The 115,343-nt window shown below is 72.1% G+C and carries 84 protein-coding genes (1 of these 84 only partly in view); 40 read left to right on the plus strand and 44 right to left on the minus strand.

Features of this window, described 5'->3' with window-relative positions:
* Window positions 1-74: 74 nt before the first annotated feature.
* The 3 genes from FRAEUI1C_RS22090 to FRAEUI1C_RS22100 all read left to right on the plus strand — a co-directional run bounded on the left by FRAEUI1C_RS22090 (window position 75) and on the right by FRAEUI1C_RS22100 (window position 4,598).
* Window positions 75-1,553 (plus strand): MDR family MFS transporter, encoded by a 1,479-nt coding sequence (locus FRAEUI1C_RS22090; RefSeq protein WP_013425563.1) that lies wholly within the window; start codon window positions 75-77, stop codon window positions 1,551-1,553.
* Window positions 1,554-1,659: 106 nt separating this feature from the next.
* A complete protein-coding gene (locus FRAEUI1C_RS36555; protein ID WP_013425564.1) occupies window positions 1,660-3,756 on the plus strand; it encodes a protein kinase domain-containing protein in 2,097 nt (698 codons plus the stop codon).
* A 71-nt stretch (window positions 3,757-3,827) separates the two neighbouring features.
* The gene (locus FRAEUI1C_RS22100) at window positions 3,828-4,598 is read left to right on the plus strand and encodes an SDR family NAD(P)-dependent oxidoreductase (protein ID WP_013425565.1); all 771 of its coding nucleotides are present in this window, start codon (window positions 3,828-3,830) and stop codon (window positions 4,596-4,598) included.
* A 15-nt stretch (window positions 4,599-4,613) separates the two neighbouring features.
* Here FRAEUI1C_RS22100 and FRAEUI1C_RS22105 read toward each other — a convergent pair whose 3' ends face one another.
* The 4 genes from FRAEUI1C_RS22105 to FRAEUI1C_RS22120 form a co-directional block, all read right to left on the minus strand.
* Window positions 4,614-5,429 (minus strand): spirocyclase AveC family protein, encoded by an 816-nt coding sequence (locus tag FRAEUI1C_RS22105; RefSeq protein WP_013425566.1) that lies wholly within the window; start codon window positions 5,427-5,429, stop codon window positions 4,614-4,616.
* Between the two features lie 130 nt (window positions 5,430-5,559).
* Entirely contained in the window at window positions 5,560-6,672 is a 1,113-nt protein-coding gene (locus FRAEUI1C_RS22110; RefSeq protein WP_041261222.1) for an ABC transporter substrate-binding protein, read from the minus strand.
* A 58-nt stretch (window positions 6,673-6,730) separates the two neighbouring features.
* On the minus strand, window positions 6,731-8,014 hold the full coding sequence (locus tag FRAEUI1C_RS22115) for an ABC transporter substrate-binding protein (protein WP_013425569.1): 1,284 nt from the start codon (window positions 8,012-8,014) through the stop codon (window positions 6,731-6,733).
* Window positions 8,015-8,025: 11 nt separating this feature from the next.
* A complete protein-coding gene (locus tag FRAEUI1C_RS22120) occupies window positions 8,026-8,904 on the minus strand; it encodes an SDR family oxidoreductase (RefSeq protein ID WP_013425570.1) in 879 nt (292 codons plus the stop codon).
* A 411-nt stretch (window positions 8,905-9,315) separates the two neighbouring features.
* Here FRAEUI1C_RS22120 and FRAEUI1C_RS41685 point away from each other — a divergent pair, with 411 nt between their 5' ends.
* Window positions 9,316-10,599, plus strand: a complete 1,284-nt coding sequence (locus FRAEUI1C_RS41685; RefSeq protein ID WP_013425571.1) for a TetR/AcrR family transcriptional regulator — start codon at window positions 9,316-9,318, stop codon at window positions 10,597-10,599.
* On the opposite strand, the gene FRAEUI1C_RS22130 is transcribed toward FRAEUI1C_RS41685, so the two are convergent.
* The gene (locus FRAEUI1C_RS22130; protein ID WP_013425572.1) at window positions 10,596-11,591 is read right to left on the minus strand and encodes a sigma-70 family RNA polymerase sigma factor; all 996 of its coding nucleotides are present in this window, start codon (window positions 11,589-11,591) and stop codon (window positions 10,596-10,598) included. The two genes, FRAEUI1C_RS41685 and FRAEUI1C_RS22130, sit on opposite strands and share 4 nt — an antisense overlap.
* Before the next feature lie 158 nt (window positions 11,592-11,749).
* Between FRAEUI1C_RS22130 and FRAEUI1C_RS22135 the strand changes: the two genes are divergently transcribed.
* Complete coding sequence (locus tag FRAEUI1C_RS22135; RefSeq protein WP_013425573.1) at window positions 11,750-13,246, plus strand: DHA2 family efflux MFS transporter permease subunit; 1,497 nt, start codon at window positions 11,750-11,752, stop codon at window positions 13,244-13,246.
* Window positions 13,247-13,299: 53 nt separating this feature from the next.
* Window positions 13,300-14,049 (plus strand): SDR family NAD(P)-dependent oxidoreductase, encoded by a 750-nt coding sequence (locus tag FRAEUI1C_RS22140; protein ID WP_013425574.1) that lies wholly within the window; start codon window positions 13,300-13,302, stop codon window positions 14,047-14,049.
* 199 nt (window positions 14,050-14,248) lie between these two features.
* Here the strand turns inward: FRAEUI1C_RS22140 and FRAEUI1C_RS22145 are convergent, their stop codons facing one another.
* The 5 genes from FRAEUI1C_RS22145 to FRAEUI1C_RS41690 form a co-directional block, all read right to left on the minus strand.
* Window positions 14,249-14,785, minus strand: coding sequence for a PH domain-containing protein (locus FRAEUI1C_RS22145; protein WP_013425575.1), 537 nt, complete (start codon window positions 14,783-14,785; stop codon window positions 14,249-14,251).
* 65 nt (window positions 14,786-14,850) lie between these two features.
* Complete coding sequence (locus tag FRAEUI1C_RS39695) at window positions 14,851-15,285, minus strand: hypothetical protein (protein WP_157735008.1); 435 nt, start codon at window positions 15,283-15,285, stop codon at window positions 14,851-14,853.
* 434 nt (window positions 15,286-15,719) lie between these two features.
* Window positions 15,720-16,370 carry a DUF2510 domain-containing protein gene (locus FRAEUI1C_RS39700; protein WP_157735009.1) on the minus strand — a complete coding sequence of 217 codons (651 nt, stop codon included), beginning with the start codon at window positions 16,368-16,370 and terminating at the stop codon, window positions 15,720-15,722.
* A gap of 261 nt (window positions 16,371-16,631) precedes the next feature.
* Window positions 16,632-17,585, minus strand: coding sequence for a WD40 repeat domain-containing protein (locus tag FRAEUI1C_RS37655; protein WP_232425539.1), 954 nt, complete (start codon window positions 17,583-17,585; stop codon window positions 16,632-16,634).
* A 75-nt stretch (window positions 17,586-17,660) separates the two neighbouring features.
* A complete protein-coding gene (locus FRAEUI1C_RS41690) occupies window positions 17,661-24,455 on the minus strand; it encodes a DNRLRE domain-containing protein (RefSeq protein ID WP_049806972.1) in 6,795 nt (2,264 codons plus the stop codon).
* 634 nt (window positions 24,456-25,089) lie between these two features.
* Here FRAEUI1C_RS41690 and FRAEUI1C_RS22155 point away from each other — a divergent pair.
* The 3 genes from FRAEUI1C_RS22155 to FRAEUI1C_RS39705 all read left to right on the plus strand — a co-directional run bounded on the left by FRAEUI1C_RS22155 (window position 25,090) and on the right by FRAEUI1C_RS39705 (window position 28,142).
* Window positions 25,090-25,431, plus strand: coding sequence for a transposase (locus FRAEUI1C_RS22155; protein ID WP_013425578.1), 342 nt, complete (start codon window positions 25,090-25,092; stop codon window positions 25,429-25,431).
* A gap of 19 nt (window positions 25,432-25,450) precedes the next feature.
* Window positions 25,451-26,959 carry a murein transglycosylase gene (locus FRAEUI1C_RS36560; RefSeq protein WP_013425579.1) on the plus strand — a complete coding sequence of 503 codons (1,509 nt, stop codon included), beginning with the start codon at window positions 25,451-25,453 and terminating at the stop codon, window positions 26,957-26,959.
* A gap of 268 nt (window positions 26,960-27,227) precedes the next feature.
* A complete protein-coding gene (locus FRAEUI1C_RS39705) occupies window positions 27,228-28,142 on the plus strand; it encodes a hypothetical protein (RefSeq protein WP_157735010.1) in 915 nt (304 codons plus the stop codon).
* On the opposite strand, the gene FRAEUI1C_RS22180 is transcribed toward FRAEUI1C_RS39705, so the two are convergent.
* The gene (locus FRAEUI1C_RS22180; RefSeq protein WP_013425581.1) at window positions 28,120-29,340 is read right to left on the minus strand and encodes an MFS transporter; all 1,221 of its coding nucleotides are present in this window, start codon (window positions 29,338-29,340) and stop codon (window positions 28,120-28,122) included. The two genes, FRAEUI1C_RS39705 and FRAEUI1C_RS22180, sit on opposite strands and share 23 nt — an antisense overlap.
* A gap of 132 nt (window positions 29,341-29,472) precedes the next feature.
* On the opposite strand from FRAEUI1C_RS22180, the gene FRAEUI1C_RS22185 reads away from it, so the two are divergent.
* The 5 genes from FRAEUI1C_RS22185 to FRAEUI1C_RS22205 all read left to right on the plus strand — a co-directional run bounded on the left by FRAEUI1C_RS22185 (window position 29,473) and on the right by FRAEUI1C_RS22205 (window position 34,217).
* Window positions 29,473-30,216, plus strand: coding sequence for an AraC family transcriptional regulator (locus FRAEUI1C_RS22185; protein ID WP_013425582.1), 744 nt, complete (start codon window positions 29,473-29,475; stop codon window positions 30,214-30,216).
* A 123-nt stretch (window positions 30,217-30,339) separates the two neighbouring features.
* Complete coding sequence (locus FRAEUI1C_RS22190) at window positions 30,340-30,693, plus strand: VOC family protein (protein WP_013425583.1); 354 nt, start codon at window positions 30,340-30,342, stop codon at window positions 30,691-30,693.
* Between the two features lie 215 nt (window positions 30,694-30,908).
* The gene (locus FRAEUI1C_RS22195; protein WP_013425584.1) at window positions 30,909-32,501 is read left to right on the plus strand and encodes an APC family permease; all 1,593 of its coding nucleotides are present in this window, start codon (window positions 30,909-30,911) and stop codon (window positions 32,499-32,501) included.
* Window positions 32,502-32,643: 142 nt separating this feature from the next.
* The gene (locus FRAEUI1C_RS22200) at window positions 32,644-33,192 is read left to right on the plus strand and encodes an anthrone oxygenase family protein (protein ID WP_013425585.1); all 549 of its coding nucleotides are present in this window, start codon (window positions 32,644-32,646) and stop codon (window positions 33,190-33,192) included.
* A 41-nt stretch (window positions 33,193-33,233) separates the two neighbouring features.
* The gene (locus FRAEUI1C_RS22205; protein ID WP_013425586.1) at window positions 33,234-34,217 is read left to right on the plus strand and encodes an AraC family transcriptional regulator; all 984 of its coding nucleotides are present in this window, start codon (window positions 33,234-33,236) and stop codon (window positions 34,215-34,217) included.
* Here the strand turns inward: FRAEUI1C_RS22205 and FRAEUI1C_RS22210 are convergent.
* Window positions 34,205-35,878 (minus strand): CocE/NonD family hydrolase, encoded by a 1,674-nt coding sequence (locus FRAEUI1C_RS22210; protein ID WP_013425587.1) that lies wholly within the window; start codon window positions 35,876-35,878, stop codon window positions 34,205-34,207. The two genes, FRAEUI1C_RS22205 and FRAEUI1C_RS22210, sit on opposite strands and share 13 nt — an antisense overlap.
* 225 nt (window positions 35,879-36,103) lie before the next feature.
* Window positions 36,104-36,487, minus strand: a complete 384-nt coding sequence (locus FRAEUI1C_RS22215; RefSeq protein WP_013425588.1) for an SHOCT domain-containing protein — start codon at window positions 36,485-36,487, stop codon at window positions 36,104-36,106.
* Between the two features lie 213 nt (window positions 36,488-36,700).
* On the opposite strand from FRAEUI1C_RS22215, the gene FRAEUI1C_RS22220 reads away from it, so the two are divergent.
* Entirely contained in the window at window positions 36,701-38,926 is a 2,226-nt protein-coding gene (locus FRAEUI1C_RS22220; protein ID WP_157735011.1) for an FUSC family protein, read from the plus strand.
* 250 nt (window positions 38,927-39,176) lie between these two features.
* On the plus strand, window positions 39,177-40,064 hold the full coding sequence (locus FRAEUI1C_RS22225; protein ID WP_013425590.1) for an LLM class F420-dependent oxidoreductase: 888 nt from the start codon (window positions 39,177-39,179) through the stop codon (window positions 40,062-40,064).
* Window positions 40,065-40,167: 103 nt separating this feature from the next.
* On the opposite strand, the gene FRAEUI1C_RS22230 is transcribed toward FRAEUI1C_RS22225, so the two are convergent.
* A complete protein-coding gene (locus tag FRAEUI1C_RS22230) occupies window positions 40,168-40,731 on the minus strand; it encodes a type 1 glutamine amidotransferase family protein (RefSeq protein WP_198318617.1) in 564 nt (187 codons plus the stop codon).
* Between the two features lie 26 nt (window positions 40,732-40,757).
* On the minus strand, window positions 40,758-40,919 hold the full coding sequence (locus tag FRAEUI1C_RS42315) for a hypothetical protein (protein ID WP_198318618.1): 162 nt from the start codon (window positions 40,917-40,919) through the stop codon (window positions 40,758-40,760).
* Between the two features lie 39 nt (window positions 40,920-40,958).
* Here FRAEUI1C_RS42315 and FRAEUI1C_RS22235 point away from each other — a divergent pair, with 39 nt between their 5' ends.
* The 3 genes from FRAEUI1C_RS22235 to FRAEUI1C_RS22245 all read left to right on the plus strand — a co-directional run bounded on the left by FRAEUI1C_RS22235 (window position 40,959) and on the right by FRAEUI1C_RS22245 (window position 44,554).
* Window positions 40,959-42,152 (plus strand): PucR family transcriptional regulator, encoded by a 1,194-nt coding sequence (locus FRAEUI1C_RS22235; protein ID WP_013425591.1) that lies wholly within the window; start codon window positions 40,959-40,961, stop codon window positions 42,150-42,152.
* 139 nt (window positions 42,153-42,291) lie between these two features.
* Window positions 42,292-43,236 (plus strand): alpha/beta hydrolase, encoded by a 945-nt coding sequence (locus FRAEUI1C_RS22240; RefSeq protein ID WP_013425592.1) that lies wholly within the window; start codon window positions 42,292-42,294, stop codon window positions 43,234-43,236.
* Between the two features lie 70 nt (window positions 43,237-43,306).
* On the plus strand, window positions 43,307-44,554 hold the full coding sequence (locus FRAEUI1C_RS22245; protein WP_013425593.1) for an ABC transporter substrate-binding protein: 1,248 nt from the start codon (window positions 43,307-43,309) through the stop codon (window positions 44,552-44,554).
* 34 nt (window positions 44,555-44,588) lie between these two features.
* Here the strand turns inward: FRAEUI1C_RS22245 and FRAEUI1C_RS22250 are convergent, their stop codons facing one another.
* From FRAEUI1C_RS22250 to FRAEUI1C_RS36575, 4 genes are read right to left on the minus strand one after another with little or no spacing between them, the layout of a single operon-like run.
* On the minus strand, window positions 44,589-45,668 hold the full coding sequence (locus FRAEUI1C_RS22250; protein ID WP_157735012.1) for an AI-2E family transporter: 1,080 nt from the start codon (window positions 45,666-45,668) through the stop codon (window positions 44,589-44,591).
* Window positions 45,669-45,711: 43 nt separating this feature from the next.
* Window positions 45,712-46,428: a GAP family protein gene (locus FRAEUI1C_RS22255; RefSeq protein WP_013425595.1), complete on the minus strand. Its 717-nt coding sequence runs from the start codon at window positions 46,426-46,428 to the stop codon at window positions 45,712-45,714.
* On the minus strand, window positions 46,425-47,744 hold the full coding sequence (locus FRAEUI1C_RS22260; protein ID WP_013425596.1) for a cation:proton antiporter domain-containing protein: 1,320 nt from the start codon (window positions 47,742-47,744) through the stop codon (window positions 46,425-46,427). The genes FRAEUI1C_RS22255 and FRAEUI1C_RS22260 overlap by 4 nt, the downstream gene beginning before the upstream one ends.
* 50 nt (window positions 47,745-47,794) lie before the next feature.
* Complete coding sequence (locus FRAEUI1C_RS36575; RefSeq protein WP_013425597.1) at window positions 47,795-48,463, minus strand: hypothetical protein; 669 nt, start codon at window positions 48,461-48,463, stop codon at window positions 47,795-47,797.
* A gap of 163 nt (window positions 48,464-48,626) precedes the next feature.
* Here FRAEUI1C_RS36575 and FRAEUI1C_RS22270 point away from each other — a divergent pair, with 163 nt between their 5' ends.
* Complete coding sequence (locus tag FRAEUI1C_RS22270; RefSeq protein WP_157735013.1) at window positions 48,627-49,871, plus strand: sensor histidine kinase; 1,245 nt, start codon at window positions 48,627-48,629, stop codon at window positions 49,869-49,871.
* A complete protein-coding gene (locus FRAEUI1C_RS22275) occupies window positions 49,861-50,607 on the plus strand; it encodes a response regulator (protein ID WP_013425599.1) in 747 nt (248 codons plus the stop codon). The genes FRAEUI1C_RS22270 and FRAEUI1C_RS22275 overlap by 11 nt, the downstream gene beginning before the upstream one ends.
* A gap of 27 nt (window positions 50,608-50,634) precedes the next feature.
* Here the strand turns inward: FRAEUI1C_RS22275 and FRAEUI1C_RS22280 are convergent, their stop codons facing one another.
* The 3 genes from FRAEUI1C_RS22280 to FRAEUI1C_RS22290 form a co-directional block, all read right to left on the minus strand.
* Window positions 50,635-51,447, minus strand: a complete 813-nt coding sequence (locus tag FRAEUI1C_RS22280) for a maleylpyruvate isomerase N-terminal domain-containing protein (protein ID WP_013425600.1) — start codon at window positions 51,445-51,447, stop codon at window positions 50,635-50,637.
* On the minus strand, window positions 51,437-52,270 hold the full coding sequence (locus FRAEUI1C_RS22285; RefSeq protein WP_013425601.1) for an SDR family oxidoreductase: 834 nt from the start codon (window positions 52,268-52,270) through the stop codon (window positions 51,437-51,439). The genes FRAEUI1C_RS22280 and FRAEUI1C_RS22285 overlap by 11 nt, the downstream gene beginning before the upstream one ends.
* Before the next feature lie 61 nt (window positions 52,271-52,331).
* Entirely contained in the window at window positions 52,332-53,081 is a 750-nt protein-coding gene (locus FRAEUI1C_RS22290; protein ID WP_013425602.1) for an enoyl-CoA hydratase-related protein, read from the minus strand.
* Between the two features lie 135 nt (window positions 53,082-53,216).
* Between FRAEUI1C_RS22290 and FRAEUI1C_RS22295 the strand changes: the two genes are divergently transcribed.
* A complete protein-coding gene (locus FRAEUI1C_RS22295; protein WP_013425603.1) occupies window positions 53,217-54,131 on the plus strand; it encodes a helix-turn-helix domain-containing protein in 915 nt (304 codons plus the stop codon).
* A gap of 144 nt (window positions 54,132-54,275) precedes the next feature.
* Here FRAEUI1C_RS22295 and FRAEUI1C_RS22300 read toward each other — a convergent pair whose 3' ends face one another.
* The gene (locus tag FRAEUI1C_RS22300) at window positions 54,276-55,220 is read right to left on the minus strand and encodes an NYN domain-containing protein (RefSeq protein ID WP_013425604.1); all 945 of its coding nucleotides are present in this window, start codon (window positions 55,218-55,220) and stop codon (window positions 54,276-54,278) included.
* 147 nt (window positions 55,221-55,367) lie between these two features.
* Window positions 55,368-55,718, minus strand: a complete 351-nt coding sequence (locus tag FRAEUI1C_RS22305; RefSeq protein ID WP_013425605.1) for a bleomycin resistance protein — start codon at window positions 55,716-55,718, stop codon at window positions 55,368-55,370.
* 358 nt (window positions 55,719-56,076) lie between these two features.
* On the opposite strand from FRAEUI1C_RS22305, the gene FRAEUI1C_RS22310 reads away from it, so the two are divergent.
* On the plus strand, window positions 56,077-56,274 hold the full coding sequence (locus tag FRAEUI1C_RS22310) for a hypothetical protein (protein WP_041259605.1): 198 nt from the start codon (window positions 56,077-56,079) through the stop codon (window positions 56,272-56,274).
* On the opposite strand, the gene FRAEUI1C_RS22315 is transcribed toward FRAEUI1C_RS22310, so the two are convergent.
* A complete protein-coding gene (locus FRAEUI1C_RS22315) occupies window positions 56,252-57,289 on the minus strand; it encodes a helix-turn-helix transcriptional regulator (RefSeq protein WP_013425607.1) in 1,038 nt (345 codons plus the stop codon). The two genes, FRAEUI1C_RS22310 and FRAEUI1C_RS22315, sit on opposite strands and share 23 nt — an antisense overlap.
* A gap of 84 nt (window positions 57,290-57,373) precedes the next feature.
* On the opposite strand from FRAEUI1C_RS22315, the gene FRAEUI1C_RS22320 reads away from it, so the two are divergent.
* Window positions 57,374-57,790, plus strand: coding sequence for a VOC family protein (locus FRAEUI1C_RS22320; protein WP_013425608.1), 417 nt, complete (start codon window positions 57,374-57,376; stop codon window positions 57,788-57,790).
* 11 nt (window positions 57,791-57,801) lie between these two features.
* Here the strand turns inward: FRAEUI1C_RS22320 and FRAEUI1C_RS22325 are convergent, their stop codons facing one another.
* The 6 genes from FRAEUI1C_RS22325 to cynS all read right to left on the minus strand — a co-directional run bounded on the left by FRAEUI1C_RS22325 (window position 57,802) and on the right by cynS (window position 63,006).
* Window positions 57,802-59,289 (minus strand): toll/interleukin-1 receptor domain-containing protein, encoded by a 1,488-nt coding sequence (locus FRAEUI1C_RS22325; protein ID WP_013425609.1) that lies wholly within the window; start codon window positions 59,287-59,289, stop codon window positions 57,802-57,804.
* A gap of 69 nt (window positions 59,290-59,358) precedes the next feature.
* The gene (locus tag FRAEUI1C_RS22330) at window positions 59,359-60,168 is read right to left on the minus strand and encodes a DUF1206 domain-containing protein (RefSeq protein WP_013425610.1); all 810 of its coding nucleotides are present in this window, start codon (window positions 60,166-60,168) and stop codon (window positions 59,359-59,361) included.
* A gap of 128 nt (window positions 60,169-60,296) precedes the next feature.
* The gene (locus tag FRAEUI1C_RS22335) at window positions 60,297-61,472 is read right to left on the minus strand and encodes an RNA polymerase sigma factor (protein WP_013425611.1); all 1,176 of its coding nucleotides are present in this window, start codon (window positions 61,470-61,472) and stop codon (window positions 60,297-60,299) included.
* A complete protein-coding gene (locus FRAEUI1C_RS22340) occupies window positions 61,462-61,803 on the minus strand; it encodes a YciI family protein (protein ID WP_013425612.1) in 342 nt (113 codons plus the stop codon). Before FRAEUI1C_RS22340 ends, FRAEUI1C_RS22335 begins: the two co-directional genes overlap by 11 nt.
* Before the next feature lie 47 nt (window positions 61,804-61,850).
* Window positions 61,851-62,261, minus strand: coding sequence for an SRPBCC domain-containing protein (locus FRAEUI1C_RS22345; protein ID WP_013425613.1), 411 nt, complete (start codon window positions 62,259-62,261; stop codon window positions 61,851-61,853).
* 301 nt (window positions 62,262-62,562) lie between these two features.
* Window positions 62,563-63,006, minus strand: a complete 444-nt coding sequence (gene cynS, locus FRAEUI1C_RS22350) for a cyanase (protein WP_013425614.1) — start codon at window positions 63,004-63,006, stop codon at window positions 62,563-62,565.
* Window positions 63,007-63,240: 234 nt separating this feature from the next.
* Here cynS and fxsT point away from each other — a divergent pair, with 234 nt between their 5' ends.
* From fxsT to FRAEUI1C_RS22370, 4 genes are all read left to right on the plus strand, one after another.
* A complete protein-coding gene (fxsT, locus tag FRAEUI1C_RS22355) occupies window positions 63,241-65,595 on the plus strand; it encodes an FxSxx-COOH system tetratricopeptide repeat protein (protein WP_013425615.1) in 2,355 nt (784 codons plus the stop codon).
* 215 nt (window positions 65,596-65,810) lie between these two features.
* Entirely contained in the window at window positions 65,811-66,806 is a 996-nt protein-coding gene (locus FRAEUI1C_RS22360; protein WP_013425616.1) for an aldo/keto reductase, read from the plus strand.
* Between the two features lie 185 nt (window positions 66,807-66,991).
* Window positions 66,992-68,101: a glycoside hydrolase family 26 protein gene (locus tag FRAEUI1C_RS22365; RefSeq protein WP_013425617.1), complete on the plus strand. Its 1,110-nt coding sequence runs from the start codon at window positions 66,992-66,994 to the stop codon at window positions 68,099-68,101.
* A gap of 142 nt (window positions 68,102-68,243) precedes the next feature.
* Window positions 68,244-68,954 (plus strand): dienelactone hydrolase family protein, encoded by a 711-nt coding sequence (locus tag FRAEUI1C_RS22370; protein WP_013425618.1) that lies wholly within the window; start codon window positions 68,244-68,246, stop codon window positions 68,952-68,954.
* A gap of 22 nt (window positions 68,955-68,976) precedes the next feature.
* Here the strand turns inward: FRAEUI1C_RS22370 and FRAEUI1C_RS22375 are convergent, their stop codons facing one another.
* Complete coding sequence (locus tag FRAEUI1C_RS22375) at window positions 68,977-69,411, minus strand: response regulator (protein ID WP_013425619.1); 435 nt, start codon at window positions 69,409-69,411, stop codon at window positions 68,977-68,979.
* A gap of 610 nt (window positions 69,412-70,021) precedes the next feature.
* Between FRAEUI1C_RS22375 and FRAEUI1C_RS22380 the strand changes: the two genes are divergently transcribed.
* The 3 genes from FRAEUI1C_RS22380 to FRAEUI1C_RS22390 all read left to right on the plus strand — a co-directional run bounded on the left by FRAEUI1C_RS22380 (window position 70,022) and on the right by FRAEUI1C_RS22390 (window position 71,887).
* Window positions 70,022-70,417: an ATP-binding protein gene (locus tag FRAEUI1C_RS22380; RefSeq protein ID WP_013425620.1), complete on the plus strand. Its 396-nt coding sequence runs from the start codon at window positions 70,022-70,024 to the stop codon at window positions 70,415-70,417.
* Window positions 70,418-70,618: 201 nt separating this feature from the next.
* The gene (locus tag FRAEUI1C_RS22385) at window positions 70,619-70,807 is read left to right on the plus strand and encodes a hypothetical protein (protein WP_013425621.1); all 189 of its coding nucleotides are present in this window, start codon (window positions 70,619-70,621) and stop codon (window positions 70,805-70,807) included.
* Between the two features lie 54 nt (window positions 70,808-70,861).
* Complete coding sequence (locus FRAEUI1C_RS22390; RefSeq protein ID WP_013425622.1) at window positions 70,862-71,887, plus strand: zinc-binding metallopeptidase family protein; 1,026 nt, start codon at window positions 70,862-70,864, stop codon at window positions 71,885-71,887.
* A 41-nt stretch (window positions 71,888-71,928) separates the two neighbouring features.
* Here FRAEUI1C_RS22390 and FRAEUI1C_RS22395 read toward each other — a convergent pair whose 3' ends face one another.
* On the minus strand, window positions 71,929-76,116 hold the full coding sequence (locus FRAEUI1C_RS22395; protein ID WP_013425623.1) for a bifunctional nitrate reductase/sulfite reductase flavoprotein subunit alpha: 4,188 nt from the start codon (window positions 76,114-76,116) through the stop codon (window positions 71,929-71,931).
* Window positions 76,117-76,794: 678 nt separating this feature from the next.
* On the opposite strand from FRAEUI1C_RS22395, the gene nirB reads away from it, so the two are divergent.
* The 5 genes from nirB to FRAEUI1C_RS39710 all read left to right on the plus strand — a co-directional run bounded on the left by nirB (window position 76,795) and on the right by FRAEUI1C_RS39710 (window position 81,609).
* Window positions 76,795-79,350: a nitrite reductase large subunit NirB gene (nirB, locus tag FRAEUI1C_RS22400; protein ID WP_041261236.1), complete on the plus strand. Its 2,556-nt coding sequence runs from the start codon at window positions 76,795-76,797 to the stop codon at window positions 79,348-79,350.
* A complete protein-coding gene (nirD, locus tag FRAEUI1C_RS22405; protein ID WP_013425625.1) occupies window positions 79,347-79,721 on the plus strand; it encodes a nitrite reductase small subunit NirD in 375 nt (124 codons plus the stop codon). The genes nirB and nirD overlap by 4 nt, the downstream gene beginning before the upstream one ends.
* Window positions 79,718-80,914 (plus strand): uroporphyrinogen-III synthase, encoded by a 1,197-nt coding sequence (locus FRAEUI1C_RS22410; protein WP_013425626.1) that lies wholly within the window; start codon window positions 79,718-79,720, stop codon window positions 80,912-80,914. The genes nirD and FRAEUI1C_RS22410 overlap by 4 nt, the downstream gene beginning before the upstream one ends.
* 90 nt (window positions 80,915-81,004) lie before the next feature.
* Complete coding sequence (locus tag FRAEUI1C_RS22415) at window positions 81,005-81,325, plus strand: hypothetical protein (RefSeq protein ID WP_232425080.1); 321 nt, start codon at window positions 81,005-81,007, stop codon at window positions 81,323-81,325.
* A gap of 122 nt (window positions 81,326-81,447) precedes the next feature.
* Window positions 81,448-81,609, plus strand: a complete 162-nt coding sequence (locus tag FRAEUI1C_RS39710; protein WP_157735016.1) for a hypothetical protein — start codon at window positions 81,448-81,450, stop codon at window positions 81,607-81,609.
* A gap of 60 nt (window positions 81,610-81,669) precedes the next feature.
* On the opposite strand, the gene FRAEUI1C_RS37660 is transcribed toward FRAEUI1C_RS39710, so the two are convergent.
* The 4 genes from FRAEUI1C_RS37660 to FRAEUI1C_RS22425 all read right to left on the minus strand — a co-directional run bounded on the left by FRAEUI1C_RS37660 (window position 81,670) and on the right by FRAEUI1C_RS22425 (window position 87,381).
* Window positions 81,670-83,901, minus strand: coding sequence for a protein kinase domain-containing protein (locus FRAEUI1C_RS37660; RefSeq protein WP_013425629.1), 2,232 nt, complete (start codon window positions 83,899-83,901; stop codon window positions 81,670-81,672).
* Window positions 83,902-84,138: 237 nt separating this feature from the next.
* Entirely contained in the window at window positions 84,139-85,338 is a 1,200-nt protein-coding gene (locus FRAEUI1C_RS41970) for a lantibiotic dehydratase (RefSeq protein ID WP_368411116.1), read from the minus strand.
* Between the two features lie 164 nt (window positions 85,339-85,502).
* Window positions 85,503-85,877, minus strand: a complete 375-nt coding sequence (locus tag FRAEUI1C_RS22420) for a group I truncated hemoglobin (RefSeq protein WP_013425631.1) — start codon at window positions 85,875-85,877, stop codon at window positions 85,503-85,505.
* A gap of 76 nt (window positions 85,878-85,953) precedes the next feature.
* Window positions 85,954-87,381 carry a nitrate/nitrite transporter gene (locus FRAEUI1C_RS22425; protein WP_013425632.1) on the minus strand — a complete coding sequence of 476 codons (1,428 nt, stop codon included), beginning with the start codon at window positions 87,379-87,381 and terminating at the stop codon, window positions 85,954-85,956.
* Window positions 87,382-87,760: 379 nt separating this feature from the next.
* Between FRAEUI1C_RS22425 and FRAEUI1C_RS22430 the strand changes: the two genes are divergently transcribed.
* The 4 genes from FRAEUI1C_RS22430 (at window position 87,761) to FRAEUI1C_RS22445 (ending at window position 91,752) form a co-directional block, all read left to right on the plus strand.
* Window positions 87,761-88,786: a patatin-like phospholipase family protein gene (locus FRAEUI1C_RS22430; RefSeq protein ID WP_013425634.1), complete on the plus strand. Its 1,026-nt coding sequence runs from the start codon at window positions 87,761-87,763 to the stop codon at window positions 88,784-88,786.
* Between the two features lie 288 nt (window positions 88,787-89,074).
* The gene (locus FRAEUI1C_RS22435; protein ID WP_083819619.1) at window positions 89,075-90,217 is read left to right on the plus strand and encodes a fatty acid desaturase family protein; all 1,143 of its coding nucleotides are present in this window, start codon (window positions 89,075-89,077) and stop codon (window positions 90,215-90,217) included.
* Window positions 90,210-90,929, plus strand: a complete 720-nt coding sequence (locus FRAEUI1C_RS22440) for an ANTAR domain-containing protein (RefSeq protein ID WP_013425636.1) — start codon at window positions 90,210-90,212, stop codon at window positions 90,927-90,929. The genes FRAEUI1C_RS22435 and FRAEUI1C_RS22440 overlap by 8 nt, the downstream gene beginning before the upstream one ends.
* A 52-nt stretch (window positions 90,930-90,981) precedes the next feature.
* Entirely contained in the window at window positions 90,982-91,752 is a 771-nt protein-coding gene (locus FRAEUI1C_RS22445; protein ID WP_013425637.1) for a GAF and ANTAR domain-containing protein, read from the plus strand.
* Between the two features lie 7 nt (window positions 91,753-91,759).
* Here the strand turns inward: FRAEUI1C_RS22445 and FRAEUI1C_RS22450 are convergent, their stop codons facing one another.
* The 7 genes from FRAEUI1C_RS22450 to FRAEUI1C_RS22480 form a co-directional block, all read right to left on the minus strand.
* The gene (locus FRAEUI1C_RS22450) at window positions 91,760-91,945 is read right to left on the minus strand and encodes a hypothetical protein (protein WP_095522674.1); all 186 of its coding nucleotides are present in this window, start codon (window positions 91,943-91,945) and stop codon (window positions 91,760-91,762) included.
* Between the two features lie 241 nt (window positions 91,946-92,186).
* Complete coding sequence (locus FRAEUI1C_RS22455) at window positions 92,187-93,188, minus strand: iron-siderophore ABC transporter substrate-binding protein (protein WP_157735017.1); 1,002 nt, start codon at window positions 93,186-93,188, stop codon at window positions 92,187-92,189.
* A gap of 59 nt (window positions 93,189-93,247) precedes the next feature.
* On the minus strand, window positions 93,248-94,885 hold the full coding sequence (locus tag FRAEUI1C_RS22460) for an amino acid adenylation domain-containing protein (RefSeq protein ID WP_497006524.1): 1,638 nt from the start codon (window positions 94,883-94,885) through the stop codon (window positions 93,248-93,250).
* A 42-nt stretch (window positions 94,886-94,927) separates the two neighbouring features.
* On the minus strand, window positions 94,928-96,373 hold the full coding sequence (locus tag FRAEUI1C_RS22465; protein WP_013425641.1) for a cupin domain-containing protein: 1,446 nt from the start codon (window positions 96,371-96,373) through the stop codon (window positions 94,928-94,930).
* Complete coding sequence (locus tag FRAEUI1C_RS22470) at window positions 96,370-98,049, minus strand: amino acid adenylation domain-containing protein (RefSeq protein WP_013425642.1); 1,680 nt, start codon at window positions 98,047-98,049, stop codon at window positions 96,370-96,372. The genes FRAEUI1C_RS22465 and FRAEUI1C_RS22470 overlap by 4 nt, the downstream gene beginning before the upstream one ends.
* A gap of 2 nt (window positions 98,050-98,051) precedes the next feature.
* Window positions 98,052-99,122, minus strand: a complete 1,071-nt coding sequence (locus FRAEUI1C_RS22475) for a YqcI/YcgG family protein (RefSeq protein ID WP_013425643.1) — start codon at window positions 99,120-99,122, stop codon at window positions 98,052-98,054.
* A gap of 58 nt (window positions 99,123-99,180) precedes the next feature.
* Window positions 99,181-115,343, minus strand: the 3' portion of a protein-coding gene (locus FRAEUI1C_RS22480) for a non-ribosomal peptide synthetase (protein WP_013425644.1). 2,935 nt of this gene lie beyond the right edge of the window; only the last 16,163 of its 19,098 coding nucleotides appear in the window; the start codon falls outside the window, past its right edge; the stop codon is at window positions 99,181-99,183.

Raw genomic sequence — 115,343 nt, forward strand, 5'->3', positions numbered from 1 at the left:
CACTTGTGTGTCTTAGATCCGTCCCGTAGCGTCGAGGCCGTCAAGATACATGCCCGCATCTTAGGTGGCCGCCCATGAGCGCTCCCGGTCGGACCGAAGCCCCGCCCGCCGCGGCAGACCCGGACCAGATCGACCCGGCGGTCTGGCGGACGGCGTTCACCATCATCGTCGGGACGCTGGCCGTCGTCTTCGACACCACCATCGTCAGCGTCGCGATCAATGACCTCACCACGGCGCTGCACGCCTCGCTGTCCACCATCCAGTGGGTCAGCACCGGCTACCTGCTGGCGATGTTCGTGACGATCCCCGTCGCCGGCTGGGCCCAGTCCGCGCTCGGCGGCAAGCGGCTGTGGATTCTGGCGCTCGGCGTCTTCTTCGCGGGGTCGGTGCTGTGCGCGACCGCGTGGAACGCGCCCAGCCTCATCGCCTTCCGCGTCGTCCAGGGCATCGGCGGCGGCATCATGATGCCCCTCATGATCACCATGATCATGCAGGCCGCCCGCGGCCACAACCTCGGCAAGGTGATGGCGACCGTCTCGCTGCCCGCCTCGCTCGGGCCGATCCTCGGCCCGGTCCTGGGCGGGATCATCCTGTACCTGGGTGACTGGCGCTGGCTGTTCCTGGTCAACGTCCCGTTCTGCCTCGTCGGCGGCTGGCTCGCGCTGCGCAACCTGCCCGACGACCGCCCGGCCCCCGGCAGCCGCACCAGGCTCGACGTCGTCGGCCTGCTCCTGCTCTCCCCCGGCGTCGCCGCCGTCATCTACGGCCTGTCGCGGGTCGAGGGCAGCGCCGGGTTCGCCAGCGCCGAGGTGCTGGCGCCGCTGTTCGCCGGCCTGGGCCTCGTCGGGGCGTTCGTCGCCTGGGCGCTGCCCCGGGCGGGAGACGCCCTGGTCAACCTGCGGCTGTTCCGGCACCGCTCGCTGGCGTCGTCGTCCGTCGTCGGCTTCCTGCTCGGCATCACGCTCTACGGCGCGCTGTTCCTGCTGCCGCTGTACTGGCAGCAGGTCCGCGGCGAGGACGCGCTGGGCGCCGGCCTCCTGATGATCCCGCAGGGCGTGGGCACCCTGCTGTCCCGGCGTCTGTCGGGCAGGTACACCGACCGGTACGGGCCTCGCTGGGTCGGCCTGGTCGGCTTCGCCGCCGTCGCCCTCGCGACCGTGCCCTTCGCGTTCGTCACCGCCGACACCAGCAAGGTACTGCTGATGGCGGCGCTGCTCGTGCGCGGGGCCGGCGTCGGCGTGGCCACCATCCCGCTCACCGGCGCGGCCTACATCGGCCTGGGGCACAGCGAGATCCCGCACGCGAGCATCGTCATCCGCGTCGCGCAGCAGCTCGGCGGCTCGATGGGCGTCGCGGTCCTCGCGGTGGTCCTCCAGCACGCCGCCGGCGGCGCCCACACCCGGGCCGCGCTGACGGGGGCGTTCGGCGAGGCCTTCTGGTGGTCCGTCGCCTTCACCGCCGCGGCGGTCCCGATCTGCCTGCTCCTGCCCGGCCCCACCAGGGCGGCCCCCACCGTGGACCCGGTCGAGGTCGAGTCCGCGGTCCCGGCGTAGGCGCGCCTCGCTGTCCTGGAGATGACGCTGAGGGTGAGGAATGACCAAGCGCGTCATACTGGGACGAGAAGGGATTATCGCGGCTCCGTGAGACGGAGGGCTCGTCATGGCGGACGTCGCGGGGGTGGAGCCGCTCCAGGACGGCGACCCGAGGCAGGTCGGCCCCTACCCGCTGTCCGGTCGCCTCGGGGTCGGCGGGATGGGCAGCGTCTACCTCGGCCACACCGCCGAGGGCAGCCCCGTGGCGATCAAGGTCATTCGCCGGGAGTTCGCCGAGGACCCTGACTTCCGTCGCCGCTTCCTGCGGGAGGTCCGGGCCGCCCGACGGGTCGCCAGGTTCTGCACCGCCGAGGTGCTCGACGTCGACGTCGAGGGCCCGGAGCCCTACCTGGTCACCGAGTACGTCGAGGGGCCGACGCTGGGCACGCGGGTGCGACAGGACGGGCCCCTGCCGCCGGCCGAGCTCGAACGCCTGGCGGTGGCGGTGGCGAACGCGCTGACGGCCATCCACGCGGCGCACGTGGTCCACCGCGACCTCAAGCCAGCCAACATCCTGCTGTCCCCGTCCGGGGCCCGGGTCATCGACTTCGGGATCGCCCACGCGCTGGAGTCCACGACCCTGCACACCCGCGGCGGGATCGTCGGGACGCCCGCGTACATGGCGCCGGAACAGGCGCTGGGCCTCGACCTGACCCCGGCCGCGGACGTGTACGCGTGGGGCGGGGTGGTGCTCTACGCCGCGAGCGGCCGTTCCCCGTTCGGCGAGGCCGCCACCCCGGTGCTGCTGCACCGGGTGGTCCACGACGAGCCGGACTTCAGCTGCCTGGAGGGCGGTCTGCTGGCGTTGGTGCGCCACGCGATGAGCAAGGACCCGGCCGCCCGGCCGAGCGCCCACGAGTTGCTGCTGACGCTCGCGGCCGGCTCGGACGTCGACGTCTCCGCCTCCCAGCCACTCAGTGCCTCCCAGCCACTCAGTGCCTCCCAGCCGGTCATGGCCGCCACCCGCGCGACCGGCGCCGCGACTCCCGCCGCTCCAGCGGCTCCACCCAGTCCAGCAGCCGGTCCGACCACGCCGACCCCGTGGACCACGCCTCACCCCGAGCCGGTCCACGGTGGCACCGACCAACCCGGTTCCACTCACCTACCGGCCCCGGCCCCACCCTGGCCGATCGTGGACCAGCCACGCCCGCGGCACCGGGCGTTGCTCGCCGGTGTGGCCGTCGCGGTGGTCCTCCTGCTCGTCGGCCTTTTCGTCACGCTCTATCTGCTCAGCTCGCACGGCGACGGCGGGCCGGCGGGCCTGGCGAGCCAGAAGAACTCCACGGCGGCGCCGGCCGGCCCGACCGGCAAGCCGGAGTCCGGCGGCCACGCGGGCGCCGGATCGAGCCCTCTGGCCGGGACGACCGCGGCGGCGGCCACCCCGCCGGCGCCGTCCTGGTCCTGGCTGGTGTTCAAGCGCTTCGCGGCCGACAGCTCGATCAACGACAGCCCGATCGTCGTCGTCTCCCCCGACGGGACCGAACGGCAGCTCGGCACCGGCGACGCGCCGTCCGTGGCCGCCGACGGGCGCGTCGCCTACGCGGGGGTCGGCGGTCAGATCGTCACCGTCCGGCCCGACGGCACCGACGCGCGCCAGCTCGCGACCAGCGGCGACAGCTCGGCCGAGTACCCGGCCTGGTCCCCGGACGGCACGCAGATCGCCTACTTCCGCAACACCGGTGGGCTGTACCTGATGCAGGCGGACGGCACCGGAGCGCGGCGGGTCGCCAGCGTGCACGGGCTGGAGACCGCCTGGTCGCCCGACGGGCGCGAGATCGTCTTCCGCGACCCGGACTCGCAGACCCTGAAGATCGTCTCGATGGCCGACGGTTCGGTACGCGCCCTCACCGGCGCTCCGCACGACGGCGCGATCCCGGTCGAGCCGTCCTGGTCGCCGGACGGGAAGACGATCGTGTTCGGCTCGGACGACGGCGGGATCTACGCGATCGCGCCGGACGGCACCGGGCTCCACCAGCTGGCCGCGGCGGGTTCCTGGCATCCGACCTGGTCCCCCGACGGCCGGGTGGTGTTCGTCCGGGACACGTCCGCGCGCACCTTCTTCTCGACCACCGGGCGGGTCGAGTCCATGAAGCTGGACGGCTCCGACGTCAGATCGGTCGGCTCGGTCACCGCGAGCGGTCCCGTCCAGTGGGCCCGCGGCTGACCGTCCTGCGCCGCTACCGGGCCCAGGCCGTGTTACGTTCCATTTGAACACTGGTCAAATGGAGGGGCGCCGTGGAGCTGAAGAAGTACGGGCCGTGGGCGCTGGTCGTCGGCGGCTCGGAGGGCATCGGGGCGAGCTACGCCCGGAAACTGGCCGCCCGGGGATTCAACCTGGTGCTCACGGCCCGCAAGACCGCTCCCTTACAGGCGTTGGCCGACGACCTGACCGCGGCCGGCACGCGGGTACGCGTCCTGTCGGTCGACCTGAGCGAAGCGGACGCGCTGGAGCGGACCAGGACCGCGACCGACGACCTCGACATCGGCCTGCTCATCTACAACGCCGGCGCCAACAGCGTGCGCGGCGACTTCGTCGACCTGGACCCGGCGGTCTACCGCTCGGTCATCGCGGTCAATGTTCTGGGTCAGGCCGAGTTCGCGCATCACTACGGCGCCCTTATGTGCGCGCGGGGGCGTGGCGGCATCATCCTTTCCGGCTCGCATGCCAGCTTCATGGGCGCGCCGACTCTCGCCGCCTACTGCGGTTCCAAGGCATTCAGCCGGGTCTTCAGCGAGGCGCTGTGGATCGAGTGCGAGAAGCACGGGGTGGACGTGCTGCACCTCAGCGTCGGCTTCACCGCGACTCCGGCGATGGCCCGGCTGGGATATCCGCTCGACGCCGCCCAGTCGCCCGACGAGGCCGCGCAGGAGGCCCTGGACAACATCGCCAACGGCCCGCTGTGGATCGCGGGCGGGCAGCCGTCGCTGGACACCGCGACCAGGCGGTCCACGGTGACCGGACGGGCCGACGCGATCCGGGCCTTCGCCACCCCGGGCCGGTTCTGACGCCAGGCGCGGCGGTCAGCGGCCGGGGCCTCCTCCCGCGCCGCCCTGCGGGGGTTGGTTCGGCACGCCGGGGAACAGCTCGGCCGTCGGTCCCACGGTCACGTCGCCGCGCAGCTTGGTGACGAGGTGGGGCGTGAACACGGCGCCGTACAGCAGGTTGCCCAGCACGATGACGGAGGCGACGGACAACGCGGCCGCGCGGGCCGGGGTCTTCGTCCTGCGCTCGGCCCAGGCGTCGATGACCGTGCGGCCGTCCGGGTCGGTCCGCCCGAGCAGATAGGTGAAGACCATCATCTGCACGCCCATCGCGAGGGCGTCGTACAGCGGGTACTGGTGCTTCGTTCCCTCGAACATCGCGAGGCCGGGGATGACGCGGCCGTAGTAGAAGACGCCGGCGCGGACGCCGAAGACCCCGTTGAAGAGCAGCGCCCAGGCGTAGCCGACGACGAGCCCGACGGTGAGCAGGCCGATCGGCCGTCGCCACCCGAACCTCGCACGCAGCCGCCGTTCGAGCGCGACGCCAAGAAGCGCTGGCAGCACGAAGTACTCGATGTAGCCCAACGGCACCGACACGGGCAACCCGCCCCACGTCAGGTTCAACGGCCACCACGAGGGCATCCGCGGCAGTCCGGGCGCGAACTGCGCGTACATCGCCCAGTCGTACGGCGCCTCGATCCAGGAGAACGAGACCGCAGAGATGCATAAGAGCAGCAACGGGTGCAGACGCCGCCGGCGAACGGTCAGCACGATGCCGGCCGCGAGAAAGGACAGGCCGCCGGCATAGGCGAACACCTGGCCGAACACCAGCGCGGGCGTCAGCTTGTCGCTCACCGGCCGCGCCCGTCCGTTCGAGAACGCCGCATCTCGGGATCGGATCGCAGCACCACAACATAGACAAGCGCGATCAGGACGAACAGCGTGCCGAGCATGATGACCGCACCCATGACCGTTCTGCCGCCCCTCAGTCCTGGCCGAAACGATCGACGAGGTGCGAGGTCACGCCGTCCGGGTCGAGCTGGCGGGCGACCAGGTAGCCGGCGCCCATCCAGCCGCGGCGGGTCCACCTGCCGAACGACAGCCGGGTTCCGGGCGCGCCGGACGCGGCGGGGAGCATCTTGACGCGTTCGAGCGCCTCCTTGACGCCTCGCGGGCTCAGCGGGTGCGCGTCCGCGAACGCGTGTAGCAATACCGTGGCGAGGTCGTGGTTCACCACCGGCACGCAGTACTCCGGGCGTCGGCCGTAGGTGGACTCGTACAGGTCGAGGAACCGCTGGCCGTGGCGGTTCCCCTCGTCGTACTGGTCGATGCCGGTCCAGCCCAGCATCGCCTGCCACAGGACATCGTTGATCCAGGCGTTCTGGAACGCGGTTCCCATGAAGCGCGGCGGGTCCCAGCCGAGCGCCTTCAGGGCTGGATTGATGAAGACGACGCCGAAGCCGAAGCCGCAGTGCACCAGCGCCTGCGCCTTCGCCTCGTGCAGCCGGCGGACATTGTCCCCGACGTCCTGGGCGGTCTGGGCGATCCACTCCTCGGCGACGACGCGGATGCCCTGCTCGGCACACGCCCTGCGGAAGTTGCGGATGTAGGACTCGCCGACGAGCGACCGCTCGATGAGGCAGCCGACCTCGGTGTGGCCGCCTTTCGCGAGCAGCTGAGCCCAGAAGATCGGCTCGTCGGTCAGCGACCCCTGCGGCAGCGAGAACGTCCATTCGCCGAGCCAGTCGTCCGTGCCCGTCACACTGATCGCCGGTACGTGGAACCGCTCTTCGATCGCCTCGCGGGCCGGCACGCAGTTGTCGGAGATGGCAGGCCCGAAGACCGCCAGGCAGCCCTCGTCGACGAGCTCGCCGTAGGCATCGATCACCGCCTTGACGGAGCCCTTCGGCAGTCCCTCGACCTCCCGGAAAACGATCTCCACCGGCCGGTCGATGATTCCCGCCCTGCGGCCTTCCTCGAACACCAGCTCGAAGGTCTGGTGCAGGTCGTCCCGCTGGTCCTTCGGGTAGCCCTCGGGCAGGCGGAAGTCAAACAGGTAGCCGAGCTTGATTGGCTCGGCGCTGCTCTCGTACGACACCGGTACTCCCTCGGTCACGCGCGCGCTGACGCCCGCGGTCATTGCCTGGACTGGTTCGTCACGACGAGACGGTCACGCCGGGGACAGGCGTCCCGCAGATCGGGACCGCCCCCTTGACCGGCTGGAAGACCCTCCCGGTCAGCTTCACGATCCAGGTGCAGTTGTCGACCCCGTTGACCGCGTTCTCGCGGTCGTTGACGTCGAGCTTGTGGTCGCCGTAGAGCCCGGCGGCCGTGAAGTCGTGAATGTTCGCGAGTGCCGTCAGGAGCGTCTGTTGAGTCACTCCGCCGCCGGTTCCCTTCAACGCATCCACGAGAAGAGCCATGGAGACATATCCCTGGTACTGCGCGAAGGTGGGTTCTCCGGTGACGCCGCCACTCTTCAGGTCGTCGACGAACTGTTTCGTGGCCGCGGTTCCCATCTCGACAGGCTCGAAGCCGAGCAGGAAGTAGACACCCTGCGCCGCCTGCACCGCGCCCGGACCGGCCTGGGTGAGGTCACCGCCGTAGCCGGTGGGGATCAGCGCCACCTTGAGGGACACGCCCTGGTCGCGAAGCGCGGTGATCAGCGCGAACGCGGTGTTCGGCTGGACCGACATGACGAGGCCGTCCACCCCGGCGTTCTTCATGGCGAGCACGGTGGGGCCCACGTCGGTGCTCCCCAGCGGGAACTTCGAGTTGAGGTACGCGACGTCGACGCCCGCCGCGCGTGCCGACGCGGCCCAGGCCTCGGAGGCGAGCGACGACGTCGGAACCGCATAGCCCAACGAGGCGAGCCTGGCCACGCCCTGCGCCTTGAAGAACGCGCCCACGGTGGTGGCGACCCTCGTCGGGTGGAGCGCGCCGTAGATCGAGAACATGTTCTTCGCGGTGATCCACTCAGTCGCGTCCTCGGCGGGCCCGATCACCGGCACGTTGTGCGCGGTGAGATAGTCCGACGCGGCGAACGTGAGGGCGGAGTTGGCGATGACGGCCAGCACGTGCTTCTGGGTCACCAGCAGCTGCGCGGCGGCCAGCGTTCCAGCCGGGGTGGTCTGCGTGTCAGCCACCACGTATTTGACCGTGTAACCACTGCGCGCCGCGAGGGCGACACCAGCCCTGATCCCCCCGGGCGTACTTCCGTGCACCGAGGACGCTGGCCCGGTGATATCGGACAGGACGCCGATGGTGTAGGTCCCCTTGCTGGCGACTCCCGACGTCGTGGCGGCCGGGCCGCCGGACGACCCCGCCGAGCCACAGGCCGCCGTGGCCACGACCAGGGCGATCGCCGCGGCTAACCGCCCGGCGCGTCGGTCGCGGGCCGCCCGTCGAGCCCGCCGAGCGAGGTCGTGGTGCAGCCGCATCGTCGGTCTCCTCAGGTTCGCAGGGAGCCGGGTCGGGGCAGGCCGATCGCACTCCCCAGCAGGGCTCGGAAGATCCGGTCCGGCAGCAGCCCGCGGCCGGCGAGCAGCAGGCGAGCGTCACCACCCACCGGGCGACGGGCGAAGGGAGCGCGGTCGCGCAGGGCCCGCGCCAGTCCCGGCGGGAAGTCCTCCGGAGGGCTGACGGACCGCAGGATGCGCTCGCCGGCCCGCGCGAGCGCGGCGTGCAGCTCGCCGTAGGGCCCGGCGGGGTCGGCGTAGGTGACGGTCTTGTCCAGCCCGGTGTCGAACGCCCCGGGCACGAGCACGGTCACGCCCAGCCCGAAGGGGGCGATCTCCTGGGCGAGGGCCTCGGCCCACCGCTCGAGGGCGCCCTTGGAGGCGGAGTAGGCGCTGGTCGTCGGCATGCCGCGCACGCCGGCCGCGCTGGACACCACGACGATCCGGCCATGCCCGGCCGCGCGCATGGCGGGCAGCAGCTCCTGGGTGAGCTGGACCGGCCCCAGCACGTTGGTGGACAGGACCTGCCGCCAGACGCTGAGCGGCGTCTCCTCGACGCAGCCGGCGACCATGAAGGCCGCGTTGTGCACGACCGCGTCGGGCGAGCCGACCGCCTTCTCGGTCGCCCGCGCCGCGTCGGTGATCGACGCGGCGTCGTCGAGATCGAGGCGCACCGCGGTGAGCCGAGGGTCATCGGGCGCCGCGCCGGTGGCCTCGCGCAGGCGCGCCAGGCCCGCGTCGGGCGTCCGCATCGCGGCGACCACGTGCCAGCCCTGCCGGTGCAGGTAGGCGGCCGAGGCCAGCCCAAGGCCTCGGGACGCACCCGTGATCAGGACGCTGCGTGGCCGTCGCCGGTTCGACGGCTCAGCCATCAGCGCTGACCGTGCGCACGACGACGAGCGACATCGCGCCTCCATCCCAACGCCCCTGTGGGGCGAACAAAATGTTGTCCCGAAAGGTAGGGGCCGGAAAAGGTGGCGTCAACCGTTCACCGACCCGGCTTACGATCACGGTGTGTAGGCAGCTGGCGGCGCAGATCACGCTGCGCCGACGCTCGTTTGACCCTCGCTGCGGCCCCGCGGCCTCAGCCGGCGACGCCGCCGGCATCAACCGACGGGAGGCCTTGACCAAAAAGTTGTCCCGTGCCTAGCGTCGTAGCGTCGGGCCTAGCCGGAGCAGGCGCCGACGGCTGTCTCCAGGACGACGGCGGGCAGCCGCGCCGGGTACGCGCGCGACCGGGTTCAGTACCGTCGTCGCCAGGAGCGGGCAGAGGAGCGGAAGCGGTGGCGGTCGACGGGGCACGCAGGGCCGAGATCCTTGACGCGGCCGCCGCACTGTTCGCCTCCACCGGCGTCCGCACGCCACTGCGGGAGATCGCCGACGCCTGCGGAATCCTGCCCGGCAGCCTCTACCACCACTTCGACTCGAAGGACGCGATCGTCGTCGAGCTGGTCAGGCGCTACCAGAACGACCTGGACGACGTCGCCCACGCGGCGCTCGAAGCGCTCCAGCAGCCGAACGACCGGCCACCGGCCGAAATCATCATCGGGCTCGGCGAGGCGATCGCCGCCTGCGCGGTACGCCACCGCGCCGCGCTGCTCCTCACCTTCTACGAGCCACCCGCCGGGTCCAGCGAGGAACTCGTCCAGCGCGCGGCCCGAGCGCCCATCATGATCCAGGCGGCCATGCTGGAGGCCCTGCGGGCGGGCCGGGCCGGCGGCTACCTGCGCGCCGGCGTGGACCTCGCGTTGCTCGCCGACCGGCTCTGCCAGAGCATGCTGCACGTCGGCATCGGGGTCTCCCACCGCCAGTCCGGCGGCCACCGCATCGCGGCCATCAAGTGCCGCATCCTGCTCGACGGCCTCGCGGTCGACGCGCCGGGCGACCAGGAGCTGGACCAGGCGCCGGCCTTTCTCGCGGCCAACAAGCTGATCACCGGCTGGGACGCGGACGCGGGCGTCGACGAGAACGACCGCGAGGCGGTCGTGCGGGCGATCGCCCGGGCCGAGTTCGGGCGCCGTGGCTACGAGGCGACCACCATCCGGGACATCGCCGCCGCCGCGGGCCTCGGCACCGGCAGCGTCTCGCGTGCCATCGGCTCCAAGGAGCGACTTCTCACCTCGATCATGGCCTCGTACGTCGCCCAGATCATGGCCGGCTGGCGGGCGGTCCTGCGCGCCCCTTCGTCCGCGGTCGAGCGGCTCGACGCCCTCATGTGGTTCGACATCAACCTGATGACCCGGTTCAGCGAGGAGTTCAAGATCCAGTTCGCCGGGCTCCGCGAGGCCCCACCGGACAGCCCCGACCTCGCCTGGACGTTCCCCACCCAGCTGCGCCAGGTGAAGTCGCTGCTGGCGGCCGGCATTCAGACCGGCGACTTCCATCTCGACGGCGCGTCGCTGGACCTGCGGGCCCGGTGCCTGTTCAGCGTGATCTGGATGCCGCAGAACATCGTGCACAGCGCCGGGACGCAGGCCGCGCTCGCCCTCTCCCGCGACACCGTCCTGCGCGGCGCGGTCGACCGCTCCGCCCGGCGCAGCGACCAGCCCGGCCGGATTCCCGTCTAGTCGAGGGTCCGAGGCAGGCCGAAGTAGGGGGCGATCGTGCTCTCGAAGCGGGTGATCTCGCGAACCTCGTCGCCTGCGGTGTCGATCACGAGGATCCCGGCGAGGTGCAGGCGGCCGGTGACCGGGTCGCGCAGGTACTCCCCCCACGCGGGCTGGCCGTTGGCGCGCACCGGCACCAGGCGGTCGATCCGCCGCCGTCGGGCCCGGATGGCGCTGAAGAACTGGTGGATCGCCACCCGGCCGCGGTACTCGAACGGCAGCGGGGGCATCCGTACCCACGCGTCGTCGGTCATGAGCGCTACGAGCGCGTCGACGTCCAGGTCGGTGAAGGCGGCGACGAAACGGTCGAGGAGCGCGCGTTCCTCGGGACTGCGGGGCGCGTGCGGCGGCGGGCCGGGTGAGCGGGCCGTGTCCATCGTCGCCCTGGCGCGCCGCAGGGCGCTGGTCACCGCGTCCTCGGTGAGCCCGAGCATGTCAGCGGTCTCGCTCGCGCGGTAGCCGAGCACGTCCCGCAGGATCAGGACGGCCCGCTGGTTCGGCGCCAGCAGCTGGACGGCGGTGACGAACGCGAGCGAGATCGCCTCCCGGGACTCATACCGAGCCTCGGGCCCCGGCGCCTCGTCGGGCAGGCCCTCGAGAAGGTCGTCCGGGTACGGCTGCAGCCACGGCACCTCGCCGAGGTGGGTCGGCTCCGGCCGCGGCGCGGGCAACGGCGCCGCTGGCACCGGGCGCCGCGCGGACGAGCGCAACAGGTTGAGGCACCGGTTGGTGGCGATCCGGTACAGCCAGGTCCGCACCGACGAGCGTCCTTCGAAGCCCGCGAGCCCCAGCCACGCGGACAACATCGTCTCCTGCACCGCGTCCTGCGCGTCCTGCAGCGAGCCGAGCATCCGGTAGCAGTGCAGGGTCAGCTCGCCGCGGCAGGGCTCGACCAGGCCCGCGAACGCGTCGCGGTCGCCGGCACGGGCGCGCTGGAGCAGTTCCGCCGACATCTGCCACCTCCACCTGGACGTCTCTGCTCGTACTGACACCAGGCGTGCGCGGAACTGGTCGCTGTCAGAGCGCCCAGTTTCCGACGAGCGGCGGTTCCTTTCCTTCGGACGACGTGTCCACGCCCACCAGGGCGCGATCGAAGGGAAGACGACGCGACATGTCAGTGTCACCAACCACTACCCCGACCGGAGCCGCGCCGGCCGCGGATCCCGCCGGGAGCAACCGGGTCCCGACGACCCGAGCAGCCGAGCCGGCCGCCCAGTCGCCGCGGCGGGCCTGGACGCTGGTCCTCGCCTCGCTCGGGGTGTTCATGACCGCGCTCGACACGCTGGTCGTCGCCAACGCCCTGCCCGCGCTGCGGGCGAGCCTGCACGCCGACCTCGGCGATCTCGAATGGACGGTGAACGCCTACAACCTGGCGTTCGCCGTCGCGCTGCTGACCGGGGCCGCGCTCGGCGACCGGTACGGACGCAAGCGGACCTACTGGATCGGCCTGCTCGGGTTCACGGTCGCCTCCGCCGCGGCGGCGCTCTCGCCGAGCGTCGGCGTGCTCATCGCGGCCCGCGGGGTGCAGGGCGTCGCGGCGGCAGCCGTCATGCCGATGACGCTGACCCTGATCAGCGAGGCCTTCCCGGCCGACCGGCGGGGCGCCGCGATCGGACTGTGGGGCGGCATCACGGGGCTCGCGGTCGCGCTCGGGCCGGTCGTCGGCGGTGCCATCGTCGGTGGGATCAGCTGGCACTGGATCTTCTGGCTGAACGTCCCCGTCGGCCTGGCGCTGGTACCGCTGTCCATCGCCCGCCTCCGCGAGAGCTTCGGCCCTCGGTCCCAGCTCGACATCGTCGGGCTGCTGCTGGCCGCCGCCGGGTTCTTCGGCATCACCTGGGGCCTGATCCGTACCAACCGGGTTGGCTGGGCCAGCGGGCAGACCATCGGCGCGCTGGCGGCGGGCATCGTCCTGGTCGGGGCGTTCCTGGTGTGGGAGCGACGCACGGCGACGCCCATGCTGTCGGTCCAGTTGTTCCGCTCGCGGGCCTTCAACGCCGCCAACGGGGTCAGCTTCTTCATGTACGCGTCGCTGTTCGGCGTGCTGTTCCTGATGATGCAGTTCCTGCAGACCGGGCTCGGCTACTCGCCGCTGGCCGCCGGCCTGCGGACCCTGCCGTGGACGGGCGCCCCGATGGTGGTCGCGCCCCTCGCCGGCGCCCTGGCCGACCGGTTCGGCAACCGTCCCTTCCTGATCGCCGGGCTGGCCCTGCAGGCCGTCGGGCTGGGCTGGATCGCCGCGATCGCCGAGCCAGGGATGAGCTACCGATGGCTGGCGGTGGCGCTCGCCGTCGCCGGGGTCGGGATCTCGCTGTGCTTCCCGACCGTCGCCAACGCGGTCGTCGGTTCGGTCCCACCGGCCGAGATGGGCGTCGCGTCGGGCACCAACAGCGCGGTGCGCGAGATCGGCGGCGTGTTCGGCGTCGCGATCCTGGCGTCCGTCTTCGCCGGCTCCGGGGTTTACACCTCCACCCGGACGTTCGTCGACCACTTCGCCACGGCCCTGTGGATCGGGGCGGCGTTCTCCGCTGTCGGGATCCTCGCCGCCGCGGCCGTCCCCGGCCGCCCCGCGACCAGGCCGGCCTCGACCGGAGGACGGCACGGATGACGACACCATCAGCGGCTCCCCCCGACACAGCGAACGCGAGAGGAACCACACCGATGAAGGACCTGACAGACCGGACCGCCCTCGTCGTCGGCGCGAGCCGTGGCCTCGGGCGCGGCATCGCCCAGGCCTTCGCGGCGGCCGGCGCGCCAGTCGTGGCGGTCGCCCGTAACGAGACGGCGCTCGCCCAACTCGCCGCCACCGACCCGCGCCTGCGCACCGAGGTCGCCGACGCGACCGACGCCGCCATGGCCGGACGATTCTTCGACCAGTACGAGCCGTCGATCGTCGTTCTGGTCGCGGGCGCCAGCCCGCTGATGCGTCCGCTGCACCACCAGACCTGGGAGACGTTCTCGGCCAACTGGCACACGGACGTCCAGATCGCGTTCCATTGGCTGCGGGAGTCCCTGCTGCGGCCGTTGTCCCCCGGCGCCCTGGTGGTCGTGGTCAGCAGCGGCGCGGCACTGGCCGGGTCCCCGCTCAGCGGCGGCTATGCCGGCGCCAAGGCCACCCAGCGCCTGATCAGCGGTTACGCCCGCGACGAGGCGGACCGCGCCGGCCTGGGCATCACGTTCACGACGGTGCTCCCCCGGCTCACCCCGCTGACGGCTCTCGGAGCTCCCGCGGTTCGGGCCTACGCGGCGCGTGGCGGCCAGACCGAGGAGGCGTATCTCCGCCAGCTCGGCGAGCCTCTGACACCTGAACGCGCCGGAACCGCGCTGGTCGACCTGGCCCGCACCGACCCCGCCGGAATTTCACCCGGCTACCTGCTGACCAGCGCCGGGCTGAAGGAGCTACCGCAGTAGCTCGAGCGCCCCTCCAGAGTCATCCCGCGTCACACAACAACGGACTAGTGCCGCATCTGGCAAGGTCGGCCTCGTCCCGAGACCGGCAAGATCGCTGTTTTCGCCCTCGCATGGCTGTAACCGCAGTGGTTTCGTGACCACGCGAAGGCCAAAACGACGATCAAGCAGGTGGGCTGACCTGGCCGGACCCGGCGCTAGGTCACGTGTAGTAAAAGAGAAAGCCGGCGGCGAGAACGACAGCTGGTCCTATCAGCACGCGGGGGCCCGGGACGAACAGGCCGCGCTCGACCCGGGCCTCGTCGGGTTCACGTTCTCGGCCGGCCTCGCGCAGCCCATTCAGCTCACTAGCGGACCGGTCGTTCGCCGTCTGCTTTCTCAGCAGGCTGATATTAGCGATCTCCGTGCCATAGGCCACGTAAGGGCGGTCCGCGGTCACGACTTCCAGGTACTTCCCCCGGCTGTCGAACCTGAGCACAGCGGCCCAGGGAATCTTCGTCTGGACGAGAGGATTCCGAATGATAATGAGCCTCTCCGTCGCCACAAGCTCGGGCCGGATGAAAAACAGCCAGGACAGGAACGCGATCGGAAAGAAGATCTCAAACGGTAACAGGATCCCGGCCGGATCCCGCTTGTCAGGGAAGGCCGCGAAGACCAGGTACATCGTCCAGGAGAAAACCACGATCAGATACCCACTGACCCGGTTCGTCTTGCTGTACCAGACCCGCTTCATCGACACCGAGAACTGCTCCTCCCACCTCAGACTTCTTCGAGACAGCCCTTGAGAGCCACCAGCGGCCGGCGTCAGCCACCCGCAGGATGCAGAAAGTAAAACGGAATTCCCAACACCAACATTATGAGTATATCCGCCCAGGAAGGCGCCATCAGAATATTGGAAATCACCTTGGGGAGTTTTTCTGAAATCTTCCGCGCACGCTGACGACCGATGATCACTATCGTGAACAGCACGGTTCCACAAGAAACACCAAAACCGACATCGCCAATTACACCTGCTGCGCGCCCACCAACAATCCGAATTGGAAGATAAACGGCCTCAGCCGCGAGAAATACTCCGACGCCAACGACAGGCCACGCCGGATCAAGGACATCGTTGAGCGACTCGATATCACCCGTCGATCCCACGCCACGCCTCACCCTGTCTATAGCAAGCAAGATCTCTGCGTGCTCAGAGAGCAGCCGTGCGGTCTTTTCCGCGACAAAGCATTGGAACCTGACCATCAGATCAGTGTGAGACCGTGGAGGATTTTTGATCGTCACCCACTCGCCCGTTCCGGTCATTGCTCCAAGCCGCCGGACTCGATCTTACCGCCGACCAGCCGTGACAGGAGGAGAAGAACTCTTCCATTACAGTCACAATTTCGGCGGACTCCACCGCCCGATGATCTGTGCGAACTCATCGCTTCGAGAGAACGGCACGGCAAGCATCGGGAAACGAACCTCGACTCCCTGAGCATCCGCGAAGACAACGGCGACTACTCCGCCAGCGACCCAGGCTCAGCGCGCGGATCAGGAGGTATACGCAGGGGTCAGCTGACGCGAACATCGGCGTCCAGCCCGCGGCTTTGGGCGGCCGGCTGTCGACAACGGCCAGGCCAAGGGAGGCCAGCCAGACCCCGAGTACGCTGACGGGCGGGCTGAGCAGTCCCGGCACATCAGCTATGAGCTCTCAGGGCGATGATTGCGAAGACGAGGCCAATTAATGGTGTCGAAGCAACCGCCCAGGCAACCGCCGAGCGGGCCGAAATTCTTGCCGGGAGCACCTGGCCAGAATTTCCGGGCACGTGATCTCCGAGGGACTGCGGGCTGCGGTCGGTCATCCGCGCGCCCTGGACCGCGCCCCAGGCCCGGCCGTCCCACCAGCGGTTCGCGGAGGGGTTGCGTGAGTCCGCGTACCAGCCGGCCGGCGGGATGGTTTCCAATTTATCACGACGGTTTTCGCCCGGGACGACCAGTTCGAACCTCCGGCCGCGAAGTCCGACGGGCTCGAGTCGAACAGGCCAGCCATCCTTGACGAGGGCGTCGACAACTCGCCTGGGTCGCAGCGCGACGAACGCGAGACCGAGCCTGTTCCCGTACCTGTCGAAAAAGGACACTGTCTTCCTCGTGCCGAGAATCAGGTTCCATCTCTCGCAGAGCACCATGGCGACGTCGGTACGATTGATCGCCGTGGTTCCAGAAAATGCGCGCGTCTGCTCACAGGATTCTGGAGCCACCGTCAGCCGGCACCAGTAGACTGGCGTTCTCTCGAACCAGAGGCGGATATAGGCGCCTCGGAAACTGGTAGCGCTCACTTTGCGCAACACTTTCCTAGTGGGACGATAGGATTGAGTCCGCGCAGAATGGCGACCAAGATCTTCTTCCCGGTGCCGGACCCGCCACGGGCTTCCCGGTTCGCAGCAGCTTTCTGCCAGAGTGTCCCAGATAGTAGCCAGCCTGACCTTCCGGCGTCCAGCGTCGCTGCACGAAAGTTCGGTCGAGTGGGGTCCCGGTCTACAGCGGGTCCGATGGACTTGGCGTAATCAGGGTCGCGCTACGTTTGGTGGTCGACAGTCTTCTGGCCACCATCAATTGTTACTCCACAGCCTGACATTTCCATCGGCGCTGCCGGTCGCGATATGTTGACCATCCGGTGAGAAGGCCACCGAGAAAACCTTACCACCGTGCCCGGATAGCGTCTCCACACAAACGGGGGCAGTCGGATCAGCAATGTTCCACAACCGAGCGATCTTCTCGTTGCCAGCTACGGCCAGTACACGACCGTCAGGGGAGAAAGCTGTCGAAAAGACATTGTCCGACCGGCCCGCCAGGCGGCCCACCGGCACGGGGTTTCTGCCGTGGACGTCATAAAGGAAGACCTCACGGCCCCATTGGGCGATCGCGAGCAGACCTCCGTCCGGCGAGAACACGGCTCTTTGGATCGCCCTGTCGTTTTCGATGGTCGCTACCCGTGCGGGAGCGGATGGATTGGTGACATCCCAGATGATGACCGCCCGATCGAGGCCTCCGCTCGCGAGCCTACAGCCATCGGAGGAGAACGCAACAGCAGTAACCGCGCGGTCGTGGTCGGCGAGGGCGGCCACCCTGGCGGGCGTTCTCGGGTCCGCGACGTCCCAGATTCCAATCGTTCCATCTCTGCTCGCTGTCGCGAGCAGGCGAGTCTTGGGCGCGAACGCCACGCACTCGACCGATTTGTAATGGCCCGCCATGCTGGCACTCAGAGACGGAAGAACCGGGTTGGAAAGATCCCACAGCTCAACGTCATTCGATTTTCCCCCGCCGGCAAGCAGCCGACCATCACCAGAGAAGGCCACAGTGAGGAACCTGCTTCGCCGGGACCCCACAACAGACGATCGAACTGGAGCACTCGAATTTTCGATGTTCCAGATCGTCACGCTCCCCTCACTGCTCGCCGAGGCAAGAAGCCGGCCATCGGGCGAGAACGCCACGTCGGATACTCCCAGGTACTCGACCATGCCGGCCCGGCTCGCCACGCGAGCTAGCTTGCTGCCGTGCTGCATCGTCGACACGAGCTCACCAACCATTTTTTCTCACCCACCAGCCTGAGTGCCCTGAAACCGAGCTCGACATAGAACTCATGAGAACCACGGCTGAAGAGACCATGCCAACGCGGCCGTCTGCTGCGCGAGACGCTTCTTGCCGAGAGGCTCTCTGATGGCCTCCAGGAATGGGTACAGCCGAGTCCCATTCCTACTCACCGCCCGCGCGCTCCGGAATCTGTAAGTGAGGTAGTCGAGCCCGGAGTACCCGATAGTCGCCGCGATCCTGCGGGGCTTCCGCCAGTTTCCGTTCTTACTGAGGGCTACCGCTCTGACAGAGAGCGACGCAGCGAGGGCGACTCCGGCCGCGACTCCGCAACCCACCGAGATGGTGCAGGCCGCGAACGCCACCGTGCCGGCAATTTGGGCCCGGTTTTTCCAGGCACTGCGTGCCAACCTCTTCAACCAGCTGCGATTGCCGTCAAGGTCGAATCCGTTGATGGGGTCCTGGTTGGCGTAGTCGTAGGCGTTGGCGGAGCCGCCGGGGATGGGGTCGGTCTGGAGGAAGCGACCGAGGTCGGGGTCGTAGAGGCGGACGCCCATGAGCGTGAGGCCCGACAGGGTGTTGCGGGAGCGCTGTTTGCCGCCGAGCCAGCCGTAGGTGGGGTAGGCCGCGGAGGTGAAGTACGGCAGGCCGAACTCGGTGTTGTCCGCATAGCTGGCCAGCGACGTCGCACTGGTCGAGTCGGCCACCGTGGCGACGATGTCACCATGCAGGTTGGCGAGTTGCAGGGTGACGGCGCCGGCGTTGTCCTGACTGGCCGCCAGGCTGCCGTCGATGCCGACGATGCTTCGGGTCCAGGCAGTACCGGTCCCGATCCAGGCGGGACTGTCTCCAGACGAAGACGTGTAGTGGTTGGTCGAGGTCGAGCTGCCGTCGGTCCAGGAGCGGATCCGCCGGGCTGGGTCGAGCGCGTAGGTGCGGGTCGTGGAGCCCACTGTCTCGGACGCGACCAGGTCGTTGACGTAATAGCCGATCGTGGCCGACGTGCCGTTGGGTGGGTAGGGGTCCGTGGTCGTCCGGCCGAACAGGTCGTAGGCGTACCCGCTGTTGGTGAGGCGGTCGGCCTGGTCGTAGCCGAAACCGAAACCGGTGGGCGACGTACTGGTTGAACAGGTGCCGGTGTCACTGCCCCCGGCATCGGGGTAGCTCGTCAGCGAGGTCCGGTTGGACTCGGCGTCATAGGCATAGACGCGGGTGGTGCACAGCGCCGTCCCGCTACCGAAGCTGGCGGTATCCGCGACCGAGGTGAGCCGTCCAGACGGGTCATAGCCAAGAGTTCTGCCACCCTGCGGCGTGCTGTCGAGCCGAACCTGCCCATAGATCGAGTTGGCCTGCGCGAACGTCATCCACGGAGTCGTCCCCATGGTGTAGGTCAGCGCGTTGGCGTCACCGGTGTTGTCGTACCGGGTCGTCGCAACCAACCCACTCGGATACGTCTCCGTCGTCATCTTCCCGTCGCCGTTGTAGGTGGCGGAGAAGACGGACGGAGCGCTGCCGGCGCCGACGTTGAGGGAAGTGACCAGGCCGCGGTGTTCTCCCGCGACGCCGTCATAGGTGTAAGTGTAGGTGCCCTTGCCGTCAGAGGACGTCCCCACTCGGCCGTCTATGTCGTAGGTGGTCGAGGCGGAGTTCCCGTCGGCATCGGTCTGCGACGTGACCCGGCCCCACGAGTCATAGCCAGTCGTCAGCGTGATTCCACTGGCGGTGGTCGTCGTGGCCAGGCCGGTCGCGGGATCGAAGCCGTAAGTGGCCGTCGGAAGGGCCGTACCGCCGTTGGCCGCGGGGCTCGCGGCGATCGCCTCAGATGTCTTTCGGCCGGCGCTGTCGTAGGTGTCGGTCGTCGTCCGGGTGGTCGTCGTGCCCGAGACGGTGACGCTGTCGGTCGACGTCAGCGGCTCGGCGAGATCGTTGTAGGTGTTGGTGGTGACGGGCAGCGGGTTGCCGGTGCTGGGCTGGGCGGCGGGGCCGGAGGTGCAGGCCAGACCGGTCCAGGAGGCGTTGACGCAGCTACCCGTCCCGGTCGCGGTGTAGTACGTGGTCAGGGTGGTGTAGGCGTCGGTCCCGGTGCTGTTCGCCTTGGGCTGGCGGCTCTCCACGACGTTGCCGGCGGCGTTGTAGTAGGTCGTCTTCACGATGTCGGGGGTGGTGCCGCCGCCCATCCAGGTCGTGACCGTCGTGGGCTTGCGCAGGTTCCAGCCGGAGGTCGACGGGTCGGCGCCGGTCTTGGCCTCGTAGCCGTTCACCGTCTTGCGGGGGTCGACATCGGTTCCGGAGAGCGTGCGGGCCGTCGTCGTGACCGTGGTGGGCAGGCGGTAGGGGTCGGGTGCGGACGGCGCGCCCTGGTCGTAGTCGGTGTGGACGTGTTCGCGGGCGGAGTACCGGGCGCCGCTGTTGTCGATGATCAGGTGGGTCGGGCCGTAGGTGTCGGTGACGAGGACGCCGTCCGACGAGTAGACGGTCTGGTCGTCCAGCAGCTGCGAGCGGGCTGCCGAGGTCGTCAGCGCCGCGACCGACGGGTCGGTGTCGGCGGTCGGCGTCAGCGCCTGGTTGCGGTTCTCCGCGGACAGAGAGCGGACGACGTTGCCGTTGGCGTCGTGCTCCGTCGTGCTGATCTGCCAGGCGTTGTTGCCATAGCTCGCCGCGTTGACCGCTCGGCCGTCCGTGTCCAGGTAGGTCAGGGACGCGTAGGGCCAGTCCGTGGCGGTGGGCGGCGAGGCGGGCACGTGGTCGGCCGCGAAGACGCCCGCGCCGTAGATCGGCAGGTCGGTCTGGGCCCAGTTCGCGGCCTGGCCGGAGGACAGGTCGGTGGGCGCGCCGGTGCCGGTGACGGGGATGTCGTAGGCGACGGTCTGGGTCGCGGTCGCCCCGGCCGGGGTCGGCCGGGCGGCGGTCAGCAGCCTGCCGCTTCCGTCGTAGGTCATGGTCCAGGTCGCCTGGCCGGGCGGTGTGACGGTCGACAGGCGGTTCAGGCTGTCGTAGCCGTACGTGGTGGCGAGCCCGGTACGCGGGTCCTTCGCGGAGCGCAGCAGGCCGTTCGAGTCGTAGGCGTACTGGGCGACCGTGACCGCCGGGTTGCCGTTGAGCGACATCGCTATCGCGGTCAGCCGGCCGACGTAGTCGCCCCAGGTCGCCTGGGTGGTGCCGGTCGCGGTCGTCGAGGCCGCGTAGGTCAGGGTCAGCGCGCGGCACCCGGCGACCAGCGTGGTGCACGTGACGCCGGCCGGGACCGGCGCGAGGATGCGCGTGGTCCGGCCGGAGGAGTCCGTGGTGAAGGACGAGGTCGTGCCCGACCCGGGCTCGATCACGCTGGCGACCGGCCAGGTCGTGGCGCCGTTGACGGTCACCGCCTGGTAGACCGTCTGGGTGCCGTCGGCGTCGGTCGCGGTGAACTGGGTCGCCGAGTTCTTGACCAGCTTCGACCCGTCCGTCCCGGAGTCGCCGACACCGGTGTATGCGTACGGGTAGGCGCCGGTGCCGGAGCGGACGTAGACGTCCTGAACCCCGGTGTCGTCGGTCAGGGTGACGTAGCCCTGGGAGTCGGTGAAGTCGCCCAGCGTCTCGTCGGCGCGACCCGCGTCCGGGCCAGGCATGGACGCCGTCCAGCCGGGGCCGAAGACCCCGGTCGCGGCGGGGGTCGTGGTGGCGACGGCGGGCCGGACCTCGAACATGACCCACGAGTTGGTCGCCGTCGTCGGCGCCGTGGTGGAGATCGTCATCGTCTGGCCGAACGTCGTCGACGGCGCCGTCCGGTACAGGGCCGCGCCGGTCGCGTCGAACTGTGAGTAGCTACCGGCCAGCGTGACTCCGGTGCCAGGAGTCGGAGTGCCCGCGGCGTTCCAGTCGGCCACCGCCGCGAACGCCATGGACCCGGCCGTCGTCGACGTCACGGACTGGTTGAGCACGCCCTCCGCCGTCGTCGCGGGGCCGATGTTCGTCGCGGCGATCGGGTTGATCAGGTTGGCGCCGGTCAGCACGATGACCTTGAGGAACTTCGTGCACACGTTGTTCGACGCGTGCAGCGTCACCGTGCGCGCGGAGGACCCGGTCGTCTTCGCCCACCAGGCGACGGCCTCGTCCTTGGACGCGCTCGCGCCGGAGCTGCCGATCTGGGTCCAGGTCAGGGCGCCGGAGTCCGAGAGCGACGGCCCGTTGCTCGTGCCCGAGGAGTTGGACGCGGTGTCGCCGAACGCGAGCAGCAGCGCGTTCGCCGGCGCGGTGAACGACGCCGTGACCGCGTCGCCGGCCGCGGTGCAGCCGTTGCCGGCCCAGCCGACCGCCGCCGGCGACGACGGGTCGACCACCAGGCCACCGGCACTCGACAGTGTCGTGTCCGTCCGGCCCACGGTCAGGCTGCCGGTGTAGGTGGGCATGGACACGTCGGTGGCGGAGACCGCGAAGTCACCGGTCAGCAACGCCACCGTCCCCGGGCCAACCGGTGCGGTCGCGTCCGCGTCGGCGAAGGCGCGGCGGGAGTACTGCACCGTGCGCGCCGGGGTGCAGGACACCGTCGAGGACGAGTCCGTGAAGCACGCGCGGATCTGGTCCGCGCCGTCCGGGACCGAGTAGTTCGCCATCGTGGTGCCGAGGTCCCACGTCAGCTTGTCGAACAGGGCCGAGCCGTTGCGGGCCACCGGCCAGGCCGTGGGGTGCGTCGAGGTCCCCGCGATGACGACGTCGGAGGTCGGGACGTCCACCCAGGTGGTCGACGTGTTGGAGCCCCAGTGGTACTGGTAGCGCACCGAGACCTGGCTCGACGGTGCCTGGCCCTCGAGCGTGGTGTAGCGCTGGATTCGCGAGCCTTCGTCCGGCTGCGCCAACGCTCCGGTGCCCACGCCGAAGCTGTACGAGACGACCGACGACAGGTTGCCCGAGGTGTCCTTGGTGCGCACGTAGAACTTGTGCAGCCCGGGTGTCGGCCCGAGGGTGGCCGTGGTGGTCGAGGTCGTCTCGGTGGACGGCGACGGCTGGTCCAGCCCATACAGGAACGACTTGGTGTCTCCGCCGGGTGAGGTCCAGGTGAAGGTGCCGGACGTCGCCGAGCCCCAGCCGCCGGACGGCCAGACCGCCGAGCTCACGGCCGACGGCGCGGCCGGGGCGGTCGTGTCGACGGCGAACGGGATCCACGTCGACCAGGATTTCGAGTAGTCCGTCCCGTCGAAGCCGCGGGCCCGCCACTCATACGACCCGCCATTGGCCAGCAGGCCCGACGGCACCGTCCACGCGCCGGTGCTGTTCGCCGCGATGTTGGAGACGGACCCGTTGGCGACCTCGGTGGTGGCGTTCGAGTTCCAGACCTCGAAGTCCACCCGGACCGCCGTGCCGTCCGGGTCGTACGACCCGCCGTACAGCGTCGGCGTCGTCGTGTTCGTCAGCACCGGCGACGGGCTGACGGCGCAGGGCGCCAGGCACGGGGCGGTCGACCGGCCCGAAACGGTCGCAGGGTAGGAGTTGTAGGTGACCGAGATGTGCGGCGCGAGAATCGTGTCGCCCGAGTAGAACCACTTGAACTGGTTGGTGTCCGACTCGTTCGACGCCCGCATCGTCAGCGCCTCCGGCGAGGCGAAGCCGTTGCTCGACCACGCCGACACCAGGCCGGTGATGTCGATGTTCGTGCCGCCCGAGCCGGTGCACGAACCGCCGTTGTTGAACGTCCCCGAGCCCCAGACGACGCCGTCGGCGGTCGGCTGGGTGTTCCAGGTCGTGCCCGCGCCCAGCCCGCCGGAGCCCTCGACGACCATCGGCTCGACCGTGCACGTCTGCGATCCGCCCTGCCACAGGTTCAGCACCGCCGAGGTGACGTGCTTGCCCTTGATCGCCGAGTCGTCGAAACGCAGGAACGAGCGGTTCACCGAGTTGCCGTTGAGGTTGCCCAGGCGCAGCTCGGAATACGTGTCGTAGTTCGTCGTCGGGTTGGCGCTGTTCACGTCCGTGTCGAGGTTGTCCGCGAGCGTCGCCGCCGGGTCGATGGTCACCGGGTACTGCCGCGCCTTGTCCGTCAGCCACGTCCGGTCGGGCTTCAGCGTCAGCGTCGGCGCGTCCGGCTTGGCGGTGTCCAGGGTCGCGTCCACCGTCCTGGTCGCCGTCGGCTGCTTGCTCGTCGGGTCGACGTGCGCGTCCCACATCAGCGGCGCCGGCGACCGGGCCGTCACCTTCCCGCCCGCGGACAGCTGGGTCTCGCCGCCCGGGGTCCGCGACGCCGTGACCCCGCGCAGCCGCATCGGCACCCGCAACGCGGTCTCGGCGGCGGCGGGGGTGTAGGCGACGATCTGCAGGTCGTAGCCGGTCGCGGTCACCGTCACGACCAGGTCCGTGTCCGCGGCGACGCCCTTGTAGGTGGCGGTGTTGTCCTTCAGCACCGGCGCCGGCAGCGCCGACGGCCAGCCGAAGGCGACGGTCCGGTCTCCGTCGATCAGCGTCGCTACGTCGCCGGCGGCCTGGCTGCCCGCCGACAGGACGATGCCCGCCTTGGTCACCTTCGGCGTCACCTTGCCGTCGGCGACCACCAGGGTGGTGTCGACGTCCGCCCAGCCGTCCGCGGTGCGCACGCGCCGGATGCCCGAGTAGGAGTCGACGGTCATCGTCCCGTCGGGGTTCACGTACGCCGTCGTCGACTCGGTCCGCAGGCCGGTCACCTCGATGCGGCGCTTCTGCGCTCGCGCCGTCAGCTGCGCCGAGACCAGGTCCGGCCGCTCCGCCGGGCCCTGGTCAGCGGCCGGCGGCGGGGTGGCCGGCGGCGTCGCCGCCCGCGCGGACAACCGGAGCGCCGGCACGGACGCCACCGCCGTCGACACCAGAGCGGTCGCCAGCAGCACCACCAGAACGCGCACGGACCACACCCGACGCACCAACAGGGTCGCCAACACACCGACTCCGATCCCGAAACCAGCAAGAAGGGCGCAGGACAAAGCCAGCACGGAAACCGGGCATGAACTCCGGTGACCGCGATGGGACCACCGAAAATGGAGCACCGACAGCAGTCAGCGCAAGGACGAACTCACCAAATGATCAACTCGTCCGCCACGGAAAGTAGAAACCGAACGATGGCCAGCAACCCAACCACCGCCAACCCCTGAACCAAACGCGCAGGTTCCAGACGACCCCGTGCGCCACTAGACCTGGCACTCTGCCGCGACGTGAGGGCCGTTCACGGTCACTATCCGTACAGAATGTGATCCACATCACACAAAATCTGTTAACCTGGCCGTCACATGGCGGCCCAGCGGCGCGAGCCCCGGCCCATCTACTGGCATGTAGATAGCTGCCATCCGCGACGAAGCATCTAGCGCGGAGCAGAGAAGGCGTGGTACTGCTATCGCCCGCGAACAGTTTTCCTAACCACCGACGTCGCCGGCGGCCGGAAGCCATCGGCTGGCGATCCAGCAGAAACGGGGGCCAAGCGGGGGGGGGCGGTACCAGCAACGAAAGTGAGAGCGCGACCGCTACTCTCTTGGAGACCCAACAATGAGTCCCTCGATACGCCACCCGCCGTCATTTAGGGCCGCTGCCGTAGCGCGCGTCCTCCGTCTACGTCCCAGTCATGCCTCCGAGTCAGCCGCCGTCCGGGCCGTCGCCGCCGGGCTGGGGATCAACGCCGAGACGCTTCGGGGGTGGGTCCGCCAGGCCGAGATCGACAGCGGCCGCAGGGAGGGCCTCACCACCGCGGCGCGCCAGGAGCTCTTCCGGCTGCGCGTCGAGCTGGCGAACGCCCGCCGCGCGCTCGAGAAGGCCACCGCGGCCACGACACAGCTGGCCACGACGCGCCCTCAGGACGGAACCCAGGGTGTCGACGGCGCGTACAGCTGAACCACCCACCGCCGCTCCAATGTCCGACGGTGACGGGGCCCGCCAGGCCTCAAGGCCGTGGGAAAGGCTGCCAGCCACGGGTGGGCGCGGCGGGGGCCGGCATCGCCGGCCGCCGTCGCGCGCGGGCCGCCTGGCCAGGACCCTCGGCCCGCCGACCGTCAGCCTGCCGCTCGTCCTGCTCATGCTGATCTTCTGCCAGTCGGACCCACCCGGGCACGACACGTCCGCGAGCAGCCAGACGGCCGCCGCACGGTCGACCGGCTATCCCCTGCCGTCCGCACTCGCTGTCTCGCCAGGCAGGTCCAGCGACGTGTCGGGTTACCCCGTGCCGATCGGCGCACTCGCCAGCGCGGCGGCCGCGAGCCCGAGCCCCACCGGCACGGTGGGCAGCCTGGTCGCCCTGGCCGGCGGCGAACGGCGAATCCCCCAACCCGTCCTGGCCGCCTACCAGCAGGCCGCCGCCACCCTCGCCGGTGAGCAGCCGGCCTGCCACCTGCGCTGGCAACTGCTCGCGGGCATCGGCAAGGTCGAGTCCGGCAACGCCACCGGACGCCAGATCAGCCCCGACGGCACCGTCACCCCGACGATCCTCGGCCCGCGGCTCACCGGCCACGGCGGCTTCGCCCTCATCACCGACACCGACCACGGCGCCCTCGACCACGACACCACCTACGACCGCGCCGTCGGCCCCCTCCAGTTCCTCCCCGCCACCTGGGCTTCCGCCGGCCGCGACGGCAACGGCGACCACCGCACGGACCCCAACAACATCCACGACGCCGCCCTGACCGCCGGCGGCTACCTGTGCGCCCACCGCCGCGACCTGGCCAACCCCAGCCAGCTCACCGCCGCGATCCGCGCCTACAACCCCTCCGACGCCTACGTCCGCGCCGTCCTGGCCTGGACCAGCGGCTACACCACGAGCGCCCCCACACCGGTGGCCGTCCCGGCCAACGCCGGCGCCACCAGCCCGGCCGACGGCGAGCAGACCAGCGGCCCCTACCCGGTCTTCGCCCTCACCCCGGTAGACACGGCCGCGGCCACCCCGTCCAGCTCCCCCGCCGCGGCCGCCTGCACCCCCCTCACCATCACGACCGGCAGCCTCACCGCCGTCCTCACCACGACCAGCCTCAGCCTCACCGGCCGCTACACCGCCGCCACCAGGGACCCCAACCCCAATGGGACGATCGACGTCCACGCCATCGCCCGCGACCCGGCCGGCCAGACCCTCGCCACCACCGACCGGCCGCTGCCCCTCAAGCCCGGTGACCTCCCTGCCGTGCTCACCGAGCTCCCGCTTGACCGCCTGACCAGCCCCGGCCACACCACGACGATCACCCTCGTCGTCACCGTGGCCCCGCCCGGCTGCCCCAGCCGCACCCTGACCTCCCTCACCATCACCGACATCACCAGGCCAGCCAGCACCCCCAGCCCGGCCGCGACCCCCAGCCCCACCGCGACGCCGAGTGCCACCGCAACGCCGAGCGCACGTCCCATCCCCAGCCCCACCAGCACGCCGGGAACCCCATGACCCCGAGACCCCCGGGAAGGAGCCCACTCCGGTGAGTCGGCACCGCAGCTCCGCTCCCCGCCCATCAGCGCCCGGCAGGGCCGCACGACCGGCAGGCCTGGCGGCCACCAGGCACCTACCCGTCACCCCGGCACCGAGCAGGCCCAGGCACCAACCCGCGGCGGCCACCGCCACGCCGAAACCAGCCGGGCCGCGCAAGGGCGCTCACCGCAGACGCCAGCCCACCGGTGGCCGGGGCCTGGGACCGGTCCAGCTGCTCGCGGTCCCCGTGATCGGCCTGCTCCTGCTCCTCGGCGACGAACAGCACCCGCTCGCGGACAACGGGACCAGCACGCTCACCACGCCAAGCGCCAGCCGGCCCGCGACCGCCGCCAGCTACCCGACGCCATCGCCCTTCCCCCAGGCAGACACCACCGTGGTCGCTGCCCCCTCTGCCCTGGACACCACGCCCCCCGGCGACCCGTCCACACTCACCACGACCACCAGCGCTCCGACCAGCGCCGCGCCCGTCCCGTCAGCCACCGCCGCGCCCGGCCCGCCGACGGCGGCGCAGCACCCAGCGCTCCCGGCCCCAACCAGCTCCCCGCCGCTCGTCCTGATCCCCCTCGCCGCGGCGAGCACCACCAGCCGGACCCCTACCCCGGCAGCCACCACCCCGCCCAGCGTCACGATCACCGCCAGCGCCGTCCCTGACGGGACCGCCAGCCCCGACCCAAGCCCAAGCCCAAGCCCGAGCCCGAGCCCGACGGCCAGCCTGACCATGACGCCGATCCCGATCATCACCCTGACGCCCGGCGCGAAATGCGACGTGATCACCGTCGTGCCGGCCAGCCTCGCCGCGACGGTCGACCAGACCGACGGCCACACCACCCTCACCCTCACGGGCAGCTACGCCGCGCCCGCGAGCGCCGCGCCTGACGGCCAGACCACCATCCACACCGACGTCCGGGCCACCGCGACCGACGACACCCCACTCCTGCAGGCCGACACCACCGTCCCGACCCAGCCCGCCGACGCCCCGGCCGTCCTCGCCACCATCGACCTCGACGAGCTCCCGGCACCCGCCCCGACGACCCTCACCCTGACCCTCACGACCACCCCGGCCAGCTGCGCTCCCGTCAACCTCGCCACCGTCGTGATCATCGACGTCGCCGTCCGTCCTATGGCTCCGGCAGGAACGTGACCAGCACCAGCGAGAGCAGCGGGACGAAGCACAGGACGGTGAAGGCCGCGGCGATGCCGTGGGCGTCGGCGACGGCACCCCAGACCGGGGCGCACAGGCCCCCGGCGCTGACCGCCAGCCCGAGCGTGACGCCGGACGCGGTGCCGGGCCGGGTCGGCAGGTAGTCCTGGCCCAGCTTGACCAGGACGGCGAACGGGATGTTGAGGGCGAGACCGGTCGCCACGGCGGCCACCAGACCGGTGCCCGAGCTGGGCGCCAGGCGCAGCAGGACGAGCATCGGCACGAGGAGCACGGTGCCGGCCTGGACGGCGCGCACCGCACCGATCGCGTCGGCGACCCGGCCGCCGGTCAGCGTGCCGGCGACGCCGCCGACCATGAAGCAGGCCAGCGCCGCCCCGGCCGCGGTGTGGCCGGCGTGCAGGTGGCGGATCCAGTAGAGCTCGATGAACGTGCTCACCCCGAACAGCACCACCGACCGGATCACCTCGACCCCGGTGAGCACGAGGAACGGGTGCCAACGGTCGGTGCCGGCGACGGCCACCGGCCCGGCCGGCGCGGCGGCCTGCCGCTGGTGGGCGCGCAGCAGGACGTACCCGATGAGAACCGCCGGCGGGATGAACACGGCCGTCGCCGCCAGGCCCCAGGCCGCGAGCAGCGGCGTGGCGAGCACCGGGGCGAGGAAGAACCCGACGCTGCCGCCCGCGGCGAACACGCTCATCGCCGCCGCCTGGTCGCCCGCGGCGCGCCGCGCCGCCTTCCCCGCCGCCGGGTGGAACATCGACACGCCGACGCCGGACAGCAGCAGCGCGAGCCAGCTCAGCGCGTAGGTCGGCAGCACGCCGGCCAGCCCCGCGCCGATCCCGGCGAGGCTCACCCCGGCCGCGGCCAGCCAGCCGACCCGGCGGCGGTCGACCAGCAGGCCGACCAGCGGCTGGGGCAGCGACCCACCCAGCGTCGCGGCCAGGGTCAGCCCCGACGCCGCGACGTAGCCGTAGTGCCGGTCGAGCACGAAGTACGGCACGCTGGCCGGCACCAGGCCCTGGTACAGGTCATCGATCGCGTGCGCGGCGGCCCACACCCGCATCCGCCGCCAGGCCGAGCCCGCGGCCGTCGCCTCGATCCCGGCGACCGCTGTCAGCGGGGTGTCCGCCATCGGGACGGCCCCGCCGGGATGGCCGGCCTCGAACTCTGTTCTCACCTGTTGCTCCTTGGACAGCTCGTCCGGACCGGCGCGTCCGCCCGCGCCGGCCTGGGGCCGCCCCGGCGAACGACCGTCAGCCTGCCGTCCGGACGCGGCGGCGGGCTGCCGCCAACCCGTAAAGTTCTGTCGATGGACCGCCTCTATCTCGCCGGTCCGACGCGGCTGCGCCTGGCGGCCCAGGAGCGGGTCGACTGGCACGACCACGCCGAGCACCAGCTCGCCTACCCGGGCAGCGGAGTCCTGCGCGTCACGACCGCGCTCGGCTCCTGGGTGGTGCCGCCGCTGCGGGCCGTGTGGCTGCCCGCCGAGCTGCCGCACGCGCACCGCGCCTACGGGCCCACCCAGATGCACTCGCTCTGGTTCGGCGCCCACGACGACCCGTTCGGCGCGCGGACCCCGACCGTCGTCGCGGTCTCCGACCTGCTGCGCGAGATCATCCGCGCGCTCACCGACCCGGCGGTGCGAGAGGCCGACCGCGCGGACCTGACCAGGGTGCTGCTGCGCGGGCTGCGTCCGGTGGCCGCGCCGAGCCTGCACCTGCCGCAGCCGACCGACGACCGGCTCGCCGGGATCACCGAGGCGCTGCGGCGCGACCCCGCCGACCCGCGCACGCTCGCCGAGCTCGGCGCGACCGTGGGCGCCGGCGAGCGCACGCTGAGCCGGCTGTTCCGGGCCGAGACCGGGATGACCTTCCCGCAGTGGCGGGCCCAGCTGCGGCTGCATCACGGCATGGCGCTGCTGGCGACCGGCGAGCAGGTCACGACGGTCGCCCTGACCTGTGGCTACAGCACGCCGAGCTCGTTCACCGCGGCGTTCCACGCGGCGTTCGGCGTCACCCCGACCCGCTACGCCCGGGACTCGCGGCCCTCCTGACCGGACGTCACGGGTGGCCGCGTCCGTCCTGGCTGGCAGTTGTTGCGGCCGGGCCACCGGCGGGATGAGGCTGGTACGGCAGCTGGCCCGCCTGCGACGGGCCAGAGCGACCGGAGGTCGACCATGCCGCGCTTCCACCACGCCAACCTCGGGATGCCCCCGGGCCTCGACGAGCGTGAGGGAGCCTTCCTCGTCGGCGTCCTCGGCTACCGCAAGCTGGTCCCGCCGGCAGAGCTGGTCGGCAGGGCCCAGTGGTACGAGGCGGACGACGGAAGCCAGATCCACCTCAGCGTCGATCCCGACCACCGACCGGCGGCCCGCGCCCACACGGCGATCGAGGTCGACGACGGCGTCGAGGGCCGGCTCGACACCGCAGGCGTCCCCTACCGCTCCGCCAACGCCGGCGACCTCGTGGTGATCTTCTGCGACGACCCGGCCGGCAACCACTGGGAGCTGCGCCGCCCGCTCAGCCGGTAGGTGTCACCGCCGGTCGGCCCGAGGGTGCCACCGGCGACCGCGCCCGCACGAGGGCTTGGCGGCCCGAATGGCGCGCACATCAGGGCGTCGCCCGCTCACGCTGGGACTCCACGCCTGGAAACCATCGTTACCTTCCGATTTCGCCATGGATTCTGCGGTCCAAAGGGGGTAACTTCTGCGCGGTTCGCAGCAACGGTCGGCCGGAGGTATCGCCCATGTCCGCAGTCGCCCCGACGGTCGCCGTTCGCACACCGCCCGAGAAAGGGCTGAAAACCGGGGCGCTCGGGCTCGCGTCCTCCGTGGTCATCGGTGTGGCCTCGACCGCGCCGGCCTACAGCCTCGCCGCCACGCTCGGCCTCGTCGTGTCCTTCGTGGGCATCCACACGCCGATCGTCGTCATCCTGGCGTTCGTCCCGATCCTGTTCACCTCGATCGGCTACGCCGAGCTCAACCGGGTCGACCCCGACTGCGGCACGACGTTCACCTGGGCCGGGCGGGCCTTCGGGCCGAGCGCCGGCTGGTGGGGCGGCTGGGCGATCATCGCGGCCGACGTGCTGGTCATGGCGAGCCTGGCCCAGGTCGCCGGCCAGTACCTGTTCCTGCTGTTCAACGCGGACGGGATCGGCTCCGACCCGGCCAGCGCCTGGGTGCTCCTGGTCGGCATTCTGTGGATCATCCTGATGAGCTACATCTGCTATCGCGGCATCGAGATCTCGGCCAACATCCAGAAGGCGCTGCTCGCGATCGAGGTCGTGGTGCTGCTCGTCTTCTCGATCGTCGCCCTGGTCAAGGTCGGCGCCGGGACCGCGCCGGTCGGGTCGCTGGGCGTGAGCTGGTCCTGGTTCAACCCGTTCGGCGGCGACTTCGCCAGCTTCTTCAACGGCATCACGCTGATGCTGTTCATCTACTGGGGCTGGGACTCCGCCGTCGCCGTCAACGAGGAGACCGAGAACCCGACCGAGACGCCGGGGCGCGCGGCCATCCTGTCCACGGTGCTGCTGCTGGTGACGTACATCCTCGTGACGATGGCGGCCCAGTCGTTCGCCGGTGTCGGCGACAGTGGGATCGGCCTGGCCAACCCGGACCACTCCGGCGACGTCCTGTCGATCCTCGGCAAGGCCGTCTTCGGCGGCTCGGGCTTCGGCTCGGTCCTGTCCCACCTGCTGATCCTCATGGTGCTGACGTCGGCCGCGGCCTGCACGCAGACGACGATCCTGCCGACCGCCCGGACCACCCTGTCGATGGCGGTGCACAAGGCGATCCCGGCCTCGTTCGCCCGCATGCACCCGAAGTACCTGACCCCCACCGTGTCGACCGTCGTCATGGGCGGGATCTCGGTAGTGCTGTACGTGGCGATGAACTACATGTCGTCCGGCCAGGTGATCAGCGACGCGGTCACCGCGATCGGGCTGTTCATCGCGATCTACTACGGTCTCACCGGCTTCACCTGCACCTGGGCGTTCCGCAGGACGCTGCTGCACAGCATGCGGTCGTTCTGGCTGCGGGGCGTCCTGCCGACGCTCGGCGGCCTGATCCTCTGGTTCGCCGGGGCGTGGACGGTGTGGAGCGGCTGGGACGTGGCGACCGACGACAGCTACACGACCTGGCTGATGCCGTTCGCCCCGCACTGGCGGATCGGCGGGGTCTTCCTGGTCGCGTTCGCCTCGGTGCTCGTCGGGCTGGTCGCGTTCGTCGTCTGGCGGATCGTCAAGCCGTCGTACTTCACCGGCGAGACGCTGCGGCAGGACCTCGCGGTCACCGAGACCGGCGAGATCGTGCACATCGACCCAGGGCCGGCCGGCGCCTGACCTCCCCCGGGGCGCCCGCCCGTGGACGCTGCCGCATGAAATCGAGCTTTTCAGCCATGGAACGTCTCCCGGCTGTCGAGTTCACTGCGGACTGTGAGCAGAACAGCGGCTCACGCGGCGGACACCCCCGGGAGGAACCGGCATGTACACCCAGGCAGGCGGACCACAGACCCTCGGCGTCGCGGGTTCGGCGGCCGGCCCGCCGGTCGTCACGAACCTCGTGCTGGTCGGCGCGACCGTGCTCACCGGCCTGGCCGCCGGGGTGCTCGCCCTCTACGCCCACACCGTCATGCCCGGCCTGAAGAAGTCCGACGACCGCACCTTCGTCGCCGCGTTCCAGTCGATCGACCGGGCGATCATCAACCCGTGGTTCATGGTCACCTTCTTCGGGGCGCTGATCCTGACGGGCCTGGCGGGCGTGCTGCACCTCGGCCCTGACCGGCGTTCCGTGCTGCCCTGGCTCGTCGGCGCCTTCGCCCTGTACCTGATCACCGTGGTCATCACGGTGGCGATCCACGTGCCGCTCAACGACGCCATCAAGGGCGCCGGCGACCCGAACCACATCGACGTGGCCCGAGTTCGCGCCGCCTTCGACGAGACGCGATGGGCGGCCTGGAACCTCGTCCGGACGATCACGGCGACCGGCGCCTTCGTCATCCTCGTCGGCGTCGCGGCGGCCAGGCACCGGTGACGTCGGATCAGCGGCTGTTCCCGCGGCTAACGTGAGGCTTCATGGACGTCGTCGCCGGCCTTCTCAACGGGCCGCGTGCCCACGGGGCGTTCCTGCTGCGCTCGTCGCTGACGCCGCCCTGGTCGCTGCGTATCCAGGACGAGGCGCCGCTCACTCTGGTGGCAGTGGTGCGGGGCGAGGCCTGGGTGATCCCCGACGGGAGCGATCCGGTGCCGCTGTGCCAGGGCGACGTGGCCATCCTGCGCGGTCCCGACCCCTACACGTTCGCCGACGACCCGGCCACCCCGCCGCAGGTCGTCATTCACCCCGGCCAGCGCTGCACGACCCCCGACGGCGAGCACCTGGCCGAGATGCGGGAGCTGGGCGTGCGGACCTGGGGCAACAGCCCGCAGGGCGCGACGGTGCTGGTCACCGGCACCTATCAGGTGCTCAGCGAGATCTGCCGGCCGCTGCTGGACGCGCTGCCCGTGCTCCTGGTCCTGCCGGGCGAGTCCTGGGACACGCCCCTCATCCCTCTGCTCGCGAGCGAGGTCGGCAAGGACGACCCGGGCCAGGAGGCGGTGCTCGACCGGCTTCTCGACCTGCTCCTGATCGCCGTGCTGCGCACCTGGTTCGCCCGCCCCGACGTGCGGGCCCCGGCCTGGTACCAGGCGCACAGCGACCCGGTCGTGGGCGGCGCCCTACGGCTGCTCCACGACAACCCGGCCCACCCCTGGACGGTCGCCGAGCTCGCCGCCGCGACCCATGTCTCCCGAGCGGCCCTGGCCCGCCGGTTCACCGACACCGTCGGCCAGCCCCCCATGGCCTACCTCACCGCGTGGCGCCTCGCCCTGGCGGCCGACCTGCTGCGGCCTGGCACCTCGATCAGCGAGGTGGCCGCGCAGGTCGGCTACGGCAGCTCGTTCGCGCTCTGCACCGCCTTCAAACGGGTCCGCGGGATCAGCCCCCGCGAGCACCGGGCCCGGGCGGGCCTCCCCCAGGCCCCGGTCGCCGCGACCAGGCCCTGGCCGCGTCAGCCCGCCTGAGCCGGCAGCACGGGCAGGACGATCGACGAGACGTGCGCCGCGTCGTGGTGGACGCGCTGGGTCGCGGTGAGCATGGTCGTCGCGGTCGCGAGCGGTTCGCCGGTGCCGAGGTTGCGGGCGTAGCGGGGGTGCGCCCCGCACGAGACCTGCACGCGGATCCGGTGGCCCGTCTGGAAGTGGTGGGCGGCCGGCCACAGCTCCAGGCGCGCGGTACGCACGGTCCCGGGCGGAGCCTGCGGGTCGGGCGCCAGCCGCACCAGCCGGTCACAGATGTTGGTCGAGACGCCGGACGGCGACACGTCGCACAGCCGTACGAAGATGTCGAACGTCTCGCGGTCCGAGCTGGCCTCGATCGACGCGGTCACCGTGCCCGCGAACCGCACGGGCGCGGCCAGCGGCGGCCCGGTGTAGGTCAGCACGTCGGCGCGGGCCTCCAGCTCCCGGTTGTCCTGGGCACCGGCGTCGCGGCCCAGCCGAGGTCCGCCCAGCGACGGGGTCGGGTCCGCCGGGTCGTAGCGGATGACGTCCGGCTCCGCGTCGGCCGGCGGCTCGTCGGCCGACAGCCCTCCACCCGGCTGGAGCCGGTAGCTCGTCGGGACGACACCCGGCGGCGGCCAGTGCCGATACTCGCGCCACCCTCCGCCCTCACCCGTGACGAACGCCCGGACGATCGGCTCCGGCGCTTCGCCGAAGCCCTTCACCTGCGCGTCGAGGAACGTGAGCGTCTCCGTCACGGTCGGGGCGGCGGCGCCCCGCGAGACGTGGAACCAGGGGCCGACCACAAGCCGGGGCGTATTGCCCGCCGCGCGCAGGGCCTGGTAGCTCTCGATCTGCCAGGGCAGGAAGATGTCGTACCAGCCGGTGACCATGAGGACCGGCGCGGTGACGTTCGCGAGGGTCTGCCGGTGGTCCTGGCGGGTCCAGTACTCGTCGTCCAGGCCATGGGTGAGCCAGTCCTGGTAGAAGTCGACGTGGCGACCGACGGCGACGGTGTCCGACTCGGACAGCGGCAGGGTCGCCAGCCCGCGCCGCAGCGCCGGCGAGCCGCCGCGCAGCTGGGCCAGCGCCACCCGGGCCATCCCGCGGCCACCGGCCTGCATGTTCGCCATCATCGACGACCATTCCAGGCAGTTGGCCAGCGAGAAGGAGCCTCCGTCGTAGGTGGGCAGCCCGAAGTGCGGCATCGTGATCGTCGGAACGATCGCGGCGAGCCCCGCTTCCTTCTCGCCCGCGACCGCCCACTGGGTATAGCCGAGGTAGCTCGGGCCCATGGTGGCGATCGTCCCGCCGTACCAGGGCTGTTGACGAATCCACTCCAGCGCCGCGAGCCCGTCGGCCTTCTCGTGCACCTGGGGCACGAATGGCCCGCCCGAGCCAAACGTGCCGCGGCAGCTTTGGATGACCACCTGGTAGCCACGCTCGGCGAACAGAAGACCCTGAGTGGCGCCAAACAAGGCCCGTCGACCGTAGGGAGACCGAACGAGCAGGATTGGCGGGGGCGTACGATCACCGGCTTCATCGATATCGGCCGGATAGTAGCGATCAGCGAGAAGAATGTGCCCGTCCGCGCCGGGAATCCGAAGGTTCTTCGCCACCTTCACCCGGGCCGTCGCCGCCGGTAAACCGTAACGCTTGCCGATCAGCCGGCTCGCGAAAGACATAGGCTCATACCCCACAACGCTCAGAGCAACGCTGACCCGCCCCGCTCAGGCCGCACCCGACGACGGCGAGCGTAGCGGCGAGGTCGGCGCCTCGAACGCCCATGGTTCCGCTGAGCGGAAGAATCCTCGGCTGTCCCGGGTGCCGGACCCTCCGCCGGCCGTGCGCGCGCCCTGAGCGCGTGGCGACGTGACCTTCCGTCACCGGGGCGGCAGGCGGCCGCGGGCTCAGGCCAGGATTCGCGACTTCTCCCGCTCGTACTCGGCCTGGGTGATCTCCCCTTGCTTGCGCAGCTCGGCCAGCTTCGCCACCTCGTCGGCGACGGCGCGGGAGTGCACGGCCGAAGGGCTGAATCCCTGGTAGTGGGTCGCCCGCTGCTTTCTGTCCTCGGCCGACCGCTCGCTCATGCCGTCACCCCGGAGAACCATGTAGCAGAGGACGCCCACCAGCGGAAAGACGATCGTCCCGACCACCCAGCCGGCCTTGCCCCATCCCGAAAGATCGTGGCTGCGAAAGATGTCGGACACCACGACGAAGAGCAGCCCCATCCACACCGCGAACAGACAGAACCAGAGCAATGTCACGAAAGCACCCAGGAAGGGATAGTTCATCGATTGTCGCACCCCCCGTGCAGCTGTGGGTTCGCCACCAGCGACGCCCCCGCCTGTCGTTACCCAGAAATGGGGCAGTCGACCGCAACATGACCACGCTGCCCGGCGTCGGACGGGCATACCGGTCAGGCGGGCGCCGTCTCTGTCGCCCCATGAGCTCCATTTCCCTCGCCCGGGTGGCTGGTCGTGGCGCACGGCGGGCATAGCGCCTGGGTGGAGCTGGTGCGGCGGGGGGCGCCCGTGTCGGGCCGGGTGTCGCTGCGGGGTGCTTTCACGGTGCGCCGGCCGCCACCCGGGCGCGGGCGTCTCGCGCTGATCAGCGCGCTGGCGACCGGGATCCCGCTGATCGTCGGGGAGCTGACGGACCAGCTCGCTCTGGGGCTGACGGCGACCCTCGGGGCGGTCACCGCGATCTACTACCCGAGGTCCAGCTGGCGGTACCGGGCGCGGGCGCTCCCGGTGGTCGCGGTGGGATCCGCCGCCGCGGGCACCGTCGGGGCACTGGCCGGGGGCAACCCGTGGCGCACGGCGATCGCGGTGGCAGCCGTGGCGTTCGTGGCCACCGTCCTGTTCGCGGCCCTGCTCGCGCCCCCACCCGGCGCCGTGCCGATCGTGGTCGCCTGCGCCGTCGCCACCCAGCTCCCACCCGGCATCGCGAACATCGGGACGCGAGCCGGGCTCACCCTCGCCGGCGCGGCCTTCGCCTACCTCCTCACGATGATCGGTTCCCGCGGCGACCAGACCGGGCCCAGCAGACGCGCCGTGGCCGAGGCACTGAAGGCGCTCGCGACCATGTCCGACACCGTGGGCACGAAACAGACCGAGGTCACCCGCCACGACGCCGAACGCGAGATCCGCCGCGCCGAGGTCATCGTCGCCCGTGACCGCCCCGGCGGCGCCCTCGCCGCCATCGCCGCCCGGCTGCGCCGCGTCTTCACCCGAATCGTCGACTACACGGCCCTCACCGGACGGCCCCCACCGGCCAGCGTGGCCCTGCGGCTGCGGGACTATGCCGCAGACGTCGCGAGCGGCCGTTACGACCCGCGGCGAGGCCCTGGCCGAGTGCGCGGTCCCGCCGGGTCGCGTCGTCCTGGCGGGGGGCACGGTCCTGGCGCGGGTCAGGGTCCTGGGTGGTGGTGGCGCCGACGTTCCGCGCCACCCGCGCAGCCAGACGGCACCAGTACCGCCGCGCTGGCCACCGCCTGGGTCGGCGCGGCGTCCCGCGCGAACCTGCTGGCCGACCGCGCTGAGGCGCGGAACCGTCCCGTAGGGCGGAGTCGAACCTCGTCGCCGAGCAGGGCAGCCGGACCCGGCCCACGCCACAGCCGGTCAGCGGCCAGGCATCGGCAGGACCACACATCCTGGGCGTGGCACCGCCTCGCCGTGACAGTGGCCGACCTGGCGCACCCGACCGGCGTCCGGCCGCTGGCGCCGATCATCGCGCCGACCCGCGACCTGCTCGCGGACGGGCTGCGGCCTCGGTCTCCGGCCTGGCCCTGGGCGACGCGGTGCTGCCTCGCGACCGCCGTCGCCGCGCTGCTCGCGATCGCCGCCGGTGTCGACCGGCCCTACTGGGCTCCCGTCGCCGCGGCCTCCGTCCTGGAGGTGCGGACGGCCCGGGTCGCCGGCCAGCACACCGTGCAGCACATGCTCGGCACCGCCCTGGGCGCGCTCGCCGCCTTCGCGCTGCTGACCGTCCCGCTACCGGTGTGGTCGCTGATCGTCGGCGTCATGGCCCTCCAGGCCGCGATCGAGCTGCTCAACCCCGCCAACGGAGGGTTCGGGGCGCTGCTGGTCATGCCGTTGACGATGCTCGTCGCCCAGGTCTCCGGGCCAGGGCAGTCGGCCGAGTCGCTGCTGGTGTCCCGGCTCGTGGACACGCTGCTCGGGCTGGTCGTCGGCCTGGCCGCCTCGTTCCTTCTCTGGCCTCGGGTCGCCGGCCACCGGCTGCCGTACGCGCTGGCCGACTGCGTGGGCGCCATCGGCGCTCTCCTGGCGAACCTGCTGGCCGAGGCTTCTCCCCCTGGCCCGCGCTCAGCGCCACGGTCGACCGAGCGGGTGGGACGGGAGCCGCGGCGCGCTCAACGTGACCGGCGACGGGGAGCGGCCCGCCACCACGTCGAGGCGACCCTCGAATGGCTGTCCGAGATGCACGTCGAGGCCGACAACGAGCCAGGAGAGGCCGCACAGGCTACCTGGCCGACGGTCGTCGCCGCCCGACGGCTCGGCTACCTCGTCCTGCTCGAACCACCCGGTCTGCGCGACGCGCTGCCCGCCACAGCGGGAACTCCCGAAGGCATCCGGCTCCTGTTCGGCCAACTCGCCGCCGGCATGCGCGGCGACGCCTCGCCGCCGCTACGGGAGCCGGTGCAGCTACCCCCGTTCCCGCCCCTGCTGCGCGAGTTCGCCGCCCTGGTCGACTCCGCCCCACAACGCTGAGCCGGGCTCGGTCCGTAGGCCTGGACCGCCGAGCCTGCCGGCTGTCCATCCTTCTGGACCATCTGTTCGGAAGCATGGTCGTACTAACCGACCGCCTGGTTCGCATCCGACAGCTTCCGCTGATCCCCTGAGGTGGCGGCCAAACTGACAGCGGAGCCAGCAAACGAGTCCAGCTAGACAGTCGGCCGCCCTCCCGTGGGATGACGACATGCCAGTAGCCGACGGCCGCAGAAAATAGAGTGCGGGCGTGATGAGGATCGGAATCACCTACCCCCAGAACGAGCTCGGGGGCGATCCCCAGGCGCTGCACCGGTTCGCCGTCACCGCCGAGGAACTCGGATATGACCACCTCCTTCTCTACGATCACGTCGTCGGCGCGGTCGCAGGGATCGAGCGCCAGCGACCGGCGCCGGCCCGCGCCTACCACGAGAAGGACCCGTTCCACGATCCGCTGGTCGCCTTCGGCTACCTCGCCGCGATCACCCAGCGGATCGAGCTCGTAACCGGCATCCTGATCCTGCCGCAGCGCCAGACGGTCCTGGTCGCCAAGCAGGCAGCCGACGTCGCCCTGCTGTCGGGCGGCCGGCTGCGACTCGGCGTCGGCGTCGGCTACAACCCGGTCGAATACCACGCGCTCGGAGCCGAGTGGACGACCAGAGGCCGCCGACTCGACGAGCAGATTCCCCACCTGCGCCGGCTCTGGACCGGCGAACCGGTCACCTTCGACGGCGAGTTCGACCAGATCGACCACGCCGCCGTCTACCCGCCACCACCCCGGCCCATCCCGATCTGGCTCGGCGGCTCATCCGAGGCCGCTTTCCGCCGGGCGGCGCGGCTCGGCGACGGCTTCGTGTTCGGCTACGGAATGCGCGAGGAGGCCCTGCTCGCCTGGTCACGAGTCCGCGAGTTGCTGGCGGAGGAAGGCCGCTCGCACACAGACTTCCGCGCACTGTTCAACCTGCTGCCGGACGCACCCGGAACCTGGGCCGCCCAGACCATCGAGGCGCTCCCCCGCCTACGCGACGCGGGCGCGACCGACGTCGCACTCACAAGCGCCCGCAACGGCCTACGCACCCTAGACGAACACCTCACATTCATCGCCGACCTCAAGCAACGCGCCGACGTCGCCCTCGGCTAATGCCTCGATCACCAAAGTCCGCCGGCCGTGTTGATCGCCGTTTTCGCCCTCTGGTGGCTATAAACAGACCCTGGTGACGACCGCCCGAGGGCCAAAACGGCGATCATGACGTTCTCTCCCCGGTCCGTGCCAGGGCCGGCGGCGTGGCGTGGGGTGTGAAGCGATCGCCCTGTTCCCACGATTGCCGATTCTCCCCAGAGATCGCCGCGAGCACTCGTTCGACCGTGTCGTCTTTCTCCCCCACGGGCGCGACGTAGTCGATCGCGGCTCGGGCGGCGTCCTCGCCGAGGGTCTGGGCGATGACCCAGGCTGCGAGGTACTGCGACGCGAGGCAGCCACCAGCGGTGGCGACATGGCCGACGGCGTGGAACGGCTTGTCCAGGACCGGCACCCCGCATGCCTCGACGAACGGCCGGCTGGTGGCGTCCGTGCAGGCCGGGACGCCCGCGAGCAGCCCGAGCCGGGCCAGGACCAGCGCACCCGAGCACTGCGAGCCGATCAGCTGCCGGGCCGGGTCCAGCAGCTGTGACAGCGACGCGATCAGGCTCTCGTCGCGGACGATGTCGCGCGTGCGAACACCGCTCCCGACCAGCACGACGTCGGCCGACGCGGCGAAGGCCAGCGGACGCTGACCGGTCACCTCGACGCCGTTCATCGACGTGACCACGGGCGTGGGCGTGGTGAGATAGGCCGTCAGGCCGTCAGGCCGTCACGGCGGCACCGGTTGATGATCGCCGCGGCGATGAAGCTGTCCAGCTCGTTGAAGCCATCGAACGTCAGGACGGCGACCGTGAACGCTGGTCGAGGCGAAAGCGATGAGGCACCGTTACCGACAGCGCTGTTCTCAGCAGTCACGGGGCACGGTAACACTGGCTCGGCGGGCGGTGGTGGGCGATGAAGGGTCTGCTGTTGCGGCTGTCGGCGCTCGACGCCGATGCTGAGAGCGCGGTTCGGGTGATCGCCTACTTCGACGCGCTGGTCGCGGCCCGCGCGGATGCCGCCGCGCTGGTCCGGGCGACGGCGACGCTCGCGGAGTGCGGCGCGGGCCTGGAGACGCCGCGGGCGGGCCGGGTCCGGTATCGCGCGGACGGCTCGCCCGCGCTCGCGGCCTCGGCTGGCGGGCCCGGTTCTGGTACCGCCGAGCCCGACCGGGTGTCCAGCTGGACGAGCGTCGGAGCGGACGGCCGGGTGTGGCTGGAGCGGTCGGGGCCGGTGCGGGCGCTGGACGAGATCGTGCTGGAGCGGATGGCGATCGCGGCGCAGGTCGTCGACGCGCGGGCCCGTCCGTCGTTGCACATCGCCGACCCTGCTCTGGTGGAGCTCGCGCTCTCGGAGCGGGAGTCGGACGAGGACCGGGCCCGGGCGCTGCGCCTGTTGGGCCTGCTGCCCGACGTGGCCATCCGGGCGGTCGGGATCTGCGCGCCGGCCGGCGTCGACGTCGGGGTGCAGGCGGTCGCGCTGGTGGCTCGTGGGCGGCTGGGGTCACGGACGGTGCGGGTCGCGGTGCTGGGTCGCACGGCGGCTGTCCTGTTGCAGGACCGGGCCGCGACGGCCAGTCCGGCCGGGGAGCTGCGCCGGGCGCTCGCCGAGCGCGCGGCGAGCGGGCCGGGCCGGGGCGCCGACGATCATCGGGCCGCGCGTGACGACGGAGCCCACCAGGCGCGGGTGGGGGTCGGTGGGCCCGTGGAGGGGCTGGAGGCGCGGGCCTCGTGGCGGCAGGCTCGGCTGGCGCTGCGGTTCGCGGCACCGGGGGCCGCGGACACGGCGGTCGTCGACTACGCCGAGCTCGGGTCGTTGGCGTTGCTCGCCGACCTTCCGGTGGACCGGCTGCGCCGCGACCCGGACGTGCGGGCGCTCGAGAGCCTCGCCGGCTCGCCGGCGGGCGCGGCGGACGTCGCCGTGCTGGAGGCGTTCTGCCGGGCGGGGTCGCTGCGGCAGGCGGCCTCGGGCCTGCACCTTCATCACAGCTCGGTCGCGGCGCGGGTGGCCCACCTCGAGGACGTCCTCGGCTGGCGGCTCGACGAGCCGGAGGGCCGGTTCCGCGCCCATCTCGCGCTGCTGGCCCGCCGTCTCGCCGCCACGGCGTAGCGCGGGGCGGTCGGCGCGGCGGCTGGCGCGCACCGACGAGTGGCGGGCACGCACGCGTCGATTCCCGACGCCTGTCGGGTGACCCCGGCCACACCCGTCGGGCAGAGTGCCAGCAACCACCGCTGAGGGGATCTGCCGGATGACCTACCGATTCGACCCGGAACTGGCCGCCATCGTCCCGATGCTGCCCTCCGTCGACTTCACCGACCCGCCGACGGTGCGGGCACAGATCGAGGAGCTCACGCGCGCCTTCCAGACCGACACCGAGGGCGTCGACGTCCAGGACCTGCTGGTCCCCGGGCCCTCGGGCGACGTCCCAATCCGGGTCTACCGGCCGGCCGGCGCGACCGGGACGACCGCCGGCGTGCTCAACATCCACGGCGGCGGCTTCGTGATCGGCAACGTCGGCATCGACGACGGGTCCTGCCTGGGCCTGGTTCGCGCGCTCGGCGTGGTCATCGTGTCCGTCGACTACCGGCTGGCGCCGGAGCATCCGTTCCCCGCGGGGCTGGAGGACTGCTACGCCGCGCTGGAGTGGACCGCGAAGAACGCCGCCGAGCTCGGCCTCGACCCGACCCGCCTCGCGGTCCACGGGTCGAGTGCGGGCGGGGGTCTCGCGGCCGCGCTGGCACTGCTCGCCCGCGACCGCGGCGGGCCGCCGTTGTGCTTCCAGTTCCTGGGATTCCCCGAGCTCGACGACCGGCTCGAGACCCCGAGCATGCGCGCCTTCGTCGACACCCCGATGTGGAACCGGCCCAACGCGATCATCAGCTGGGACGCGTACCTGGGCACGGGCGTCCCGGGCAGCCCGGACGTGTCCCCCTATGCCGCGCCGGCCCGGGCGACCGACCTGACCGGTCTGCCGCCCGCCTACGTCTCGGTCATGGAGTTCGACCCGCTGCGCGACGAGGGCATCGCCTACGCCCAGGCGCTGCTCGCCGCCGGCGTCCCGACCGAGCTGCACCTGTTCCCCGGCACCTTCCACGGCTCCGGAATCGTTGGCCAGGCCGCCGTCAGCCAGCGCGAGAGCACCGAGGCCAAGGCCGTTCTCGCCGCCGCCCTCGGCCTGCCCCCGCGCCCGTGAGCCCTGCCGCCAGCTGACCAGCCGGGGCGGCGGCACGCCTCCGCTCGCGCACCAGAGAAAGAGGGGCACCATGTTCCGTCGTCGAAGGACCGCGTGCGCCGCGGGATTATCCGCCGCCGCGGTGCTGCTGGCCGCCGGCTGCGGCTCGTCGTCATCGGGCGGCGCGGCCGCGGGCGGGACGACCGGCCCAGCCACCCAGAAGATCACCATCGGCGTCATCGCCGACCTGACCGGGGCCGCGGCCTCCCCCAACAAGTCGGTCGTCGCGGGCGTCAAGGCCGGCACGTACTACGCGGCCCGCAACGGCTACACCGTCAGGTACGTCGTTGGTGACACCGCGACGAACCCGGCGACGGCCCTCGCCCTCGCGCAGAAGTTCGTCACCCAGGACCACGTGTTCGCCGTCATCGGCAACTCCGCGCTGCTGTTCACCGCCGCGCCCTACCTCACCGCGCACAACGTGCCCGTGATCGGTGCCAGCGCGGACGGTCCCGAGTGGATCACCTCGAAGAACATGTTCTCGATCTGGGGCCCGCTGCAGACCACCAAGGTCGCCACGACCCAGGGCAAGTTCCTCAAGCAGATGGGCGTCACCAACCTCGCCGACGTCGCCTACTCGCTCCCGATCGCCTCGGAGGCGGGCGAGAGCACCGCGGTCTCCGCGCAGGTGGCCGGCGTCAAGGTCGGCTATCTCAACACCAAGGTCACCCTCGGCTCCGACGTCGCGCCCCTCGTGCTCGCGATGAAGGACGCCGGCGTCGACGGGCTCGTCGCCCAGATGAGCCCGGACGCCGCGTTCGCGATCGTCAAGGGCCTGCGTGAGCAGGGTGTCAACCTCAAGGTCGCGCTGCTGCCCACCGGCTATGGCGGCGACCTGCTGCAGGCCGGGCCTGGCGCGCTCCAGTCGGCCCAGAACGTCTACTTCCTCTCCGGCTACGAGCTGATGGAGATGCGGACGCCGGCGACCAAGCAGTTCGCCGCCGACCTCAAGAGCGCCGGCACCACGACCGCGCCCACGTACGCGATGTACAACGGCTACGTCTCGGTCGGCCTGCTCGTCGCCGGCCTCAAGGCCGCGGGCCCGAACCCGACTCCCGCGTCGCTGCTCACCGGGCTCGGCACCATCCACGACTGGAACGCCCTCGGCCTCTACGGCAGCCACACCGTCGACATCAACGACCGCGAGAACGTCGTCTCCGGCGCCGACAACTGCCAGTGGATCGCGAAGCTCCAGGGCAGCACCTTCACGGCCGTCCCGAACGCCGCCCCGATCTGCGGCGACGTCGTCCCCGGGCGCACGGTCGCGCCGTCCTCCTGAGCCCCTGAGCCGGGCGGCGTTCCGGACCTCGGCCCTATGGCGCTGACACATCCGCGGTATCGGTCTCCACGGCCGTATCGCCCAGAAGCGGACGCAGCCATTGGGCCGAGGGGTCGGCGTCGATGAGCAGGGCCTTGGCCAGCAGCGTCATCGGAACCGCCAGCAGCGCCCCGAGCGGGCCGAGGACGAACGCCCAGAACACCAGCGACAAGAAGGTCAGCGTGGCCGACAGCCGCACCACGTTGCCGACGACCTTCGGCTGGATGAACGACTGGACGACCATGTTGACGACTGAATAGACCACGACGACCCAGATCATGCGGACCACGCCGCCCTCCAGCAGGCCGAGCAGCGCGGGTGGGACCAGGCCGACGACGAACCCGATGTTGGGAATGTAGTTGGTGATGAACGACAACAGCCCCCACAACAGCGGCAGCGGCACCGCCAGCCATTGCAGCGCAAGCACGTCGAGGGCGGCGACGATCAGCCCGAAGAGTGTCGAGACGGCCAGATAGCGGCGGGTGTTGCGAGCGAAGTCTCGCAATGCCGCCACCAGGAGTGGCCGCGACCCGGCGACCACGTCAAGCCGTCGGGTGAACGACTCGCAGTCGATTGCCAGGAAAAACACCAGCGTGACGAGGAAGACCAGGCTGGAACCCGCCGAGGTCAGCCCGGAGAGAATCCTCTGCAACACACCGGACAGCTTGGACAGGTCCAGCCGGCCTATCGCCGTGCTGGCCTGTTCCGGCTGGACGCCCAGGTCCTCCAGCCACCGGGTGCCCTGGTGCAGCAGGTTCTCGAACTGCGGGCGGTAGTCCGGCAGCAGCGTCACCAGCCGGGCGACCGACACGACCAGGGCGGCCAGCAGGCCGGCCAGGATCGCGTAGATCGCCGCCATCACGACGACGACGCCGATCCACCCGGGCACCCCGCGCCGCCGCAGCCGGGCCTGCAGCGGGTGCACCGTGACGACGAGGACCAGGGCCAGGAACGCCGGGCCGAGGGTGTCCCGGAAAGCCCGGACTCCGGCCGTGGCGACGACCAGCGAGGCCATTCCCAGCAGAATTACCAACGGACGGCTCAGCGGTCCGGACGGGGTACCGGTCGACGACATCCGCATCTTTTCCGGCCCTTCCGCCGAGCCCCGCAAAGAGCCGTCAGCCGCCGGCGAGAAGCGTCACGACGCCGCTGGCGAGGAAGTATAGACCGCTGGCCGCCGCCAGCAGGAGGACGACATCCCATCCGTGACGGTTCATCCAGCCGTTGTAGGCGGCCAGAATCAGCCCGGTCCGGCGGGGCGCCAGCAGTCTGAGTAAAATCGGCAGCTCCACCATGAGCAGCACGAGTGAAGCACACACGAACAGCGCGACAATGGTGACGCCCCAGCCGAGGTCGGCGTCGGCGAGCTTCTTCAGAGCGGCGACATAGAGCGCGGACGGCAGATAGGTCGTCACCCCGACCAGGAAGATCGCGCGGACGCCGCCGGGCCGCCCGCGGCCGACGGGCTCCTTCGGCGCCGGGACGGGCGGCGGAGCCGGCCCGGCGGCCTCACGCGTGGTGATCTCGACGCGGCGGGGCGGCCGGCGGATCGCGGTCGGGCGATGCCGGGCGACCCAGAGCGCCAGCAGGAGCAGCGTCACCCCGAGAAACGTCTGCAGCCCGGCGCCGAGGGTCCGCTCCTCCCCGGGAGGCAGCTGCGCGACGCGCAGGATCACCAGGATGGCGGCTCCGGCGCCGACGGTGACGGCCGCCGCCCCGCCGAGGTAGGCGAAGGCGTGCCGCAACGAAGGCGGATCGCCCAGGTAACGCACCACGATCGCCAGTCCGAGCGGATAGATCCCGGCGGCGACGGCAAGGGGCAGCGCGCCGGTCATCGTCGCGACTCCGGCCGGCCCCCGGCCTCGGCGTCGAAGGCGCCCTGGTGCGTCGTCATCCAACGCCGGCGACCGGTCGCCGGTGCCTGGGCCGCCTCGCGGAGCTCGGGGCTGCGCGCCACCGCGGCCGCGTACCAGCGGCCGTAGCGGCGAGCGCCCGACGGCGCCGTGAGGCCGTGCAGGACGACACTCATGCCGACCGTCAGCATGACGACGGGGACAATCTGGCCCTGTTCGGGCAGACCGCTGGTGGCGACCAGGCCCGCGAAGACGATGGACGCGAGCCCGCGTGGCCCGAACCAGCCGACGTAGGCCACGGTCTGGGGAGCCAGTCTTGACCCGGACAACGCGAGGGCGACCGGGACCATCCGGATCACGGTCAGGCTGAGCAGCCCATAGGCCACCGCCGTCCAGGTCGCCGAGTCGAGGGCCGGTGCCAGGTACAGCGCGCCGAACAGCAGGAAGCTCACGGAGACGCCCAGGTTGGCGGCTTCCTCGGGCAGCCGCAGCGCAGCGGACAGGCTCTCCCGCGCCACCAGGCCGGCGGCCAGACCAGCGACCCACGCGGCGATGAAGCCGCTTCCGTCGATCAGGTCCGCCAGCACGTACGCCAGCACGGCCAGCGCCAGCAGCGCCGCCGACTGCCAGCGCTGCCCCGACCAGCCCCTGTTTCTCGACCGCCGCAACGCGAACGCGCCGGCGGCGCCCAGCGCCAGGCCGATCGCGGCGGAGGCGAACAGCGCCCGCAGCAGCACTGATACGGCATACCCGGAACCAGCCGCCTTCTCCTCCTCCCGCGCGAGAGCCAGGAAGATGGTCACGAACGGCAGGACCAGACCGTCGTTCAGGCCGCCCTCGACGTTGAGCGCATGCCGGATCAGTCGGGGAACCCGCTCGTCGGTGATGACCGGCAGCCCGAGCGCGGAGTCGGTCGGTGCCAGCACGGCCGCCAGCAGCGCCGCCCCCCACGGCCCGATGTCGTGGAACATCGCCCAGCCCAGCAGCCAGCCAACCGCCATCGTCAACGGCAGCCCGAATCCCAGCAGCCGACCGGGCAGCGGCGCCTCCGTCGCCCAGGAGCCGACGTTGGCCCCCATGGCGTCGCTGAACAGCACGACGGCGAGGGTCAGCTCCAGAAAGATCGTGGCGCCGTGCCCGGTCTCGGCCGGGTTGACCAGGCCGGTGACCTGCTCGCTCGCCAGCAGGCCGGCGGCGGTGAATACCATCGCGCCGCTGACCGGCGTGTGCCACAGGCGCCGCTCGACCAGTGCGTAGCCGAAGATCGCCACTGCCACCGCCGCGACCGCCGGGTCCATGCGTGCTCCTGCCTGGAGTGACCGCGGACCTGGCGGTCGGCGACCTCGCCTCAGCGTCGCCGGACTCCTGCCTCCCACTCAGCACACACGGTGTCGACGGCGCGGTCATCACCCGGCCGAGGTGAGCCCGCCGCCGGGCCGAGCGGTTCAGCCTCGTCCGCGACGAGCAGGCGGGCGGCCAGCCAGGCGGAGGCAGCCGCGATGAGGGCACCGTCGAGGTAGTGGCAGGCCATCGCGCCCAGGTAGCTGGGTCCGCCCCAGGCGTTCGTCGTGAAGTTCGGGTCGAGGCCCGCGGTGACTTGGATGCCGGCCCGGAACACGCTGTAGGCCAGCGCCGAGGCGACCACGCCCGCCGCCACCGACCGGGCCAGGCCGCCCGGCGAACGCGGCGCGGCCCGCAGCGTCCGCCCGATCCGCCGCGCCGCCGGCCGGCCGAGCGGAGCCACCAGGAGCAGCGCGACAGGCGCGGCGGCCGCACGAATCCGAGCGACGGCCAAAAGCGCGACGGCCGCCAGGAACAGGCCGAGATGCGGCCACCAGGCGGCGGTGCCGGCGTGCTCGGCCTCGCGGACCGGTGAACGGCGCGCGTAGATCACCCCGCCGGTCGCCATCCCAGCGGCGAACAGGGCGGCCACCAGCGCGGTCAGCACCGGGGAGAGGTCGGCGAGAACCCGGCGCGGCCGGCCGGGCGACGGCTTGATCGTGGCAGTGGAAGGCATGGGCCCAGCGTCACCGGACGGCGCGGGAACGTCGTCCGCCTAGCGGCCAGGGATCGCCCGGCGCCGTGGCGGGACTCGGCGCCGGGTCTCCCCCGCAGGGATGAGCGGGTTCTCCATCCACGGGTGGACGCCGGAGCCGCGGGCGGCGCCCACACTGGAGACCATGTCCATGTCAGCGGCCAGCGCCACGCCGCCGGCGGGGGCGCCCTGGTTCGAGCGGGTCCGGCTGGGGCGGCGCTGGGCCGTCGTGGGTGCCAGTCCCCGCCAGGCGTTCGCCCTCGATCTTGCCCTGACGGTCGGCACGTTCGCGCTGTTCACCGTGCCCGAGCTGACACCCGCCTTGGGCCTCGGGCGCGGCTACGGATCACCGGCCGCCGTCGCGGTCTTCGGCGCGTTGGCGGTCGTGCCGCTGCTGGCCCGGAGGCGCTGGCCGACCGCCACGCTGGTGGGCGTCACCGCGGTCCTGTGCGCGGCGGCGCTGGCCGGGGTCCGCTTCACCCCGTTCGTCAGCAACGCCGGGCCCGCGCTCGTCCTCGCCGCGGGGACCGTGGCCAGCCGCCGGCCCCGCCGGGCCTCGCTCGCCGCCTGCGCCGCGGCCGCCGTCGCGACGAGCGCCGCGGGACTGGTCGCGTTCCTGCTCCATACCGACCAGGACCAGGACGCGGTCCAGCTCGCGCTCGTCGCGGTCGGCTGGCTGGCCGGCGACGCGCTGCGGGTCCGGCGTGAGTACCACGACGGTCTGGAACTGGCCCGCCGACGCGAGCGGGCCGAGCACGAGCACCGGGTCAGGGCCGAGGAGCGGCTGCGGCTGTCCCGCGACGTGCACGACATCGTCTCGCACACACTCAGCATGATCACGGTTCGCGCCGGGGTGGCCCGTCACCTGCTGGCCCGCGGGCCGGACGGGCCCGCGCGGCCCGACACCGCCGCCGAGGCGCTGGCCGTCATCGAGACGGCCAGCCGGTCGGCGCTCGACGAGCTGCGCAGGGTGCTGCGGCAGTCCCGCGTGGCCGCGACGGCCGACCTGGCGGCCACGCCCACCCTCGCCGACGTCCCGGCGCTCCTCGACACGGTCCGCGGCCACGGCCTGGCCGTCACCTTCAGCGCCGAGGCAGGCGCCACACCCCTCCCGTCGGCCTACCGCGTCGTCCAGGAGGCTCTGACGAACGTGACCCGCCACGCGGCGGCGACGCAGGCCTGGGTCGACATCGAGCACCGTCCCGGCGAGCTGGTCGTCACCGTCCGCGACGACGGCCGTGGCCAGCCGGCCGGCAGCGGACCCGGCCTCGGCCTGACCGGCATGCGCGAACGGGCCGAGCTCCTCGGTGGCACCCTGGCCGCCGGATCCCGCTCTGGCGGTGGCTTCGAGGTGGTCGCGGTCTTCCCGGTGGTCTCCGATGAGCTCTGAACGCTCGATCGACACCGGCCGCCCAGGCGCGACGGACGACGAAGGCGACCCGCCGGCCTCGCCCATCCGGGTGCTGATCGCGGACGACGAGGGGCTGGTCCGGGCCGGATTCCGCGCGCTCGTCGAGGCCACGCCCGACCTGACCGTCGTCGCCGAGGCAGCCGACGGTGTCGCGGCGGTCCGCGAGTCCCGCCGGCTACGGCCGGACGTGGTGCTGATGGACATCCGGATGCCGGTCATGAACGGCCTGGAGGCCACCCGGCTGATCGCCGCCGACGCCGTTCGGCCCGGGCCCGGCATCCTGGTCGTGACGACGTTCGACGACGACGAGTACGTCTTCGAGGCACTGCGCGCGGGCGCGGCCGGCTTCATCCTGAAGGACACCCAGCCCGAGAACCTGCTGGCCGCGATCCGGACGGTCGCCGCCGGGGACGCGCTGCTCGCCCCCGGAGTCACCCGCCGGCTGATCGCCGCGTTCGTCCGGGTACCCGCCCCGCCGGCCAGCCCCCTTACCGGGCTCGCGTCGACGCTCACCGATCGCGAGCGGGCGGTACTCACCCAGATCGCGAACGGCTACTCCAACGCCGAGATCGCGCAGGCGCTCTACGTCAGCGTGTCCACGGTCAAGACCCACGTCGGCCACCTGCTGGCGAAGCTCGCCGCCCGCGACCGAGCCCAACTCGTCATCGCCGCCTACGAGTCCGGCCTGGTCGCCCCCGGGAGCGCGACCGCCTGAGCGGCCTCCTCTTGCCGTCGGGCCCGGTCAGTAGACGCGCATCGCGTCGAGGACCGTGGTCGCGTAGGCCGTGTCGCCGCTGATCTCGACTCGGCCGTGCCTGGGCTCGCGGCCGGTTCCCCAGAGGATGAAGTCGGCGGCGCTCGTGCGCACGGTCGCCCGAGCCTGGTCATCGGTTCCCGTGACCTCGACGGGATGGTCGACGGCGTCCGCGTGGGCGTGGAGCCGGACGGCGGTGGCACCCGGACCGGTGAGGACGAGGGTCAGCGGGTCGGTGAGCAGCTCGCGGAAACGATCGGTGGTCATCTGCGGGATGCCGCCGATGAGCCAGCGGGTCGCCGCCGTCAGGCGGCCGCCGTCGAGGTCGGGCAGGGTGCGCTGGATCGGCCCGCGGGGCGCGAGGACGTCCCAGCGGGTGTGGCAGGTGTGGTCGAAGACGATGGCGTCGGCGATGGTCCCCAGCGGGTAGCTCCCGGCTGTGCCCATGTTCACGGGCATGGCCGCGACCTCGTCGGTCAGGCCGGCGAAGGTGGCGAGCACGGCCGGCAGCGAGGATCGGATGATCTCCAGCAGCTCCGCGGTCGGGCGCGCGGCGACCTCCCGGGTGTGGGCGTCGACCGCGTCCTCGAACTCCAGGTCCTGGTCGTACGGCGTGAGCGGCAGCAGTCCCGCGAAGCCGGCCACGCTGAGGGTGAGGTGCGCGAGGGTCGTGTGCACCGTCCAGCCCTCGCAGGCGGAGGGAGCGTCCAGTTCCTCGGCCGTCAGGCCGCCGAACACGTCGAGGGTCTCGGTGAGCGTCCGTTCCAGCGCCGTCTCGGCAGACGCCGTGTCAGAAGACATAGTCCTCTCCGGTGGCTCGCAGGGTGATGTCGGTGACGGCCACGCCCGGCGGCTGGTCGATGAGTCGGACGATCTCCGCCGCGACCTGGACCGCCGTCAGCGACCAGTACCGGACGTTCTCCGGGTCGGACATCTCGGTGGGCAGCGTGCCGCCGGCGAACTGCTGGATGTGTTCCTGCAGGGCGGGCGCCCGGTGCGCGGCGAGGGCCGAGACGGCGTCGAAGTCGATGATCTCGGTGAACAGGTTCGTGCCCAGGACGCCGCTGGGGCGCACGATCGTCACCTTGATGCGGCCCTGGCTCTCGACGCGCAGCGCGTTGGAGACGGTCGCGACCGCCGCCTTCGTCGCGCCGTAGACCGCGGCTCCCGCGACCCCGGCATTGCCGTAGACCGACGAGAGGTTGAGGATGTGCCCGCCGCCCTGGCGGATCATGTGGTCGTGGACGGCGTAGATGCCGTGCAGCACGCCCTTGAGGTTGATGTCGATGCAGCGGTCCCAGGCGCCCGCGGCCCGTTTGTGGTCGGCGAGGTGGGCCAGCGGCATGATGCCGGCGTTGTTGACGAGCACGTCGACGCGCCCGAGGTCCGCGACCGCCTGGTCGACCACGTCGGCGAACGCCTGCCGGTCCCGCACGTCCAGACCCACCCCGCGCGCGGCGTGGCCCTCGGCGGTGAGCGAGGCGGCCAGCTCCTCGGCCCCCGCCGCGTTGATGTCGAGCGCGACGGGGTGCGCGCCACCCCGGGCGAGCTGGGTGGTGATCTCACGGCCGAAGCCGCTCGCGCCGCCGGTGACTAAGACGATCTTGCCGTTCAGAGAGCTCATGCGCACCTGGTTCTGGTCGTCGTCGGGAGGCCGGGTCTCGTACCGCTCGGGCCGGCGTGGGTCAGCGGGCGGTCCAGACGGGTGGCCGGCGTTCGAAGAAGGCGTCGATGCCCTCGCGGAGATCGGCGGTCTTCAGCAGCTCGGCGTGGGCGTCGTCGCTGTGTGCCCAGCTGGCGGACTCGTCGGGGGCGACCTCGCGGTGGGCGGTGCCCAGCGCGGCGCGCACGGCGAGGGGCGCGTTGGCGTTGACGCGGGCGGCGAGGTCCAGCGCCCCGTCGAGGGCGCCGCCGGGCTCGGTGACGAGGTTGACGAAGCCGAGGCGTTCCGCGCGTTCCGCGGTCAGGTTGTCGCCGGTGGCGAGCAGCTCGTAGGCGATGTTGCGCGGCAGGACGCGGGTGATCCGGAAGGCGCCGCCGAAGTCGGGCATGAGGCCGCGTTTGACCTCGGGGAGGCCGAAGGAGGCGCTGCGGGCGGCGACGACCATGTCGCAGCACAGGACAAGCTCGACGCCGCCGCCGAGGGCGAGACCTTCGACGGCCGCGATCAGCGGCTTACTGCGCTGCCGGTTGATGAGGCCGACCAGTCCGCCGCGTTCGGTGGGCTCGCCGGGGCCGGTCTTCAGGTCGGCGCCCGCGGAGAAGATCCTGGTGCCGCCGGTGAGGATTCCGCACCACAGCTCGGGGTCGTCCTCAAGGGTGTTCATCGCCTGGTCGAGACCGGCGGTGACGGCCGGGTTGAGGGCGTTGCGCTTGTCTTCCCGGTCGATCCGGATGATGAGAGTCCGGCCCTGCCGGCTGGTCGTCACCGTCATGGCGGCGTCATCACCTCTCCCAACGCCCGCCACGGTTGGCATCCGCGCCCGCGCCGCGCCGAGTTGTGTCGAATATTCGATACGGTGCTTTCGTTCTTTCGACACCGTAGGGTGGCATTCGAGGAGGGTCAAGCTGTGCCGAATGCCGCATCCCCGCCGACGGCGCGGGTCCTCGACGTGCTCGAACTCCTGGCCCGGTCGGACGAGGAGCCACCTCGCCTGCGCGACCTCGTCCGCGACCTCGGACTGACCCAGGCGACCGCCCACGCGATCATGGCGACGCTCTGCGACCGGGGCTGGGCCGTCCGAGACCCGACCAGCCGCGCCTTCACCCCGGGCCCCGCGCTGACCGCGCTCGCGGCCCGCGCCGGTGCTGGTGTCTCCCGCCGGCGGACGGCACGCGAGGTCGTCCGTCAGCTCGCGCACGACCTAGGCCACCCTTCCGTGGTGACTGAACGTGTCGGTGACGAGCTGGTCATCACCACCCTCGACCTCGGCCCGTGCCAGGTCGCCGATCTCGCGGCCGGGGAGCGGCTCCCGTTCGCGGCGCCCTTCGGCGTGGCCTTCGCCGCCTGGGAGGACGACGACGGCCGCCGCGCCTGGATGCGCCGCGGCGCGATCACCGACCCCGCCCTGACCGGCCGCCTCGACGACCTGCTCACGGCCACCCACGAACGCGGGTTCAGCATCGAACGCATGGACCCGGCCATGACGCGGGCGACCAGGGCCATGACCGCGCTACGCGACGACCCGCAGGCCCGGCCCGTGCGGCGAGCCGTCGACGGGCTCCTGTCCGAGATCGCCAACCTCGGCTTTCGCGACGTCGACGCGGAGGCCAACGACCGACGGCCCGTCACGGCCATCTCCGCGCCGGTGTTCGACCCGCGCACCGGCCAGGTCACGGCGAGCGTCGGAGTCCATCCACTGCGCGCGCTCTCGGCCCAGCGCGCCGGCGAGATCGGACGGCACGTGACCCAGGCGACCGCCACCCTCGACGCTCCGGCCCCCGACGCGACGACCCCCGAAGCGGGACCCGAGCAGGCCGGGTGAGCCCGTCACGGTGTCCGGCGTTCCGGCTCCCGGATCCCCATGATCGCCGTTTCGGCGCTCCGGTGGTCGCATTCGGCCCTAGTTAGCAACCGCCAGAGGGCGCAACCAGCGATCAAGCCACCGGACCACGGCCCCGCCGGCCGGCTATTTGACGCGGACGTAGACGGCGCCGGATCTGCCTGGGCCTCGTTGCTGGATCTCGAACAGGTCGGTCGCGGCTATCAGGTCCTTCAGCCGTGAGTATCCGTAGGGCTTCAGGATGACCGCGGGGCGCTTGCGGATGGCCTGCCCGATCGCCGACAGCGACGTCCAGCCGTCCGAGCCGTGGTTGGTCGCGACGGCGTCCCGCAGCCGGCTGACCAGCGCGGCATCCGCCTGCAGTTCCGCGGTGGTCGCCCGGGTGGGAGGGGCCGCCGAGACGGCCTTCGTCTTCTTCTTTCGCTTCTTCTCCGGCCCGGCGCTCGCGATCGGCGCGCCCTCGGCCTCCAGTCCGGGAACGGCCGCCTCGGCCACGGAGGTCGTCCTCGACGGGGCCGGGGACGCGGGCGGAGTGGGTGGCGCGGACTCGACCGCGGAGGCCATTCCCGCGGAAAGGGCCGGCGCGGCGATCCGGGGCGGGGGCGCGGCGGGCAGGGGCCGTCCGTCGATGAGGGTCTCGACGAAGATGAAGGTGTCGCAGGCCGCGACGAGACCCGGGTTCGTCTTCCTCTCCTCGCCGAACCCGTACACCGTCAGGCCGGCCTCCCGGATCCGTTCGGCCAGCCGGGTGAAGTCGCTGTCCGAGGAAACCAGGCAGAACCCGTCGAACGCGCCGGAATGCAGCAGGTCCATCGCCTCGATCACCAGCGCCATGTCCGAGGCGTTCTTCCCCCGGACCGCGGCGAACACCTGCACCGGTCGGATCGACAGGTCGAGCAGGGTCTTCTTCCAGGACTTCAGCGAGGCCACGGTCCAGTCGCCGTAGGCCCGTTTCACCTGCGCTCTGCCGAAGCGACCGATCTGCGCGAGCAACGGCTCGACCGCCGCGAGCGGTGCGTTCTCCGCGTCGATGAGTACCGCGAGACGCGCGGACGAGACCTCGACCACCACGTTGGTTCCTCCCGCCTCACGGCACCCGGGGTCGACCGCCAGGTGGCGGCATACCCGCGAGAACCCGACCTGCGTCCAGGCACCGCAACGGCCAGCCTACGGATCGACGCACATCCGCCACCGCGGCGGCGAGGAAGAGGGCACGTTCTAGGCGCCGAGCGGGGATCCGAACCGGAGGACATTCCCGTCGGGGTCGACGACCGCGCCCTCGCGTTGTCCCCAGTCCGTGTCCTGCGGGGGATGGACCTCGACGCCGGCCGAGCGCCACTCGCCGGCGAGCTCGTCGGCGTCGTCGACGAACAGGTACGCGCTGCTCCGCAACTCCGGCCGATGATCGGCGACGACACCAAGATGGAGCTCGACGCCGTCGCGGCTCGCGAATCCGTAGCTACCACCGTCGTACTGCCGGGTGGTGAAGCCGAGCCGCTGGTAATACTCCAACGCGGTAACCAGGTCGCGAACAGGGAAGATCGGCGCCACACGCTTCAGGCCGGCCATGGGGCCAACGTAGCCAACGGTCACCGCGCGACCGAGTCCGACACCACTTTCGGCCGAGGGTCTCGCGGTGTCTTATTCGGGCGAGGCTGGGCAAAAGAGCCGCATGGACCGACCCGCCTCGGCAGTACTCGACCGCCGGCCCGTCAGCCGGCTGCGTCCGACTCGTCAACCGCGCTCCCCCGAAACCTCCCCCACCGTCGGCACCCCGGGCCGGAGATCCCAGCCTCCAACCGGCGTCCGCCCGCGCTTCGTCTCAGCGCCCGGGCGACAGGCCACCGCCAGACGCGTACCGGCGAGGGCGGCCAGGAAGCCTCCACTGATCGACCGACTGAGCAGCGAGACGCTCGTCCTGATCGTCGTGTGCCTGGCGCTGGCCACGATCATTCTGGTGCTCTCGGCGCTGGTCGGCGCGCTGGACATCACGGCCTTCGGCGCGGTCCTCGGCGTGTGGGCGCTGTGCGGGACGACCTGGCTTCTCCTGGGCCGGCCGGGCACGGACTGGAAGGTGCCGGGCCTGGACCGGATCGCCGAGGTCACCCGGCGGCGGCGCCGGTAGGGCAGTCGTCGCCGAGGTCAGGCGTGGTAACGCTGGCCTGGGCGGCGAGCTGCCGGCCGTAGGCGGACATCAGGTCGCGCAGCTCGTCTGGTCGGTCGATGACGAACGGGCGGCCCAGGCCGGCGATCAGCGGCGGGATCCAGTCCAGCCGCTCGGCCCGGATTCGGACTCCGACCCACTGGTCGGTCGACGGCCCCGGCGGCTCGTCGCCGTCGAGCGGGCCGACGGTCGCGATGCCCGTCGGAAGCCGGGCGCGCACCTCGTCGGCCGTCCCCCGCACGCGCAGCGAGACCTCGTGCCGACGCGGCGCCCCCGCGATCCCGGCCAGAACCTGGTCGGCGGGGTCGAAGCCGGCCGGAACGTCGAACGAGCCGTGCAGCACCCGAGGCAGGCTGATCCGGTCGAGCCGAAAGGTGCGGACCTCTCCGCTCACGGAGTCGGCTCCGGTGACATACCAGCGGCCGGAATGGGCCACGATCCCGTACGGGTAGACCGTGCGCGCACTGTGCCGCCCGTCGGAGGCCGTATAGCTGATCGAGACGGGCCGGCGGTCCCGCGCGGCCTCGGCCATCAGCAACAGGACGTCCGTCTCGGTCGTGGCGACCGTGTGGCGGGCCGGCGCGGTGAACTCGATGGTCTCCAGCAGCGCGGCCAGCCGGCGGCCCAGCGCCTCCGGAAGGACGCGACGCAGTTTGGCGGCGGCGCTCTCGGCCGCCGGGTCGGCCGTGGTCACCAGGCCCGCCCGTTGGCCCGCGACCAGGCCCAGCAGGACGGCGAGCGCCTCGGACTCGGTGAGCATCAGGGGCGGCAGCCGATACCCCGGCGCCAGACGGTAGCCGCCGTGCCGGCCGCGCACGGAACGCACCGGGACGTCGAGATCACGCAGCTGGTCGACGTAGCGGCGCACCGTGCGCTCGTCCACCTCAAGCCGGGCCGCCAGCGCGGCGACGGTGTGGGTTCCGCCGGACTGGAGGCTCTCCAGCAGGGCGAGCACGCGCGCGGTCGGCCGGGCCATGGTCGGGAGTCTTTCAAATACCGGGCGGAATCTGCCCGGTATCGCTCCTAATGTTGCGCTCGTCCGCCTACGAAGGAGCACATCATGCGTTTCGTCTCGATCCGGATCATCACCGACGACGTCCCGCGGCTCGTCGCGTTCTACGAGCAGGTCACCGAAACGACGGCCACCTGGTCGGCCGACGTCTTCGCCGAGCTGGTCACGCCGTCGTTCACACTGGCGATCGCCAGCTCGCGCACCGTGGCGCTGTTCGGAGCGGGCTCGGCCGAGGCCGGCGCCAACCGTACGGTGATCGCCGAGTTCCTGGTCGACGACGTCGACGCCGAGTACGAGCGGATCAAGGCCGTGACCACGGACTTCGTCAACACGCCGACGACCATGCCCTGGGGCAACCGCGCGCTACTGTTCCGCGACCCCGACGGGAACCTGGTCAACCTGTTCACTCCGGTCACCCCGGAGGCCATCGCCAAGTTCGGCCACACGGCGAGCAACGCCCGGTAGGCACTTCCAGGTCAGCCGACGTGCCACAGTCGGACGGTCTTGTCGCCACTTCCGGTCGCGAGCGTGTGCCCGTCGGGGCTGAACGCCACCGACAACAGCCACGCGCTGTGGCCAGCGAGTGGGCTGGCGATCTGTTCTGGGGACGGATACGTCAGGTCCCACAGCCAGACGGTGCTGTCGTCGTTGCCCGTGGCGAGGATTCGCCCGTCGCGGCTGAACGCCACGGACAGCGCCCCGCCGAAGCGAGGGGCCAGCGGGGCGGAGATCTGCCGGGGCCGGGCGGGGTCCGTCACGTTCCACAACCACACCGCGTTGTCGTCGCTGGCGGCGGCGAGGGCATGTCCGTCGGGGCTGAACGCGACCGACAGCACCCGGCCGGCATGACCAAGCGGGGCGGCGGCCCGGCGGGGCTGGGACGGATCGGTCACGTCCCACAGCCACACCGTCCGGTCGTAGCCGCCGCCGGCGAGGGTGCGTCCGTCGGGGCTGAACGCGACCGAGGACACCCCGCCCGCATGGTCCGTGAGCGGGCCGGCGGCCAGTCGGGGGCGGGACGGGACCGCCACGTCCCACAGCCGCACGGTGGCGTCCTCACCGGCGGTGGCGAGAGTCGGCTGCGTGGGGCTGAACGCGACGGACAGCACCGCGCCACGATGGTCGGCGAGCGGCGACGCGGCCCGTCGAGGCCGGGAGGGATCTGCCACGTCCCACAGCCGGACGGTTCCGTCGTCGCTGCCGGTGGCGAGGGTCCGGCCGTCGGGGCTGAAGGCGACGGAGCCCACAGAACTGGCATGCTCGGTGAGTGGGGCGGCGATCTGCTCGGGCAGTGCGGGGTCCGCGACGTCCCACAGGCGCACTGTCGCGTCGCGGCTGGCGGTCGCGAGCGTCCGCCCATTGGGGCTGAAGGCCACCGACCACACCGCGGCCGTGTGGCCGGTCAGCGGGGCGCCAATCGAGCAGGGGACCAAATCCGGCTGCCGCGGCGGGTCGACGGTGGGGAAATCGGGGCCACCGGCCCGGCGGGCCGCCGGCACCGTGGCCGGGAAACGCGGCGGGGTGGGCGGCTTCGCGCGCCCTTTGACCGCGTGGTCGACGCGGTCAAGGAGATGCCGTCGAGCCTGGTCGGCGTCACGGTCGAACAGGTCGATGGACACGACCTGGCCGAGGAGGCCCGGCCGGGGACAGTCCTCGATCCGCACCGGCAGGAGCTTGCGGGCGAATCCCTGCGGGTCGGCACTCTGCGCCGCCTGCCATTCCTGCTGCCCGTAGACCGAGGATAGGTAGGCGTCCGAGAGCACGGCGATCGTGCGGCGCGCGAACCGTGTCCCCTGCTGCATCCGGGCGTACCAGTTCGATCCTGGCACGAAGTCCCACTCCTGGATCAGCACCCGGTACGCGGAGTCCTCCAACTGCCAGGCCACCCACTCCGCCCAGGCCCGATCGGCGGCGGTGTAAGAAACGAAGAAATCCCAGCTCCCCGCCTCCGGCGCATTCCCCATCAGCGGATTTTCTCACTGAATCGGTAATGACAGCGACGTAAACGCCCGCGCGCTTGGTGGGAGCGAAGGTCAGGTCCTGGCCCAGCGGGCGCAGGCGAAGCCGTAGAGGCCGAAGGCGATGAGGCCGGCCGCGAAGGCGCCGAGGATCCAGGGCCCGTAGGCGCGGTCCGCGAGGGTTCGCAGTGCCCCGTCCAGGCCGGTCGACCGCTGCGGGTTGACGGTGATCGCGGCGTCGACGACGAGGCCGCCCGCCAGCGCGAAGACCGCTCCGCGGGCGATCGTCCCGACCATTCCGAGCCTGACGACGGCGGTGCGGGTCGCCCCGCGCAGTTCCCGCATCCGCAGGTGCTTGGTGAACGTCCGCGTGACGCCCTCGACGATGAGCGCGATGCCGACCGCGACGACGGCGAGGCCCACGATCGCGACCAGCCACTGGCCGCCGGTGTGCCGCAACAGGCGCGCGGTGAAGGTGGCCTGCTGCTGGGACTGGTCCTGGCCCGGCCGTCCCGCGATGAAGCTGAACGTGGTCACGCAGAGCACCGCGTAGGCGATGCCCCGGAACAGGGACTGAATCCGAGGCCCGGCCTTGCGCCCTTCACCCGTGACGCCGAAGGCGGCCTCGCTCAGCCGCCAGATCGAGTACGCGGCGAAGCCCAGGCCGAGCAGCCACAACAGGGTCAGCCCGTAGGAATGCCGGGCAAGATCCGCGAGCGCGCCTTTCTGGTTCGCCTGTTCATGGCCGTGCCCGCGGGCGATCTCGACAGCGAGCCACCCGATGACCAGATAGGAGAACCCACGCGCAGCGAGCCCGAACCGGGCGAACCCGGCCATGACGTTGCTGTTCGCGGCCCGGCGGGCCGGCGCGGCGACCTGCGTCATGAAGTCCTGCCTTCGGTGGAGGAACCAGCGGTCCTCGGCGTCGGACCGCCCACCCAGGCCGACCAGCGCCCGGGCGTGAAGGCCAGATACCCCGCCGGGTCCACGCAAACCGGGCGTCAGTTCACCGGTCAGTCCAGCTCCGCGAGGCGACGCGCGAGGAACTGACGTTCGGGCTCGGTCTCGGCGAGCGCGACGGCGCGGGCATACGCCGTCCGGGCGTCGCCCGTTCGCCCGGCGCGACGCAGGAGGTCGGCCCGGGTCGAGTGGTAGTAGCGGTAGCCGTCGAGCGTGAGGGTGTCGAGCAGGGCGAGGCCCGCGGCGGGGCCGTCCAGCTCCGCGACCGCGACGGCGCGGTTGAGCTCGACGACCGGCGATCCGGTCCGCCGGGCGAGCGTCTCGTAGAGGGCGGCGATCTGGTGCCAGTCCCGGGGTTGCCGCAGGTGCAGGTCGGCGATGGCCGCCTGGATGACGTAGGTCCCGGCGCCGTGGCGGGCGACCGCGCGCTCCAGCAACTCGCGGCCGGCGGCGAGCTGCCGTTCGTCCCACAACGACCGGTCCTGCTCGTCCAGCGGGACCAGTACGCCGTCACGTACACGCGCGGCGCGGCGGGCGTCGTTGAGCAGCATCAGGGCCAGCAGCCCGAGGGCCTCCGCCTCGTCGGGCATGAGCTCCACCAACGCCCGGCCCAGCCGGATGGCCTCGGCCGCGAGGTCGACCCGGCCGTCGCCCCAGCCCTCGTTGAAGATCAGGTAGACGGTGACGAGGACGGCCGTGAGCCGGTCGGGCAGCTGATGGTCCGCCGGCACGGCGAACGGGATCCGCGCGTCCCGGATCTTGTGCTTGGCGCGAGTCAGGCGCTTGCTCATCGTGTCGAACGGGGTCAGGAACGCCCGCGCGATCTCCTCGGTCGACAGGCCGCCCAGCGTCCGCAGCGTTAGCGCGACCTGCGCCTCCCGGGACAGCGCCGGGTGGCAGCACGTGAAGATCAGCTCAAGGCGCTCGTCACGGAAGGCCGTCGGTTCGTCCATCGCCGGCTCCAGGTGCTCGGTCCGCTCGTGGGCGATCAGCCGGGTCTTCTCGGCGAGCACCCGCTGCCGGCGGAGCTGGTCGATCGCGCGGTTGCGGGCCGTCGTGATCAGCCAGGCGGTCGGGTTGCCGGGCTCCCCGTCCCGGGGCCAGCGCTCCGCCGCGAGCGCGAAGGCCTCCTGGGCGACGTCCTCGGCCAGCTCGACGTCCCGGAACATCCCGACCAGCGTCGCGACCACCCTCCCCCAGTGATCGCGAAAGACCGCGTCAACCGCCACCGGGGGCCTCGTCCCGGACCGGTCGCACCTCGATCGCACCCGAGGTCCGCAGTGCCTGGAGCTCGGCCGCCACGGCGAGCGCCTCGTCGAGGTTGTCGACCTCGATGACGATCAGGCCGCCGAGGAACTCCTTGGTGTCGACGAAGGGCCCGTCGGTCAGCAGGGTCTCGCCGTCCTGCCCGCGCACGGTCGTGGCGGTCGGCGGGGCGTGCAGGCGCGCCCAGCTCGTCACGTAGGGGCGGGCGAGGACGGGCGCCACCCCGGCCTCGATCGCCTGTCGCTCCGCGGGGGTCGACTCCTCGGTGTTGTAGATCAGCAGGGCGTACTGCACGGCGCTCCCGTCCTGGTTCGTTGCCGCCTCGACGCGGGCAGATGATCTTATGACCGGGCCAGCGCGGCGAAATAACGCTCCAGCGGCTGCTGGTAGAAGGTCGGGTAGCCGCCGGAAATGTGCTCGAGCCACTCGGCTGGCACGCCGGTGTGGTCGATGACGAAGCGGGTGCCGCCCTCCTGCGCGGCGAGCGTGAACCGGACGACCGAGTAGACGCCGGCGTCCCAGCACGACGGGTGCGCGGCGCCGAACCGCCAGGCCTGCACGATGCGCTCGCCGCGGACCAGCTCGACCTGGCGGCCCTCCACCCGGCCGTCGAAGATCGAGAACGTCTCGCCCTCCCGGTCGCCGAGCCGCGCGGGCATGCCGGTCGCGGCCGCGAACTTCTGGCCGTCGGTCAGCACCTCGTAGACGTCCGCCGGGCTGGCGTCGATCAGCGCTTCCTGGTGAATGATCATGGGATGTCCGTTCGGTTGGCCGGCCGGCTGCCAGCACCACCCTCCAGACGAACGGACCAGCCGCGGACGGACACCCCAGCCGAAAAATCAGCCATGATCGCCGTTTCGGCCCTGGGATGGTCGTGACGAGGACGTTTCCACAACCACCCCAGGGCCGAAACCGCGATCATGAAGGGCGGAGCGGCCCACGGCACCGAGGCTGCACGGCGCGTGCCGGCTTCCAGATCACCGGGAGGCCTTGGATCATGCTCCACTCATCCCAGAGGCTCGACCGCGGCCGAGATTCACGACCGCGTGGCTTTCAGTAGCGGCGGTAGGAGAGGAACTTGCCGCTCATCGAGATGTTGACCCGGTCACCGGCTGGGTCGGGCTCGCGCTCGATGTTCATCCTGAAGTCGATCGCGCTCATGATGCCGTCGCCGAACTCCTCCTGGATCAGCTCCTTGAAGGTCGTCCCGTAGACCGCGACCAGCTCGTAGAAGCGGTAGATCAGCGGGTCGGTCGGAACGGCGGTCGGCAGTGAGCCCCGGTAGGGCGGCTCGGTGAGCAGAACGGCCGCCTCGGCCGGCAGGTCGAGCAACTCGACAAGCGTCGCGGCCTCGGTCTCGTCGAACGACATCTGGCCCAGGCAGCCGGCGGTCACCCACTCCTTGCTGCGGCCGACCGCCTCGGCGACCGACGCCCAGCTCAGCTGCTTGCGACGCCGGTTGTTGACGATCAGCTCAGTCAGTTCGGACCGATCCACGCGGGGCCTCCTAAGGCGGGGCGACAGGACACCGGCCGACAAAAGGAGCCAGCCAGGCCTCAGTCTCCCCGGCGGGCCTCTGCCCTGAATGCCGCCCAGCTGGGTGAGCGCGCCGCCACACCTCCAAGGGCGGCCAACACCGGAGCTGTGGGTTGCCTATCGGTGGGATGATGTACGTCTGAGTCACTGGCATGCCACGGCTGGTGGCTGGTCGGGTGACGGGGGTGGCTGCCGGTGGGTGGCTTGTCGGCGGGTGAGGTCGCGGAGTTCGCGAAGGTGTTCCCGGATTTGGGGTCGGCTGGGCGGGTCCTGGCGGCGTCGGGTGTGCCTATGGAGCGGCTGCCGTCTTGGGCGGTGACGGATGCTCTGGGCTTCTGGTCGGCGGTGTCGGGGCTGCTGGCGAACGGGCTGACCGAGGGCGGCCCGGCGGCCTTGTGTGCGGCGGCCGTAGAGCTGTTTCCGGCGAACCCGGTCTTCCGGGCGGGTGCTGCCCATTCGGGTGCCCCGGTGGGTGATGTCGTGTGGTCGCTGCCGTGGCCGCGCAATCCGCATTTCACTGGCCGGGAGGTAGAGCTGTCAGAGCTGCGGTCCCGGCTGGTGGGGGACGGTCGTGCGGTGACGATGCCGCAGGCCCTGCACGGTCTTGGGGGGGTAGGGAAGACGCAGCTTGCGGTGCAGTACGCCTACCGGCATGCCGGGGACTACGACTTGGTCTGGTGGGTGCCAGCGGAAGATCCGGCGCTGGTGTTGGCGGCCTTGGTGGTATTGGCGGAGCAGGTCGGACTCGCGGTGGCCGGTCAGGCGGAGGAATCCGCAAGTGAAGTGGTGAATCTGCTCCGCCAGGGCCGCCGGTTTCCGCGTTGGCTGGTGATCCTCGACAACGCGGATGCGCCCGAGGATCTGTTCGGGCTGCTGTCGGCGGCCGGCGGAGGTGGGCATGTGCTGATCACTACGCGGGATTCCGGCTGGTCACGGCTGGCGGGCACGGTAGGTGTCGACGTGCTCCCTCGGGATAAGTCTGTCGTCTTCCTGCGCGAGCGGGTTCCGCGGTTGTCGGTGGTGGAGGCGGGGCAGATCGCGGCGGCGGTCGCGGATCTACCGTTGGCGTTGGAACAGGCGGGCGCGTGGCTCGCGGAGACCGGCACGCCCGCCGGGGTCTATGTGGATCTGCTGAATGAGCGAGTGTCGGAGGTCATGGCCCGGGGGGTCCCAGTGGATCACGCCCCGGTGGCCGCGACCTGGACAGTGGTGTTGCGCGCTCTGGATGAGTCCACGATCCTGCTGGCCCGGTTGTGGGCCCTGTTCGGCCCGGAACCGATCCCGGTCGATTTGATCCGGCCCGAGGTCGCCGACCTGCTCCCCCCGCCGCTGAACACCACTGCCCGCGACCGGCTAGCGTTCCGGGACATTGTCGGCAAGCTGGTTCGGACCGCGACCGTACGACTGGTTGCAGGGGACATGATCGTGATGCACCGGCTGGTTCAGTCGGTGTTGGTCGACGACATGCCGGACAGGCTCCGCCCGGTGCTGCTAAATGCCGCCCGCGGGTTGCTCGCCTGCGCTCATCCGAAAGACAGTACGAGGCCGGACGGCTGGCGCTGGTACGCCCAGCTTTATCCCCATGCCCTCGCCGTCGATCTCGTCGGCGCCGACAGCGACGAGGCCAGGGGCTTCGTCTTGGCTCTGAGCTGGGCACTTCGAGAGCAGGGCGACTATCCGACCAGTCGGAGGCTCCTCGAACAGGCCCACGGTCGCTGGATGTCCTTCCTCGGTGCTTACCACCCCGATACCCTCTGGGCCGCGAGCAACCTCGTAGCAACGCTGGCGAGCCTGGGAAATTATCCGGCCGCACGCATCCTGGCAGGAGACGTCCTCATCGGTCGGCGGGGCGTCCTCGGCGACGACCACCCCGACACCATCCGCGCTGCGGGCAACCTCGCGATCACGCTGCGGAACCTGGGGGACTATGAGGGTGCGCGCCCACTGGAGGAGGATGTTCTGACCCGGCTACGTTGCCTCCTAGGCGACGACCACCCCGACACCATCCGCGCTTCGGACAACCTCGCGAGCACCATGCGGGACCTAGAGGACTATCCGGCGGCCCGCACCCTCCAGGAGGACGCGCTTGCTCGGTGGCGGGCCCTACTAGGCGACGACCATCCCAGCACCATCCGAACCGCGAACAACCTCGCGAACACTCTATGGAGCCTGAAAGAGTATCCGGCCGCGCGAACGCTCCAAGAGGATGTTCTTGCCCGGCGGCAGCGGATTCTCGGTGACGACCACCCCGACACCGTCCGCGCTGCGGGCAACCTCGCAAGCACCTTGTGGAGCCTCAAAGAGTATCCGGCCGCCCGCACCCTCCAGGAGGATGTTCTTGCCCGGCGGCAGCGGATTCTCGGCGACGACCACCCCGAAACCATCCGCGCCGCGGCCAGCCTCGCGAGCACCTTGCGGAGCCTCGGGGAGCGTCCGGCTGCCCGAGCCCTGCGAGAGGATGTGCTTGCCCGGCGGCGGCGGCTCCTCGGCGACGACCACGTTGACACGATCCGGAGCAAAGCCGCGCTGGCCGATCTCGACAACGGTTGATCGCGGGTCGAATACGAGTACTGACTTGGCCACAATCGGCCGTCCGTGGCCACCAGGGACTTCCCGCGACGAAGCCGGCCAACAGGCCGACGACCGACGACGGCCGGCCGAGCTTGACCTGGGGCGCACCGCGGGTCGGAGACTGGGTTCATGCCCGCGTGGAAGCGTGGCGGGCGTGGTGTTGGCGGTTTTGGCCGCCAGAGAGGATTGCGCTGATGCAGTTCACGCAGCTCGGCCGTACCGGTCTGTCCGTGGCTCGCCTGTGCCTGGGCACGATGAACTTCGGTCCGCTGACCAGCGAGACCGACTCACACGCGATCATGGACGCGGCGCACGACTACGGCATCAACTTCTTTGACACCGCCAACGCCTACGGCCTGCGTTCGGCCGGCGTCTCCGGGCTCGGGGAGGGCAGGGGCGCCACCGAGTCGATCATCGGCCGTTGGTTCGCCCAGGGTGGTGGGCGTCGCGAGCGCACCGTGCTGGCCACCAAGGTGTACAGCCCGATGGGCGACTGGCCCAACGAGGGCAGGCTGTCGGCGCTGAACATCCGCCGCGCGCTGGACGCGAGCCTGACCCGGCTCCAGACCGACTACATCGACCTCTACCAGTTCCACCACGTCGACCGGGCGACTCCGTGGGACGAGATCTGGCAGGCCATCGACGTCGCCATCACCGCCGGCAAGATCCTCTACGTCGGCAGCAGCAACTTCGCCGGCTGGCACATCGCGCAGGCGCAGGCCTCGGCGGCGCAGCACAGGCTGGTCGGGCTGGTCAGCGAGCAGCCGATCTACAACCTGATCACCCGCGAGGTCGAGCTGGAGGTGCTCCCGGCCGCGCGGCACTACGGCCTCGGGCTGCTGCCCTGGTCGCCGTTGCAGAGCGGGCTGCTGGGCGGCGTGCTGCGCAAGGAACGCGAGGGCCTGCGCCGACTGGAAGGCCGGGCCGCGCAGACTCTGAACACCAAGCGCGCCCAGATCGAGGCCTACGAGGACTTCGCCGCCGAGCTCGGCCAGGAGCCCGGCGACGTCGCGCTCGCCTGGCTGCTCCACCAGCCCGCCGTGACCGCCCCGATCGTCGGCCCGCGCACCCGCCAGCAACTCGACGACGCCGTGCGGGCGCTCGACGTGCGCCTCGACGAGAAGGCGCTGGCCAGACTGGACGAGATCTTCCCGGGCTACCGGACCGCGCCCGAGCACTTCGCCTGGTAGCGGCACCGGACCGGCCCGGCCGCACCGGTCGGCACGCATCGACGGCTACGCCACGCTCCGACCGTTGACTACCTAACGCAGCTAAATAACCACTCTACGTATAGAGTCGCAGGCGTTCGTCCGCGCCAGCCCAGGGGTCGCGGACGAACGTCCTGAGGCTCTGGACGAAGGGATGGCCAGCGCGCGTGGAAGCCGCCGGTACGCCGACCCCACCAATCCCGAACCGCCGGCCGCGGTCACGACGACGCGCGGCCCGCTGGACCGGCCTGGCCACGCTGGCCGCCGCACTGCTGATCGAGACGGTCGTCACCCCGAACGCCGACCTCGCCGCCGCGGCGGGACCGGGCGCGGCACAGAGCCCGCCGCCGGCAACCGGCAACCCGTCCGGGCAGCCCTGGCTGTCCGGCGTGAACGGCGACCCGCAGATGACCCCGGCCGCCGTCAACCAGTTCTGCTTTCTGCGCGGCGACCCCTGCGACCTGGCCCAGGTCTACGTCTCGCGCAAGACCTGGGCGTCGGTCGTCGAGCCGTCCTATGCCGAGACCAACTTCGCCGGCTGGCCGGGCAAGCTGGTCATCACCGTTCCGCCGTTTCCGGAGGACGGGACCTCCAACCTGCAGACCTGCGCCACCGGGGCGTACAACAGCCACTGGCAGGAGTTCGGGCGCACGCTGAACGCCACCGGCCGCCAGAGGTCGATCATCCGGCTGGCCTGGGAGGGCAACGGCCGCTGGTACCCGTGGTCGGGCTCGGACCCGGCGGCGTACGTCGGCTGCTTCCGCCAGGTCGTCAACGCGATCCGCTCCACCGTCAGCGCGCCGCCGCGGTTCGACTGGTCGATCAACGCGCACATCTCGCAGAACCCGCCGAGCCACATCCCGACCGACCTCTACCCCGGCGACCCGTGGGTCGACGTCGTGTCGATCGACGCGTTCGACCACTACCCGGCGTCGCCCACGCTCGCCCAGTTCAACGACCAGGCGCAGGCCATGGGCGGCATCACCTGGCTGTACAACTTCGCCCGCGCGCACGGCAAGCTGTTCGGCATTCCCGAGTGGGGCGTCGCGTCCGGGTCGGGCGACGAGGGCGGCGGCGACAACCCCAACTACATCCAGTTCATGCACGACTGGATGGTGGCCCGGGCCGGGCAGGGCCTCTACTACGAGACCTACTACAACGCCTGCGACACACCCAGCGTCGGCTCGAACCTCGACCGGCCGCTCGGAGCCCGCTGCGCCTACGCGAATCCGGCTTCGGCGGTCCGTTACAGCCAGCTCTGGCGCGCGCACTCCTGATCTCGATACCCGGCGTTCGCCCGGGCGGGCGGACCGGGCGCGACCTGCGTCTGCGAGGCTGACGACCAGAGCCGGACGGCTCCGCCCTTGTCCGGAGCCCGGCCCCCCGCCAGCAGCGGGACGCGGACCGCCAGGAGGATCGATGCGCACGGTTGACGTCGAGTACACGTACGACGATCTGCAGCTGATCGGCGAGCTGTCGGTCGACGACGAGCGGCCCGGCCGGCGCCCGGCCGTGCTGGTCTGCCACGAGGGCGACGGGATGAGCGAGCACTCCCGGAACAAGGCCAGGCGGCTGGCCGAGCTGGGCTACGTGGCCTTCGCGCTGGACTACCACGGCGGCGGGCGCAAGCTGGCCGGTGACGAGGCCGGCAAGGCCTTCGCCAGGCTGTCCGCCGATCCCGACCGGGTGCGGGCCCTCGGCCAGGCCGGCCTGGACATCCTGCTCGCCCACGAGCTGACCGACCCGGCCCGGGTCGCGGCGATCGGCTTCTGCTTCGGCGGCACGATGGCGCTGGAGCTGGCCCGGGGCGGGGCCGACCTCAAGGCCGTCGTCGGCTTCCACTCCGGGCTCTCGACGAGCCGGCCGCAGGACGCCGCGAACATCACCGGCCGGATCCTCGTCTGCATCGGGACCGAGGACCCGATCATCCCGCCCGAGCAGCGCCTCGCGTTCGAGCAGGAGATGCGCGACGGCGGGGTCGACTGGCGGATGAACCTCTACGGCGGCGCCGCGCACAGCTTCACCAACCCGGCCGCCGACGGCTCCAGGATGCCGGCGATCAGGTACGACCAGCGGGCCGACGAACGCTCCTGGCGGGCCATGACCGACCTGTTCGACGAGGTGTTCTAGCCGGCCAAGCCGGCCCGGCCGGTCAGTGCTGGGTGAGCTTGACCAGGCCGAGGTAGAAGTCGTCGATGGACTGGACGGCGCCGAGGAACGCGTCGAGGTCGCTGGGCTTGCACACGTAGGCGTTGGCGTGCAGGTCGTAGCTGGACGCGACGTCGTCGGGCGCGTCGGAGGTGGTCAGCACGACCACGGGAATGGACCGCAGGGCCGCGTCCGTCTTGATCGCGGCAAGCGTCTCGCGCCCGTCCATGCGGGGCATGTTCAGGTCGAGGATGATCAGGTCGGGGCGGCGGCGGGCGGGGTCGCGCAGGTAGTCCAGGGCGGCGACGCCGTCCTGGACCGTGTGCAGGCTCGGGCCGATCCCGCGGGCGAGGAACGCCTCGGAGACGAGCATCGCGTCACCGGGGTCGTCGTCGGCGAGCAGGACGTCGTAGGGCCGGACCGACTCGGTGGCGTTCATCGACAGGGTGTCTCCATCAGATACTGCGTCCGCCCAGCGTGCCGAACGCGGCCCAATGGTCTCATAACCAGCGGTTTTCGCTTCCGGCGGCGGGTTCGTGGCCGCGCGGTCCTGGTCCTGCCGCTCCCCCTTGCCCGCGTGGTCGCCGAGCCCGTGGAGCGCGCCGCCGCCCGCGCGTCCGCGGCGACGGGCTCGGCGTTCAGCCCGTACCTCGAGGCCCGATGGTCCGCACCGGCCGGACGGGCCGGACACCGGCATCCCCCGGGGCCGGGCCGCACTTCGGTGCCCGAATTTCCCGTGATGAGAGATATGGGTTAGGCGCGATGACGCTCGGGTAGATCCGGGACTACCCACAACATCAACAGGCGGGACGGCGGGCATGGGAATCATCACGCGAATCCCGTGCTCGCGCCTTGAAAGCCTTCTGCCGCAGCATTTCCCCGTCGATCGTCCGGTCGCCGGCGCAGGCATCTCGCGGCCCGCCAGGCGGGCCGCGAGGAGCGGCCCGAGCCGGGTGCGGCAGGCCCCCTGAGAATCACGCCAGGTTGATCGCCAGCGACGTTCCCACGTCTTCCCAGCCGACGGTGCATCGGCGGATCAGGTCGGAATGATGAGAAACCGGACTGAGGAGTTTCTGATCGCGCAGGACCCGGCGATCGTCCGCGACACCCGCCACGCGGTGCGCCGGCTGTGCCAGGACGTCGACCTGGCCGCGGACACCTGCGAGACGGCCGTCCTGCTGGCCAGCGAGACCGTGACGAACGCCATCGTGCACGGCGCCCCACCCGCCCGCCTGGTCATCCAGGTCTCGCCGGAGGGCATCCGCGTCGAGGTCAGCGACGGCACCACCCTGCCACCGGTCGTCGTCGCCGCGCGGCCCGACGCCACCAGCGGCCGGGGCATCGGGCTGATCGACATCCTCGCGACCCGCTGGGGCGTCCAGCCGCACGCCAGTGGCAAGACCGTGTGGTTCGAGATCGCGCCGGTCCCCCAACCCACGTCGTAGCCGGCACCCGGCCATGGGCCCGACTGGAAAGCCGAACGGCCGTCGTACCCCGCCGAACCGCAGGGAAACCTGATCTCTAGCCAATTCCGGGCTGTTGGGTGTGTTTCTGTCCAGACGGACCATTCTGGGTTAGGAAGCCGTCATGCGGGGAAGTAACGGTGTAGAGCCGCATTTCGGCTAACAAACAGGGAGCTGACGCACGTGAGCGTTTTCGACAGCCTTCTCAACGGACTCGACGACGGCACCCAGCAGCGCACCCGGGACCTGATCGCGGACAGCGTCAACGCCGACCGCGCCGGAGTTCTCGCCGGTCTCAACCCGGAACGGTCGGTCGACACCGGCGGGCGAACCCGCCGCCGCCGTTCCTCCAACGGGTCCGACTCGGAATAGCAGAAATAGGCGGCTCCCGCCTTTTCCGGGATTTGAGAAGAAGGAAACTCGGCGATGCGGGACTTCGCCTGCCCGAAGTGCGGGCAGCGGCTCACGTTCGAGAACTCGCGGTGCCTCGGCTGCGGCAGCGGCCTAGGCTTCGACCCGGAGGCACGCTCGTTCGCGGTGCTGACCGACGAGGGCGTCCGCGTCGACGGTCCGGCGGCCGCCAGGTGCGCGAACGTCGACGTCGCCGCCTGTAACTGGCTCGCTCCCGCCGACCGGCGGTCCGGGCTGTGCGCCTCGTGCGCGCTCACCCGGACGCGGCCCGCGGACGCCGACCTCCACGCGTTGCCGGCCTTCGCCGAGGCCGAGGCGGCCAAGCGCCGGCTGGTCCTGGAGCTGGCCGAGCTGGGCCTGCCCATGCGCGGGCGAGACGTCGACCCCGCCACCGGACTGTGCTTCGACCTGCTGTCCAGCGGCCACGAGCGGGTCATCACCGGCCACGCGGACGGGGTGGTCACCCTGGACCTGGCCGAGGGGGACGACGTGCACCGCGAGCAGCTGCGGGTGTCGATGGCCGAGCCGTACCGCACCCTGCTCGGCCATTTCCGCCACGAGGTCGGTCACTACTACTTCACGGTCCTGGCCGCGGGCGGCGCGGGCCGGGCGCGGTTCGAGGAGCTGTTCGGCGACCCCGACGCCGACTACCAGGCCGCCCTGGACCGGCACTACCAGCAGGGCCCGCCCCCCGGCTGGCAGGAGACCTACGTCTCCGCCTACGCCACCATGCATCCGGCCGAGGACTGGGCCGAGACCTTCGCGCACTACCTGCACATCCGGGACACCCTCGACACGGCCGCCGCGTTCGGCCTCGCACCGGCCGGGGCGACCCTGGCCACCGCGCTCGCCGGCGAGGTCGGGTTCAGGCGGATCATCGAGCTGTGGCTGCCGCTGGCCTGGTCACTCAACATGGTCAACAGGTCGATGGGCCACCCCGACCTGTATCCGTTCGTCCTCCCGCCCGCCGCGCTGGACAAGATGGGCCTCGTCCACCAGCTCGTCGCCGAGGCGGGCGAGGTCGGCGGGCCTCGCCAGTAGAGGTCACAGCCAGTACAGGTCACAGCCAGTAGAGGCCACAGTCAGTAGACGTCGCGGACGTAGCGGTTCTCGGCGGCGAGCTGCCTGAGGTAGAGGGTCGCGGCGTCGTGGGTGCGCTGGCCGTGCTCGGCGACGATGTCACGCAGCGCCTCGTGGACGCCCTTGGCCATGTGGGTGGCGTCGCCGCAGACGTAGAGGTGCGCGCCGCGGTCGAGCCAGGCCCACAGCCGCGCGCCGTGCTCGCGCATCCGGTCCTGCACGTAGATCTTGGCGCTCTGGTCGCGGGAGAACGCGACGTCCAGCCGGGTGAGGGTGCCGTCCTGGCACAGGGCGTCGAGCTCGGCCCGGTAGTAGAAGTCGGTGGCGGCGTTCCGCTCGCCGAAGAACAGCCAGTTGGGGGCGGGGTCCGCGCGGGCCCGCCGCTCGTCCAGGAAGCCGAGGAACGGAGCGACGCCCGTCCCCGGGCCGATCATGATCGCCGGGGTGGCCGGGTCCTCGGGTGGCCTGAAGTGCGTGGTCGGGCGGACCGCGACGGGCAGCGGGGTGCCGAGCGGGGTGTCGGCCAGGTGGGTGGAGCAGACGCCCTTGCGGGCGAGGCCGCCCGGGCTGGTGAAGCGGACGACGGAGACCAGGACGCGGGCCCGGGCCGGGTCGACGAGCGGGCTTGACGAGATCGAGTACTGCCGCGGCCGCAGCCGGGTCAGGCTGTCGGCCCACTCCTGGGGACTGGCCCGGACGCCGGAACCGCTGATCACGTCGACGGCCTGGCGGCCCCACAGCCAGGCGTCGAGCTCCGCGCGCCGGTCGGCGCCCAGCCGTCGTCGCAGCTCCTCGTCGTCGGTGCGTTCGGCGACGAGACGCAGCAGGCCGCCGGTGGCGGCGCCGATCTCGAGGTGCGCGCGCAGTGCCTCGGCGAACGGGACCCGGCCCGCCCGCGGGACCTCGACGGGCTGGGCGCCGTCGGCGCCGGTGGCCTGGAGCCATTCGGCGACCAGGTCGGCGTCGTTGACCGGCGTGACGACCAGCGCGTCCCCGGTCCGGTAGGTGAGCCCGGTGCCGGCCAGGTCGACGGTGAACTCGCGGACCTCCTTGGTCGCGCCCGGCGCGCTGAGCAGCCGGTTGCCGGCCAGGGTGGCGACGGGGCCCTCGGTCCAGCTCGGCGGGGCCGGTCGGCTCGCCGGGATCGTGACGGCCGGGGTGCCGCCGGTCGGCTCCGCCCGCTGGTCGAGGGCGGTCGTCACCTGGTCGAGCCAGGCCGCGGCGTCGGCCTCGAAATCGGGCTCGCAGTCCACCCGCGCCAGCAACCGGGTCGCCCCGAGCTGCGCGAGCCGTTCGTCGAGGCGCCGGCCGTGGCCGCAGAAGTCGCTGTAGCTGGAGTCGCCGAGGGCCAGCACGGCGTAGCGCAGCTCCGGCGGCGCGGTGTCGGCCGTGGTCAACGCGTCGAGGAACCCGGTGCCGTTGTCGGGCGCCTCGCCGTCGCCGAAGGTGCTGGTGACCAGCAGCAGATCGGCCCGGGCGGGCAGTTCCTGGCCGGCGAACTCGGTCATCGGGTGGCACGCCACGCTGCGTCCCCGCTCGGTGAGGTGCTGGGTGGCGTGGCGGGCGAACTCCTCGGCATTGCCGGTCTGGGAGGCCCAGAGGACCAGCACGTCCCGCCCTGCCGAGGCGGCCGCCGGCGCGGACTCGCGTTGGAGCGTCCCGGGCTGGCGCGAGAACATCCCGGCCAGCACGCCGTTGACCCAGACCGCCCGGTCCGGGGCGAGCGGGGCGTGGGCCGGCAGCACCGGAACGGCCAGGCCCACCGTCGAACCGGGCTCGGCCGGCGGCGGGTCGACGCCGAGGCCGGCGAGGAACCCCGCCAGGTAGCGGCGTTCGTCGCCGGTCAGCGCCGGCGGGCCCAGGTCGTCGATCCCCAGCGTCCGCGCGAGCCGGCCGAGCGCCGCCGGCCCCGGTCGCGCCTCCCGGCCCGCCGCCGCCGTCGTCAGATCCGGCTCCCCCGGTTCGTCGCCGCGGGTGCGCTCGCCCGGGGCCTCGGTGTCGGCACGGCGCGCGGAGGCGACCTTGGTGAGGGTCACCGCGCAGACCTTGAACTCGGGCTGGAAGGAGATCGGGTCGACGGCGTCGTGGGTGACGGCGTTGACCGACAGGTACTCGCCGAACAGGTCGTTCCAGTGGAACGGGGCGAAGCAGCAGCCGGGCAGCACCCGTTCGCTGACCTCGGCCGGCAGCACCGCGCGGCCACGGCGGGAGGCGACCTCGACGGTGTCGCCGTCGGTGATGCCCAGCGCCGCCGCGTCAGCCGGGTGGATCTCGACGAACGGGCCGGCGTTGAGCCGGTTGAGCTTCGCGACCCGGCCCGTCTTGGTCAGGGTGTGCCACTGGTGCTGCACCCGGCCGGTGTTCAGCAGGAACGGGTACTGCTCGTCGGGCAGCTCGGCGGCGGGCAGGTGCGGGCGCGGGAAGAACACGGCACGCCCGTCGGGCGTCGGGAAGACGAGACGCGCCGCAGGGGCGGCGGCCGGCTGGCTCGGGCTGCCCGCCTGGTACCGGATCGGGTTGCGGGCCGGGCCGCCGGGAGCCGCCGGCCACTGCACCGGGCCGTCGCGCAGCCGGTCGTGGGTGACGCCGCGCAGGTCGTAGCCGGTCAGCGGGTTCCAGGCCTGGCGGATCTCGTCGAAGATCTCGGCGGCGCCGCCGTAGCTGAAGGCGTCCTCGAAGCCCATGGCGCAGGCGACCTGGGCGATGAGCTGCCAGTCGGGCCGAGCCTGCCCTGGCGGGTCGGCGGCCGGCTGCAGCAGGGTGAGGCTGCGCTCGGAGTTGACCATCACGCCGTCGGTCTCGGCCCACATCGCGCCGGGCAGGACCACGTCCGCGTAGGCGTTGGTCTCGGTCTGGGCGAACACGTCCTGGGTGATCACCAGCTCCGTCGCCTCCAGGCCGTCGATGACGGTCCTGCGGTTGGCGACGGACGCGACCGGGTTGGTGCAGATGATCCAGCAGGCCTTGACCTGCCCGTCGGCCATCCGTTCGAACAGCTCGACGGTGCCCTTGCCCACGTCGGTGCGCAGCGTCCCCGCCGGGATGTCCCAGAGCCGCTCGACGAAGGCCCGGTCCTCGGCGACGAGGACGCTGCGCTGGCCGGGCAGGCCGGGGCCCATGTAGCCCATCTCCCGGCCGCCCATCGCGTTCGGCTGGCCGGTCAGCGAGAACGGCCCGCTGCCCGGCCGGCAGATCGCGCCGGTGGCCAGATGCAGGTTGCAGATCGCGTTGGTGTTCCAGGTGCCGTGGGTGGACTGGTTGAGGCCCATCGTCCACAGGCTCATCCACTCGCCGGCTTCGCCGATCCACTCCGCCGCGGTGCGGATGTCGGCCTCCGGGATGCCGGTCAGCCCCGCGACGACGTCCGGCGGGTAGTCGGCCAGGAACTCGGGCATCGCGTCCCAACCGCGGGTGTGCTCGGCGATGAACGCCGCGTCGAGGTGGCCGTTCGCGACGAGCAGGTGCAGCAGCCCGTTCAGCAGCGCCAGGTCGGTGCCGGGGCGGATCTGCAGGAACAGGTCGGCCTTGTCGGCGGTGGCGGTGCGCCGCGGATCGACCACGATCAGCTTCGCCCCGGCCGTGCGGACCCGGTCCAGCAGGCGCAGGAACAGGATCGGGTGGCAGTCGGCCATGTTCGCGCCGATCACGAAGAACACGTCGGCGTGGTCGAAGTCGTCGTAGGAGCCGGGCGGGCCGTCGGCGCCCAGGGACAGCTTGTAGCCGGAGCCCGCGCTGGCCATGCACAGCCGGGAGTTGGACTCGATCTGGTTCGTCCCGATGAAGCCCTTGGCCAGCTTGTTGGCCAGGTACTGCGCCTCGATGCTCAGCTGGCCCGACACGTAGAGGGCGATGGCGTCCGGGCCGTGCGTGTCGAGGATCGCCCGCAGCCGCGTCCCGACCGTGTAGATCGCCTCGTCGACCGGCACGGGCGAGGGCTGCTCGCCCCGGTCGCGGCGGACCAGCGCGGTCTCCAGCCGGCCGGGCCCCGCGAGCATGTCGGCGGTGGTGGCGCCCTTGGTGCACAGCCGGCCCGCGTTGGCCGGGTGCGCCTTGTCGCCGCTGGCCTTCACGACGCGGCGGGCCCCGGTCTCGTCCCGGGCGACGTCGAGGACCAGGCCGCAGCCGACCCCGCAGTACGAACAGACGGTGCGCACCGCGGTGGACGTCACGCCCTCCGCGAGTCCACTCACGCTCGTTCCCGTTCGGCGCGACGCGGCGCGGTCTCCAGGCGCCGAAGTCGCCAAGGACGTGCCGGCTGCTCCATGCCCCGAGGCTAGGAAGCCGGGGTTACCTCGGAGTCACGGACCTGCGCGGCACCCGGTTACATCCCTCGCACACGGCTGCCGCCCATCAGGTGAGCCCGGAGCAAGCGCCTCGCGGCCAGTGCCGTGACCGCCGAGGTCCGCCCGTCGCCTTGATCGCGGCTTTCGCCCTCTGGTGGCTGCGAAACTGCCCTGGTAACGACCACCAGAGGGTCGAAACAATGATCATGGGGATGCGCCGTCGCGCGCACATCGATGAGAATTCGTCGGTGTCGGCCCGCCGCTGTTCCGCCGGCCGCGCCTCCGGGTGGTCACAGACGGCTCCGCACCGGGCGCCGTCGGCGATGGAGAGGGAGACGTCTCGCGCACGTAACGGGTGTGAACCGTCCAGCTAACGCACCGCCCGCACAGTCAAGGCATGCCCGAGGAGTCATGGAGCGTGCCCACCAGCCCGTCCGACCGACCCAGCAAGTCCGGCTCGCTCCGGCTTCGGGCGACGGGCGCACAGGACGGTAGCCAGCCGGAGACCCGCCGATGACCGGCCGCGGGCCGGGCGCCCGGCGTCCAGGGGAGCGGGGCGGGGCCGCGGATCCGACGGCGGCGCCGATGCCCACCGGCGGGCGGCTGCTCGTCGTCGGCAACGGCATGGTCGGGCAGCGCCTGGTCGAGGCACTGCGGGAACGGGACACCGACCGGCGCTGGCAGGTCACCGTGCTGTCCGAGGAACCGCGGCGGGCCTACGACCGGGTCGCGCTGTCCTCCTATTTCGACGGCGCCAGCGCGGCCGAGCTGGACCTGGTCGAGCCCGGCTGCTACGAGACCCCCGGCTACGCCCTGCACCTCGACGAGACCGCCGTCGACGTCGACCGGGCCGCCCGGACGGTCACCACCAGCCGCGGCCGGGTGCTGGGCTACGACGCACTCGTGCTCGCGACCGGCTCGTTCCCGTTCGTGCCGCCCGTGCCCGGCCGGGACCTGGCCGGCTGCTTCGTGTACCGCACCCTGGAGGACCTGGACGCGATCCGCGCGGCGGCCACCCACGCGAGGACCCACACCCGGGGCCGGCGGGCCGGCCTGGTGATCGGCGGGGGTCTGCTCGGGCTGGAGGCGGCGCGGGCGCTGCGGCTGCTCGGGATGTCCCCCCACGTCGTGGAGCTGGCGCCACGGCTGATGCCGCTGCAGGTCGACGAGGGCGGCGGCGCGCTGCTGCGGGAGCTGATCGAGGACCTCGACGTCACCGTGCACCTGGGCACGTCGGTGAGCTCCATCGCCCAGGAGCGCGACGGCCGGATGCTGGCGACGCTCACCAACGGCACCGAGCTGGACCTGGACCTGGTGGTGTTCTCCGCCGGGATCCGGCCCCGCGACCAGCTGGCCCGCGCCGCCGGCCTGCCGGTCGGCGAACGCGGCGGGGTCGTCGTCGACGACGCCTGCCGCACCGCCGACGAGGCGATCTTCGCGATCGGCGAGTGCGCGTGCATCGCCGGGCGGGTCTACGGGCTCGTCGCGCCCGGCTACGCGATGGCCGAGGTGCTGGCCGACCGGCTGCTCGGCGGCGCCGCGGCCTTCGCCGGCGCCGACATCTCCACGAAGCTGAAGCTGCTCGGCGTCGACGTCGCGAGCTTCGGCGACGCGCTGGCCGCCACCCCCGGCGCGCTGGAGGTGACGCTGAACGACCCGGTCCGGCGCAGCTACGCGAAGCTCGTCGTGTCCGACGACGCCACGACGCTGCTCGGCGGCGTGCTGGTCGGCGACGCGTCCCGGTACGCGAGCCTGCGGCCGCTGGTCGGGCGGCCGCTGCCGGGCGACCCGGTCGCGATGATCGCCCCGGGCGGCACCGAGGTCGGCGCCGGGGCGCTGCCTCCCGATGCCCAGGTGTGCTCGTGTCACGCGGTCACCCGGGCCGCGATCGACACCGCGATTACCACGGAGGGCCTGACCGACGTCGCCGGCCTCAAGGCGTGCACGAAGGCCGGGACCGGATGCGGGTCGTGCGTGCCACTGCTGAAAAGCCTGCTGGCCGAATCCGGCGTCGCGGTCAGCACCTCGCTGTGCGAGCACTTCGACCAGACCCGGGCCGAGCTGTTCGAGCTGGTCCGCGTCGAGGGCATCGCGACGTTCACCGAGCTGGTCGAACGCCACGGCCGGGGCCGCGGCTGCGACATCTGCAAGCCGGTCGTCGCCTCGATCCTGGCGAGCCTCGAGCACGGCCACATCCTGGCCGGCGAGCAGGCCGCCCTGCAGGACAGCAACGACCACGTGCTGGCCAACATCCAGCGCAACGGCACCTACTCGGTCGTGCCCCGGGTGCCGGGCGGGGAGATCACCCCGGAGAAGCTGATCGTGCTGGGCGAGGTCGCCCGTGACTTCCACCTCTACACGAAGATCACCGGCGGCCAGCGCATCGACCTGCTCGGCGCCCGCCTGGAGCAGCTGCCCGCCATCTGGACCCGTCTCGTCGACGCCGGGTTCGAGTCGGGGCACGCCTACGGCAAAGCTCTGCGTACGGTGAAGTCGTGCGTGGGCTCTACGTGGTGCCGCTACGGGGTCCGAGACTCCGTCGGCCTGGCCATCGAGCTGGAGCTGCGCTACCGGGGCATCCGCTCCCCGCACAAGATCAAGGCAGGGGTGTCCGGCTGTGCCCGCGAATGCGCCGAGGCCCAGTCGAAGGACATCGGCGTGATCGCCACCGAGAACGGCTGGAACCTCTACGTCGGCGGCAACGGCGGCTTCCGGCCCCGGCACGCCGACCTGCTGCTCACCGACGTCGACACCGAGACCCTGGTCCGCACCATCGACCGGTTCATCATGTTCTACGTCCGCACCGCCGACCGGCTGCAGCGGACGGCCGGCTGGGTCGAGTCGCTGTCCCGGGACGGGGTCGACGGGCTGGCCTACCTGCGCGCGGTCCTGGTCGAGGACTCGCTGGGGATCGCCACCGAGCTCGACGAGGCGATGGCCCGCCACGTCGAGCGCTACCAGGACGAGTGGGCGGCCGTCCTGGACGACCCGCAGATGCTGGGCCGCTTCGTCTCGTTCGTCAACGCCCCCGACGCCCCCGACCCGACCATCACCTTCGTCACCGAGCGCGGCCAGCCCCGCCCCACCCCGCTGCCGACACCGGCCCGCAGGGCCGACGTCCCCCTGGAGGTCTCCCGGTGACCGCGCCCGTAACGCATCCGGCCGGCGTGCCCGCCCTCGCCGGCACGTGGACGCCGGTCTGCCGCGGCGCCGCCCTGCTGACCGAGCGCGGCGCGGCGGCACTGATCGGTGAGCTTCAGGTCGCGGTGTTCCGCACCTTCGACGGCACGCTCTACGCGGTCGACAACCGCGACCCGTTCACCGGCGTGCACGTCCTCGCCCGCGGCATCGTCGGCAGCCGCGGCGACGTCCCCACCGTCGCGTCGCCGCTGCACAAGCAGGTCTTCGACCTGCGCACCGGCGCCTGCCTCGACGACCCGTCCGTCGCCGTCGCCAGCTACCCGGTCCGCGACCGCGCCGGGCTGATCGAGATCTGGACCCCGGGCCCGTGACCCCGGCCGCCACCGACGCCGGGCCGACTGCGGAGACTTCGCCGGCAGAACCCCTGGAACCACTGGCCGGCTACACGATCGGCATCACCGCCGCCCGCCGCCGCAAGGAACTCGGGGCCGCGCTCGAACGGCGCGGCGCCAAGGTCGTCTACGCCCCGGCCATCCAGATCGTGCCCCTGGCCGACGACAGCGAGCTGCTCCAGGCCACCGAGCGCTGCCTGGCCGCGCCGCTGGACGTCGTCGTCGCGACGACCGGGATCGGGTTCCGCGGCTGGATGGACGCCGCCGAGACCTGGGGCCTGGCCGAGAAGCTCACCGAGGCCGTCGACGCGGCCACCGTCCTCGCCCGCGGCCCGAAGGCCCGCGGCGCGATCCGGGCCGGCGGCCTGCGCGAGACCTGGTCGCCGGAGTCGGAGTCATCCAGCGAGGTCCTCGACTACCTGATGTCCGGCGACGACCTGAGCGGGAAGCGGATCGCCGTCCAGCTGCACGGCGAGCCGCTGCGGGACCTGGTCGACACACTGCGGCTGGCCGGCGCCGACGTCATCGAGGTCCCCGTCTACCGGTGGGTGCCGCCGGACGACCCGGCGCCGCTCTACCGGCTCCTGGACACCGTGGCGACCGGCGGGGTCGACGCGGTCGCCTTCACCAGCGCTCCGGCGGCGGTCAGCTTCCTGCAGACCGCCGACCAGCGGGACTGCGGTCCGGCCGTGCGGGCCGCGCTGCGCGGGCCGGTGTTGGCGGCCTGCGTGGGCCCGGTGACGGCCGGGCCGCTGGTGCGTGAGGACATTCCCGTCGTACAGCCGGGGCGCAGCCGGCTCGGGGCGCTGGCGCGGGAGATCGTAGAGCAGGTTCCGGCCCGGCAGGGGCAGCTGGTGCCGGCGGCCGGGCATCTGCTCGACGTGCGTGGGCACGCTGTGGCGGTCGATGGGCGGCTGGTGCCGCTCAGCAGCGCGAGCATGGCGCTGTTGCGCCAGCTGATCGCCAGGCCTGGTCAGGTCGTGTCGCGTCGTGATCTGTTGGGGCTCACTCCGGGGGATGGCGGGGACGAGCATGCGGTGGAGGTCGCGGTCGGGCGGCTGCGGGCGGCGCTCGGGGACCCGCGGATCGTGCTGACGGTGGTCAAGCGCGGTTACCGGCTCGCCTACGAGCCCGAACGAGCGAGCAGCCGCGACGGGCACTGGCGGTACTGAACAAGCCCGCGGCCCGAACCGACCGTGCCTTGGCGTCCGCGGCACGAGTCGCCCGAGCCACACCCGCGCTTGACGCGGTACAGCTACCGAGTGGCACGGATCTTCGATGGCCCCGACCCGATCGGGTACCTGCTCGTCGTGCCGGACGTCTACTCGATACAAACGGGCGGTGCCCTGTGGTGGCGTCGGTGGGCCGAGGTTCGCCATGGAGCGATGCTCTACCTGGCGCTGCCGGGCACCGACTTTCCGTTCACGGACACGATCGTGTGGCCCGACGACCTTCCGGGGGAACTTGACGACTGGGACCTCGGCCGGTTCCGGCTGATCGACGAGACCTATGCCCTGCGATGGCTCGGCGAGGACGAGTCCCGCAGCCTGGCCACGGAGCAGTTCGGCATGCGGCGCCGCTGATCGTCGATGGGGGAAGGCAGAGGATCTGGTGGTGGAGGATCTCGCTACGCGCAGAGGAAATCGACCTCGCTATCGGCAACCTGAAGCGCCCGGAGGGCTTCTGCCCGCCACCGAATATGATCTTGGTCGAGCGCAAGCACTGGTCCGCGCCCGTCGACAGTAAGACGCTCGGATATTTCGTCAACACCCTGGCCACACACAGTGCGGAGCTGGCAGTTGTCGTCGCTTCCAATGGCATCACCGGAGACCGCGAGAAGCTGACCAATGCGCACGCTCTCAGCTAACGATTGCAAGCCGAAGGCGCTGCCGCCGTCCCTGTGCTCGCAGGTCTGCGATACGGACGACTATCCCCAAGCCTCGATACCCGCAATAATCTCTCCGACTATATGCCTCGCGTCAGTCGCGCCGCCGATCGAAAATGGCAGACCCTTCACGTTGATAAATACTTGGTAACTGCCCTTCGAGCCCGGCATGTGGCTCACATTTGGGAATCTTCTTATGATTTTCAGGAGACGATTATTGATGGCTTGTCGACCTGCGGAACCTGACTTTAGGCTAGGTACGGGAATCTTGTCAGTAACCGCAAACTCAATTTCGAGAACGGGCAGTTCATGGCCGTTCCGCGAAACTTCGACGCTCTTTAGTCGTACAACCACGGAGACTTGCCCAGAGAGACTGGAAAAGCTGGCTTCGCGATTGGTGGCAGTGAACTTCCCAAGGCCCACGCTCAGCATCGCGATCCTCCGGCAGAACTCGTCTTCAGGAATCGCGTCGTTTCCGCTCATCGCCATCACCCGAGCCTGCGAGCGAGTGAGGAGTGTCGCCACCTCAACCATTGACTGGGGGCGTTTTGAAGGATCAGCGTCGGTCGCCCGTCTATAAAGTTCGACTAGGGGCTCGGCAGCTTGGTCATCGGTCCAAGAATTCAGTTTCTTGGTGAGTTCCCGAAGATTAGTCTGGATGTCGTACGCACGTGGATCTGCTCGTACGATGATAAAGAACATAAGCTGAGCAAGACTATAAATGTCGACGGTGGCCGCACGCGCAGCAGCGGCATTCGGCTGCGTAATTTGTTCGGGTGGAGCATAGTTCAGCACTCCGCCGACCATCTCGCTCGTCGCCGTTCGATTCGTCTCGTGATACGCAAGATCGAAATCGGTAAGATATGGCACCGGTCGCAGGTCGTCGCCTTCGAGAACGACGATGATGTTCTCCGGTTTGATGTCCCGATGTAAAATTTTGCGAGAGTGAGCGTACTGGACGGTCTCCGCGATCTCGACTAGCAGTCGCAGTACGATCGACGGGTCGTCCTCGAAGTATGTCTTCCTTAGGTCATTGCCGTCAATATAATCCATTGTGAATGCGTACGGAGCGTAGGTCAGGTCGCGTACGTTAACAATCCTCGGGTGCTCCAGCATCCGCATCGCGTCGAAGCCACGACGGAAACGCTTTACTTTGGTCTCGTCGCCGAGTTCGTTGCCATGGAAGATCTTGAGCGCGACAGTCTCCCCATCATCGCGCCTCGCCCTCCAAACCTGGCCGTAACCGCCCTGGCCGATGCGGTCCGTCACAAGGCCGTGCACCGTCCGCATGGTGGGCTCGATGCCTGCAAGCACCTTCTGAAAGTCTGACATCCGTGCCTGCAGGGCCGACCATGTCGGGTCGCGGAGAAGGTCGGGCAGCGCCGTCTCTGTGTCTCGGAACCATCTGATCTTTCCTTCAAGATCACTGGCGCAGACCTTCACGCCAGACCGGAGCTTTCTCTCTCGATTCCTGAACTCGGTCTGCTGCAGGTTGTAGTGCTCATCAACAAATGCCTGGGCCTTGGCAAGGGTCATCTCTAGTTCATTGCGCCCAATGGGCGGGCCCATTCGTTCGGGAAACCCCACTCCGAGAATTACCGTTCCCGTAACGTCGCCCTTGAAGACCGGTGTCTGCATTGAAGCGGGCACGGCATTGAACGCGTATTCCGCAAGTCGAAGTAGAGATACCTCGCCGTGATAACCGACGGCATCCCCCAAAAGTCCATCCAGCAGGGCGGCGGTGAAGACGCCGTGTCCATCGATTTCCTGAGCCTCTTCGTGCCCACGGCAGGCTGCGAGGACACACCTACTTTCATTGATGGTCGGTATCTCCTGGTCAATATCGCTGCCCGTCAGCGGTCGTCGACCTGCCTCGTTAAACACGAGGCCCGAGTGGCAGCAATCGAGGATCGCGATTACATGGTTGTAGCGCGAACTCGCGGCATCCATGAATCTCGAAAGCTCTGAGAGAGAGATGCCGGGTTCAAAGCGCTTCTCATCGATGGTGACGAGGTAACCAGCGTCGCCGAATCCGACGCCATGACCAGCAAAATAGAAGAGCAGGAAGTCGCCACCATCTCCTTCGTAGGTCCGTTCACCAAGCGCATCCTTAACATTGTCCCGAGTGGCATCGCCGTCCGTCAGGAGCGTCACCGTAAAGCCGTAGTTCTCAATTTCAAGGCAGGTCGCAATATCGGTGGCGTCATTAACGCAACCTTCTAATGGAAACTCTGGATAAGCGTCCACCCCGACAACGATTGCATGACGGCTCACGAATTCCCCCTAGACGGTAGCGACGTCAGCTCCTAATGCTACTCCTGACGATTAGGTCGGGATCACTGGGTGCCTGAGTCGGACGGACCTACGAGAGGGGGACGACCCGACGCGCCGGCGAGCACGGCCGCCAGGGCCGCACGCAACGGTCGCGCAGCGCCGCTTCTTGATCTCAAATCGAGTAACTCGGAAGGCTGCGGCGTAGTGAGCGACGGGGGGAATCGGTCGAGCAGCAGATCAGCGCCGGGCGCGGGCGGGAAGGCTAGCCAAGTGTCCGGTTGGCTGTGTCGCGGGCGTCGGTCCAGTTGGCGTGGGCTGCGGCGGGCCCGTTGCCGCCGAATACCGGGCCGCCGGCCGTGAGGTCGGCGCGCAGCAGCACGGCCAGCGTTTAGCAGAGGAGGTGAGTTTCTCGCTGAGGACATCGCGGGGCAGCGGTCGATCAATGCAGACACAGTCGAACCGGTCGCCGGGTGCGTACCACTCCAGACCGCCAGAGCGCGAAGGCGCTGGTGAGCACCAGCGACAGCTCACGGAGGCCGAGCCCCCACCCACAGCGGCCAGACTAAGGACGCCAAAGCTGTCGGCAGTGAACAGCGCGTGTCCGACGTCCATGGCCCCCGTCGCCGCCGAACGCGGCGGTTCCGGCTCGTAGATCCCGGGCCACCAGTTCCCCAGGGACCTTGCGCCGTGAGGCTGTCGAGCACGGTTTCGATCCAGGCGGACGAGTCTGGCCGGGTCGGCTGGAGTCGCAGGCGCCAGCAGGCGAGCCGGATGGGAGTAGAACCGGGCCGCGACGACCCGCGAGACCGCCGGAAGGTTGAGCGCGGCGGCCGCCAACGGTCTCACTGCTGGCGTCTGAGCGCCGCCGGGACGAGGTTCCGTTCGACGTGGGTCAGCGGTAAGAGTAGTTCGTGGGCGTGCCCGATCCAGCCGAGTTGGTCGGGCGACGCGGTCTCGCACAGTTCCAGCTGTCCAGCGAGCTGAAGACGGCTGCGCGACAGGTGCCGGTGGACCGGGTGACGGAGATCGACGGGCTGGCGCCCGTGGTGGTCGACGAGCGCGACATGGTCTGGGACTCGCCAGCACTCCCCGCCAGTCGGCAAGCGCCTTCTCCCACGCGGCGTCGGGCGCGCGGCCGCCGGGGTACTGGGTGGCGTCGAGTAGCCACCGCGGTGGAGACAGGATCGTGCGCCGGTAGCGGACCCCGGCAGGTACGGCAGTCGGGGGGCAGCCACGTGATGACGCTGGGTGGCAGCTGAGGCGCGCGCCGCGTCGCCCGCCGCGCCGCCACATCCTCGGTCCAGGGCGCGATCCCGAGTCCGACCGGCTGACGCCGTCGCCGCCAAGTCTGGCTGTCGCCTTGATCGGTGTTTTGGCCCTCTGATGGCTACGGAACGGCCCCGGCGACGACCACTGGAGGGCCGAAACGGCGATCATGAAGGCCGGATGCCGAGCGCTTCACGCGGGGCGCCGGGCGGGGACCGGCGCCCGGAGGATTTTAGAGCGTTGGCGCGATCCGAGGCCGGCCGCCGGGGGCGAGGAGTACCACGCCACCGACGGGCCGGCCTGGTCGCGACTGGCACCGGTCACGGCGGCGCGGGCTACCCGGCCGACTCGGCCGGGGCGGCGGTGACGATGTCGCCGCGCAGGGGCGCGAGCGCGCCGCCGATCTGGCCGATCGTCTCCGCCGGCACGCCCAGCCCGGTCAGCGTCTCGACCAGGTGGCCGACCACGGCGTCGAAGTCGGCGTCGGTGATGTTCAGACCGGCGTGGGCGGCGGCCATGTCCCGGCCGGCGTAGATCTCCGAACCGCCGATCGCCGCGGCGATGAAGGACCGCTGGTGTGACTTCAGCCGGGCCAGGTCGGTGTCCGTGAAGAAGGGCGCGAGACCCGGGTCGGCCAGCACGCGGGTGTAGAAGTCCTCGACGGCTGCCTGGACGGCCGGTGCCCCGCCGATCGAGTCGTAGATGCTCATGTGCTCTCCCCTATTCGCACAGTGGATGCCGCTGGGGCCCGGCACCAGCCGGGCCCCAGGGGTGATTGTCGATCGGCTAGATCACAACGCCGCGTCGGCTGGCGGCGCGCAGGTAAACCGCCCAGGTCAGGGCGCCGCAGAGCAGGTAGTAGGCGATGAACGCGATGTAGGCGCCGTCGCCGGTGCCGTAGTTCAGGAAGGACTCGCGGAACGCCAGGTTGACCAGTACCCCGCCGAAGGCGCCGATCGCGCCGGCGATGCCGATGACGGCGTTGGACAGCCGCCGGGACTCGTGTTCGACCGCCGCCGGGTCCGCGTCCGCCGCGGCGCCGGCCCGGCCTCGGAAGATCGCCGGGATCATCTTGTAGGTCGAGCCGTTGCCGACGCCCGACAGCACGAACAGGGCCAGGAAGCCCACGTAGAACAGCGGCAGCGACTTCTCCCGGGAGGCGGTCAGCACGATCGCGGCGGCGACGGCCATCAGGGCGAAGTTCCACAGCGTCGTGCGGGCGCCGCCGATCCGGTCGGCCAGCCAGCCGCCGACCGGGCGGATCAGCGAGCCGACCAGCGGGCCGAGGAAGGTCAGGTAGGCGATCTTGACGGGGTCGACCTTCGTACCGGTCATGAAGTGGGTGCCGAACTGGTTCTGCAGCACCTGGCCGAAGGCGAAGCCGAACCCGATGAACGACCCGAACGTCCCGATGTAAAGGACTGACACGATCCAGGTGTCGGCATGGCGGCAGGCGTCGCGCATCGCGTGCTTGTCGGCGCGGACGTGGGCGATGTTGTCCATCCACAGCGCCGCGGCCAGGGCCGCCAGCACGATCAGCGGGATGTAGATCGCCAGCATCACCCGGGGATGGCCCTTGCCGGCCGTTGCCAGCACGGCCAGCCCGATCAGCTGCACCGCCGCCACCCCGATGTTGCCGCCGCCCGCGTTCAGGCCCAGCGCCCGGCCCTTGAGCCGCTGCGGGTAGAAGGAGTTGATGTTGGCCATCGAGGAGGCGAAGTTGCCGCCGCCCACGCCGGCCAGGGCCGCCAGCAGCAGCAGCGTGCCGAACGAGATGCCCGGGCGCAGCAGCGCCGCGGTGACGATCGTCGGGATCAGCAGCGCCGCGGCGCTGACGATGGTCCAGTTACGGCCGCCGAACTTCGCCACCGCGAACGTGTAGGGCAGCCGGACACCGGCCCCGAGCGCGGTCGGCAGCGTCGTGAGCAGGAACTTCTCGGCCGCCGCGTGCTTGGGGTCGGCGGACAGCCCGTAGGCCGGCGTCAGGAACAGCACGAACACCGACCACAGGCTCCACACCGAGAACCCGATGTGCTCGCTGAACACCGAGAGCAGCAGGTTGCGCCGGGCGATCCGGGCCCCGCCCAGGCGCCAGAAACTTTCGTCCTCCGGTCGCCAGTCCGTGAGCCATCGGCCACGGCGCTCGCCGTCCTCGGCGGGTGTCGACTCCGGTGTGGTCGTTGTCGTGACGGTCGTCATCAGGGTCCTTCCCATCCGTGGCAGCCTCTGAGACGGCTTGGCACGGACGTTAGGAACCCGCGGTTGCCCCACCATTCGTGACTGGCGACGCCGAGGAAACGTTTCCCGCACCGGCCGAGAGAGCGCCCGGAGAGATCTCGCCAACCCTCCGGCCATCAGCTCTCGAAGGCCGTCGCGCACCGTTCGGCCAGGGCTTGATCGGACCGGCGGGACGCGCGATCCTCGGACTGAACCACCACGGACAGCACCGGGATGACGTCTACCAGTGATGTGGCATACCGCACGGGGGTGTCTGCGTTGGGGAGATTGTCATAGCCTGACATTGGCTTTGGGCGCGGTGCCCTCCAGGCGGGGCAGCGGACCTTCAGGCCACTGAACATGCCCGGGAGGTCCGATGACCGCTCCGCTGCTTCCGTCGCAGCCGTCGTTTTCCTCGGTCCCGCCGCGGGACGACGCCGGCCCCACGACCGACGCCCGCCCCCGCGACGCGGGCGACGACCGCAGAGAACAGGCCGAGCCCGGCGAGGTGGCCGGGCGGGTCGCGTTCGTCTTCCAGGGCGGCGGCAGCCTCGCCGCGGCGCAGGTCGGCATGCTGCGCGCGCTGACCGAGGCGGGCATCGTCCCGGATCTCGTCGTCGGCGCCTCGGCCGGCGCGCTCAACGCGGTGGCGTACGCGACCGATCCGACCGTGGCGGGCATCGAGCGGGTCGCCGCCGTGTGGACCTCGCTGCGCCGCAAGGACGTGGCACCGCTGTCGCTGCGCGCGCTCGCGGGCGGCCTGATCGGCCGGCAGGACGGGCTCGCCTCCAGCACCGGGCTACGCCACCTGCTGGAGAGCGGCCTGGTGGCCACCCGGCTGGAGCACACCGTGATCCCGGCGCACGTCGTCACCACCGACCTGGAGACCGGGCATCCGCTGGTGCTCTCGGAGGGCGACACGGTCCAGGCCCTGCTGGCCACCTCGGCCTACCCGGGGGTGTTCCCGCCGGTCACCCTGGACGGACGGCGGCTCATCGACGGTGGGGTCAGCGCGGACACCCCGGTCCGCCAGGCCGAGAGCCTCGGCGCGATGACGACCTACGTGCTGCCCTCGGTCGGCCCGACCCCCGGTGCCGCCACGCCGGAGCCGGTCCCGCACGGGGCGTTCGCGCTGGCGCTGCGCGCGCTCAACCAGATCCTCGGCAACGCGGCCCGGGCCGACATGTCCGCCCTCCATGGGACCGTCTACCTGCTGCCCGCCCCGGGCACGACCATCGTCAACCCGTTCGACTTCCGCGGCACCGGAGCGCTGCTGGCCGCCGGCTACCGCCTCACCCGGGCCTGGCTGCGCGATGCCACCCCGCTCCAGGCACCGGCGGCAGCCGCCCCGCCGGCACCACTGCGACTCCCCCTCACAGCCCCGGCCCCCGGCCTGGCCTGACGTTCCGTCCCGGTATCGCGGGGACCACGACGGTCTTGATCGCCGTCTATGCCCTGGGGTGGTTGCGGAAACGTCGCAGCCACGACCATTCCAGGGCCGAAACGGCGATCCAGGCGCTTCAAGAGCACCGGCCACCCGCAGAGCCGGCCGAGCTGGCCGGACCGGCGGGGGCGGGGCTGGCGGCGTAGCCTCGGAGGTGCTACGTCAGCGTGGCTGTGTTCTCGTCCGGGTCTGGTCCGTACGCCTATCCGGGTTCCCTCTCGCTGATGCGTTGGTCGGCTGAGAGGGATGACCATGACGTCGGAGATCGTTGCTGGACTGCGCGCGGCGCAACCGTCCCCGGTGGGGGTGACGGGCGCTCGGGGCAGTGAGTACGGCGAGCTGGGCCGCCAGGTCAGGCACGCGTCGCTGCTGGATCGACGGCCGGGCTGGTACTGCGCGCGAATCGCGGTGAACCTCGGCCTGCTGGCCGCCGGCTGGGCGGCGTTCGTGCTGGTGGGGAACTCGTGGTGGCAGCTGGGCATCGCGGCGTTCCTGGCGGTGATGTTCACCCAGTTCGCCTTCATCGGGCATGACGCCGGGCATCGGCAGATCGTCAGCGGCCGGCGGGCCAGCAACGCCGTGGGCCTGCTGCACGGCAACCTGCTGGTCGGGCTGAGCTTCGGCTGGTGGCTGGCCAAGCACAACCGGCACCACAGCCATCCCAACCAGATCGACCGGGATCCGGACATCGGCGCGGGGGCCTTCGTCTTCACACCCGCCGACGCGGGCCGCCGCCGTGGGCTGGGCCGGCTGCTGACGTCGTACCAGGCCTACCTGTTCTTCCCGATCCTGCTGCTGGAGGGGCTGAACCTCCATGTCGCGAGCGTGCGGGAACTCGTCGGGCGGCGCGGGCGGCTCGCCGTGGTGGAGGCGCTGCTGCTGACCGTGCACTTCACCGCGTACCTGGCCGCCGTCGCCCTCGTCCTGTCGCCGGTCAGGGCGGTGGTCTTCGTGCTCGTCCACCAGGCGCTGTTCGGCCTGTACATGGGCTGCACGTTCGCCCCGAACCACAAGGGGATGCCCATCCTGGCCCGCGACGAGCCGGATTTCCTGCGCCGGCAGGTGCTGACCGCGCGCAACATCCGTGGCGGCCGGCTCACCGACCTGGTGTTCGGCGGGCTGAACTACCAGATCGAGCACCACCTGTTCCCGAGCATGCCGCGCCCGAGCCTGCGCCGGGCGCAGCCGCTGGTCCGCGCGTTCTGCGAGGCCCGCGGTCTCGCCTACCAGGAGGCCGGCGTGCTGGGCTCCTACGGCGAGGTACTGCGGTGGCTGAACGAGATCGGAGCGCCGTCGCGGCATCCGGGCCGGGAGAACAGGCTGGTCACGGCCGGGAACCTCGTCGGCCTCGCACCGCGCCTGCGTACCAGTCAGGGAGCGCGTGAGTGATCCGGGCCGGCTCCGCCGCGAGCTGCTGTCCCTGCTGGCGGACCAGTCCGGGGACGCCTCGTCGCTGGACCGGCTGTGCGTCGGCGTCGTCTCGGCCCTGCCGGTGGACGGGGCCTCGATCGCGGTGACGTCCGACGCCGCCGTCCGGGTCTATGTCGGCGCGAGCGACCCGATCACGGCCCGCCTCGACGATCTTCAGTTCACCCTCGGGGAGGGGCCCGGCTGGGACGCGGTCCACGACCGGCGCCCGGTGCTCGTCGCGGACCTCGCCGGGCCGTCCGGGTGTCGCTGGCCGATGTTCGCCCCCGCCGTCCTGGCCGCCGGCTTTCGGGCGGTCTTCGCGTTCCCGCTGCAGATCGGCGCGATCCGGCTGGGCGCTCTCGGCCTTCTGCGGGCTCGGCCCGGCCCGCTCGGCGACGACACGCTGGCGGACGCGCTGGTCGTCGTCGACGTCGCCGCGCTGACGCTCCTCGACACGCGGATGGACGACCCGCCTGGCCCGTCACCTGGGCTGCTTCCGGACGCCCTCGGGCTGTATCGGGCCGAGGTCCACCAGGCGACCGGGATGCTGATGGTGCAGCTCGGGGTCGGCGCGCAGGAGGCCCTCGTCCGGCTGCGCGCGCATGCCTACGCCGCCGGGCAGACGGTCGACGAGGCGGCCCGTGACCTGGTAGCACGCCGGCTGCGCCTCGACGGAGGCCCGCCCGGATGATGGGGTGTGGTAGCCCCTCGCGGGACGGTCACGGCGGGTGTGGAGGACGAAGGTGGTCCACGAACAGCAGCTGAGTGAGGCGTTCGTCAGCCTGGCCGACAGCCTGGTCGCCGACTACGACGTCGCGGACCTGCTGCACCGGCTGGCCGACCACTGCGTGACCCTGCTCGACGTGGCGGCCGCCGGCCTGCTGCTGGCCGACCAGCGCGGCAGTCTGCAGGTCGTGGCGGCCTCGTCGGAGACCAGCCGGCTGCTCGAGCTGTTCCAGCTCCAGCACGACCAGGGACCGTGCCTGGACTCCTACCGCACGGGCACGGCCGTCTCCGTCCCCGACGTCGCCGTGGCCGCCGACCGCTGGCCGATCTTCGCGGCCGAGACGCTGGCGGCGGGCTACCACTCGGTCCACGCGCTGCCGATGCGGCTGCGCGACGACGTGATCGGCACGTTGAACCTGTTCGGCGCCCGCCCCGGCCGGCTCGCCGACGCCGACGCCCGCGTCGGTCAGGCGCTCGCGGACGTGGCCACGATCGCCATCCTGCAGGAACGCGCGATCCGCCACCGCGAGATGCTCGCCGAGCAGTTGCAGAACGCGCTCACCAGCCGGATCGTCATCGAGCAGGCCAAAGGGGTCCTCGCGGAACGCGGCCGCCTCGACATGGACGAGGCGTTCGACCGCCTGCGCCGCCACGCCCGCAACACCAACACCCGCCTCACCGACCTGGCTCGCGACGTCGTCGCCGGGACGGTCGACAGCACCGCCGTGCTGGCCCCCCAGCCCCGGCGCCAGCCGCAACAGCGGCCCGGCCAGGGGCCCGCGGCCTAGGCGGGGCTCAGGACAGGCCGGTGGCGGCGGACGCCTCGGCGAGCGACGGCCAGTCGCGCCCGATCATCACCCAGCCGTCGTGGCCCGCCAGCGGGCTCTTGGGGTCGTGCACCTTGACCTGCCAGCTGCCCGGGCTGGTCTCCCTGGCGAGCGCGGCCTTGCCGTCGCAGGTGCCGTACTGGCTACCGAGCACGGCCGGCGACGTGGTTGAAGTCGGAGACGCGGAAGGCGGGGAACCGTTCTGAGCGGACATGAGGGCCTTCACAGAGAAAAGCCACCGAGGTGCCCAACGTCGAGTCAGGATGCTCAACGGGACCGCGATGGCGAGGCGCGGCAGCCCGTCCGGGCCAACTGTTCGCCAACAGCTCCAGCCTACGCCGGGCCCGTCCACCAGGCTGACCGACGACGTCGCGATCAGCCCGGCGGACGGCAGGTCAGGTGGTGGCGGCGGCCTTGGCCAGGACCGGCTTGAGCTGCTCCAGCTGCCACGGGATGTTGAGGATGGTCGGGTTGTTGACCGCGCCCGCGGTGAACGCGTCGACCTCCAGCACCCGTCCCGCCTTGACGGCCGGGATGTCGGTGAACAGCTTGTTCGCGTCCATCTCGGTCTTCAGATCCGGCGTCGCGTACCCGATCAGCAGGAAGTCCGCGTCGAGCGCGCCGAGCTTCTCCATGCTCAGCTCCCGGTCCACCACGTTGGCGGTCACGCCGGGCGCGAGCTTCATCCCGAGCTCGGAGTAGAGCTGGACCGACACCGTCTTCGGGTCGTCGATCACCGCCAGGCCGCCGGACTCGTAGTAGAAGGAGTAGCTGAACGTCTTGCCGGCCAGGCCGGGCAGGTCCGTCCTGACGTCCTGGATGGCCTTCTCGGTCGCCGCGATCGCCTTCTGCTCGTCGGCGTCGCGACCGACGGCCTTGCCGATGATGGTGCTGTTCTCCTGCCAGGTCGCGAGGCCGGCGTCATCCGTGTAGCCCACGGTCGGCGCGATCTTCGAGAGCCGGTCGTAGTAGTCCGCCAGGCCGTAGAAGTTCGTGGCCAGGATGAGGTCCGGGTGCAGCGTGGCGATCTGCTCGAGGTTCAGGTCGCCGCCGGTGTCGAGGGCCGTGCTCTTCGACAGGTCGATCTTGCCCGACAGCCAGGGGAAGACGCCGTCGGGCTTGTACTCGTTCTTCGCGTACGCGATCGGCGTGATGCCGAGCGTCGCCAGCGTGTCCTCCTCATAGCTGAGCGCGATGATCCGCTTCGGCTGGGCCGGGACGACCGTCGTGCCGAACTTGTTCTTCAGCGAGACGGGGAAGCTGCCCGCCGCCGCGCTCGCCGGCGCCGTCCCGCTGCCGCTGTCGCCACCGCTGCCGCTGCCGCCGCAGCCGGCCGCCGCGGCCAGCGCGGTGACGGCGAGGATCACCGCCACAAGGAGTCTCAGTCTGTGTCGCACTGCCTTCTCGTTTCCATGGTCAGGCCGCGCGCCAACGGCACGCGGGGGTGTGGTGGTTTTCAGGACAACTTCGGGAGGGTCAGCGCTCGGCGGTCGATCTTGCCGCCCGCGGTGACCGGCAGCGTGTCGAGCACCGTCACGACGCTCGGCACCATGTACGGGGGAAGCTGGGCGGAACACGAGGCCAGCACCTCGTCGGCGACGGGCCTGTCCGTGTCGACGCGGTCGGTGTCGGGGACGACGAACGCGAGGAGCCGGGGGGCCGCGGTGTCCTGGGAGAGCACGACCGCGGCGCGGCGCACCCACGGGTGCGCCGCCAGCGCGGCCTCGACCTCCTCCAGCTCCAGCCGCATCCCGCGGATCTTCACCTGGTTGTCGGCGCGGCCCACGAACTCCAGCCAGCCGGCGGTGGCGTTCCAGCGGGCGAGGTCGCCGGTCCGGTACATCCGCGCGCCACCGTCGACAAGGGGGCCGGCGAACGGGTCGGCGACGAACCGCGCGGCGGTCATCGCCGGGTTGTGCACGTAGCCACGGCCGAGCAGGAAACCGGCCACATAGAGCTCGCCGACCTCGCCGTCCGCGACGGCTGCCAACTGGTCGTCGAGAAGGTGCAGCTGGGTGTGCGGATTGGGCCGGCCGATCGACGCGGCGAGGCGTTCCGCGCTGTCCCGATAGATGACGTGGGAAACGCCGATCGTCGTTTCGGCTGGACCGTAGCCGTGGTAGAGCGCGGTGCCGAGCTGGCCCCGGAAACGGGTGAACAGCGCCGGAGTCAGCACCTCTCCCCCGCACCAGACATGACGCAGCGAGGCGAGCGCCGACGTCCCTTCCGCCGCCTCCAGAATGATGTCGAGCATCGACGAGACGAGATAGACGAAGGTGACCCGTTCCTGCTCGATCAGGTCGACCAGATAACCCGGGTCGATCTCCCCGTCCGGCTCCGCGACGATGACCCGGCCGCCGCGGACCAGAGGCAGCAGGATCTCGTTGATGGAGATGTCGAACGACAGCGGCGCCTTGAACAGGGACGCGTCGTCCGGCCCGAAACCGAACAGGTCCCGCGCCTGCCACCGCAGCCGCTCGGCGATGGCGTCCTGACGGATCATCGCCCCCTTCGGGGTGCCGGTCGACCCGGAGGTGAACATCACGTAGGCGAGCCCGGCCGGCGGGATCGGCAGGTCGAGCGGCTCGCCCGACTCGCCGTCCCAGGACCAGGCACCCAGGCTGGCCGGGACCGCGGGAAGGCCGTCGGCCAGCTCACCAGGGGCGATCCCGGCGTCGGTCACGATCAGCCGTGCCCGCGCCTCGGCGAGCACCTGGCGGCGGCGCGCCTCGGGCCAGGACGGTTCTACCGGGACGAACGCGCCGCCGGCGGCCAGCACGGCGAGCACCGCGATGACCATCTCCGCGGACCGGACCAGCCGGATGCCGACGATGTCCTCAGGGCCGAGGCCGCGGGCGCGCAGGGCCCGAGCGAGCTGAAAGACCCGCGTCCCGAGTTCCCGGTAGGTCAGCCGACCTTCCGGCGCCACGAGCGCGGGCGCGTCCGGTGACCTGCGGACCTGGGCGGTGAACTGATCGGCGACGGTCGTGGTGGCCGCGGGCACGCTGAAGTCGTTCCAGTCCGCCAGCGCCGTGCGCACCCCGGCATTCCCGACGGGCACCAGGTCGTCCTCATAGCGCGAACCCACAACCATTCCCATCTGTCGGCGAAGAAGAAACGCGGCGTACGGCCGGTACTAGAACTTCAGGTACAGCTCGTCCGGAATGATCGGCTGGTGGTACGTGCACACTCCGGACAGCACCGTGGAGCCGTGCAGCCGCGACTTCGGGATGAGAATCTTGTCGCCGTCGCTCAGCGAGATCTTGTGCGTGACGTTGTTCCAGAAATGCATGTCGCCGGACTCGATCATGACCAGCCGGTGTTCGTCGTGGACATGCGTCGTCGACGTCTCGTCGCAGGACTCGACGAACGTGTCCAGATCGACCTCGATGCCCTCGGCCGTGAGGTAGGCGTCGATCGCCTTGGCCTTCGCCTTGTGCTCGTCGATCGCGTCCGCCCAGGCCAGCTGTGCCGCGAGGTCGCGGTCCCACAGCCGGGCCAGGTGGGCCGCGTCGGTGAAGCCCGCGTGGAAGTCGGCCAGGGCCGTGCCACCGGTCAGCGCGAGCAGCGGGCCCAGCAGTGAGTCGACCAGCTCGTCCAGCCCGGCCGGGGTGAGAGCGGCCGGGCCGGGGACGTCCGGCCGGTGGCCGAGGCCCTCCTCGACCGCGTCGGCCCAGGCCCCGGCGGTGACCGCCGCGTCGACGCGCTGGTGCACGAACGCGCCGAGCAGCTCGGCGTGCCGGTGCGGCGCGCGGGACAGCTGGTGCAGGTGGTTGCCCCGGGCCAGCGAGGTGTTCAGGTACAGCTGCCAGTACGCGCCGACGGACGGGGTGAGCCCGGCCGCGGCGAGCAGGGCCGTCCAGCGGGCCGAGCTCGCCACCCAGCGCTGGTAGTCGTCGAGCAGCAGCACCCGGGCGCCGGGGTGGGCGAGGTCGTACTCGCCGAGCGCGCCCCGCCCGATCGCCGTGCGCGCCGCGGGCAGGTAGGCCGAGAGCTGCAGCAGTGCGAACGTCGTCGCCTCGCGCCGGTCGCGGGTGGCGCGCAGCACGGCGAACGCGTCGCCCGGATGGTCACGGCGCTGCTCCCAGTAGCCGCGCAGCTCCCGGCGCAGGCCGCCGAGCGGGTCCCCGGCGACCGGGTCCGTCGGGCTGTCCGCGCGGGCCAGCCGGGTCGTCGCCAGGAAGGAGAACAGGTGGCGTTCGAGGACCGGCTGGGCCAGCGTGGCGCGCAGCCGGTTCGCCGGGCCGTAGAAGTCGGCGCCGTGCCGGTCGGCCGCCTCGTTGCGGCTCGGCGGCAGGTAGAGCAGGTCCGCGTCGTAGATGTTGCGCAGCATCCGGTGGCCGAGCAGGCCGGAGAGCTTCAGCACGTCGTCGGCGGGCAGCTCGGTCCCGTAGTCCAGCCAGCCGAGGTCGGCGGGCCGGACCGGGCGCCGGTAGGGGTCGGCCTCGGTGGTCAGCTCCTCCCACTCGGCGGCGCGGAAGGCCGGGTTGGCCGCGAAGGCGCGGACCAGCGCGTGCGCGCCCTCACCGTGCTGCGCGGCCTCGACCAGGTCGGCCAGCGTCATCGTCTGGTCGGGGGTCATCGGTTCCTCCTGCTGTGACTGGGTGCGAGCGCGGCGACGGCGCGGCGGTCGATCTTGCCGGCCGCCGTCAACGGCAGCTCGGTGAGCGGGACGAAGACCTCCGGGACCATGTGCCGGGGCAGCCGCTCGGCCAGCCAGGTGCGCAGCGCGTCCGGCTCGGGCTGGACCGCCCCGCCCTGGCGCACGTGGTAGGCGCGCAGCTCGTCCGTCCCGGTCGGGCCGGTGGCGAGCACGACGACGGCCTGGCGGACCCCGGGGTGGCGGGCCAGCACGTCCTCGATCTCCTCCAGCTCCACCCGGAAGCCGCCGATCTTGACCTGGTTGTCGACCCGGCCGACAAACTCGATCTCCCCGTCGGCCCGGAACCGGGCCAGGTCCCCGGTCGCGTACATCCGGGCGCCCGGGTCCTGGCTGAACGGGTCGGGCACGAACCGGTCGGCGGTGCGGCGCGGGTCGTTGAGGTAGCCACGGGCGAGCGGCAGCCCGCTGACGAACAGCTCGCCCACCGCGCCGACCGGCACCGGGTTGTACTCGTCGTCCAGGATGCGGATCGTGGTGTTCGGGTTCGGCCGGCCGATCGAGACGCGCGCCTCGGGGACGCCCGGCTCGAACACCCGGCAGGAGACGCCGATCGTCGCCTCGGCCGGCCCGTAGCCGTGGACCAGCCGCGCGTCCCACCGGTCCTGGAACCGGCGGTACAGCTCGTCGGGCAGCACCTCGCCGCCGCACCAGACGTGTCGCAGCGACCGCCCGGCCGCCGCGGCCTCCTGACGGTCGAGCATCGCGCCAAGCAGGGACGTCCCGACGTAGCAGAAGGTCACCGCCTGCTCGCGGATGATCTCCAGCAGCGCACCCGGGTCGCCGCCGGCCCGCGGCGGAGCCACCACGAGGCGCGCCCCGGTCGTCAGCGGCAGGAAGATCTCGTTGATCGAGATGTCGACACCCAGCGGTGCCTCGTGCAGCAGGACGTCGGCCGCCGTCAGGCCGAGCAGGTCGGCCTGCCAGCGCAGCCGGTTGCAGATCGCCTGGTGGCGGACCATCACCCCCTTGGGCTCGTTGGTCGACCCGGAGGTGTAGATCACGTACGCCAGGTTCTCCATGTCGACGCCGAGGTCCGGGCCCGGCGCCGGGGTGGGCGTGGGGGCGGCCGGGTCGACCGGCCGGCCGGCGGCGTCGAGCCGGATCACCGGCACGTTCCCGGTCGGCGGGGCGTCGGCCGGGTCGGCGGCCGGCAGGTCGGGCAGGGTGACGCCGGGCCCGGTGAGCACCGCCGCGATCCCGGCCCCGCCGGCGACGGCCACGAGGCGCCGGTCCGGCCAGCCGGACTCCAGCGGGACGAAGGCGCCGCCGGCGCGCAGCACGCCGAGCAGCGCGACCGTCAGCGCGGCCGACCGCGGCACGCAGACGCCGACGGTCACCTCCGGGCCGACGCCCGTGGCGCGCAACCGGGCCGCGACCGCGTCGGCCCGGCGTTCCAGCTCGGCGTAGGTGAGGGTGACGGCCGGGCCACCGGCGTCGTCGAGGCCGACCACGGCGACCGCGTCGGGCGTCCGGCTCGCCTGGTCCGCCACCAGGGCGCTCAGCGAGCGGTCGACGAGCGGGCTGACGGGCCCGGCCGACCAGTCGTCGGCGGCGGGCGAGGGTGTTGTGGGCGTGGTGGGCCTGGTCGAGACCATCGTCAGCGGCTCCCGGCTCCGGCCGAGACGGACATCCGGCGCCGGAGGCTGCGCGGGCGCAGGTCGCTCCAGGTCAGCTCGATGCTGTCCAGGCACTCGTTCCTGGTCCCGGTGACGGGCGTGTCGAACCAGCCGAGCGCGTTGCGGCGCTCCTGGGGCCACACCGAGTACTGCTGTTCCTGGTTGACGACCACCTTGAACAGCCGGCGCGACGGCTCCCTGTCGGGCGTGGGGTCGTCGGCGGCCAGGCCGGCCGCCTCCCATTTCGCGCGGAACGGGCACTTCTCCGCGACCGTGGCGTCATCGCGCAGGAAGTACTGCTTCCACTCCCGGTTCGCCGGGTCCCCGTAGGAGCCCAGCAGCGGGGTCGAGTCCACCTCGTCCATCCGCCGCAGCCGCTCGCGGATCACCTTCCGGGCTGCCGCGCCGCGGGGAGTGGTCGGCGCGAGCCCCTCGAAGACCCAGCGCGGCTGGAACGTGATGTTGAAGACCGGGTTGCTCCGGCTGCGCAGCCGCCGGTGCGCCGGGGTGTTGCAGACGACGAAGATCGGGGAGCCGCGGAAGCTGAACTCCCAGGCAGGGTCGTCGGTGTCGGTGGGGATGTCCGACGGCCAGGGCTCGCCGTCGCTGTCGTGCAGGTACCGCAGCAGCGACCAGAACCGCCGCTCGTACCCGAGGACGTCGTCGCTCTCCTGCCCTGCCGTCCCGTTGCCCGACCCGAAGAACACGACCAGCGAGGTGTTCCGCGAGATCGACTGGTAGGTCGCGAGGTAGCTGGCGAGGATGTCGGGCAGCACCGACCAGGTCCGCTCGTCGTCCAGGTCGTCGACGAAGCCGAACCGCAGCCCGCCGCTGTTGGCCGCGGCCACCGCGAAGACGCAGGGGAACGGCTCGGCGTCGGATCTCAGGGTCGTGATCATGTCCCGGGCGCAGCCGGCGCCCCAGGCCGGCATCGGGCCGACGGCGAGGTCCAGCGCCTCCTCGTGGAAGGCGTCCTCGAGCAGGGGCTCGGCGGGCAGGGAACCGGTCGAGCCGAGGGTGCTCGCCGCGCGCACGTTCAAGGTGTCTCGCACTGGGGTTCTCTCTTTGGTTGGCCGCGTGCCGATCCCGACCCGCGGTCGTGGTCTGGACTCAGCTGTGGCCGGCGGCGGCTGGTTCGGGCGAGCCGAGCCGGGTGGCGCGGGCGGCGAGCGCGTCGAGCGCGCCTAGCCAGCCGGTCGCGAGGGCGGCGACGACGGGGCCCGCCGGGCCGTCCGGGCCGGATGTCCACCGCGCGGTCAGCTCGGGGCCGGCCGGGCCGTCGACGACCCGCACGATCACGCTCAGGGCGAAGGGGTCGGGCTGGTCGGAGTTCCAGTCGGCGAAGAGCTCGTCGTCCTCGTCGGCGACCGCCCAGTCGGCCGTCTCGCCGCGGGTCAGTCGGCCGACGTAGTTCAGGTAGACGGTCGGCGCGGGTGCGGTCGCGAGGAGCGGCGCGGTGCGGGGGTTGAGGAAGCGCAGCATGCTGTAGTCGGTCCCGCCGTCCGGGATCTCGGCCATCAGCGCGTGCACCCGGGCCACCGTCGCGTCGAGGGACCGGTCGCCGGGCCCGGCGGCGTCCTCGGCCGGGTGCTCCAGCAGGAACGGGAAGATCTCGGCGAGCCAGCCGACCGTCCGGGACAGGTCCTGGTCGTCGACGACGTGCTCCTGGCGGCCGTGGGCCTGCACCGCGACGAGCGTCCCCGCCGGGCCGGGACCGGTCTGCTCGGCCACGGCCAGGGACAGGGCCGCGAGCAGAAGCTCGTCCACCCCGACCCCGAACGCGGCTGGGACCGTCGAGAGCAGCGCCGTCGCCCGCGCCGGAGGCAGCGTCACGGTGACCGGTTCAGCCTCGGCCGGCTGGTCCGAACCCGGCTGGCCCGAGGACGCCCAGGGCGCTGGCGTGGCGCGGCCGAGCAGGTCCAGCCAGAACGGCAGCCGCTCGTCGGCCAGCGGCGCGCGGGCCTGTGCGTCGAGACTGTTGGCCCAGCCGGCGAACGACACCGGTACGGGCGCGAGCTCGGGCCGTTTGCCGACCGCCAGCGCGCCCCCTGCCGCCGCGAGGTCGTCCAGGACGATCGACCAGGACACGCCGTCGATCAGCGCGTGATGGATGATCAGCAGCAGCCGGCCCGGCCGCGCGGGGCCGGCGTCCAGCCAGACCGCCCGGATCGTCTGCCCGCTGTCGGGGTCGAGCTCTGCGTTGGCCGTCGCGGCGAGCCCCTGGACCAGGGCCCGCCCGCGCGCCCCGCCGAAGCCGTCGTCGGCGGCGAGGTCGGTGACATCGACCCGACGGACCCAGGACCGGACGTCGACGCCGCCGGGCGGGGCGATCACCAGCGACCAGGCCGGCCCGCCGTCGGCACCGCTCGTCGCGGCGCCGGCCGGGAGCTGACCGGGCTGGTCCGAGCGCACGAGCCGGCCGCGCAGCACGTCGTGGTGGTCGACGACCGTCGCGACGGCGGCGGTGAGCGTCGCCAGGTCCAGCCCGGCCGGGGTGCGCAGCAGCACCGGCGAGGAGAACGAGGCGAACGTCGCCCCACCGGGTCCGGTGACCCGGGCTCGCGCCGCCAGCAAGGCCGGCGTCGGCGGGACCACGACGACCCCGGCCGGCACTGAGCCTCCGCTCGGTTCTGAGCCCTCGGCCGGCTCGGCGGCTGCTGGGCCGGCGGCGGGACGCCGGGTCGTCCCACCGCCGGCGGCCGGCGGCGACCCCGCCCGGTGGCGGACCACCGTGGCGAGCGTCGCGGGGGTGCGGTGGGCGAACAGCAGCCTCGGGGTCACGGTGAGGCCGGCGGCCCGGATCCGGTTGACCAGCCGCATCGCGACGATGCTGTCGCCGCCGAGGGTGAAGAAGTCGTCGTCGACGCCGACGTCCTCGACGCCGAGCACCGTGGCGAACGCGGCGACCAGGGCGGCCTCGATCTCGCTCGCCGGTGGCCGCGCGGCCACCGGCGCCGGCGGCTCGGCGGCGGGTGGCACCGGCCCCCGCCTGCTGGGCGCTTCCCGCCGCGCCAGGAGATCCAGCCCGACGTCCGGAGTCCTCAGGGTGCTCAGCGGCGCCGACGGGTCCGCCGCGACCGCGACGAGCACGTGGCGCAGCAGCTGGGCGAGGCCCTCGGCCGTCGAACGGTCGAACAGGTCGTCGCTGTAGGCGACGCCGAGCGTCATCCCGCCGTCGGCCCCGGGACGTTCGACGAAGTCGAAGGACAGGTCGAACTTGGCGCTCGCCCGGCGGACCGGCTCCGGCCGGGCGCTGACGGCCTCCAGCGCCAGCTCGTCGACGGTGTCCGAGGCGGCCAGGTAGACGATCATGACCTGGAACAGCGGGTGGCGGCCCAGCAGGCGGGGCGGGTTCACGGCGTCCACGACCCGGTCGAACGGGAGGTCCTGGTGGTCGAACGCGGCCAGGTCGCCGGCACGGACCCGCCTCACCAGCTCGCCGAACGACGGGTCCCCCGACAGGTCGGTCCGCAGGACCAGCGTGTTCAGGAAGAAGCCGACGAGGTCGTCGAGGGCTTCGTCGACCCGGCCCGCGACCGGGCTGCCGATCGGGATGTCCTCGCCCGCGCCGAGCCGGTGCAGCAGGGTCGCGACCGCCGCCCGCAGCACCATGAACAGGCTGGCGTTCCCGGCGCGCGCCACGGCGCGCAGCGCGGCGACGACGTCGGCGTCGAGTGCCGCCTCGACGACCCCGCCGGAGTGGCTCGGCTCGGCCGGCCGCGGCCGGTCGGTGGGCAGCGCCAGCTCCGCCGGCAGGCCGGCCAGCGCCTCGGCCCAGAACGCCCGCGACCGGGCGGCGGGGCTCGTCACCACGGCCTCGTCACCGAGCAGCTCCCGCTGCCACAGCGAGTAATCGACGTACTGGACCGGCAGCGGCGCCCAATCCGGCGTGAGCCCGGCGGCCCTGGCCTGGTAGGCGATGGACAGGTCGCGCGCCAGCGGCCGGTCGGAGCCCTCGTCGGCGGCGATGTGGTGGATCAGGAACTGGACGAGGTGCAGCCGCGGCGAGCACCGCACGACGGTCACCCGGATCGGTGCCTCGCGTTCCAGGTCGAACGCGTAGGCCGCCGCGCCGGCGAGGACGTCCGCCAGCGCCGGGTCGCCAGGGGCCGGCTCGCCGCCCGCCGCCCAGTCGACCAGGTCGAACGGGATCTCCGTGTCCGTCGGGTCGAGGATCCACTGGACCGGCTCGCCGCCGGGGGCGGGGAAGACCGTCCGCAGCGCCTCGTGCCTGGCCACCACGTCGGACACGGCGGCGCGCAGCGCGGCCAGGTCCAGCGGTCCGGTCAGCCGCCAGGTGATCGGGATGTTGTACGTCGGGCTGGGGCCCTCCACCTGTCCGACCACCCAGAGGCGGCGCTGGGCGTACGACAGCGGCGGGTTCACCGGCCGGGGCCGGCGGCCGACGGCCGGACGCGCCCCGGCGGCCTGGTCCAGCCGGCGGGCGAGCCGGGCGACCGTCGGGTCCTCGAAGACCGCGCGGGGGGTGATCTCCAGCCCGAAGGTCGACCGGACCGCCGCGCACAGCCGCATCACGAGCAGCGAGTGGCCGCCGAGCGCGAAGAAGTCGTCGTCGGCACCCACCCGCTCGACCCCGAGCACGGCGGCGAACCGCTCCGCCAGCAGTTCCTCGCGGGTGTCGCGCAGCCGTCGACCGGCGGCCGGGACCGGCGCGGACGGCTCGGGCAGCGCCCGGCGGTCGAGCTTGCCGTTGACCGTGCGGGGCAGCCGGTCCAGCGTCACGAACGCCTGCGGGACCATGTGCGCCGGGAGCACCCTGGTCACCTGCGCTCGGGCGGCCGCGGCCGGGTCCGGCGTGCCAAGGGCCGTAGGCACGAGATAGGCCACGAGCTGGAGCGCGGGCGGGGCGTCCGGGCGGAACCAGACCGCCGCCGACGCGACTCCGGGCACGGTCTCCAGAACCCGTTCGATCTCCTCGAGCTCGACCCGGAACCCGCGCACCTTGACCTGGTCGTCCGCGCGCCCGAGGAAGGTGAGCGAGCCGTCGGGACGGCGCCTGGCCAGGTCGCCGGTGCGGTACATCCGCTCCCCGGGTGCCCCGAACGGGTCGGCGACGAACCGGGCCGCCGTCAGCCCGGCGCGGCGCTGGTAGCCCCGGGCGAGGCCCGGCCCCGACAGGTAGAGCTCGCCGGCCACCCCGTCCGGGACCGGCGCGAGCGCGCCGTCGAGCAGGTAGGCGCGGGTGTTGGCCAGCGGCGCGGCCCAGCCCTCGCTGTGCCAGCCGTAGGCGTCGACGGAGTACTCGGTCGGCCCGTACAGGTCGTGGACCACCATCCCGGGCAGCGCGCGCAGCCGGTCCCACAGCGGCGGCGGGGTCGCCTCGCCGCCGACCAGGAGCACGCCCGGCCGATGGCCCTCGGGCCGCAGGAACCCGTGGTTCAGCAGTTCCTGCAGGTAGGTCGGGGTCAGGTCGAGCACATCGACCCGGGTCCGCTCGACGTAGCCGACGAGGGCGGCCGCGTCCCGCGCGACGGACTCGTCGACGACGTGCGTCTCGTGCCCGGCCAGCAGCCACAGCAGCGGCTCCCACGAGCCGTCGAAGCTGAACGAGGCGGCGTGCAGGACGCGCTGGGCGCCCCGGTCGGGGCCGGGGGCGCGCTCGGCCGGCTCGATGAGGTCGACCAGGTGCGAGGCGAACAGGTTCACCAGGCCCCGGTGGGTGCCGACGACCGCCTTGGGGACGCCGGTCGAACCCGAGGTGTAGATCACGCTGGCCGCCGCGTCCGGGTCGAGCCCGGCCCGAGCCGGGCCAGGCGGGGCCAGGTCGCCGGGCGCCGGGTCGTCCAGAGCGTGCACGGGTGTCGGTACGGCCGGCAGCCGGCCGGCGAGATCACGGGTGGTGAGGACGGCCGCCGGCGCCGCGTCGCCGAGCAGGAACGCCAGCCGGTCGGCCGGCTGCTCGACGTCGATCGGCAGGTAGCTCGCCCCGGCCGCCAGCACGCCGAAGATCGCCGGGACCATGTGGGCTCGCGGCAGCGCGAGCGCGACGACGGCCTCCGGGCCGGCGGCGAGCCGGCGCACCAGCCCGGCGATCCGGGCGACCTCGTCCGCGAGCCGCGCGAACGTCGTCCGGCCCCGGCCGGTGACCAGCGCGACCCGGTCCGGGTACGCGGCCACGGCGCGGGCGAGCAGATCCGGCACGGTCGCCCCGCCGACGGCGGGCAGCGCCCGGACCGGGCCGGCCGCGGCGCGCAGGGCGGCCGCGCGCTCGGGCTCGTCGACGATCTCCAGCCGGCCGACGGGGACGTCCGGGTCACGGACGATCTCGGCCAGCAGGCGCAGCAGCCGGTCGGCCAGCCTGGTGCCGCCGACCGGCTCGATGACGTCGGTGGCGAACTCGACCAGCACGGTGATCTCGTTGCGCGCGGCCCGGTCGACGAACGTCACGTCCAGGTCGAACTTCGCGGTCCCGACCTCGGGGTTCAGGAAGGTCACCGGGCCGCCGAGCAGGTCGCGGTCGTCGTCGGCCAGGTGGTGGTAGCCGGCCATCACCTGGAACAGCGGGTTGACCCCGGGGTCGCGGCGCGGGTTCACCGCGGCGACGACGTCCTCGAACGGCAGGTCCTGGTGGTCGAACGCGGCCAGATCGGTCTGGCGGGTCCGGCCGAGCAGGTCCCGGAACGTCGGGTCGCCGGCCAGGTCGGACCGGATCACCAGGGTGTTCACGAAGAAGCCGACGAGGCGTTCGAGCGCGGCGTCGGCCCGCCCGGCGATCGGCACGCCGATCGGGATGTCGTCGCCGGACCCCAGCCGGTGCAGCAGGGTGGCCAGCGCGGCGTGGGCGAGCATCGACATGCTCGTGCCGGTCTCGGCGCACAGCGCCCGCAGCCCGGTCGCGACCGGGCCGGGCAGCACCCGGACGACCCGGCCGGACGCCCCGTCACGGACGGCCGGGCGCGGCCGGTCCAGCGGCAGCGGGATCCGCGCCGGCAGGCCGCGCAGCGCCTCCAGCCAGAACGCGCGCTGACGGGCGGCGAGGCTGCCGGCGGCCTCTTCGTCCGCCAGCAGCGCCTGCTGCCAGAGGGCGTAGTCGGCGTACTGGACCGGGAGCGGCGCCCAGCCCGGCGCGTGGCCGGCGAGGCGGGCCGCGTAGGCGGTGTCCAGGTCGAGCAGGAACGGCCGGTCCGACCACTCGTCGGTCGCGATGTGGTGCAGGACGACCAGGAGCGCGTCGTCGTCCGGGCCGCGTAGCACCTGCAGCCGCAGCGGCACCTCAGCGGCCAGGTCGAAGGGCTCCGCCGCCGCCCGGGTGATCCTCGCCGTCACCTCGTCCGGCGCGCAGTCGACGACGTCGAGGCGGGGGCGCGCGGCGGCCGGGTCGAGGATCCGCTGGTAGGGCTCGCCGTCGGCGACGGCGATGAGCGTCCGCAGCGACTCGTGCCGCCCGACCAGGTCGGTGACGGCGGCCCGCAGCGCGGTGACGTCGAGCCGGCCGCTGGTCCGGAAGGCGAGCGGGTAGTTGTACGCGTCGGTACCGCCGGCCAGCCGGTCGACCAGCCAGAGCCGGCGCTGCGCGGGCGAGAGCGGGATCCGCTCCGGCCGCTCCCCCGCGACCAGCGGCGGGCGCCGCGGCGCGGTCTGGGTACGGCTGGCCAGCTTCGCCGCCAGTGCCTCGACGGTGGGCGCGTCGAACAGGTCGCGGATCGCGAGGTCGACCTCCAGCGCGGCCCTGGCCCGGCTGACGACCCGGGTGGCGAGCAGCGAATGGCCGCCGAGGGCGAAGAAGTCGTCGTCCGCGCCGACGGCCGGCAGGCCGAGGACGTCGGCGAACACCTCGGCCAGCGCACGTTCCAGCGCGGTGGCCGGCGGGCGGCCGGAGCTCGCCGCGACCGGCTCGGCCGGCGGCAGCGCCGCGACGTCGAGCTTGCCGTTGGCGTTGCGCGGGATCGCCGGCAGCGGCACGAAGGCCGACGGGACGAGGTAGTCGGGCAGGACCGCGCCCAGGTCGGAGCGCAGCCGGCCGACCAGCGCGGCGGCGGCGCGGGCCGCCGTCGGGTCGTTCGTGCGGGCGGTACCGGCGGCCGGCCGGGCGGCCGGGCCGCTGGCCGGCCGGGTCACCGGGAGGGCGGCCGGGCCAGAGCCGCGCACGAGCAGGGCGTCGAGCAACCCCGGCTCGTCGGCGCGCGGTGCGAGGGCCGCCTGGTAGCCGAGCGCGTCGGCGAGCGCGTACACGTCGTCGGGCTCGACCGCGACCAGCTCGGCGGGCGCCTGGTCAGCCGCGCGCAACTCGTCGGCGATCCGGGCGTCGGGGATTCCAGTGAGACGGACCGTGGCCGGCCGCCGGGCGCCGACGAGTCGTTCGAACGCGGCGAGATCGGCGGCGTCGGCGCCCCAGGTCAGGCTGAGCAGGTCCTCCCCGGCCGCCGGGGCGTCCGCCGCCGGGTCGGGCCGGCGCAGCACGACGTCGTAACGGTGGCGGGTGAGCTCGTTGCGCAGCCGGCCCCGCTTGACCCGGACGGACACCTCCAGGTCGGCGTCGCCGGCCAGGCCGGCGAAGAACGCCGGCGCGACGACGAGCTCCTTCTCCAGCAGGACCCGCCGGTCGACGGCGGCCCTGAGTCGGGCCTCGTCGGGCCGGGCCTCGTCGGGGCTGGCCGCGCGGGCCAGCTCGACCGCGCGGTGGAAGACGCGCAGCCGGCCGAGGTCACGGACGTCGCCGACGAACAGCGACCCGCCAAGGGCGAGCAGGTCGAGTGCGCGGCGCAGGACCGAGGTCAGGTAGCCGGCGCTCGGGAAGTACTGGATCACCGAGTTGAGGATGATCGTGTCGAAGAACGAGGTGGGCAGGCCGTCGGTCACGTGGGCGGGCTGGTGACGCAGCTCGACGCGGCCGAACCGGTCCGGGTCACCGGCCAGCTCGGCGCGCAGCTTCGCGAGGACGGGGGCGGCGAAGTCCGTGCCCCAGTAGGCCTCGCAGTCGGGCGCGAGCGGGCCGAGCAGCAGGCCGGTGCCGACGCCGATCTCCAGCACCCGCCGGGGCGCGAGCGCGCGGACGCGATCGAGGGTCGCCGCCCGCCACTCCCGCATGTGCTCGACGGGGATCGGCTGGCCGTCGTAGCTGGAGTCCCAGCCGGCGAAGTCCTCGACGAGCACGGCCGCCGGGATCTGCTCGTACTCGTCGCTGTAGATCTGGCGCCACTCGCCGACCTGGTCGTCCTCGGTCGCGGCCCGGTCGGCGGCGGACCGTTCGGCCGGGACGACGTAGGCGACCAGCCGGCTGGACCCCGGGGTCGCCGGGTCGGGCGCCGCGATCACCGCGGACTGGCTGACCGCCTCGTGGGCGTCGAGCGCGGCGGTGACCTCGCCCAGCTCGATCCGGTGGCCCCGGATCTTGACCTGGTCGTCGGTGCGGCCGAGGAAGTCCAGGTTGCCGTCGACGGCCCGGCGGACCACCAGGTCGCCGGTGCGGTACATCCGCTCGCCGGGCCGGATCGGGTCGGCCACGAACCGGGTCGCGGTCAGGCCGAACCGGTCGAGGTAGCCGCGGGCCAGGCCGTCGCCGGCGATGTACAGCTCGCCGGCGGCGCCGTCGGGGACCGGGCGCAGCCAGCGGTCGAGCACGTAGACCCGGGTGTTGCGGATCGGCCGCCCCACGGTCGGGGTCCGGCTGTCGGTCGTCGCGGCGCCGAGGGTGTTGATCGTGTACTCGGTCGGGCCGTACAGGTTGTAGCCGGACGTCCCGTCGGTGTCGCGCAGCCGGTTCCAGACCGAGTCGGGCACGGCCTCGCCGCCGAGCATGACCAGGGCCGGCCGGTGCCGATGGTCATCGGTGTCGAGCAGGCCGGCCTCGAACAGGTGGGCCGCGTAGGTCGGGGTGACGTTGACGACGTCGACGCGGTGCCGGTCGCAGTAGGCGACCAGCCCCTCGGCGTCGCGGCGCAGGTCCTCGTCGCAGATGTGCACCTCGTGGCCCTCGACGAGCCAGAGCAGCTCCTCCCACGACATGTCGAAGGCGAACGACACGGTGTGCGCGATCCGCAGCCGGCGCCGGGCCGCGGCCACCGTCGGCTCGAAGATCTCGTCCCGGTGGTTGAGCCACATGTTGGTCAGCCCGCGGTAGGGCGTGACGACGCCCTTGGGCCGGCCGGTCGAGCCCGACGTGTAGATCACGTAGGCCGGGTGGTCAAGCCGGTCCGCGCGGTCGCGGGCGAAGGTGCCGAGCTCGGCGTCCGACAGCGCGCCGCTCGGGGCCGCGGCCAGCTCGGCGGCGACCGCGTCGTCGTCAAGCACCAGCCACGGCTGGTCGCCGGCCTCGTCTGACCCGCCCGCCAGGTAGCGGCCCGGCACCCGGCTGGTCACCAGCAGCGCAGCCCGCGCATCGGCGACCATCTCCAGCAGCCGGGCCGGCGGATGGTCCAGCTCCAGCGGAAGGTAGGCGGCGCCGGTCCGCAGCACGGCGAACAGGGCGACGACCATGTCGACCGTGCGGCCGAGGCCGAGCGCGACCACGGTCTCCGGGCCGGCGCCGCGGGCGATCAGCAGCCGGGCCAGCTGGTTCACCCGGGCGTCGAGCTCGCCGTACGTCAGCCGCTCGGCGCCGAGGACCAGCCCGACCACGTCACGCAGCTCGCCGCCGGCCCGGTCGGCCAGCAGGTCGGCGACGGTCGCCGTGCCGATCGGGCGGGCCGGGGCCGCGGCGTCGCGCTCCAGCCGGGACCGTTCGGCCGGCAGCAGCGCGTCCAGCGAGCCCACCCGGGCGTCGAGGCCGCCGCTGAGGGTGTCGACCATCGCGAGCAGCCGGGCGAACAGCCCCTCGGCCAGCTCGGGGGTGACGACGTCCGCCCGGTACTCCAGCCGCACGGTGATCCGCGCCCCGGGGAACAGGACGAATGTCAGCGGGTAGTGGGTGTGGTCGAGGCTGTCCCCGCCGACGATGCCGTGGCGGGCGGTGGTCTGCTCGTTGGCGACCTCGTCGATGAAGTTCTGCAGGACGTAGAGCGTGTCGAACAGGGCAGGGTGGCCGCTGGCCCGCTGGATCTCGCCGAGGCCGAGGTACTCGTGGTCGAGCAGGTCGAGGCGCTGGCCGGCGACGCGGTCCAGCAGCTCGCCGACCGTCTCGCGAGGGTCGAGCCGGACCCGGACCGGGACGGTGTTCAGGAACAGGCCGACGACCTCGTCGATGCCGTCGAGCTCCGTCGGCCGGCCCGCGACGGTCGTCCCGAACACGACGTCGTCCGCCCCCGTCGCCCCGGCCAGGACCAGCGCGAGCGCCGTGTTGAAGATCGTGTTCAGGGTGACGCCGTGGGCGCGGGAGGCGGCGCGGGCCGCGGTGGCCGTCGCCTCGGGCAGCTCGGCGGTGATCCGGACCGGCGCGACCGGTGCCAGGCCACGCGCCGCCGGCACCACCAGGGTCGGGCCTTCGAGGCCGGCGAGCGCCGAGCGCCAGGCCTGCCCGGCGGCGGCGGTGTCGCGCTCCCGCAGCCAGGCCAGGTAGTCCCGGTACGACCCGCCCGGCCGCTCCTCGACGGCCGCCGGGTCGCCCTCGGCGGCGTACCGGTCGAGCAGGCCCTCGACGACGAGGGCGCCGGACCAGCCGTCCCACAGCAGCACCTGGCGGTTGACGACCAGCCGGTCGCGTCCCGGTGCCAGGTGGATCAGGGTCAGCCGGAACAGCGGCGGGCGGGTGACGTCGAATGGGCGGGCCCGGTCGGCGGCGGTGATCCGGTCGGCCTCGGCCAGGCGGTCGGCCTCGGCCAGGCCCGAGAGGTCGATCTCCTCGACCGGCGCCGGCAGCTCGCGGGCGATCACCTGCACCGGCTGGGGCAGGCCGTCACTGAGGAAGCCGGCGCGCAGCGTCGGGGTGGCCGCCATGAAGGCGAGGCAGGCGCGGCGCAGCCGGTCGGCGTCGAGGCGGTGGTCGAAGTCGAACCAGAACTGCGCGGTGTAGGCGTCGCTGGTCTGGTCGAGCGCGGAGTGGAAGTAAAGGCCCTCCTGCAGCGGCGAGAGCGGCCAGACGTCCTCGACCGGGGCCGGGAACGCGCGGGCGATCCGCTCGGTCTCGGCCGGGGTGAGCGTGACCAGCTCGGCCGACCCGGTCACCGGCGCCGGGGCGAGCGCGGCGAGCTCCAGCAGGGCGTCGCGGAAACCGGCGGCGAGCTGGCCCGCCAGCTGCTCGTCCAGGACGGTCGTCAGATAGGTGAAGGTGGCGCGCAGCACCGGCCCGTCGGCTGTCTCGACGCTGACGGTGTCGACGGTCAGCGGGTAGCCGACGCCCAGGCCGGGGTCGGCGGTCGCGGCGAGCGCGTCGAACTCCTCGGCCGGACCCCAGTCGGCCCGGCGGTCGGCGCCGAAGCGGCCCAGGTAGTTGAACAGCACCTGGGGCTGCCCGGCCCGCGCGAGGGCGGGGCCGGCCAGCGGGTTCGCGTAGCGCAGCGGGCCGAAGCCGATCCCCGCGTCGGGGACGGCCCGCAGCCGGGCCGCCACATCGGCCAGGGTCGCGCGAGCGTCGGGCCGGGCCGCCGGGAGCCGGACCGGGGCGATGCTGGTGAACCAGCCGACCGTCCGGGCCAGGTCCAGCCCCGGGGTCGTCTCGTCCCGGCCGTGCCGTTCGAGATCGACCAGCAGCTCGCCGGGCTCGCCGGCCGCCAGCGCCAGCCGCAGGCCGGTCAGCAGCACGTCGGTGACCTCGGCGTTCGTCGCCGCGGGAACGGCGGTGAGCAGCGCGGCGGTGGCCGCCGCAGGCAGCTCGACGACCAGTCGTCCGGTGTCGGCCAGGGCGCCGAGGGCGGCCGGTCCCAGCGGGGAGCCGTCCGGCGCGGCGACCGGGGCCGGCGCCGCTTTTGCGCCCAATGTCGCGGGCGGCGCGGGGAACGGGCGGGCGCCCGGGGCGAGCGTCGCCAGCCAGTGGGTCAGCTCGGCCAGGCGGGCGGGCGCGGTGGCGTGCTCGGCGATGGCCTGGCTGAAGGCGCGCAGCGACGTGCCGACCGGCTCCAGCTCCGGGGTCCGGCCGGCGCGGGCGGCCGTGTACGCGGTCTCCAGGTCGGCCAGCAGGATCCGCCAGGACACGCCGTCCACGACGAGGTGGTGGATCACGATGACCAGCCGGCCGGGCTCGGTCGGGCCCGCGTCGAGCCAGACCGCGCGGACCATCGACCCGGCGTCCGGGTCGAGGCCGTCGGCGGCGGTGTCGGAGGCAGTCGCGATCACCGCGCGCAGGGCCGCCGGGTCGAGACCGGCGACCTCGATCCGGGTGAGCAGCTCGGGACTGGTGGTCGCCGGGTCGGCGGCGGCGGGATCGATCTGGAGCAGCCACACGCCGGGGGCCGGCCGCAGCAGCCGGGCCCGCAGCGCGTCGTGGTGCGCGACCAGCGCCCGCAGCGCGGCGCGCAGCGCCGCCTCGTCGGCGCCGGCCGGCGTCCGGACGAGGAACGCCTGGTTGAACCGCCGGATCTCGCCGCCCCACTCCGCGAGCCGGGCCACGATCGGCGGCGGGGTGAGCAGGCCGGTCGCCGCCAAGTCCACGTCGCCGCCGGCTGGCGCGACGGCCAGGGCCGGCCGGGCCGCCGGGCTCGCGGGACCAGGCTCCGGGGCAATCGCGGGGGTGGTCTCGCGGCTGGCGACGAGCGCGGCTAGCGCGGCCGGCGTCCGCTGGACGAAGACCTCGCGCGGGGTGAGCCGGACGCCCTCACGGCGGGCCTTGTTGACCAGCTGGATCGCGATGATGCTGTCGCCGCCGAGCGCGACGAAGTCGTCGTCGGCTCCGACCCGGTCCAGCCCGAGGACGGCGGCGAACACCGTGCCCAGGGTGCGTTCCAGGTCGGTGCCGCCGAGGCGGCCCGAGGTCGAGGCTGCGGCCAGGTCCGGGGCCGGCAGCGCGGCCCGGTCGAGCTTCCCGTTGTCCGTCAGCGGCAGAGCGTCCAGCACGACGACCGCGGCCGGGACCATGAAGTCGGGCAGGGCCGCCGCGGCCCGGGCCCGCAGCGCCGGGCCGTCGACGTGCTGGCCCGCCCGCCGCACGGCGTAGGCGATCAGCCGGCGCCGGCCCGCGTCGTCCTCGCGGGCCAGGACGACGGCCCGCTCCACCGCCGGGTCGGCCGCCAGGACGGCCTCGATCTCCCCTGGCTCGATCCGGAAGCCGCGGATCTTCACCTGGTCGTCGGCCCGGCCGAGGTACTCCAGCTGCCCGTCCGGGCCCAGCCGGGCCAGGTCACCGGTGCGGTACAGCCGGTCCCCCGGGGCGCCGTACGGGTCGGCGACGAACCGGGCGGCGGTCAGGCCGGGCCGGCCGAGGTAGCCGCGGGCGAGCTGCCCGCCGCTGACGTAGACCTCCCCCGGCACGCCCGGCGGGACCGGGGTGAGGTGCCGGTCGAGAATCCGGGCCCGCAGCCCGGGAAGGGGGTCGCCGATCACGCCACGCCGCCCGGCGGCCGCGGACGCCCGGTCCAGCCGCAGGTAGGTGACGTGCACGGTGGTCTCGGTGATCCCGTACATGTTGACCAGCACCGGGGCGTCGTCGGGATGCCGCTCGTACCACGGGGACAGCCGGCTGACGTCGAGCGCCTCGCCGCCGAAGATCACCAGCCGGAGCGCGAGGCTCCGTCGGCCGGGGTCGCGCCCTTCGGCGTCCCGGTCGGCCTCCAGCAGCGCGCCGAAGGCGGACGGGGTCTGGTTGAGGACGGTGACGGACTCCCGGCGAAGCAGGTCGAGGAACCGTTCGGGCGCGCGGGTGACCTCGTGGTCCACGACGACGAGTCGGCCGCCATGCAGCAGCGGCCCCCACAGCTCCCAGACCGAGAAGTCGAACGACACCGAGTGGAACAACGTCCAGACGTCGGCGGCGCCGAAGTGGAAGTGCTCCTGGCTGTCGGCGAACAGCCGCACCACGTTGCGGTGCGCGACCAGCGCGCCCTTCGGGCGGCCCGTCGAGCCGGACGTGTAGATCACGTAGGCGAGGTTGTCCGGCCGGGCGCGGCCCGCCGGGTCGAGCCCGGCCGGCGACTGCTCGGCGAGCGCCGCCTCGACCAGCGGGTCGTCGAGCGCGATCAGCGGCACGCCTGTCCGGGCCGGCAACGCGGCACGGGTCGCGGCCGTGGTGAGCGCGCAGACCGGCGCCGCGTCGCGCAGCATGAACGCGATCCGGTCGGCCGGGTAGGCCGGGTCGACCGGCAGGTAGGCGCCGCCGGCCTTCTGGACGGCAAGCAGGCTCACGACCAGGTCGGACGAGCGGGGCAGCGCGACGGCGACGATCGACTCCGGCCCGACGCCCCGCTGGCGCAGCAGCCGGGCCAGCCGGTTGGCCCGGGCGTCGAGCTCGGCGTAGGTCAGGTCCGTGTCGCGCCAGCGCAGGGCGACGGATCCCGGGGTGCGAGCGGCCTGGGCCTCGAACAGGTCGGGCAGGGTTGCGTCCGCGACGCCGGTCGCCGGCGCCGGGGTGTGCGCGGCCAGGGCGCGCTCGGCGGGCGGCAGCGCCGCGACGGCGCCGATCGGCCGGTCGGGGTCGGTCGCGATCCCTGCCAGCAGCGCGAGCAGTCGGTCGGCGAGGCCGACGACGGTCGCGTCGTCCAGCACGCCCCGCTGGTAGCCGAAGGTCAGCCGCAGCCGCTCCCCGGGGATCACCCGGACGGTCAGGGCGTAGTGGGTGGCGTCGTGGCCGTCGACGGCGTCCAGGCGCGGGCCGCCCGGCGGGAGCAGCGTCGCCGTCTCGAACGGGTACGACTCCAGGACGAGCAGGCTGTCGAACAGCTCGCCGCGGCCGGCGGCGGACTGGATCTCGGCCAGGCCGAGGTGCTGGTGGGTGAACATCCGGCCCTGGGCGACCCGCGGGTCCGCCAGCAGGTCGGCGAACGTCCGCTCGGCGCTCACCGCGGCCCGGACCGGGACGGTCGTGACGAACAGACCGATCATGGCGTCGGCTCCGGGCAGCTCCGGGGGCCGCCCGGCGGTCGCGACGCCGAAGACGACGTCGTCGCGGCCGACCGCCCTGGCCAGCAGCACCGCGTACGCGGCCCGCAGGATCGTGCTCAGCGTCAGGCCCCGCTCGCGGCCGAGGGTGGCCAGCCGGGCGGTCAGCTCCGGGTCGGCCTCCCGCTCGATGACCGCCGCCGGGCCGCCGGTGGGCTGCCCGCCGGCCGGGGCCAGCAGGGTCGGCCCCTCCAGGCCGGACAGCTCGTCCCGCCAGGCCGCCCTGGCCGCCTCCCGGTCCTGGGCCAGCAGCCAGCGCAGGTAGTCGGCGTAGGGGCGGACGGCCGGCAGACCCGCGTCCGCCGGGTCGCCCGGCGCACCGGCCAGCGCGAAGAGCTCCTGCAGCAACAGCGGCAGCGACCAGCCGTCGAGGATGACGTGGTGGGCGCAGACCGCCAGCCGGGCGCTGTCGGGCCCGGTGCGGATCCACAGGAAACGCAGCAGCGGCGGCGTCGTGAGGTCGAACGGCGCGGCCCGGTCGGCCGTGACCAGCCGGTCCGCCTCCGCCGCCCGCTCGCCCGCCGGCCAGGCGGACAGGTCCACGACCGTCCACTCGGGCTCGGCCTTGGCCAGGATCGCCTGGGCCGGCGCGGCGCCGTCGGACAGGACGGCGGCCCGCAGCACGGCGTGCCGGTCGACCAGGACCCGCGAGGCCGCGCGCAGGCGGTCGACGTCGAGCTCGCCCCGCAGATCGAGGACGAACTGGATCACGTAGACGTCGGCGGTGTCGTCGCCGTCGACGAGGCGCTGGAACAGCAGCCCCGACTGCGACGGCGACAACGGCCACACCTCGGTCAGCGCAGGCAGCCGGGAGCGCCAGCGGTCCAGGTCGGCCGGGTCGACCGGCGCCAGGTCCGGGAGCTCCGGCCCGTCGGCCCGCGCGGTCGCTGCCGCGGCCAGGCCGGCGACGGTCGCGGTGTCGAACAGGTCGGCCAGCCCGACGGTCACCCCGGCGGCGGCCGCCCGGGTCACGACCGCGAAGGCCAGGATGCTGTCGCCGCCGTGGTGAAAGAACGAGTCGTCGACCCCGATGCCCGGCTGGCCGAGGACCGCGGCGAAGACGTCGCGCAGCACCGTCTCCGCGTGGGTCGCCGGCGCCCGGCCGGGCTCGGCCGCCGCGCCGAAGTCGGGCGCGGGCAACGCGTGGCGGTCGAGCTTGCCGGCGGGGGTCGTCGGCAGGGCGGGCAGTGTCACGAACGCCGCCGGCACCATGTAGCCGGGCAGGACCGCCGCCGCGTGCGCGCGCAGCTGATCCGCGAGCGGCGCGGCCGGGGCGTCGGCAAGGTCGGTCGCCGGGACCACGTAGGCCACGATCGTGCGGCCCGCCGGCTCGCCGTCCCGGACGACGACGG

The organism is Pseudofrankia inefficax (genome assembly GCF_000166135.1).
Lineage (GTDB): Bacteria > Actinomycetota > Actinomycetes > Frankiales > Frankiaceae > Pseudofrankia > Pseudofrankia inefficax.

Bases quoted from the DNA above. Each gene is read 5' to 3' on its own strand.
- FRAEUI1C_RS22270 (WP_157735013.1), top strand. From the start codon at position 48,627: ATGTCCATGTCAGCGGCCAGCGCCACGCCGCCGGCGGGGGCGCCCTGG.
- FRAEUI1C_RS22260 (WP_013425596.1), bottom strand. From the start codon at position 47,744: ATGGACCCGGCGGTCGCGGCGGTGGCAGTGGCGATCTTCGGCTACGCA.
- FRAEUI1C_RS22115 (WP_013425569.1), bottom strand. From the start codon at position 8,014: ATGCGGCTGCACCACGACCTCGCTCGGCGGGCTCGACGGGCGGCCCGC.
- FRAEUI1C_RS22200 (WP_013425585.1), top strand. From the start codon at position 32,644: ATGTACACCCAGGCAGGCGGACCACAGACCCTCGGCGTCGCGGGTTCG.
- FRAEUI1C_RS22210 (WP_013425587.1), bottom strand. From the start codon at position 35,878: ATGTCTTTCGCGAGCCGGCTGATCGGCAAGCGTTACGGTTTACCGGCG.
- FRAEUI1C_RS22090 (WP_013425563.1), top strand. From the start codon at position 75: ATGAGCGCTCCCGGTCGGACCGAAGCCCCGCCCGCCGCGGCAGACCCG.
- FRAEUI1C_RS37655 (WP_232425539.1), bottom strand. From the start codon at position 17,585: ATGCAGCACGGCAGCAAGCTAGCTCGCGTGGCGAGCCGGGCCGGCATG.
- FRAEUI1C_RS22245 (WP_013425593.1), top strand. From the start codon at position 43,307: ATGTTCCGTCGTCGAAGGACCGCGTGCGCCGCGGGATTATCCGCCGCC.
- FRAEUI1C_RS22380 (WP_013425620.1), top strand. From the start codon at position 70,022: ATGAGAAACCGGACTGAGGAGTTTCTGATCGCGCAGGACCCGGCGATC.
- FRAEUI1C_RS22215 (WP_013425588.1), bottom strand. From the start codon at position 36,487: ATGAACTATCCCTTCCTGGGTGCTTTCGTGACATTGCTCTGGTTCTGT.
- FRAEUI1C_RS36575 (WP_013425597.1), bottom strand. From the start codon at position 48,463: ATGCCTTCCACTGCCACGATCAAGCCGTCGCCCGGCCGGCCGCGCCGG.
- FRAEUI1C_RS22190 (WP_013425583.1), top strand. From the start codon at position 30,340: ATGCCGCGCTTCCACCACGCCAACCTCGGGATGCCCCCGGGCCTCGAC.
- FRAEUI1C_RS22205 (WP_013425586.1), top strand. From the start codon at position 33,234: ATGGACGTCGTCGCCGGCCTTCTCAACGGGCCGCGTGCCCACGGGGCG.
- FRAEUI1C_RS22255 (WP_013425595.1), bottom strand. From the start codon at position 46,428: ATGACCGGCGCGCTGCCCCTTGCCGTCGCCGCCGGGATCTATCCGCTC.
- FRAEUI1C_RS22435 (WP_083819619.1), top strand. From the start codon at position 89,075: ATGACCATGACGTCGGAGATCGTTGCTGGACTGCGCGCGGCGCAACCG.
- FRAEUI1C_RS22130 (WP_013425572.1), bottom strand. From the start codon at position 11,591: ATGTCGGCGGAACTGCTCCAGCGCGCCCGTGCCGGCGACCGCGACGCG.
- FRAEUI1C_RS22320 (WP_013425608.1), top strand. From the start codon at position 57,374: ATGCGTTTCGTCTCGATCCGGATCATCACCGACGACGTCCCGCGGCTC.
- FRAEUI1C_RS22345 (WP_013425613.1), bottom strand. From the start codon at position 62,261: ATGATCATTCACCAGGAAGCGCTGATCGACGCCAGCCCGGCGGACGTC.
- FRAEUI1C_RS22275 (WP_013425599.1), top strand. From the start codon at position 49,861: ATGAGCTCTGAACGCTCGATCGACACCGGCCGCCCAGGCGCGACGGAC.
- FRAEUI1C_RS22250 (WP_157735012.1), bottom strand. From the start codon at position 45,668: ATGTCGTCGACCGGTACCCCGTCCGGACCGCTGAGCCGTCCGTTGGTA.
- FRAEUI1C_RS22305 (WP_013425605.1), bottom strand. From the start codon at position 55,718: ATGGCCGGCCTGAAGCGTGTGGCGCCGATCTTCCCTGTTCGCGACCTG.
- FRAEUI1C_RS22325 (WP_013425609.1), bottom strand. From the start codon at position 59,289: ATGGGGAATGCGCCGGAGGCGGGGAGCTGGGATTTCTTCGTTTCTTAC.
- FRAEUI1C_RS22280 (WP_013425600.1), bottom strand. From the start codon at position 51,447: ATGTCTTCTGACACGGCGTCTGCCGAGACGGCGCTGGAACGGACGCTC.
- FRAEUI1C_RS22465 (WP_013425641.1), bottom strand. From the start codon at position 96,373: ATGACCCCCGACCAGACGATGACGCTGGCCGACCTGGTCGAGGCCGCG.
- FRAEUI1C_RS22420 (WP_013425631.1), bottom strand. From the start codon at position 85,877: ATGAGCATCTACGACTCGATCGGCGGGGCACCGGCCGTCCAGGCAGCC.
- FRAEUI1C_RS22360 (WP_013425616.1), top strand. From the start codon at position 65,811: ATGCAGTTCACGCAGCTCGGCCGTACCGGTCTGTCCGTGGCTCGCCTG.
- FRAEUI1C_RS22315 (WP_013425607.1), bottom strand. From the start codon at position 57,289: ATGGCCCGGCCGACCGCGCGCGTGCTCGCCCTGCTGGAGAGCCTCCAG.
- FRAEUI1C_RS22120 (WP_013425570.1), bottom strand. From the start codon at position 8,904: ATGGCTGAGCCGTCGAACCGGCGACGGCCACGCAGCGTCCTGATCACG.
- FRAEUI1C_RS22225 (WP_013425590.1), top strand. From the start codon at position 39,177: ATGAGGATCGGAATCACCTACCCCCAGAACGAGCTCGGGGGCGATCCC.
- FRAEUI1C_RS22195 (WP_013425584.1), top strand. From the start codon at position 30,909: ATGTCCGCAGTCGCCCCGACGGTCGCCGTTCGCACACCGCCCGAGAAA.
- FRAEUI1C_RS22460 (WP_497006524.1), bottom strand. From the start codon at position 94,885: ATGGTTGTGGGTTCGCGCTATGAGGACGACCTGGTGCCCGTCGGGAAT.
- FRAEUI1C_RS22240 (WP_013425592.1), top strand. From the start codon at position 42,292: ATGACCTACCGATTCGACCCGGAACTGGCCGCCATCGTCCCGATGCTG.
- FRAEUI1C_RS36555 (WP_013425564.1), top strand. From the start codon at position 1,660: ATGGCGGACGTCGCGGGGGTGGAGCCGCTCCAGGACGGCGACCCGAGG.
- FRAEUI1C_RS22290 (WP_013425602.1), bottom strand. From the start codon at position 53,081: ATGACGGTGACGACCAGCCGGCAGGGCCGGACTCTCATCATCCGGATC.
- nirB (WP_041261236.1), top strand. From the start codon at position 76,795: ATGCCCACCGGCGGGCGGCTGCTCGTCGTCGGCAACGGCATGGTCGGG.
- FRAEUI1C_RS22285 (WP_013425601.1), bottom strand. From the start codon at position 52,270: ATGAGCTCTCTGAACGGCAAGATCGTCTTAGTCACCGGCGGCGCGAGC.
- FRAEUI1C_RS36560 (WP_013425579.1), top strand. From the start codon at position 25,451: ATGTCCGACGGTGACGGGGCCCGCCAGGCCTCAAGGCCGTGGGAAAGG.
- FRAEUI1C_RS22140 (WP_013425574.1), top strand. From the start codon at position 13,300: ATGAAGGACCTGACAGACCGGACCGCCCTCGTCGTCGGCGCGAGCCGT.
- FRAEUI1C_RS22425 (WP_013425632.1), bottom strand. From the start codon at position 87,381: ATGGGAAGGACCCTGATGACGACCGTCACGACAACGACCACACCGGAG.
- FRAEUI1C_RS22470 (WP_013425642.1), bottom strand. From the start codon at position 98,049: ATGGTCTCGACCAGGCCCACCACGCCCACAACACCCTCGCCCGCCGCC.
- FRAEUI1C_RS22375 (WP_013425619.1), bottom strand. From the start codon at position 69,411: ATGAACGCCACCGAGTCGGTCCGGCCCTACGACGTCCTGCTCGCCGAC.
- FRAEUI1C_RS22430 (WP_013425634.1), top strand. From the start codon at position 87,761: ATGACCGCTCCGCTGCTTCCGTCGCAGCCGTCGTTTTCCTCGGTCCCG.
- FRAEUI1C_RS22330 (WP_013425610.1), bottom strand. From the start codon at position 60,168: ATGACGCAGGTCGCCGCGCCGGCCCGCCGGGCCGCGAACAGCAACGTC.
- FRAEUI1C_RS22185 (WP_013425582.1), top strand. From the start codon at position 29,473: ATGGACCGCCTCTATCTCGCCGGTCCGACGCGGCTGCGCCTGGCGGCC.
- FRAEUI1C_RS41970 (WP_368411116.1), bottom strand. From the start codon at position 85,338: ATGATCGCCGTTTCGGCCCTCCAGTGGTCGTCGCCGGGGCCGTTCCGT.
- FRAEUI1C_RS22155 (WP_013425578.1), top strand. From the start codon at position 25,090: ATGAGTCCCTCGATACGCCACCCGCCGTCATTTAGGGCCGCTGCCGTA.
- FRAEUI1C_RS22390 (WP_013425622.1), top strand. From the start codon at position 70,862: ATGCGGGACTTCGCCTGCCCGAAGTGCGGGCAGCGGCTCACGTTCGAG.
- FRAEUI1C_RS22235 (WP_013425591.1), top strand. From the start codon at position 40,959: ATGAAGGGTCTGCTGTTGCGGCTGTCGGCGCTCGACGCCGATGCTGAG.
- FRAEUI1C_RS39695 (WP_157735008.1), bottom strand. From the start codon at position 15,285: ATGGTCAGGTTCCAATGCTTTGTCGCGGAAAAGACCGCACGGCTGCTC.
- FRAEUI1C_RS22135 (WP_013425573.1), top strand. From the start codon at position 11,750: ATGTCAGTGTCACCAACCACTACCCCGACCGGAGCCGCGCCGGCCGCG.
- FRAEUI1C_RS22370 (WP_013425618.1), top strand. From the start codon at position 68,244: ATGCGCACGGTTGACGTCGAGTACACGTACGACGATCTGCAGCTGATC.